At 62.0% G+C, this 115,343-nt stretch carries 94 protein-coding genes and 4 tRNA genes (1 of these 98 running past the window's edge); 50 read left to right on the forward strand and 48 right to left on the reverse strand.

Features of this window, described 5'->3' with window-relative positions; all coding sequences use genetic code 11:
- Positions 1-425 precede the first annotated feature (425 nt).
- The 5 genes from KO538_RS18690 to KO538_RS18710 are packed head-to-tail and all read right to left on the reverse strand — an operon-like array spanning position 426 to position 9,697.
- Positions 426-1,154 carry a YfaP family protein gene (locus KO538_RS18690; RefSeq protein WP_219329286.1) on the reverse strand — a complete coding sequence of 243 codons (729 nt, stop codon included), beginning with the start codon at positions 1,152-1,154 and terminating at the stop codon, positions 426-428.
- Positions 1,155-1,183: 29 nt separating this feature from the next.
- A complete protein-coding gene (locus tag KO538_RS18695; protein WP_219329287.1) occupies positions 1,184-2,842 on the reverse strand; it encodes a DUF2300 domain-containing protein in 1,659 nt (552 codons plus the stop codon).
- A 23-nt stretch (positions 2,843-2,865) separates the two neighbouring features.
- Positions 2,866-7,416, reverse strand: coding sequence for an alpha-2-macroglobulin (locus KO538_RS18700; protein WP_257620444.1), 4,551 nt, complete (start codon positions 7,414-7,416; stop codon positions 2,866-2,868).
- The gene (locus KO538_RS18705; protein WP_034754292.1) at positions 7,413-8,093 is read right to left on the reverse strand and encodes a DUF1175 family protein; all 681 of its coding nucleotides are present in this window, start codon (positions 8,091-8,093) and stop codon (positions 7,413-7,415) included. Before KO538_RS18705 ends, KO538_RS18700 begins: the two co-directional genes overlap by 4 nt.
- Complete coding sequence (locus tag KO538_RS18710) at positions 8,090-9,697, reverse strand: DUF2138 family protein (RefSeq protein ID WP_219329288.1); 1,608 nt, start codon at positions 9,695-9,697, stop codon at positions 8,090-8,092. Before KO538_RS18710 ends, KO538_RS18705 begins: the two co-directional genes overlap by 4 nt.
- A gap of 134 nt (positions 9,698-9,831) precedes the next feature.
- Between KO538_RS18710 and KO538_RS18715 the strand changes: the two genes are divergently transcribed.
- From KO538_RS18715 to KO538_RS18760, 10 genes are all read left to right on the forward strand, one after another.
- Entirely contained in the window at positions 9,832-11,352 is a 1,521-nt protein-coding gene (locus tag KO538_RS18715) for a B12-binding domain-containing radical SAM protein (RefSeq protein WP_219329289.1), read from the forward strand.
- A 57-nt stretch (positions 11,353-11,409) separates the two neighbouring features.
- Positions 11,410-12,543, forward strand: a complete 1,134-nt coding sequence (locus KO538_RS18720) for an ABC transporter permease (protein WP_070301984.1) — start codon at positions 11,410-11,412, stop codon at positions 12,541-12,543.
- Positions 12,543-13,442: an ABC transporter ATP-binding protein gene (locus KO538_RS18725; protein WP_219329290.1), complete on the forward strand. Its 900-nt coding sequence runs from the start codon at positions 12,543-12,545 to the stop codon at positions 13,440-13,442. Before KO538_RS18720 ends, KO538_RS18725 begins: the two co-directional genes overlap by 1 nt.
- Complete coding sequence (locus KO538_RS18730) at positions 13,442-14,401, forward strand: MlaD family protein (protein ID WP_034754305.1); 960 nt, start codon at positions 13,442-13,444, stop codon at positions 14,399-14,401. The genes KO538_RS18725 and KO538_RS18730 overlap by 1 nt, the downstream gene beginning before the upstream one ends.
- A 12-nt stretch (positions 14,402-14,413) precedes the next feature.
- Positions 14,414-15,028, forward strand: coding sequence for an ABC-type transport auxiliary lipoprotein family protein (locus KO538_RS18735; RefSeq protein ID WP_219329291.1), 615 nt, complete (start codon positions 14,414-14,416; stop codon positions 15,026-15,028).
- Positions 15,025-16,212, forward strand: a complete 1,188-nt coding sequence (locus KO538_RS18740) for a VanZ family protein (protein ID WP_219329292.1) — start codon at positions 15,025-15,027, stop codon at positions 16,210-16,212. The genes KO538_RS18735 and KO538_RS18740 overlap by 4 nt, the downstream gene beginning before the upstream one ends.
- Positions 16,213-16,252: 40 nt before the next feature.
- Positions 16,253-16,570, forward strand: a complete 318-nt coding sequence (locus tag KO538_RS18745) for a ferredoxin (RefSeq protein WP_034781335.1) — start codon at positions 16,253-16,255, stop codon at positions 16,568-16,570.
- 62 nt (positions 16,571-16,632) lie between these two features.
- Positions 16,633-17,286, forward strand: a complete 654-nt coding sequence (locus KO538_RS18750) for an alpha/beta hydrolase (RefSeq protein ID WP_219329293.1) — start codon at positions 16,633-16,635, stop codon at positions 17,284-17,286.
- A gap of 115 nt (positions 17,287-17,401) precedes the next feature.
- Positions 17,402-18,547 (forward strand): D-alanyl-D-alanine carboxypeptidase family protein, encoded by a 1,146-nt coding sequence (locus tag KO538_RS18755; RefSeq protein WP_034754313.1) that lies wholly within the window; start codon positions 17,402-17,404, stop codon positions 18,545-18,547.
- Between the two features lie 147 nt (positions 18,548-18,694).
- Positions 18,695-19,621, forward strand: coding sequence for an aldo/keto reductase family oxidoreductase (locus KO538_RS18760; protein WP_034754316.1), 927 nt, complete (start codon positions 18,695-18,697; stop codon positions 19,619-19,621).
- Here the strand turns inward: KO538_RS18760 and pssA are convergent.
- Positions 19,618-20,358: a CDP-diacylglycerol--serine O-phosphatidyltransferase gene (gene pssA / locus KO538_RS18765; RefSeq protein WP_257620456.1), complete on the reverse strand. Its 741-nt coding sequence runs from the start codon at positions 20,356-20,358 to the stop codon at positions 19,618-19,620. The genes KO538_RS18760 and pssA overlap by 4 nt on opposite strands.
- Before the next feature lie 266 nt (positions 20,359-20,624).
- On the opposite strand from pssA, the gene KO538_RS18770 reads away from it, so the two are divergent.
- Complete coding sequence (locus KO538_RS18770; RefSeq protein ID WP_257620445.1) at positions 20,625-21,575, forward strand: CAP domain-containing protein; 951 nt, start codon at positions 20,625-20,627, stop codon at positions 21,573-21,575.
- Positions 21,576-21,680: 105 nt separating this feature from the next.
- Positions 21,681-22,316, forward strand: coding sequence for an Hpt domain-containing protein (locus KO538_RS18775; RefSeq protein WP_034754319.1), 636 nt, complete (start codon positions 21,681-21,683; stop codon positions 22,314-22,316).
- A 3-nt stretch (positions 22,317-22,319) separates the two neighbouring features.
- Here KO538_RS18775 and KO538_RS18780 read toward each other — a convergent pair whose 3' ends face one another.
- Complete coding sequence (locus KO538_RS18780; protein WP_034754322.1) at positions 22,320-22,517, reverse strand: hypothetical protein; 198 nt, start codon at positions 22,515-22,517, stop codon at positions 22,320-22,322.
- A 179-nt stretch (positions 22,518-22,696) separates the two neighbouring features.
- On the opposite strand from KO538_RS18780, the gene KO538_RS18785 reads away from it, so the two are divergent.
- Positions 22,697-24,394 carry a M1 family metallopeptidase gene (locus tag KO538_RS18785; RefSeq protein WP_219329294.1) on the forward strand — a complete coding sequence of 566 codons (1,698 nt, stop codon included), beginning with the start codon at positions 22,697-22,699 and terminating at the stop codon, positions 24,392-24,394.
- A 41-nt stretch (positions 24,395-24,435) separates the two neighbouring features.
- On the opposite strand, the gene KO538_RS18790 is transcribed toward KO538_RS18785, so the two are convergent.
- The 6 genes from KO538_RS18790 to rpmH all read right to left on the reverse strand — a co-directional run bounded on the left by KO538_RS18790 (position 24,436) and on the right by rpmH (position 28,906).
- Positions 24,436-24,735, reverse strand: coding sequence for a hypothetical protein (locus tag KO538_RS18790; RefSeq protein WP_219329295.1), 300 nt, complete (start codon positions 24,733-24,735; stop codon positions 24,436-24,438).
- 9 nt (positions 24,736-24,744) lie between these two features.
- A complete protein-coding gene (mnmE, locus tag KO538_RS18795) occupies positions 24,745-26,124 on the reverse strand; it encodes a tRNA uridine-5-carboxymethylaminomethyl(34) synthesis GTPase MnmE (protein WP_128140537.1) in 1,380 nt (459 codons plus the stop codon).
- A gap of 184 nt (positions 26,125-26,308) precedes the next feature.
- Positions 26,309-28,042, reverse strand: a complete 1,734-nt coding sequence (gene yidC / locus KO538_RS18800; protein WP_070301977.1) for a membrane protein insertase YidC — start codon at positions 28,040-28,042, stop codon at positions 26,309-26,311.
- Between the two features lie 11 nt (positions 28,043-28,053).
- Positions 28,054-28,314 (reverse strand): membrane protein insertion efficiency factor YidD, encoded by a 261-nt coding sequence (yidD, locus tag KO538_RS18805; protein WP_034754335.1) that lies wholly within the window; start codon positions 28,312-28,314, stop codon positions 28,054-28,056.
- Positions 28,311-28,748 carry a ribonuclease P protein component gene (gene rnpA / locus KO538_RS18810; protein ID WP_099403828.1) on the reverse strand — a complete coding sequence of 146 codons (438 nt, stop codon included), beginning with the start codon at positions 28,746-28,748 and terminating at the stop codon, positions 28,311-28,313. Before rnpA ends, yidD begins: the two co-directional genes overlap by 4 nt.
- 23 nt (positions 28,749-28,771) lie before the next feature.
- Entirely contained in the window at positions 28,772-28,906 is a 135-nt protein-coding gene (gene rpmH / locus KO538_RS18815) for a 50S ribosomal protein L34 (RefSeq protein ID WP_010401996.1), read from the reverse strand.
- 513 nt (positions 28,907-29,419) lie between these two features.
- Between rpmH and dnaA the strand changes: the two genes are divergently transcribed.
- The 4 genes from dnaA to KO538_RS18835 all read left to right on the forward strand — a co-directional run bounded on the left by dnaA (position 29,420) and on the right by KO538_RS18835 (position 36,055).
- Positions 29,420-30,814, forward strand: a complete 1,395-nt coding sequence (gene dnaA / locus KO538_RS18820) for a chromosomal replication initiator protein DnaA (protein ID WP_034754339.1) — start codon at positions 29,420-29,422, stop codon at positions 30,812-30,814.
- A gap of 150 nt (positions 30,815-30,964) precedes the next feature.
- The gene (dnaN, locus tag KO538_RS18825) at positions 30,965-32,071 is read left to right on the forward strand and encodes a DNA polymerase III subunit beta (protein ID WP_219329296.1); all 1,107 of its coding nucleotides are present in this window, start codon (positions 30,965-30,967) and stop codon (positions 32,069-32,071) included.
- A gap of 153 nt (positions 32,072-32,224) precedes the next feature.
- Positions 32,225-34,723, forward strand: a complete 2,499-nt coding sequence (gene gyrB, locus KO538_RS18830) for a DNA topoisomerase (ATP-hydrolyzing) subunit B (RefSeq protein ID WP_034754344.1) — start codon at positions 32,225-32,227, stop codon at positions 34,721-34,723.
- Between the two features lie 270 nt (positions 34,724-34,993).
- Positions 34,994-36,055, forward strand: coding sequence for a GGDEF domain-containing protein (locus KO538_RS18835; RefSeq protein ID WP_219329297.1), 1,062 nt, complete (start codon positions 34,994-34,996; stop codon positions 36,053-36,055).
- On the opposite strand, the gene KO538_RS18840 is transcribed toward KO538_RS18835, so the two are convergent.
- Complete coding sequence (locus KO538_RS18840) at positions 36,034-36,291, reverse strand: hypothetical protein (protein ID WP_219329298.1); 258 nt, start codon at positions 36,289-36,291, stop codon at positions 36,034-36,036. The two genes, KO538_RS18835 and KO538_RS18840, sit on opposite strands and share 22 nt — an antisense overlap.
- Before the next feature lie 165 nt (positions 36,292-36,456).
- Here KO538_RS18840 and KO538_RS18845 point away from each other — a divergent pair, with 165 nt between their 5' ends.
- Positions 36,457-37,467 (forward strand): hypothetical protein, encoded by a 1,011-nt coding sequence (locus KO538_RS18845; protein ID WP_219329299.1) that lies wholly within the window; start codon positions 36,457-36,459, stop codon positions 37,465-37,467.
- Positions 37,468-37,630: 163 nt separating this feature from the next.
- Positions 37,631-38,782 (forward strand): AI-2E family transporter, encoded by a 1,152-nt coding sequence (locus KO538_RS18850; RefSeq protein ID WP_219329300.1) that lies wholly within the window; start codon positions 37,631-37,633, stop codon positions 38,780-38,782.
- 1 nt (position 38,783) lies between these two features.
- Here KO538_RS18850 and KO538_RS18855 read toward each other — a convergent pair whose 3' ends face one another.
- From KO538_RS18855 to KO538_RS18865, 3 genes are all read right to left on the reverse strand, one after another.
- On the reverse strand, positions 38,784-40,514 hold the full coding sequence (locus tag KO538_RS18855) for a methyl-accepting chemotaxis protein (RefSeq protein WP_219329301.1): 1,731 nt from the start codon (positions 40,512-40,514) through the stop codon (positions 38,784-38,786).
- 401 nt (positions 40,515-40,915) lie between these two features.
- Positions 40,916-41,830, reverse strand: a complete 915-nt coding sequence (locus KO538_RS18860; RefSeq protein WP_219329302.1) for a toxin-antitoxin system YwqK family antitoxin — start codon at positions 41,828-41,830, stop codon at positions 40,916-40,918.
- Between the two features lie 41 nt (positions 41,831-41,871).
- Complete coding sequence (locus KO538_RS18865) at positions 41,872-42,786, reverse strand: DMT family transporter (protein ID WP_219329303.1); 915 nt, start codon at positions 42,784-42,786, stop codon at positions 41,872-41,874.
- A gap of 101 nt (positions 42,787-42,887) precedes the next feature.
- On the opposite strand from KO538_RS18865, the gene KO538_RS18870 reads away from it, so the two are divergent.
- The 3 genes from KO538_RS18870 (at position 42,888) to KO538_RS18880 (ending at position 44,972) form a co-directional block, all read left to right on the forward strand.
- A complete protein-coding gene (locus KO538_RS18870) occupies positions 42,888-43,676 on the forward strand; it encodes a helix-turn-helix transcriptional regulator (RefSeq protein WP_219329304.1) in 789 nt (262 codons plus the stop codon).
- A gap of 119 nt (positions 43,677-43,795) precedes the next feature.
- Positions 43,796-44,395, forward strand: coding sequence for a MarC family protein (locus KO538_RS18875; protein WP_034754361.1), 600 nt, complete (start codon positions 43,796-43,798; stop codon positions 44,393-44,395).
- A gap of 31 nt (positions 44,396-44,426) precedes the next feature.
- On the forward strand, positions 44,427-44,972 hold the full coding sequence (locus KO538_RS18880; RefSeq protein WP_219329305.1) for a DinB family protein: 546 nt from the start codon (positions 44,427-44,429) through the stop codon (positions 44,970-44,972).
- Here the strand turns inward: KO538_RS18880 and KO538_RS18885 are convergent.
- Together KO538_RS18885 and KO538_RS18890 are read right to left on the reverse strand one after the other, a co-directional pair.
- Positions 44,937-46,127, reverse strand: coding sequence for an MFS transporter (locus tag KO538_RS18885; protein ID WP_219329306.1), 1,191 nt, complete (start codon positions 46,125-46,127; stop codon positions 44,937-44,939). The genes KO538_RS18880 and KO538_RS18885 overlap by 36 nt on opposite strands.
- The gene (locus tag KO538_RS18890; RefSeq protein WP_219329307.1) at positions 46,124-47,305 is read right to left on the reverse strand and encodes a serine hydrolase; all 1,182 of its coding nucleotides are present in this window, start codon (positions 47,303-47,305) and stop codon (positions 46,124-46,126) included. The genes KO538_RS18885 and KO538_RS18890 overlap by 4 nt, the downstream gene beginning before the upstream one ends.
- A 112-nt stretch (positions 47,306-47,417) precedes the next feature.
- Between KO538_RS18890 and KO538_RS18895 the strand changes: the two genes are divergently transcribed.
- From KO538_RS18895 to KO538_RS18905, 3 genes are all read left to right on the forward strand, one after another.
- Positions 47,418-48,308: a LysR family transcriptional regulator gene (locus KO538_RS18895; RefSeq protein WP_219329308.1), complete on the forward strand. Its 891-nt coding sequence runs from the start codon at positions 47,418-47,420 to the stop codon at positions 48,306-48,308.
- A gap of 207 nt (positions 48,309-48,515) precedes the next feature.
- On the forward strand, positions 48,516-50,222 hold the full coding sequence (locus KO538_RS18900; protein ID WP_072457552.1) for a methyl-accepting chemotaxis protein: 1,707 nt from the start codon (positions 48,516-48,518) through the stop codon (positions 50,220-50,222).
- 188 nt (positions 50,223-50,410) lie between these two features.
- Positions 50,411-53,749, forward strand: a complete 3,339-nt coding sequence (locus tag KO538_RS18905) for a DEAD/DEAH box helicase (RefSeq protein ID WP_257620447.1) — start codon at positions 50,411-50,413, stop codon at positions 53,747-53,749.
- A 101-nt stretch (positions 53,750-53,850) separates the two neighbouring features.
- Here the strand turns inward: KO538_RS18905 and KO538_RS18910 are convergent, their stop codons facing one another.
- Both KO538_RS18910 and KO538_RS18915 read right to left on the reverse strand, forming a co-directional pair.
- Positions 53,851-55,269, reverse strand: coding sequence for a heavy metal sensor histidine kinase (locus KO538_RS18910; RefSeq protein WP_219329310.1), 1,419 nt, complete (start codon positions 55,267-55,269; stop codon positions 53,851-53,853).
- Positions 55,266-55,976, reverse strand: a complete 711-nt coding sequence (locus tag KO538_RS18915; protein ID WP_219329311.1) for a heavy metal response regulator transcription factor — start codon at positions 55,974-55,976, stop codon at positions 55,266-55,268. Before KO538_RS18915 ends, KO538_RS18910 begins: the two co-directional genes overlap by 4 nt.
- 142 nt (positions 55,977-56,118) lie before the next feature.
- Here KO538_RS18915 and KO538_RS18920 point away from each other — a divergent pair, with 142 nt between their 5' ends.
- Both KO538_RS18920 and uraH read left to right on the forward strand, forming a co-directional pair.
- Complete coding sequence (locus tag KO538_RS18920) at positions 56,119-56,613, forward strand: heme-binding protein (protein ID WP_219329312.1); 495 nt, start codon at positions 56,119-56,121, stop codon at positions 56,611-56,613.
- A 16-nt stretch (positions 56,614-56,629) separates the two neighbouring features.
- A complete protein-coding gene (gene uraH, locus KO538_RS18925; protein WP_219329313.1) occupies positions 56,630-57,040 on the forward strand; it encodes a hydroxyisourate hydrolase in 411 nt (136 codons plus the stop codon).
- A 7-nt stretch (positions 57,041-57,047) separates the two neighbouring features.
- Here uraH and KO538_RS18930 read toward each other — a convergent pair whose 3' ends face one another.
- A complete protein-coding gene (locus tag KO538_RS18930) occupies positions 57,048-57,746 on the reverse strand; it encodes a glutathione binding-like protein (protein ID WP_219329314.1) in 699 nt (232 codons plus the stop codon).
- A gap of 178 nt (positions 57,747-57,924) precedes the next feature.
- On the opposite strand from KO538_RS18930, the gene KO538_RS18935 reads away from it, so the two are divergent.
- On the forward strand, positions 57,925-58,350 hold the full coding sequence (locus KO538_RS18935) for a hypothetical protein (RefSeq protein WP_034754379.1): 426 nt from the start codon (positions 57,925-57,927) through the stop codon (positions 58,348-58,350).
- A gap of 4 nt (positions 58,351-58,354) precedes the next feature.
- Here the strand turns inward: KO538_RS18935 and KO538_RS18940 are convergent, their stop codons facing one another.
- Complete coding sequence (locus KO538_RS18940) at positions 58,355-60,001, reverse strand: methyl-accepting chemotaxis protein (RefSeq protein WP_070302955.1); 1,647 nt, start codon at positions 59,999-60,001, stop codon at positions 58,355-58,357.
- 313 nt (positions 60,002-60,314) lie between these two features.
- On the opposite strand from KO538_RS18940, the gene KO538_RS18945 reads away from it, so the two are divergent.
- A complete protein-coding gene (locus KO538_RS18945; RefSeq protein ID WP_034754382.1) occupies positions 60,315-60,680 on the forward strand; it encodes a hypothetical protein in 366 nt (121 codons plus the stop codon).
- Between the two features lie 60 nt (positions 60,681-60,740).
- Here KO538_RS18945 and KO538_RS18950 read toward each other — a convergent pair whose 3' ends face one another.
- Positions 60,741-61,142 (reverse strand): hypothetical protein, encoded by a 402-nt coding sequence (locus KO538_RS18950; protein ID WP_034754384.1) that lies wholly within the window; start codon positions 61,140-61,142, stop codon positions 60,741-60,743.
- 236 nt (positions 61,143-61,378) lie between these two features.
- Here KO538_RS18950 and KO538_RS18955 point away from each other — a divergent pair, with 236 nt between their 5' ends.
- Positions 61,379-62,155 carry a helix-turn-helix transcriptional regulator gene (locus KO538_RS18955; protein ID WP_139143367.1) on the forward strand — a complete coding sequence of 259 codons (777 nt, stop codon included), beginning with the start codon at positions 61,379-61,381 and terminating at the stop codon, positions 62,153-62,155.
- A 46-nt stretch (positions 62,156-62,201) separates the two neighbouring features.
- On the opposite strand, the gene folE is transcribed toward KO538_RS18955, so the two are convergent.
- Together folE and nudC are read right to left on the reverse strand one after the other, a co-directional pair.
- Positions 62,202-62,768 (reverse strand): GTP cyclohydrolase I FolE, encoded by a 567-nt coding sequence (gene folE, locus KO538_RS18960; protein WP_034754386.1) that lies wholly within the window; start codon positions 62,766-62,768, stop codon positions 62,202-62,204.
- 76 nt (positions 62,769-62,844) lie between these two features.
- Entirely contained in the window at positions 62,845-63,678 is an 834-nt protein-coding gene (nudC, locus tag KO538_RS18965) for an NAD(+) diphosphatase (protein WP_219329371.1), read from the reverse strand.
- Between the two features lie 294 nt (positions 63,679-63,972).
- On the opposite strand from nudC, the gene KO538_RS18970 reads away from it, so the two are divergent.
- From KO538_RS18970 to KO538_RS18995, 6 genes are all read left to right on the forward strand, one after another.
- The gene (locus tag KO538_RS18970) at positions 63,973-66,306 is read left to right on the forward strand and encodes a catecholate siderophore receptor Fiu (protein WP_070302962.1); all 2,334 of its coding nucleotides are present in this window, start codon (positions 63,973-63,975) and stop codon (positions 66,304-66,306) included.
- A gap of 383 nt (positions 66,307-66,689) precedes the next feature.
- Positions 66,690-68,003, forward strand: a complete 1,314-nt coding sequence (locus KO538_RS18975) for a dicarboxylate/amino acid:cation symporter (RefSeq protein WP_034754392.1) — start codon at positions 66,690-66,692, stop codon at positions 68,001-68,003.
- A gap of 108 nt (positions 68,004-68,111) precedes the next feature.
- On the forward strand, positions 68,112-69,104 hold the full coding sequence (locus tag KO538_RS18980) for a porin (protein ID WP_051991521.1): 993 nt from the start codon (positions 68,112-68,114) through the stop codon (positions 69,102-69,104).
- 235 nt (positions 69,105-69,339) lie between these two features.
- Positions 69,340-71,250 carry an ATP-binding protein gene (locus KO538_RS18985; protein ID WP_034754394.1) on the forward strand — a complete coding sequence of 637 codons (1,911 nt, stop codon included), beginning with the start codon at positions 69,340-69,342 and terminating at the stop codon, positions 71,248-71,250.
- Entirely contained in the window at positions 71,243-72,586 is a 1,344-nt protein-coding gene (locus tag KO538_RS18990; protein ID WP_070302966.1) for a sigma-54 dependent transcriptional regulator, read from the forward strand. The genes KO538_RS18985 and KO538_RS18990 overlap by 8 nt, the downstream gene beginning before the upstream one ends.
- Positions 72,587-72,674: 88 nt before the next feature.
- On the forward strand, positions 72,675-73,313 hold the full coding sequence (locus tag KO538_RS18995) for a hypothetical protein (RefSeq protein WP_219329315.1): 639 nt from the start codon (positions 72,675-72,677) through the stop codon (positions 73,311-73,313).
- A gap of 5 nt (positions 73,314-73,318) precedes the next feature.
- Here the strand turns inward: KO538_RS18995 and KO538_RS19000 are convergent, their stop codons facing one another.
- Both KO538_RS19000 and KO538_RS19005 read right to left on the reverse strand, forming a co-directional pair.
- Positions 73,319-74,062, reverse strand: a complete 744-nt coding sequence (locus tag KO538_RS19000; protein WP_219329316.1) for a metallophosphoesterase — start codon at positions 74,060-74,062, stop codon at positions 73,319-73,321.
- Entirely contained in the window at positions 74,059-74,634 is a 576-nt protein-coding gene (locus KO538_RS19005) for a GNAT family N-acetyltransferase (protein WP_374106862.1), read from the reverse strand. The genes KO538_RS19000 and KO538_RS19005 overlap by 4 nt, the downstream gene beginning before the upstream one ends.
- Before the next feature lie 168 nt (positions 74,635-74,802).
- Here KO538_RS19005 and KO538_RS19010 point away from each other — a divergent pair, with 168 nt between their 5' ends.
- Positions 74,803-75,651, forward strand: coding sequence for a hypothetical protein (locus tag KO538_RS19010; protein WP_072457528.1), 849 nt, complete (start codon positions 74,803-74,805; stop codon positions 75,649-75,651).
- A gap of 6 nt (positions 75,652-75,657) precedes the next feature.
- On the opposite strand, the gene KO538_RS19015 is transcribed toward KO538_RS19010, so the two are convergent.
- On the reverse strand, positions 75,658-76,164 hold the full coding sequence (locus KO538_RS19015; protein WP_219329317.1) for a hypothetical protein: 507 nt from the start codon (positions 76,162-76,164) through the stop codon (positions 75,658-75,660).
- A 255-nt stretch (positions 76,165-76,419) separates the two neighbouring features.
- Between KO538_RS19015 and KO538_RS19020 the strand changes: the two genes are divergently transcribed.
- On the forward strand, positions 76,420-77,331 hold the full coding sequence (locus KO538_RS19020; protein ID WP_219329318.1) for an ABC transporter ATP-binding protein: 912 nt from the start codon (positions 76,420-76,422) through the stop codon (positions 77,329-77,331).
- Between the two features lie 9 nt (positions 77,332-77,340).
- Entirely contained in the window at positions 77,341-80,922 is a 3,582-nt protein-coding gene (locus tag KO538_RS19025) for a M1 family aminopeptidase (protein WP_219329319.1), read from the forward strand.
- A 54-nt stretch (positions 80,923-80,976) separates the two neighbouring features.
- Here KO538_RS19025 and KO538_RS19030 read toward each other — a convergent pair whose 3' ends face one another.
- Positions 80,977-81,756, reverse strand: coding sequence for an acetoin reductase (locus KO538_RS19030; protein WP_034754412.1), 780 nt, complete (start codon positions 81,754-81,756; stop codon positions 80,977-80,979).
- Positions 81,757-81,989: 233 nt separating this feature from the next.
- On the opposite strand from KO538_RS19030, the gene KO538_RS19035 reads away from it, so the two are divergent.
- Positions 81,990-82,406 (forward strand): hypothetical protein, encoded by a 417-nt coding sequence (locus KO538_RS19035; protein ID WP_219329320.1) that lies wholly within the window; start codon positions 81,990-81,992, stop codon positions 82,404-82,406.
- On the opposite strand, the gene KO538_RS19040 is transcribed toward KO538_RS19035, so the two are convergent.
- Both KO538_RS19040 and ssb read right to left on the reverse strand, forming a co-directional pair.
- Complete coding sequence (locus KO538_RS19040; protein WP_219329321.1) at positions 82,403-82,885, reverse strand: DUF1203 domain-containing protein; 483 nt, start codon at positions 82,883-82,885, stop codon at positions 82,403-82,405. The two genes, KO538_RS19035 and KO538_RS19040, sit on opposite strands and share 4 nt — an antisense overlap.
- Before the next feature lie 193 nt (positions 82,886-83,078).
- The gene (gene ssb / locus KO538_RS19045) at positions 83,079-83,594 is read right to left on the reverse strand and encodes a single-stranded DNA-binding protein (protein ID WP_219329322.1); all 516 of its coding nucleotides are present in this window, start codon (positions 83,592-83,594) and stop codon (positions 83,079-83,081) included.
- A 381-nt stretch (positions 83,595-83,975) separates the two neighbouring features.
- Here ssb and uvrA point away from each other — a divergent pair, with 381 nt between their 5' ends.
- Positions 83,976-86,825, forward strand: coding sequence for an excinuclease ABC subunit UvrA (gene uvrA / locus KO538_RS19050; protein ID WP_034754422.1), 2,850 nt, complete (start codon positions 83,976-83,978; stop codon positions 86,823-86,825).
- Positions 86,826-87,101: 276 nt separating this feature from the next.
- Here uvrA and KO538_RS19055 read toward each other — a convergent pair whose 3' ends face one another.
- Entirely contained in the window at positions 87,102-88,973 is a 1,872-nt protein-coding gene (locus KO538_RS19055) for a phosphoenolpyruvate carboxykinase (GTP) (RefSeq protein WP_219329323.1), read from the reverse strand.
- 357 nt (positions 88,974-89,330) lie between these two features.
- On the opposite strand from KO538_RS19055, the gene KO538_RS19060 reads away from it, so the two are divergent.
- A complete protein-coding gene (locus KO538_RS19060) occupies positions 89,331-90,344 on the forward strand; it encodes a D-2-hydroxyacid dehydrogenase family protein (RefSeq protein ID WP_219329324.1) in 1,014 nt (337 codons plus the stop codon).
- Here the strand turns inward: KO538_RS19060 and KO538_RS19065 are convergent.
- Positions 90,332-91,105, reverse strand: a complete 774-nt coding sequence (locus KO538_RS19065; RefSeq protein ID WP_034754429.1) for a hypothetical protein — start codon at positions 91,103-91,105, stop codon at positions 90,332-90,334. The two genes, KO538_RS19060 and KO538_RS19065, sit on opposite strands and share 13 nt — an antisense overlap.
- Before the next feature lie 176 nt (positions 91,106-91,281).
- Between KO538_RS19065 and KO538_RS19070 the strand changes: the two genes are divergently transcribed.
- Together KO538_RS19070 and KO538_RS19075 are read left to right on the forward strand one after the other, a co-directional pair.
- Positions 91,282-91,767, forward strand: coding sequence for an asparaginase domain-containing protein (locus tag KO538_RS19070; protein ID WP_034754431.1), 486 nt, complete (start codon positions 91,282-91,284; stop codon positions 91,765-91,767).
- A gap of 521 nt (positions 91,768-92,288) precedes the next feature.
- Positions 92,289-95,018: a TonB-dependent receptor gene (locus KO538_RS19075; protein WP_034754433.1), complete on the forward strand. Its 2,730-nt coding sequence runs from the start codon at positions 92,289-92,291 to the stop codon at positions 95,016-95,018.
- A gap of 133 nt (positions 95,019-95,151) precedes the next feature.
- On the opposite strand, the gene KO538_RS19080 is transcribed toward KO538_RS19075, so the two are convergent.
- Positions 95,152-96,048, reverse strand: coding sequence for a recombination-associated protein RdgC (locus KO538_RS19080; protein WP_034754435.1), 897 nt, complete (start codon positions 96,046-96,048; stop codon positions 95,152-95,154).
- A gap of 118 nt (positions 96,049-96,166) precedes the next feature.
- On the reverse strand, positions 96,167-97,300 hold the full coding sequence (gene dinB, locus KO538_RS19085) for a DNA polymerase IV (protein WP_374106864.1): 1,134 nt from the start codon (positions 97,298-97,300) through the stop codon (positions 96,167-96,169).
- Between the two features lie 193 nt (positions 97,301-97,493).
- Between dinB and KO538_RS19090 the strand changes: the two genes are divergently transcribed.
- The 6 genes from KO538_RS19090 to KO538_RS19115 all read left to right on the forward strand — a co-directional run bounded on the left by KO538_RS19090 (position 97,494) and on the right by KO538_RS19115 (position 101,101).
- Positions 97,494-99,668, forward strand: a complete 2,175-nt coding sequence (locus KO538_RS19090) for a S9 family peptidase (protein ID WP_219329325.1) — start codon at positions 97,494-97,496, stop codon at positions 99,666-99,668.
- A 99-nt stretch (positions 99,669-99,767) separates the two neighbouring features.
- Positions 99,768-99,843, forward strand: a tRNA-Val gene (locus KO538_RS19095).
- 54 nt (positions 99,844-99,897) lie between these two features.
- Positions 99,898-99,974, forward strand: a tRNA-Asp gene (locus KO538_RS19100).
- A 217-nt stretch (positions 99,975-100,191) separates the two neighbouring features.
- Positions 100,192-100,267: transfer RNA gene (locus tag KO538_RS19105), tRNA-Val, on the forward strand.
- A 57-nt stretch (positions 100,268-100,324) separates the two neighbouring features.
- Positions 100,325-100,401 (forward strand) — tRNA-Asp (locus KO538_RS19110).
- A 361-nt stretch (positions 100,402-100,762) separates the two neighbouring features.
- Positions 100,763-101,101, forward strand: coding sequence for a CzcE family metal-binding protein (locus tag KO538_RS19115; protein WP_219329326.1), 339 nt, complete (start codon positions 100,763-100,765; stop codon positions 101,099-101,101).
- 68 nt (positions 101,102-101,169) lie between these two features.
- On the opposite strand, the gene ahpF is transcribed toward KO538_RS19115, so the two are convergent.
- The 12 genes from ahpF to KO538_RS19175 form a co-directional block, all read right to left on the reverse strand.
- Positions 101,170-102,765 (reverse strand): alkyl hydroperoxide reductase subunit F, encoded by a 1,596-nt coding sequence (gene ahpF / locus KO538_RS19120; RefSeq protein ID WP_139092006.1) that lies wholly within the window; start codon positions 102,763-102,765, stop codon positions 101,170-101,172.
- Positions 102,766-102,863: 98 nt separating this feature from the next.
- Positions 102,864-103,427, reverse strand: coding sequence for an alkyl hydroperoxide reductase subunit C (ahpC, locus tag KO538_RS19125; RefSeq protein WP_034753905.1), 564 nt, complete (start codon positions 103,425-103,427; stop codon positions 102,864-102,866).
- 187 nt (positions 103,428-103,614) lie between these two features.
- A complete protein-coding gene (locus KO538_RS19130; RefSeq protein WP_034753903.1) occupies positions 103,615-104,013 on the reverse strand; it encodes a DUF3597 domain-containing protein in 399 nt (132 codons plus the stop codon).
- Positions 104,014-104,182: 169 nt separating this feature from the next.
- On the reverse strand, positions 104,183-106,984 hold the full coding sequence (locus KO538_RS19135) for an EAL domain-containing protein (protein ID WP_257620449.1): 2,802 nt from the start codon (positions 106,982-106,984) through the stop codon (positions 104,183-104,185).
- A 134-nt stretch (positions 106,985-107,118) separates the two neighbouring features.
- On the reverse strand, positions 107,119-107,511 hold the full coding sequence (rbsD, locus tag KO538_RS19140) for a D-ribose pyranase (RefSeq protein WP_034753900.1): 393 nt from the start codon (positions 107,509-107,511) through the stop codon (positions 107,119-107,121).
- A gap of 4 nt (positions 107,512-107,515) precedes the next feature.
- Positions 107,516-108,424, reverse strand: a complete 909-nt coding sequence (rbsK, locus tag KO538_RS19145) for a ribokinase (RefSeq protein WP_046683218.1) — start codon at positions 108,422-108,424, stop codon at positions 107,516-107,518.
- On the reverse strand, positions 108,421-109,476 hold the full coding sequence (locus KO538_RS19150; RefSeq protein WP_219329327.1) for a LacI family DNA-binding transcriptional regulator: 1,056 nt from the start codon (positions 109,474-109,476) through the stop codon (positions 108,421-108,423). Before KO538_RS19150 ends, rbsK begins: the two co-directional genes overlap by 4 nt.
- A gap of 9 nt (positions 109,477-109,485) precedes the next feature.
- Positions 109,486-110,457 carry an ABC transporter permease gene (locus KO538_RS19155; RefSeq protein WP_219329328.1) on the reverse strand — a complete coding sequence of 324 codons (972 nt, stop codon included), beginning with the start codon at positions 110,455-110,457 and terminating at the stop codon, positions 109,486-109,488.
- Positions 110,458-110,475: 18 nt separating this feature from the next.
- A complete protein-coding gene (locus KO538_RS19160) occupies positions 110,476-112,029 on the reverse strand; it encodes a sugar ABC transporter ATP-binding protein (RefSeq protein WP_219329329.1) in 1,554 nt (517 codons plus the stop codon).
- Positions 112,030-112,114: 85 nt separating this feature from the next.
- Positions 112,115-113,074 carry a sugar ABC transporter substrate-binding protein gene (locus KO538_RS19165; protein WP_034753892.1) on the reverse strand — a complete coding sequence of 320 codons (960 nt, stop codon included), beginning with the start codon at positions 113,072-113,074 and terminating at the stop codon, positions 112,115-112,117.
- A 208-nt stretch (positions 113,075-113,282) separates the two neighbouring features.
- Positions 113,283-114,164 carry an EamA family transporter gene (locus KO538_RS19170; protein ID WP_219329330.1) on the reverse strand — a complete coding sequence of 294 codons (882 nt, stop codon included), beginning with the start codon at positions 114,162-114,164 and terminating at the stop codon, positions 113,283-113,285.
- 162 nt (positions 114,165-114,326) lie between these two features.
- Positions 114,327-115,343: the 3' portion of a zinc ribbon domain-containing protein gene (locus tag KO538_RS19175; protein WP_219329331.1), read on the reverse strand. It continues 60 nt past the right edge of the window; only the last 1,017 of its 1,077 coding nucleotides appear in the window; its start codon lies beyond the right edge, outside the window; it ends in the stop codon at positions 114,327-114,329.

Here is a 115,343-nt window from a genome sequence, read left to right on the forward strand (position 1 = left end):
CCAGCGTTCAATCTGAGCCAGGATCAAACTCTTCAGTTTAATCTCTGTTACTTTGCCATTTTATTGGCACCGTCATTGCTGACGGGTCGCTCACTCAAAAAACTGACAGGCTACTTCCGAAGAAGTATCCTATTTCATTATTTCTTGTGAACATTTGATATTTTAAGTTTTACGCTGCTTGCGCAGCGCTGCACTTACATCAAATGCCCACACTTATCGACTGTTAATTGTTAAAGAACTGTATTCGGTACTGCTTTCGCGCTATCGACAAAGCGTTGTGTTTGTCAGTTGCGAAGAAGGAAGAGTACGAAGCGTTTGCAGCATTTCGTCAACCTTCTTTTTTTCTCGTCTCATTCAGCATTTGCATGCGTCGTTCAGCGAGGGGGCGAATTATAGCCAAGGCGCCACGGCGGCGCAAGAGACATTTATGGCAAGACAAACGATTTCACCAGGGTCAGCTCACCCGCCGCCCGCATCGGCACCTGAAAGCTCTGCAGCTTTTCGCGCGGCGTGCCTTCGTTGGTGATGATCGATATGCGCGCGACAGTCAGCATGGCGGTGTTTTCGCCGCTGCCGTAGTAATTGACATAGGCGTGATAGTTGCCCTTCACGGGCGCCGCGCTGGAAAAGATTTCCGGGCCATAGCCGGTCGTCACGTCCACGTCCAGCGCACCGCCATCTTTTAATACGCGGTTGCCGTACCAGGCGTGGCCGCCGTCCGGCGTGACCACATGCAGATCGAGGTCGGTGCCGGCACTGTCCCACGAGAGCACGATGCGCAGGCGCGCCTGGGTCTTGCCCTGGTAGCTGTCGACAAACTGGGTGCGCGCGCGGCTCCGACCATCGGGCGAGCGCACTTCCACGCTGTTCGAGCCGCTGCCGAAGCCATACGGGCGGCCATAGCTGCCATCCTCGCCCACTTCCATCGGCATCGCCACGCCGTTGACCACCAGGGTAGCGGGCTTGCCCTTGACGGCGCCCGCGATACGGCCCCGTATCTGCGCCGTTTCAGCCTGGCCTGGCTGCAGGTTGACCGACGCGGCGGGGTAATTGACCGCTTGCGTATAGTCCTCGCGCGCACCGGCCGAATTGCGCCAGCCGCTCTTCGGTGCGTCGATGGTGACCTGGGCCTGCGCCCATAATGGCAATAGCATTAGCGGAATCGCGCAACGGATATAAAAACTCACAGGGCCTCCAGGTTAAGGTCGACGAGCCGGCGTGCCAGCCGCTCGACATATTCTTCGTCCTGGCCACGCGGATGATTGCGCAGGCCAAGGTGTAAATATTCATGGGCCAGGGTGATGCGGTCTTCGCGCGTGGCCAGCGGCCGCATATAAATGCGGTTGCGCGACTGCTCCGAATATGGCGCGCCGCTCTGCAAGGCGCAGACCAGCGGCGCTTGCGGCGGCGCTTCATAACCGGCCTCGCGCAGCAGCGCGCGCTGCCAGCGCGGCACGGAGCGCGCCAGCCAATCCTCGTTCTGCGCCAGGCGCCGGCAACGCGCGCCCGTATTGCCGAAGGTGCTCAGGGCGCCGCCGGGATAGGCCGCCGCCAGCAATTCATCATAGTGCTTGCCCTGTCTGGCCTGGCGTACCGCCTCGCTCCACGCCATCGTGCCCTCGGACGCCTGGTTGCTGTGATAGCGCACGGTGACGCCATCGACAATCAGCTGGTCGGTCCAGCGCGCAATGGCCAGCGCCGCTGGCGTGGCGGGGCTGGGACTGACACGCTGGGTCGCGCTGCTATCGGCGATCTGCTGGCAGCCCGCCACCGTCACCGCGTTCTGCTGCAGATACGTGCGCGCGGCAATCGCCAGCGCCTTGGCCGCTTCCGGCTCGTTGGCGTTCGCTTCGCGGTCAAGCACGCGCGCCACATATTCATTGACGCCGAAGCGGCCACGCAATTGCGGACGGCCGCCCTTCTCTTGCAGCAGCATCAGCTCACCGGTACTGCGCAAGGCCAGATTCTGGCCATTGTCGAATTGCACATGATAGCGGCCATTGAGAGGGCCAGGTACGGCCACGCCACGTTCGCCGCGCACGGTGCGGATAGGATAGCGCTTGAAATAATCGACCACCACGCAACCGCCATCGTCGGCCGCGCCTACCGGCGGCAAGCTGGCGGCCAGCCTGGGCGCCCACTGCTCGAAGACATTGCTGCTGCCGCCCGCGCCACCAAACCAGATCGGCGTGCCGTCGGCCAGCCAGCCGGCCGCGCCGCCGATACGTTCGTCCGTCCGGCGCTGTTCGTGCCAGGAATACGTTTTGACGCGCAGCTGGCTGCCGAACCAGCGGGCAGTGCCAGCGCCGCGTCCATCGAGCACCACGCGCAGCAGCGCCGCTTCGGCGTCCACACGGCTGGCAGCCGGGATTCTGTCCAGCGCGCGCAGCAGGCTATCAAGGCGCACCGTGCGCGCCGGCGCAAGTTGCGCAGGGTCGGACAGCCAGGAAAAATCCCCTGCGGGCGCCGCGCCCAGACGTCCGGTCCAGTACTGACGCCATGAAGCCGGCGCGATCATCAGGCGCTTGGGCGAGAAAAATGGACCGCACGATTGCGCTAGCGCCGCGTCGTGGCCGATGCTCTGGCCCGCATCGCAGCAATACACTTCTTCCGGATCACGGCCGCCGCAGCGGTAGTCCGGCATCGCCACCTTGTTATCGCTCGCATATACATACACGAACAACTTCCACAAGCTGGCCAGCGGTACTTGCCGAGCGCCGTCAAACGGCGGCGGCGCCGTGCCACCCTGGCGCAACTGGTGCACTTCCATCTTGCCGTCACGCCACCAGGCCACATCCAGCGAGGCCGAAAAAGCGGGCTTCGCCAGCAGCAAAGCAGCCATCAAAGCAGGACGTACAAGGCCCATCACTCGACCTTCAGCGCGCGCGTGGTCTTGCCGCCGCCTTCGAAGGCTTTCTGCTCCGGCTGGTACATGCGGTAAAAGCGCGCCGGCGGCAGCACGTAACTACCCTTCTGCGCAAAGCGCAGCAAATGACGCACCGTCACCTCGCCGGTCAAAGGCTCGATCGGCACGGCGTAGCCGTCGCGGCGCTCCGTGTGGCGCGCGCGTTCCAGCGCGGCCGGCTTGTCGCCCGCCATGACCATGCCCCAAGTAGTCGATTCGACCATGGCGCCGGGCGGCAGCGCCACTTCCAGCAAGCCAAAACGGTGCTTCGCACCTGGCCCCGCTTTCAAGGTGATTTCATCGAGGTACAGCGCGTCCGTACTGAGCGCTTCGCCCGGCTTGACCAGCTCCGTCGTGTAACCGCCCTTGCCCGCCTTCATGTGCAGGATGCGGCGCTCGACGGCAACCGGCAAGGTTTGCGCTTCGGCGGCGTGGCTGTCGTACTGCAGCACAGCCACCGTGCCGGCCGGCGCCGGTGCGGCGAGACGCAATTTATCGGGAATACTCTTGGTGTCGCTCCAGCGCCAGACCGGCTGGCCACTGCGGCTGTCGCGTTTTTGCCAGGCGCCGTCCAGTGCAACGGCGGGCCCCTTGCCAAACGATACGCCGCCCAGCTTCTTTTGCACCCACATCAAGGTCATCGCGCGGTCCAGTGTCGGCATTTCGGCGCGCACACTGGCCAGCACCGCGTCGGCCTGGGTAGCCGGCACTTCGCCGGCCAGCATCAGCAAGGCCTGCGCCACCGGCGCTTTGGACTCGCGCAGCACCTGCCACGAGCTGGCCACCTGCAGCTGCAGCCCATGCGGCAGGGCGATGCCATTCTGGGCGGCGACCAGCGCCACCAGGCCAAGGCCCATCGCTTGCGCCTCACGGTCAGAAGCTCCGCCCAGCAACAGGCTGCTCGTGTCGCCAGCCTGGCGCGGCTTGCCGCCCAGGACGGCAATCGCGCTGTCGTCCACCAGGCCGGCCGCCAGGGTCTGCGTGGGCAAGCCCATCTCGCGCGCCATCCACAACACCAGCGCACGGTCGCCCATCGCGTCCTTCAAGCCATGTTCGCTGTAGACGGCCAGCAGTTTATTCCAGTGCTCGGGCGGCAGCTCGATGCGCAGCGCGCGCGCCGCGTACCAGTCGGCGTAATAGGCATAGGCCGTCATCAAGGCATTGCCGGCCGTGGCGTTGCCCCACCAGCCGAAGGCGGCGTTCGGGCCGGCCATGGAGACCAGGCGCAAACGCTGCGCCGTGAGCAGTGTTTGCAGGCGCTCGCTTGCCGCGCCGGCGTCCGGCCCCAGGCTTTGCGTGGCCAGCGCCAGCGGAATCAAACGGCTGGCCGTCTGCTCGACGCAGCCATACGGATAGTCGATCAGGTCGTCGGCAATGCGCGCGAACTGGCTGGCGGCTCCTTGCGCGAACGAAACGCGGATATTGCGCGCGTCCGCCGGCAGCTTGAGCGGAATATCACCGGTGGCGCCATCGAGCGGCAGCACCAAGGAGCGCGGGCTGCTCCAGGCGGCGGGCAAGGTTTGCATGGCCGTGTCCAATGCGTCGAGCACTTTGCCATTCTGTTTCAGCTCCAGGCGCAGCGGCCCGCTACCTGTCGCCAGCGGGAATTCGACGTAATTGACACCCGGTTTGGCGGACATCTTTTCCATCTTCGGCTGCGCCCCGCCGGAAAGCACGACGTCGAGCGCCTGCTCCTTGCCCGTCTGGTTGAATACCGCCACCGAGGCACGCGGCGCATCGCCGGCGCGCATCCAGTCGGGCGCCGTCCACTTGGCATAGAAGTTTTTATCGGAACGCAGATAGGCCGTGCGCTGGCCCACGCGCCCCTGTTCATCCATCGCGCGCCCCGTGATCCTCCAGCGGGTCAGCGCGTCGGGCATGGTAAAACTCACGCGCGCGTTGCCATTCACGTCGGTCTTCAGCGAGGGCGCCCAGTAGGCGGTGTCGATATTGTCGCGGCGCGGACGTTCGAGCACCTTCACGCCACGCTCGTTGTAGTTGTGTCGCGCGGGCGCGCCGGCCGTGCGGCCCTGCGCCATGTCGTAGCTGATGAAGGACAGGCTGGCCGTCGTGCGCACGTTGTTGCGGCGCGGATGGTAGAAGAAGTCACCGATGTCCGGCGCGATTTCCGGCTGCAGCACGTAGATCATTTCATCGACCACACCCAGCGCCACCATGGTGCTCAAGGGCTTGCCGTCCAGGGTCGCCTTGACGTCCAGCGTGACTTTGTCGCCCGGCTGGTAGACCTCCTTGTCGCTCTTGAATTGCAGCGCGATGCGCGGCTCGATCACTTGCAGGCCCGCGTTCTCGAAGACAAAGTCGCCATTGCGCGTGTACGCCACCGAGAACGTCATGTTCGGGCCATGCTCTTCTTTTACCGGGATACGCACCCTCCACTGGCGCGGCGCCACGCGCTTCGCCTGGTACCAGTCAGCGGTTCCGGCCATCAAACCATGGTGTTCCACCTTGTCGCGCTCGAGCGTCAACAGCGCCTGGTCGACCTTGTCGGAGAACGTGATCAAGGCTTCGGCCGTGTCGCCCGGACGATAGCGGGCGCGGTCCAGCACGATCTCGATGCTGCCCGGCGTCGTTTGCACGCCATCGCCGGCGACCCAGTGGCTGGCGGCGGCCAGCAGGTTGCCGCGTTCGTCGCGCAGCGCCAGCTGATACGAGCCGGAGGCGGGGAACGTCACGTCCCAGCCCTTGGCATTTGGATCGAACGCGCCGTCGGTCTTGCTCTGTTTTTCCAGCTGCACCATCTCCCAGCGCACGGGTTTGGCCGCGCCCTGGCCATCGGCCACCAGATCGAAATGCACGGCCTGGCCAGGATCGGAAAACTGGCGCGTGGCCTTCAGCTGGTAGCTGCTGCTCGAGCGTTCTATCATCAGCTCGCGCGTCGCCTTGACGCGGTAGGCCGCGCCATCGGTCGCCAGCACGGTCAAGATGTAGCGCGACGGATCGGCGGCGGGCGGCAAGCTGAAGTCCACATTGCCGCTGCCGTCGCTCGTCACTTCCTCCGTCTTCAGGGCCACGGGAAACAGGCCGCTGTAACGCAACTCGCCTTCGACCATGGTGTTTTGCTGGCCGCGCAAGGACAAGGTCATCTTCGCGTTTTTCACGGGTTTGCCATCAGGGTAGCGCAGCGCGATGCTGCCCTTGACGGCCTCGCCCGTCTTGAATTCCGGCTTCGAAGGCTGGACGTTGATTTCAAAGTGCGGCTTGACGTATTCAGCCACGCGGAAGGCCGCGCCATACACGCCATCCTTGTAATTGAAACGCAGTTCATAGCCGCCGGCGGTCGCTTCCGTGGGCAAGCGGAAGCGCGTGTCGGCGCCCGTCTCGCCAGACAGCTGCAGCGTTTGCGTCAGCAGCGGCGTGCCATTCGGATTGAGCACCGTCAGGCTGATCGGCGCCGCGCTTGCTGCCTGCGAGTTGCGCGCGGAGGTAAATTCGCGGCCCAAAAACTTGACGTTGACTTCATCGCCGGGCCGGTACAGAGGCCGGTCCGTCACGGCATAGATCTTGGTGTTATAGATCTCGCTGTCATAGTAAAAATTCTCGGACACGAACACGCCGCCGGCGCGGTCCTGGCCCAGCACATACGTGTGTTCGGGGCTGCCGCGTTCGAGCGAGGCGACGCCATCAAAGCCCGTGGTGGCCGACTGCAGCACGCCGGTGCCGTCGGTCCACGCCACATTGGCGCCCGCCACGGCGGCGCTGTTGTCGCGCCGCGCCGTCCATACGAGCATCTGGCCGGACGACACCTTGGTGACGGCCACCGTGTCCGACACGAATACCAAAGTGGTGGCGCGGTGCTCGCCGATGATCGCTTCGATCAGGTACAGGCCCGGCTTGCGTTTGCCCAGCGGGATCATCACGTTGCCGGCGCCGGCGACGATGAAGTCGCTGCTGGAGCCATCGAGCTTGACGCCTTTCGGCGGCGCGATGGCCTTGGCTTGCCAGATCGGATAGCGGAAGCTGTCGACCAGTTCCATGCCCTTGATCGGCTTGTACTGCGGATGGTTGGCGAACACGGTGCGCCGGCGGATCGCGTCGTTGGTCGCCAGTTGCGGCTGTTCTTTCGTGACCGCGAGGCGTGCCTCGCCGGAAAACAGCTTGCGCCAGGCCAGGCGCGACTGCTTCCACCAGCTATCCCACAGAAAACTCAAGGTGTTGGCCAGGCCTTCGCCCTGGTAATTGCCCTCGACCTGGATGCGGTGCAGATTGCGCTGCTTTTTCAGGAATTCCATCGGTTCGGGCACGCGGTAGACGACGATGTCGGCACCCGAATACGCTTCCAGATTCATGCGTCCCATGTCGCGGCCCGGCACCTCGAGGCGCACGCGCGCTTCATCAAGACTGCCGTAACTGGCGTCTGACAGCAGGAAGAACGGTTCACCCTTGAAGGTGCTGTAGTTGCTCGGCTCGCGCTGCTGCGCGGAGGCGCTGCCCAGCATGAGCAGCGCCAGAAAGCCCATGAATAGCAGCTTCATGAAAAAAATCGGCTTCATGATAAAAATGCCAGCCGGAACACCCCGGCGAAATTGGGATTGTTGACCACAGGTTGCCACCGCGTGTCCTTCCAGCTCGTGAGTTCTTTGATATCGACGGTCCGCAGACCATTGTCGTCGGGGGTGACGGTGCCGGTGTGGTAGGCGATGCGCGCTCCCATCCAGACCATCAAATGCTGTTCGTCTCCCTGGTCGAAAAACAGCAGGTCGCCGGGCAGCGCCTGGCTGATTTCGCGGGCGATGAAACGGCTGTTGTGCTGCACCAGCGCCAGCGCCGTGACGAAGTGGCCGACATTGCCGCCTGTCTGCACCCAGCGGTTGCGCAAGGCGGCCTGAGCCGCGCTCAGTTCCAGCTCGGGCGGCAGGCGCCGGTTGCTGGCGATGCCGTTCGCATGCAGCCACTTCGCGTCATGCACGGTGAGCGCCTCATTGACGGCAAAGCGCACCAGGCCGGCGCAATCGCGGTGCGTCCAGCGCGGCGACGGGCCACGCTCGATCTGCGCGTTGACGATGCGCAGCATCCAGGCCTGGAAGGCGCGGCTCTGGGCTTGCGACAGCTGCACTTGCGGCTCGGCAGCCGCGCGCAAGGCCCAGGCGGGCATTGCCACGGTGGCGGCGCAAGCCGCCAGCCAGCGCAAGGCGGCACGGCGTCCATGCCGCCCATGCCACAGCGTCATCGCGCGGCCTCTTGCCATTCCAGCGTTTCCCATGACGTGCCGCTGGCTGGCTGCCGCTTGAGCACCATGCGCAGCGGTGGATATTTTTTCAAGGCGTTCAGGCGCGGCACCAGATGTTCGTTGGCGGCCGCGCGCAAGACCGGTTCGTTATTCGCCGGCAGGGTATCGAAGGCTTCCAGCTCGATCAGCCGGGCCAGCGACGCCGGCGCGATCAGGCCGATGGTGCGCGCGCCATCGGGTAGCAGGTCGCTGGCGGCCGGCGCCTGCTTGCGGCGCACGGCCAGCACCTGGTCCACCAGCTTGCCGTCGGTGGAAAAGACAACGGTATTGCCGGCCACGGCCAGCGCCGGCGTGGACTGGCCCAGGGCCGTAGCGACACTGCGTTCCCAACGCGTGGCGCCATCTTTACCTGTCGTTTTGCGCACGGGGTCCTTGCCGCCGATGGCCGCCTCGAACAAGCTGCCATACAGAGCGTCATCACCGGCCTGCGCACTGCGCGTGGCGACAAAAACCGGTGTATGCAGCCGCGAACTGCCATACCAGCACGCGGCGGCCGGGCCTTGCAAGTGCCCGGCCAGCGGCGCCACCGGCGCGGAGGTCTTGCTGCCCAGGCGTTTGAGCACGGGCTGCAGCGCGGTCCAGTCGACCGGCACGCTGAAACAGGCGCTCGGGTTGTGCGGCAGCTGCGGCCACAGGGCGCTGCTGTCGTAGCCGCCGTTTTTCAGTTTATCGGCATTGAGCAGCACCTTCGATTGCCAGGCGCCCTGTTGAAAATCGAAGCGCAGCGCCTCTAACGCGCCAAAGAAAGGCTGGTAGCCGAAGGACAGGAAGTCCGCCTTGACGGCGATGCTGTGGCCCTCGGGCGCGGCGCCGTCGAGATGGAACTGTGCATGAAAGACCTTTTGCTTGGCAGCTTCCGGCGCCAGCAGGCTGGCCACGGTTTTCTCGGCCGTGCCATCGCCATGCTTGCCGTCGCTGCCGCCATACAGCATGCCGGGATGAGACAGGATGACCAGGCGTTGGCCATGCGCGGCAAACAGCAAGGTGCGCTGGTAAGCGTAGTTCAGCGCATACACGGGCACCTGGCCGCCATCGACGCCCAAGCTGCCGGCCACGCGCATCTGCGTATCCTTCAGGGCGATCTTGCCCGCTTCTTCCAGCAGGCGCGTGAGCTGGCTGCGCGACACGGCGATGGCGAAATGCTTGAGCGAGCCGTCGGCGTCGCGCCACAAGGCTACTTCCGCCGGCTGGTCCAGCACCATGCGCAGCAGCTGGTCACCCCAGCCCAGCTCATGCTCGTAAGCGATGCGGCGCAAGCTGCCCTTGAGCCCCAGCCGGTCTTCGCTTTGCTCGTAATAGAACAGGAAATCCTCACGCAACACGTCGCGCGCCAGCGGCACCGTCAGCAAGTCGCGCGGCAAGGCCGACAGGCTTTTCGTGCGGACCAGCGCGTCGGGCCGGGATAAATCGAGCTTCAGGCCATTGACCGGCCCCATCGCGCCCCAGCCAAAAACCCGATAGCCGACCAGTGCGGCCGCTACCACGGCCACGCCGGCCAGCGTCCCGAGCAGGACTTTTTTATTGAGTACTTTTTTCGCCAGCACCTTGTATCCTTTTAGCCTGCCGTAGCATTGACAAGTTAGTAATTATTGACAAATGGTAACATGGCATTTGTTGCCGCAGCGCACAGATGATGCGACAGCGTAAAATAGCGGTTTCGCCGTTTTCATCGCCTCCCATGACCATCCTGCTCTCCACCCTGAACGCCCGCTACACCCACGCCTCGCTGGGATTGCGCTATCTGCTGGCCAATATGGGGCCGTTGCAAGCACAGACGCGGCTGCAGGAATTCGTCATCGGCACGAAAACCACGGAACTGGTCGAACGCATCCTCATCAACAAACCGCGCATCATCGGTTTTGGCGTGTATATATGGAACGTCGAGGAAACGACAAAACTGGTGGCCATGCTCAAGCGCGTGGCGCCCGAGGTCATCATCGTGCTGGGCGGGCCGGAAGTGTCGCATGAGGCGGGCGAGCAAGAGATCGTCAAGCTGGCCGACTACCTGATTACGGGCTGGGGCGACGTCACCTTCCCCAAGCTGTGCGGCGAGATCCTCAACGGGCCGAAGCCGCTGATGAAGATCCACGCGGGCGTGCAAGCGCCGCTGGCGGAACTGCAACTGCCCTACTCCTTGTATACAGACGACGATATCCGCCACCGCACGATTTACGTGGAAGCGTCGCGCGGCTGTCCGTTCAAGTGCGAATTCTGCCTGTCGGCACTGGACAAGACGGCCTGGCCCTTCGCGCTCGAGAACTTCCTGGCCGAGATGGAGTCCCTGCATGCGCGCGGCGCGCGCCTGTTCAAGTTCGTCGACCGCACGTTCAATCTGAACATCAAGACCAGTTTGAAGATCATGCAGTTCTTTCTCGACAAGATCGAAGCGAATCCGGACGACCCGATCTACGCCCACTTCGAACTGGTGCCAGACCACTTGCCTGACGCCTTGAAAGAAGGCATCAGCAAATTCCCGCCAGGCGCGCTGCAGTTCGAGATCGGCATCCAGAGCTTCAATCCGGACGTGCAATCGCTGGTCAGCCGCAAGCAGGACAATCAAAAGGCGGCCGACAACATCCGCTGGCTGTGCGAGGAATCGAACGCCCACCTGCACGTGGACTTGATCGCCGGCTTGCCGGGCGAGGATGAAGCAAGCTTCGCGGCCGGCTTCAACAAGCTGGTGGCCTTGAAACCGCATGAAATCCAGTTCGGCATATTGAAGCGGCTGCGCGGCACACCCATCATTCGCCATACGGAAAACTATGGCATGGTGTTCGATCCGCACCCGCCTTACACCATCCTGGCGAACAAGCAGCTCGATTTCATGAGCATGCAGCGCCTCGTGCGCTTTGCCCGCTACTGGGACCTGGTCGCCAACTCGGGCCGCTTCGCCAATACGGTGCAATGGATGCTCGGTGACGCGCCATTTGAAAACTTCATGGATTTTTCGAACTGGCTGTATGCCCATACGGACGCCACCCACCGCATCGCCATGGAGCGCCTGGCCAAGCTGGTGGCGCAATGGCTGCAGACGCGCGGCATGAGCGCGCTGGAGGCCAACGCCCTCGTGGCCAGCGACTATGCGGGCGGCGCGCAAGCCAGCTCTCATGCCAAGCCAGCCGAAGTGAGTACTGGCGGCGCCAAGGTGCGCCCGGACGTCGCCCTGCCGCAGCGGCAGGCGCGCCACCTGGCGTCCTGAGGGGCCGGCGATTGAACAGCGGTGGCGGTCTGCGCCATTCTCCCTTAAACTGGCACGATGCCGACTGTACAATCGCCGAAACTGACCCTCTCCCAGACCAGCTCCCAACAGGGAGCCCTTGTCACTGCCAGCGGCACCTGGCAGGTGCACGCGCTGGCGCATGACAATGCCATCAAGTCCATCGACGCCCAGCTCAAGCCCTTGCAGGGCGATGCCAAGGCGCAATGGGACCTGTCGGCCATCGACAGCATGGACCATATCGGTGCCCAGCTGTTCTGGAATGCCTGGGGCAAGCAGCGTCCCGCGCAGCTGACCCTGGCGCCATCGCAGGAAGAGTTTTTCCGGCGCATCGAAGAAACGGGGCCGCTGACGACGCCGCCCTCGCGCGCCAACCGCCTCACGCCCGTGATGAAACTGGGCATGGCCATCCTGCTGTTTTTCGAACATTTGAAGGGCTTTATTGCCTTGGTCGGCCAGGTAACGCAGGATATCGGCCGTTTCGCGCGCCATCCGATGCGCGGGCCATGGCGTGAAATTTCCGCCAATATCTTCCATGCGGGCTTCCAGGCGCTGGGCATCACGGCCCTCGTCGGCTTTCTGATCGGCGTCGTGCTGTCCTACCTGTCCGCGCAGCAGCTGCGCGCGTTTGGCGGCGACATCTACCTGGTCAACCTGCTGGGCATGAGCGTCATCCGCGAACTGGGGCCGCTCTTGGCCGCCATCCTCGTGGCCGGGCGCTCCGGTTCATCCATCACGGCCCAGCTGGGCGTCATGCGCGTCACGGAAGAACTCGACGCCATGCTGGTGATGGGCATTTCCCACGGTTTCCGCCTGATCATGCCGAAAGTGCTGGCCCTGGCCATTTCCATGCCCCTGCTCGTCATCTGGACGGACACGGCCGCGCTGATCGGCGGCATGGTGGCGGCCAAGGTGGAACTGAATCTGTCGGCGCGCTATTTTATACAGAAGCTGCCGGACGCCGTGCCGCTGGCCAACTACATGATCGGCCTGGGCAAGGGCGTGATTTTCGGCATGCTGATCGCCCTTGTCTCGTGCCACTTCGGCCTGCGCATCAAGGCCAACACGGAAAGCCTGGGGCGCGGCACCACCACCGCCGTCGTCACGGCCATCACCGTCGTGATCCTGGCCGACGCCGTGTTCGCCATCGTCTTCAATGGAGTGGGCTACTGATGGCGGACGACACCAATATCGCCTGCGGCACCGGCAAGGACGGCCAGTTCAACCTGCATGGCAGCGCGCCCGTGGTGGACATCACCAATCTGTGGACCAAGTTCGGCCGCACCGTCGTGCATCAGGACTTGAACCTGGAAATCGAACGGGGAGAGATCCTGTCCATCGTGGGCGGCTCCGGTACAGGCAAGACGGTGCTGCTGCGCCAGATGCTGGGCCTGGAACATCCGGCGCGCGGCTGCGTCAAAGTCTTTGGCGAAGATATTAATAAGGCAAGTTCCGACCAGCTGCAACAGTTGCGCAACCACTGGGGCATGCTGTTCCAGCAAGGCGCCCTGTATTCGGCACTGACCGTGTTCGACAATGTGGCCCAGCCGATGCGCGAATTGCGCGTGCTGCCCGAAGCGCTGGTGCACGACGCGGTATTATTGAAGATGAATATGGTGGGCCTGGGCCCGGAACATGCGCTCAAGATGCCGTCGGACTTGTCGGGCGGCATGATCAAGCGCGTGGCACTGGCGCGCGCCCTGGCGCTGGAGCCGAAGCTGCTGTTCCTCGATGAACCGACGGCGGGCCTGGACCCGGACCTGTCGGAAAGTTTCGTCGCCCTGATCCAGTCGCTGCACCGCGAGCTGGGCTTGACGGTGGTGATGGTCACGCATGACCTCGACACCTTGTTCGCCCTGTCCACGCGCATCGCCGTGCTGGCGGAAAAACACGTGATCGCCATCGGCCCCACGCGCGAGGTGATCGAAGTCGACCACCCGTTCATCAAGCAATTTTTCCTCGGCGACCGCGGCAAGCGCGCGCTGGCCGTCCTCGATGAGAAACAGGCGGCGGCGGGCAATGCGGCGCAGCCAGGCGACGACGCCGGCACAGACACGAAAGCGGAGAAGTAATGGAAAACAGATCACATGCCCTGATGACGGGATTTTTTACACTGACCTTGCTGGTGGCCGCCATCCTGTTCGGCGTCTGGTTCAACCGCGACCGCGTGGAACGGGTGCCGTATCTGCTGGCCACCACCCTGTCCGTGCCGGGCCTGAACCCGCAGGCGACCGTGCGCTACCGGGGCCTGGAAGTGGGCAAGGTCGACGCCATCGACTTCGACACGCAAAAGGCGGGGCAAATTCTCGTACACATCAGCGTGGCGCCCGACACCCCCGTTACCAATACCACGTTTGCCACCCTCGGCTACCAGGGCGTGACAGGCATCGCCTACATCCAGCTCGATGATGAACATGTCGGCTCCAAGCTGCTGGGCACCAGCAAGGACAAGCCATCGCTGATCCCCCTGCGCGCCGGCTTGCTCGACCAGCTGGAAAAGCGGGGCAAGCGCATCCTCGACCAGGCCGAACAGATCACCAACAAGGTCAACAACCTGCTCAGCCCCGACAATCAGGCGGCCATGCTGGGCGCCTTCACGGAAGTGGGCAAGGCAGCCAAGGCCTTTGGCGCCATTCCGCAGCAACTCGAACCGACCCTGACGCAATTACCGCAACTGACGGAACAGACGCGCCAAACCCTGACGGCTGTCAGCACGGCCAGCAAGAACGTATCGGACTTGACGGCCACGTGGAAAAAACTGGGCAACGACATCCAGGCGCCAGGCGGCGTGCTCGACAAGGTCAATGGCACGGTCGACCGGGTCGGCAGCTCGGTGGAAACGGTGGCCAATGGCGTGTCGCTGGAAGTCTTGCCGCAAGTAATCGAGCTGAGCGGCGAAGCGCGTTCCTCGATGCGCGCCCTGAAAACCACCATGAGCACGCTCAATGAACAGCCGCAGAGCATCTTGTTCGGCGCCCCAGACATCCCGCCCGGCCCGGGCGAGCCCGGTTTTTCGGCACCGGGCAAATAAGGAGAACACCGCATGCCTACCCCACGCAATCTCAGCGCACTCATCCTGGCCGCCGCATTCCTGCTGGGCGGCTGCGCCAGCCGCGGCCCCGTCCCCACTTTCTATGATTTCGGCCCGGCCGCACCGCTGGCAGACGCGCAAGCAGCCGCGCCAGCCGTGCCCGTGCTGGTAATCGCCGACGCCAACGGTCCATCCTGGCTCGACAGCCAGCGCATGTATTACCGCTTGCTGTACGCCGATGCGCAGCAATCGCGTCCGTACGCCTACAACCGCTGGAACACGCCGCCGCTGCAACTGCTGAGCCAGCGCCTGAAAACCCGTGTGGCGCAAAGCGGCGTGAAAGTGCTGTCGACCACGGACGCGGCCGCCGGCATGCCCCTGCTGCGCATCGACGTCGATGATTTTTCGCAAAACTTCGATACGCAGACGCAGAGCAGCGGCCACGTGTCGCTGCGCGCCTCGCTGTTTCGCGGCCACCGCCTGATCGACCAGAAAACCTTCAGCCGCAGCGGACCGGCCGGCAGCGCCGATGCGCAAGGGGGCGCGCAGGCGCTGGCGGCGGCCTCGGACGCCATCGCCGCCGACCTGCTCACTTGGCTGGGCACGCTGAATATCACGAAAGAATGACCGACCCCGCATCCCCCGCCAGCCCGCCAGCGCCGCTGCCGCCCGTCCGTTCCTCGCCCGTGTCGCGCGCGACCCTGCTCGCCTACGTCTTCCTGATCGTGTACGCGAGCTGGTTCCCGTTCACGGGCTGGCACAGCAATGGTTTGTCGCCGCTGACGTTCCTGGAAAACACGCGCATGCCCCGCTACTGGACGGGCTTTGACGTGGGCATCAACGTCGTCGGCTACATTCCGCTGGGCGCGCTGATCGTGTATTCACTGTTTCCAAGGATCACGGGTTTCTTTGCCGTCATCGTCGCCAGCCTGTGCGGCATGTTAATTTCCGGCAGCATGGAAGCCGTGCAAACCTATTTGCCCAGCCGCGTCTCGTCGAACCTGGACTTTTATACGAATGCGGCCGGCTGCTGCATCGGTTCCATCATCGGCGCCCTGACGGCGCGCAAGCTGCTCGACCATAGCCATCTGTTCCGCTTGCGCCAGCGCTGGTTTGCCCAGCACGCCAGCCAGGGCCTGGTGCTCGTGGCCTTGTGGCCGCTGGCGCAAATCTATCCGCAAGGCTATCTGTTCGGCCTGGGCCAGCTGCTGCCCATCCTGTCGGACTGGCTGTCGCAGCTGGCGGGCGTCGATATCGATCTGGCCGCGTATCTGCGTCCCGATGTCGTCTTGACGGTCGAACAATATTGGCTTTCGGAAACCATCATCACGGCTTGCGGCATGACGGGCGCCGTACTGACCCTGTTGTGCCTGCTGCGCCGCGCCGCGCCGCGCACCATCTTGATGCTGGCCCTGATCGCCGCTGCCTTGATCGTGCGCTCGATGGCCAGCGCGCTGCTGTTTTCACCGGAAAACGCCTTCGTCTGGATCACGCCGGGCGCCCAGGGCGGCTTTTTGATTGGGCTGATCATGCTGGGCGGCCTGGCGTTCGCGCCGCACGTGGCGCAGCGCCGCATCGCGGCCGCCACCTTGCTGCTGAGCCTGGTAATGGTGAATACGACGCCGATCAACCCATATTTCATGTCAACCTTGCAAGGCTGGTTTCAAGGCAAGTTCCTCAACTTCAATGGCGCGGCGCAATTTTTGGCCTTGCTGTGGCCCTTCATGGCCCTGTGGTTCCTGTGCCTGCCCTCGCACCGCCTGAACCGGCAGGAAGATGTGCAGCGCCAGCGTCGCGAAGACCACCCATAAGCGTTATCATGGCGCATTGATGATTCCGCAGGAGCATAGTATGAGCGACGCACCGTATTTTGAACGCCACGTTTTTTTCTGCATGAACAAACGTGAAGACGGCCGCAACAGCTGCGGCGACCATGGCGCGGAAGCGGCACAAAAGCATTGCAAGCGCCGCATCAAGGAACTCGACATGAACGGCGCGGGCAAGATCCGCATCAACCAGGCCGGCTGCATGGACCGCTGCGAAGAAGGCCCGCTGCTGGTGATCTACCCGGAAGCGACCTGGTACACCTACGTCGACACCAGCGATATCGATGAAATCATCGATACGCACCTGGTGGGCGGCAAGATCGTCGAACGCCTGAAAATCTGAGCCGCATATTTAATTTCAACGTTTTAACTTCAAATTAAGCCTACGCCACCAGTATGAGCATCATGAACAGAAACTCGGAAAAATTTACCCTCGCCGGCCATGCAGGCAGCATGGAAGGCTTGCTCGATTTCCCGGCAGACACTCCCCGCGGCATCGCCCTCGTTGCCCATCCGCATCCGCTGTACGGCGGCACGATGGACAACAAGGTCACGCAAACCCTGGCGCGCGCGTTTGTCGCGCTCGGTTACGTGGTGGCGCGCATCAACTTCCGCGGCGTCGGTGCTTCCGAAGGCGTGCACGACCATGGCGTGGGCGAAACGGACGACATGCAGTTGCTGTATGAACACATGCGCGGCCTGTACCCGGGCTTGCCCGTGGCACTTTCCGGTTTCTCGTTCGGCACCTTCGTGCAATCGAAACTGCAGGAACGCCTGGCCGCCGCCGGCACGCCCGTCGAGCGCCTGGCGCTGATCGGCAGCGCGGCCGGCAAGTGGGCCATGGCCGACATTCCCGCCGACACCATCTTGATCCACGGCGAACTCGACGACACGATCCCCCTGTCCGCCGTCTTCGACTGGGCCCGTCCACAAGACATTCCCGTGATCGTGATCCCCGGCGCCGACCACTTTTTCCACCGCAAGCTCAATCACATCAAGAACCTCGTGATTGCCCTGTGGCATGGTGACAAACCCACAATCGCAGCAGATGATCATTGAAGTGTGGGCTTACTAGCGCCTCCACGGCTATAATTGATCCGTTTTTTCCACGCGGCCATGCAAGCACCAACAGCATGGCCCTCAGCCTTCATCTTTTTCTCGCAGACCAGCCTCCATGAAAAAACTTTTAGCGGCACTGGCCTCCAGTGTATTTTTCTTTTCCGCCGCCTACGCCCAGAGCGTTCCAGCCCCGACCATCGCCGCCAAGTCCTGGCTGTTGCTTGACGCCACCAGTGGCCAGATCATTGCTTCGCAAGATCCGGACGCGCGCATCGAGCCGGCCTCGTTGACCAAGATCATGACGGCTTACCTGACGTTTGCCGCCATCCGCGAAAAGAAACTGGCGCTGGACCAAAAAGTCAACGTGTCCGTGCGCGCATGGAAAGTCGATTCGAGCAGCTCGAAGATGTTCATCGACCCCGCTACCCCTGTCTCGATCGACGACTTGCTGCACGGCCTGATGATTCAATCAGGTAACGACGCCGCCGTGGCGCTGGCGGAAGCCGTTGCCGGCGATGAAGGCACGTTCGTCGTGCTGATGAACCGCGAAGCCCAGCGCATGGGTCTGAAAAACACGCGTTTTGCCAATCCGCATGGCTTGCCTAGCCCCGATAACTATTCCACGGCGCAAGACCTGTCCGTGCTGGCCAAGCGCGTGATCGCCGACTACCCGGAATTCTACAAAATCGATTCCATCAAGAGCTTTACGTACAACAAGATTACCCAGCCTAACCGCAACCGCCTGTTGTGGCTGGACCCTACCGTCGATGGCATGAAAACGGGCCACACGGAAGCGGCCGGCTATTGCATGATCGCCTCGGCCCGCCGCCCAGGCGGCACGGGCGAGCGCCGTTTGATCTCCGTGGTGCTGGGCACCTCGTCGGACCAGGCCCGCACGCAGGAAAGCCAGAAGCTGCTGAACTGGGGCTTCCAGAACTTCGATACGGTCAAACTGTACTCGAAGGGCCAGGCAGTGGCCACGCCGGAAGTGTGGAAGGGCTCGAAAGGCACCGTGAAAATCGGTTTCGCCCGCGATGTGCTCGTCACCGTACCAAAAGGCACGGCTGCCAAGATGAAACCTGTGCTGGAACGCAAGGACCCGCTGGTCGCGCCATTGGCTGAAAACGCCCCTGTCGGCAAGCTGAAAATGATGGTCGACGACAAGGTCCTGCTGGAACTGCCTGTCGTGGCACTGGAAACCATCAACCAGGCAACGATCTTCGGCCGCGCCTGGGATTCGATGCGCCTGTGGATGAAATAAGCAGTTAGCGTTCCCCATAAAAAATGCCCGCAGATGTTGCGGGCATTTTTTTCGTCTGTCTCGCCGCCGATTTCTCCACAGCATGCTGTAGCGTAGCTGGCTATAATCGTGGCGTCACCTTCATCTCCACCATCAGAAAGCCAGCCCATGAGCCATGTGTTTCCCGCCAGCCTGCAAGCGCCGCGCAGCCGTTTGAGCAGCAACGGTCCCGAACTGTCGCGTATCGTTGCCGGCATGTGGCGCATCGGCGAGTGGAATATGTCGGCGCAGCAGCGCCTGGCTTTCATCGAACAATGCCTGGCGCTGGGTGTGTCAAGTTTCGACCATGCCGACATCTATGGCGATTACAGCGCCGAAGGGCTATTTGGCGAAGCGCTGGCCCTGCAGCCGGGCTTGCGTGACAAGATGGAGCTGGTCAGCAAGTGCGGCATCAAGCTGCTGTCGCCGCACCGTCCCGGCCATGCCATCCAGCATTACGACACGAGCGCGGCGCACATTACCAGTTCCGTGGAACACACCCTGCGCCAGCTGCACACGGACCGCCTGGACTTGCTGCTGATCCACCGTCCCGACCCGCTGATGGATTTCGACGAGATCGCCGGCGCCTTCACGCAATTGAAAGCGGCGGGCAAGGTGCTGCACTTTGGCGTGTCGAACTTCAGCCGCCACCAGTTCGAGTGCCTGCACCGGCGCTTCCCGCTGGTAACGAACCAGGTGGAATTTTCGCCGCTGCACGTGGCGCCCCTGTTCGATGAAACCTTCGACGGCTTGCAGGACGTGGGCGTGGCGCCGATGATCTGGTCGCCGCTGGCGGGCGGCCGGCTGTTCCAGGGCGGCGACGCGAATGTGGAGAACTTGCGCAATGTGATCAAGCAGATCGCCGACCAGCTGCAGCGTCCGTTTGCCAGCGTGGTGTTTGCGTGGATCATGCAACTGCCTTGCCGTCCCCTGCCGCTGACGGGCACGGGCCGCATCGAAGCCGTCGGCGTGGCCGTGGAAGGCACGCAGTTTACACTCAGCCGCAGCGACTGGTTCGCCATCCTGCGCGCCGCACGCGGGCACGAGGTGGCTTAGTCAATTTCATCCGGATCGTTGAAAACCTGGGGAAGCGCAATGCCGCGCCAGCCCAGGTACCACGCCAGGTTGAGCAGCAGGGTGGCGCCGATGTAGACGGCGAAGAACAGCGCGAAGAAGCTGGTCTTCAGCCACACGAGCAGGGCGATGGCCAAGATCAGCACCAGCAGCGCGGCCAGGCTTTTCTTTTGCTTGGAGCTGGGGAAACGCAAAGTCGACACCATCAGGCTGCCCACGCCGACGAGCAGCAGCATCAGCAGATAGCTGTGCAGCATGGAATCGATGGGCGCCGGCCAGGCCACCACGACGGCCGCCACGCAAGCGGCCCCGGCCGTGATCGGCATGCCGACGAAATACAGGGGGTCCGTGCGCCCCACGTTCACATTGAAGCGCGCCAGGCGCATCGCACCGCACGCGACAAAGAAGAAGCTGGCCATGCCGCCAAAGCGCAGCAGCAGCGGATCGTGCACGCCCATCTGCACGAAGCCGTAGCAGTACAACAGGACGGCCGGGGCGCAGCCGAAATTCATCACGTCGGCGATGGAATCGAGCTGCACGCCGAACTGCGAACTGGTGTTCGTCAGGCGCGCGACATAGCCGTCGAGCGCATCGAACACGCCGGCCAGCACCAGCAGCGCCGCCGCCAAGCGGTAGGCATCCGCGTCGCCCACGGCGGCGTTATCGACGGAAATGACGATGCTGGCAAAACCGCATGCTATCGAAAGCAAAGTCACCATGCTGGGCAAGGCGTATTTGGCGCGCTGCAGGCGCGACTTGGGCAATGTGTTCAAATGTATGGGCAATCAAAAAATCGGAAGTAAGGCGATGCAGCGGCAAACGCTGCGTTACGCTCATTCTACCCTGCGCAGCTGCGGCACCGTCCGCGCACGAGCACGACATATCTTTTCATGGATGCGCTACGCGGTATCAAAATACCTTAGAATCGTTTTACAGGACAGCACGCTGGCCCCACCGCTGTCCGCCTACCTATACAGGAGCCAACTTGATTGCCTCGTCACTGCGTTGGAAATACTGGATACCCGCCCTGCTGAGTGCAGCACTGCTGAGCGCCTGCGGCGGCGGCGATAGCGGCAGCAATACGTCGCTGAGCACCTCGACCCCGGCCGGACAGCTGACACAGGAGCCGGGCGCTCCCGTCCTCAGCAACAATATTGCCACCGATGGCTTTAACTGGTTCAACTACCGGCGCAGCCAGATCGGCCTGTCGCCTATGGTGCGCAACAGCCTGATCGACAGCGCGGCGCTGGGCCATTCCAGCTATCTCAATCTCAACAGTACGGTGGCGCACGAGCAGGTGCAGGGCAAGCCCGGCTTTACGGGCGTCAAGCTGGGCGACCGCCTGGCCAAGGCCGGCTACGTCGTCACGTCGCTGCAGGGCGAAGTCATCGCCGGCGCGGGCAACACGTCCGGCTTTTACCTGGCCGAAGAGTTGGTCACGGCCATCTATCACCGCTTCGTCATTTTCGAGCCGCTGTTCAAGGAAGGTGGCGCGGGCGCGGCCGTCAGCAGCTCCGGCTATGCCTATTTCACCACCGACATGGCCGGCAATCGCAACTATGGCCCCGGGCTGGCGGCGGGACAGATCGTCACCTATCCTGTCAGCGGACAGCAGAAGGTGGCCGTCAGTTTTTCCAGCGATAACGAATCGCCAGATCCCGTGCCGAACCAGGACGTGGTCGGCTACCCGATCAGCGTGCATGCCAACTACGGCACGCCCGTCAGCGTGACGGCATTCAGCGTGCGCCAGCGCGGTGCCGCCACGGACCTGGCGGTACGCCTGCTCACCAGCGGCAACGATGTGCATACGCCGGTCTCGGCCGCGTCCATCATCCCGCTGGCGACCTTGAACGCGAACACCAGCTATGACGTGAGTTTCATCGGCAAAGTCAATGGCGCGGACGTCACGCACAGCTGGTCATTCACGACGCGCTAGCGATGTCGCTGGCGGCCAAGCGGGCGCGGCGTCGAGGATGACTGGATGTAGAATAGCTGTTCCTGCTTTACGGCAATTGACAAGTTTTGGGGCGCTCTGCACAGCATGCTGAAACCACACGCCACTTGCGATGATGATGCCGCCGTTGCGGCATCCGACATGGTCCGTATTCTCGATGTCGAGAACGGACTGGGCCGCATCATGGGCGACCGCATCCTGTACCTGAAAATCCTGCGCCGCTTCCTGCACGACCACGGCACCACGCCGTGCCAGATCCGCGCCGAATTCGACGCGGGCAACTACGCTTCCGCTCGCCTGAAGGCGCATACCCTGAAAGGCGCCGCCGGCATGATCGGCGCGCGCCACGTGCACAGCCTGTCGGAAACCCTGGAATCGGCACTGCGTGCGCAGGCGCCCGACCTGGCCCAGCAGATGCTGCAGCTGGAACTGGCGCAGGATCAATTGCTCGGCGCGGTCAGCAGCATGCTGGGCACGCCGGAGGCAACCCACACGGCGGCGCAGGACGTGGCACCCGACCCGGCCGCACCCGCCATCCAGCTGCTGCTGGCACGCCTGGCCAGCCACCTGCGCGAAGGCGACGGCGCGGCCATCGACATCCTGGAAAACTCGGCCAGCCTGCTCGCTGCCAGCCTGGGCGTCAACGTCTACCAGGAGGTGGCAGCCGCCGCGCACGAGTTCGATTTCGAAGGCGCCCTGGCGGCGCTGCTGCGGCGCCGCTAGCGCTCAGCTGTTGTACTGCGCCTCTTCCGCATACGCCACGCAACAGCTCTTGCAGCAGAAACGGCGCACGGCATCGAGCGGCTTGTCGCAATACCAGCATGCGCCTTTCGGCGGCAGCGCTGCGATCAATTGCGGCAGGGAAGGCAATGGCGGCGCCACCATCCCCCTGCTTTCCACGACTTCCGGCTGTTCGCTGTCCATGGCGCTTCCTTTCCTAGCGGCACTTCAAGGCCGCTCAGCAAGATTACGTCAGCGTCGTTTGAAGCCCATGACATTTCTCAACCGGGGCCACGCTTGCACCATCGGCCCCTTGAAATTTCCAAACGACAACGTTGTCACTTCACACTACAATCAGTGTTTCGTTCACTTGCGCGCTTGCCATGAAACACATCCCCCTGCTGCTCTCCTGCCTGCTGCTCAGCGCCTGCGCCACGCGCGCGCCCACCGCCTACACCCTCAATTCAGGCGCCGAACGCACGCCGGAACAATTGGCGGTGGTGTTCGAACACGCCGACCTGACCCTGCGCATCGACCCTGCCAGCCGCAGCATTGCCGGCGATGCGCGCCTGACTTTCCTGGCCACGCAGCCGATCTCGCGTTTCGCGCTGGACCTGGACCGCAACCTGCCTGTCGACACCATCGAAATCGACGGCAAGGCGCTGCGGCCGCAAGACTATGCCAACCCGGACGGCCGCCTGAGCATGACCTTGCCTGCCACCCTCGCGGCAGGCGCGCGCACCACCATCCGCGTCGTCTACCACGGCGTGCCGCACGTCGCCGTGAAAGCGCCGTGGGATGGCGGCATGGTCTGGTCGAGCACGGCCGATGGCGCGCCGTGGATCGCCAGCGCCGTGCAAGGCGAGGGCTGCGACCTGTTCTGGCCGTGCATCGACCACCCGATGGGCAAGGCCCGGCTGATCGACCAGCACATCATCGTGCCGGCGCCGCTGGTCGCGGCCGGCAACGGCATCGCGCTCGGCATGGATGAGGCCGATGGCTGGCGCACCTGGCACTGGCGCGCCAAGCATCCGAGCACCTATGGCATCGCCCTCAATGTGGCGCCCTACCGCAGCATGCAGAGCGAGTATGTGAGCCGCTACGGCAACCGCATTCCCCTGCAATTCTGGTATCTGCCGGAAAGCGAGGCGAAGGCGGGCGCCCTGTTCGCGGAATTGCCGCCCATGCTCAACTTTTTTGAAAGCGTCATCGGCCCCTATCCGTTTGGCGATGAAAAAGTCGGTATCGCCGAAACCCCGCACAAGGGCATGGAACACCAGACCATCAATGCCTATGGCAACAAATTCGCCAAGACCAGCTACGGCTACGATGAATTGCTGCAGCATGAGTTTGCCCATGAATGGTTCGGCAACCAGCTAACCAACAGTAACTGGGACGACATGTGGCTGCACGAAGGCTTCGGCACGTATATGCAACCGCTGTACATGCAATATCTGCGGGGCGAGCAAGAGTATTTTGCTTCGCTGCAGCAAATGCGCGCCGGCATCGTCAACAAGGCGCCCATGGTCTCGGGCAAGCCGAAAAGCGAGGAAGAAGTGTATGACCTGAAAAAGGGCGGACCGGGCGGCGATATTTATGTGAAAGGGGCGCTGGTGCTGCACACCTTGCGCGGCCTGATCGGCGACGACGCCTTCTTCCGCGCCGTGCGCCTGCTCGTCTACGGCACGGAACAGCCGCAGCCGGGCCAGTTCCAGCCGCGCTATGGCAGCACGACGGAATTCATGGCCATCGTCAACAAAGTCACGGGCAGCAATTACGACTGGTTCTTCCAGATCTATCTGTACCAGGCGGCATTGCCCGAGCTGTCCGCCGTGCGCGACGGCGACACCTTGCGCCTGCTATGGAAGACGCCGGCCGACATCGCCTTTCCGATGCCGGTGGAAGTGCGTATCGGCAAAGAAATCCATACCGTTCCCATGTCGCTGGGTTTTGGCGAACTGCCCCTGCCGGCTGGCGCCACATACACGCTCGACCCGAACTCGCGCGTGCTGCGCCGCGCCGAGCATATCGAGACGTTCCAGAAGTTCAGGGAAAAGCAGGCGAAGGGGAAGAAGGGGTAACAAAACCTGGGGTCTGACCCCGGCCTTTTCACCGTTCGGACTTACTTCCGAAAGGTCCTGACCGCATCATTCGCATGCGCGTCGATTACTTTTTTGATCGCCGGCTGTCCCGCATACTTGGCGGACAGCCGCTTCCACTGCCGCTGCGCCTGGCCGCAAGCATCGTCCACGGCAGCGATGATCTCGCGCTGGCGCGCCTTGTCGTTGTCATCCCACTCGCCGGCAAAGTGCTCGCACATCTGGGCGTTCTCGACGAACCGCGCCACGTCCTGCGGCAACTTTTCCTGCGCGCCAACCAGCATGGGCAGGCAGCCGAAAATGAAAGCGAGCACAAGCTTCATCGAACCTCCTTATTTGCCAATGCAGAAACGGCTGAAGATCACGCCCAGCAGATCGTCAGGCGAAAACTCGCCCGTGATGCTCGACAATTGCACCTGCGCCAGGCGCAGCTCTTCCGCGAACAGGTCCAGCGACTGGTCGTCCTGCGCCGCATGCGCGGCGGCGATATCGAGATGCTTGCCGGCCGATTTCAAGGCGATCAGATGGCGTTCGCGCGCCAGGTACAGCGATTCGCCCGTCTGCTGCCAGCCGGCGATGCGCAGCAGCTCGGCGCGCAGCAAGTCGATGCCGATGTGCTCGTGCGCCGACAGATACACGTGAGTGGCGTCCGGCATGCTGTCGACGCCGGGTTTATGCCCGGACAGATCAATCTTGTTCCACACGCGCACCACGGGCACGCCTTCGGGGAAGGCGGCGACGATGGTTTCATCGGCCAGGGTCGGGCCGTGGTCAGCGTCCAGCAAGTGCAGGATCACGTCGGCCTTGCCGATCTCTCCCCAGGTGCGCTCGATGCCGATGCGCTCAACGGCGTCGATGGTGTCGCCCGCGCTGCGGATGCCGGCCGTGTCGATGATGTTGAGCGGAATGCCTTCGATCTGGATGGTTTCGCTGACCTTGTCGCGCGTGGTGCCGGCGATCGGCGTGACGATCGCCACGTCGGCGCCCGCCAGCGCGTTCAGCAGCGACGATTTACCCACGTTCGGCTGGCCGGCCAGCACGACATTGAGACCTTCGCGCAGCAGCGCGCCCTGCGCCGCCTGCGCAAACACTTTGTTCAACGCTTCGATCACGGCCTTCAATTGACCGCGCGCATTCGATTTTTCCAAGAAGTCGATTTCCTCTTCCGGGAAATCCAGGGTCGCTTCGACCAGCATGCGCAAGCCCGTCACCTGCTCCACCAGCGCATGTATCGTGTTCGAGAACGCGCCCGACAGCGATTGCGAAGCGGACTTGGCCGCCGCTTCCGTGGAAGCGTCGATCAGGTCGGCCACGGCTTCCGCTTGCGCCAGGTCCAGCTTGTCATTGAGAAAAGCGCGGCGCGTGAATTCGCCCGGTTCGGCCAGGCGCAAGCCGCTGTCCTTGCCCGCTTCCAGCACGCGCGCCAGCAGCAACTGCAGCACGATGGGGCCGCCGTGCCCCTGCAATTCCAGCACGTCTTCGCCCGTGTACGAATGCGGACCCTTGAAGTGGATGGCGATGCCCTGGTCGATGATGCTGCCATCGGCTTCCGTGAATGGCAGATAGGTGGCGTGGCGCGGTTTCAATTGCTGTGCGCCGAACAGGGCCGTCATTAAGGGAGCGAGGTTTTTGCCGGAGGCGCGTACCACGCCGATGCCGCCGCGACCGGGAGCGGTGGCAATGGCGGCGATAGGGGAAGAGTCGAGTTTCATGGGGATATTGTAATAGGTACGGCAAGGGAAGTGCAGCAACGTAGGTCGGCTTAGCGCGCAGCGTGTAAGCCGACGCAGCACACGCTGGCGCTAGTGTCGGATTACGCGTGGCCTTGCCACGCCAATCCGGCCTACAAGAATTAAAAAGCCCGCACTAGGCGGGCTTTCTGTTCGCTGGCCGGAATTACTTGGCGGCAGGCGCGTATTTCTTGGTGATCACCCATTGCTGGCCGATCGACAGGACGTTGTTGACGACCCAGTAGAGTACCAAGCCCGACGGGAAGAAGAAGAACATCACCGAGAATGCCAGTGGCATGAACAGCATCATCTTCGCTTGCATCGGATCGGCAGGAGCCGGGTTCAGCTTGGTCGTGATGTACATCGAGATCGCGTACAGCACTGGCAGGATGCACCATGGGTCATGCTGGGCCAGGTCGGTAATCCAGCCGATCCATGGCGCGCCGCGGATTTCCACGGACGCGTTCAGCACCCAGTACAGGGCGATAAAGACGGGCATCTGGATCAGGATCGGCAGGCAGCCGCCCAGCGGATTGATCTTTTCCGTCTTGTACAGCTCCATCGTGGCCTGGTTCATCTTTTGCGGATCGCCTTTGTAGCGCTCGCGAATCGCTTGCATCTTCGGCGTGACCAGTTTCATCTTGGCCATGCTGCGGTAGCCGGCGGCCGACAGCGGGAAGAACGCCAGCTTGATCAGGATCGTGAAGGCGATGATGGTCCAGCCCCAGTTGCCCAGCACGCTGTGGATCTGTTCCATGACCCAGAACATCGGCTTGGCGATGATGGTCAGCCAGCCGTAATCCTTGACCAGTTCCAGGCCAGGCGAGACCGGTTCGAGCAGGTGGGCGATTTGCGGACCCGAATACAGCTTGCTATCCATGCTGGCCGAGGCGCCTGGCGCCAGGGTAGGCAGTGGCAGCACGTTGCCGATGGCGTACAAGTTGGTGCCGACCTTCTTCGTGAAGATGTCGCGCTTGGCGTTTTCAGGCGGAACGAAAGCCGAGACGAAGAAGTGTTGCGAAATCGCAAACCAGCCGCCATTCGCCGTGGCCGGATGCAGGCCCTTCATGGCGTTGTCGTTGCCCTTCTTCTCGTCTTCCACTGCCGCTTTTTCGATTTTCTCGAACGTCAGCTTCTGGTACTTGTCTTGCGGCGTATACAGGGTCGGACCCGTGAAACTGCTGTTGAAGAAGGAGTCGCCGACCGGCTTGTTGCCGTCATGCGTCAGTTGCAGATACAGCTGCGGCGTCACGGGCGCTGCGCCCACGTTGGCCACGTCGTGGCGCACGTCGATGACGTAGTCGCCGCGCTTGAAGGTAAACGTCTTGGTCAGCTTGACGCCGCCTTCGACCGCTTCCATCACCAGTTGCACTTGCTTGCCGTCGCCGAGGGTGCGCACGCCAGGCTGTACGGTGAAACCGCTCGCGTGGGTGGGAAATGGACCGCCGACCAGGCCCGACTGCGCCAGATAGGTGCGGTTCGCGCCTTCGTCGAACAGCACTTCGTTTTGCTTGCCATCGTCAGGCTGGCACCATTTGAACAGGCCGAAGCAGCCGCCGAACCAGCCCGGATTGCCCGCGCCCTTGAACTTCAGCAATTCCAGACGCTTGACCTGGCCGCCCAGGGTGTCGATGTCGACCTTGATGACGTCGGTGGTGATGGTAATCACTTCGCGCTTGAACGCGGCGGGATCGGTCGCTTCGCCAGGCACGGCGGCTGCGCCGGCAGCCGCGGCAGCCAGGGCGTCCGTCTTGGCCGGGGTGACAGGCGCCTTGGCGGTTTGTTCCGTGTTCGCGGAGAACATCGACGGCTTGCCGTTCGAGATCATCCATTCGTTCCAGAGAATTACCAGCGAGACGGAAAACACGATCCACAGGATGGTACGTTTATTGATATCCATTAGGGTATTTGTCAGGAGTGGTTGCAACCGCAAGCGGTCGTTGAAGATTGTTTACCGTCGGCCGGCGGCACCGGGTCGACGCCCCCTTCATTCCAGGGGTGGCAACGGCACAGGCGCTTGGCAGCCAGCAGGCTGCCCTTGGCCGTACCGTGCACGCGCAGCGCTTCCATCGCGTAATGCGAACAGCTCGGATAGAAACGGCAATTCTGTCCCAGCATGGGGCTGATCAGCAACTGATAAGCGCGCAGCAGGAACAGCAGCAGGGTTTTCATGGCGCGGATGGTGGTGGCGCAGCAACAGAACGGGCCTGGGCGGCGATTTGCGCCGCGAACAGGCGGCTCAATTCTTCACGCAGCTCGGCTTTGAGCTTGGTCGTGGTGGCCGGGCCATCCTTGCTGTTGACGGCGCGCGACAAACGCACCACGCAGTCGACCGGCGGCATCGCGCTGTTGCGAAACAGCTCGCGCGTGACGCGCTTGATCGTGTTGCGGGTCGCCGCGCGCGGCGCGAAACGCTTCGCCACAACGACGCCCAGCCGCGCATGCGGCAATTGATTGTGTCGGGTGTACAGCACAAAATGCGCTGTTTTTTGCGAAGGGCGCAAACGAAAAACGGATGAAAATTCATCCGTTTTAACGATACGCCGAACGCGCGCGAAGTCGTGTGAACCTTCGCGTTGATTGCCGACTGGAGTACAGCTAGCCACGCGATCAGCTGTCAACGACAAGCCTAGACGGCCAGACGTTTGCGGCCCTTTGCGCGACGTGCGTTGAGCACATCACGGCCACCACGGGTAGCCATACGAGCGCGGAAGCCGTGCGTACGCTTGCGGCGAACGACGGAAGGTTGGTAAGTACGTTTCATGTTGGTCTCGCTAAAAACAAAAAAAATGCAAAATCGGGTCTGACGTCCCGTCAGTTTTTGGTGCCAATGACAATCGCGCACTTATGCCAAGGCACAAGCTGGCCAATCTCATCGCCCGCTTAATCCACGCTTAGTCCATATTGTCGTTCCAAATGAATAAACACGGAATACGGGCGGGGAACCCTGAATTATTCAGCATATGCCCCCCTCTTGTCAAGGATTGCCGTGATCGCCTGGAAATTTGCGCGCCGGCCCCCATCTGCTTGCAAGGCCCCGCCACAGGCCGCGCCAGCACTGCTTGTGACGGGATAACCGGGGGATAAGTCGCCTCTTATGCACATGGCGCCCCACCCCGCCACAGAAAAATAAGCGTCGTGCCTGTGGATAACTTTCTCAGTCGGGAGTAGAATAGCGCGTTACGTGTGGCGAGCCCTCGCGCGACGCCGGCCTTGCAACACGGTGAACGCAGGGCAGAATCGATACGCCCTCCCACACCTTTTCACATAGACATACATGGATAATTTCTGGCAGGCCTGTTCCGCGCAGTTGGAACTGGAGCTGACACCGCAACAATTCAGTGCGTGGATCAAACCGCTTATCCCTCTCGATTACGAAGAGGGCAAGCTGCGCATTGCTGCGCCCAATCGCTTCAAGCTCGATTGGGTCAAGACCCAGTTCGCCAGCCGCATCACTGCCCTGGCCATTCAGTACTTCGAAGCGCCGACGGAAGTGCAGTTCGTGCTCGACCCGCGCCTGGCCTTGCCGAAGAAGCCCGTTGCCGCCAGCACCCCGGCCAGCGATCCGAATGGCGGCGCGCCCAGCGCGCGCGCCGCGGAGCCGCAGCCCAGCGTGCCGGAACTGAGCATCGGCGCGGCGCCGCGCCGCGAGCAGAGCCGCATCAACACCGACCTGACCTTCGACAGCTTCGTGACAGGCAAGGCCAACCAATTGGCACGCGCCGCCGCCATCCAGGTGGCGAACAATCCGGGCGTGTCGTATAACCCGCTGTTCTTCTACGGCGGCGTCGGCCTGGGTAAAACCCACTTGATCCACGCGATCGGCAACCAGGTGATGGCCGACAATCCGGGCGCAAAAATTCGCTACATCCACGCGGAACAGTACGTTCGCGACGTAGTGACCGCTTACCAGCGCAAGGGTTTCGACGATTTCAAGCACTACTATCACTCGCTCGATATGCTGCTGATCGATGATATCCAGTTCTTTGGCGGCAAGAGCCGCACGCAGGAAGAGTTCTTCTATGCGTTCGAGGCATTAATTGCCGCAAAGAAACAGATCATCATCACCTCGGATACGTATCCGAAGGAAATCACGGGCATGGACGACCGGTTGATCTCGCGCTTCGACTCGGGCCTGACGGTGGCCATCGAACCGCCGGAACTGGAAATGCGCGTGGCGATTCTGTTGAAAAAAGCCAAGCAGGAAGGCGTGACCTTCTCCGACGACGTGGCCTTCTTTGTCGCCAAGCACTTGCGCTCGAACGTGCGCGAGCTCGAAGGCGCGCTGCGCAAGATCCTCGCGTACTCGCGATTCCATGGCAAAGACATCACCATCGATATCGTCAAGGAAGCCCTGAAGGACTTGCTGTCGGTGCAGAACCGCCAGATTTCCGTGGAAAACATCCAGAAAACGGTGGCCGACTTCTTCAATATCAAGGTTGCCGACATGTATTCGAAACGCCGCCCCGCGAATATCGCCCGGCCGCGCCAGATCGCCATGTACCTGGCCAAGGAATTGACACAGAAGAGCCTGCCGGAGATCGGCGAGCTGTTCGGCGGCCGCGACCACACCACGGTGCTGCATGCCGTGCGCAAGATCGCGCTGGACCGCACCAAGAATCCGGAATGCAACCATGAATTGCATGTGCTGGAGCAAACATTAAAAGGCTAAGCGCCGCTTGAGCAAGACTGGCTCAAAACGTGCTTTACCCTTATCATCTGGGAGGGCACCGCAGCCGGTCTGTCGGGGCTCCCTATGGCAAGAATTGTTAAATTAATACGTTAAACGTCGTACTGTTCAACCTATACATTGAGGATAAATATGCAATTGGTCAAAACCACCCGAGATACCCTTCTCCGGCCACTGCAGATCGTGAGCGGTATTGTCGAGCGTCGGCACACTATGCCGATTCTGGCCAATATCCTCATCCGCAAAGACGGTGAAAATGTCTCCTTCCTGTCGACCGACACCGAAGTGCAGATCACCACGCACGCGGAAATCGGCTCCGGCGCGGACGTCACCGGCACCACCGTGGCCGCGCGCAAGCTGCTGGACATCCTGCGCGCCCTGCCCGAATCGGGCGACGTCACGATGACCCTGCTGAACAAACGCCTGACCGTGCAAACGGGCAAGTCGCGTTTCGCCCTGCAAACCCTGGCGGCGGAAGAGTTCCCAACCGTGCAACAGGCGGAAAGCTACAACGCGTCCGTCACCCTGCCCCAGAAAACGCTGAAACACCTGTTCAACATGGTGCATTTCTCAATGGCGCAGCAAGACATCCGCTACTACCTGAACGGCTTGCTGCTGGTTCTGGATGGCAATAATGTGATCGCCGTGGCCACCGACGGCCACCGTCTGGCGTTTTGCCAGGTCGCCACCGAGCAGACGTTCGCGCGCCAGGAAGTGATTATTCCGCGCAAGACCATCATCGAACTGCAGCGTCTGCTGGAAGAGAACGATGAGCCGGTCCAGCTGGACATCGCCGCCAATCAGGTGAAACTGACCTTTGCCGACATCGAGCTGATCTCGAAGCTGGTGGAAGGCAAGTTCCCCGACTACACGCGCGTAATTCCAAAAGGCTACAAAAACGGCTTCACCATCGGCCGCGATGAACTGCTGCGCTCGCTGCAACGTGCCGCCATCATGACCAGCGACAAGTTCAAGGGCGTGCGCTGCATCATCACCCCGGGCAGCATGAAGATCAGCTCGACCAATGCGGACCAGGAAGAAGCCGTCGAAGAGCTGGAAATCGACTACGGCGGCGACTCCGTCGACATCGGCTTCAACGTGACGTATCTGCTGGACGTGCTGAACAACCTGAAATGCGAATACGTCAACATCGCGCTCGGTGATTCGAACTCGTCCGCCCTGATCTCCATCCCCGACAATGCCGACTTCAAGTATGTCGTCATGCCGATGCGCATCTAAAGACCACAGCAGTGACGTAGGTCGGATTAGCGCAGCGTAATCCGACATGCTGAATCGCCGCCCGTCGGGTTACGCCGTTCCGGCTAACCCGACCTACGGTCATCAGCCAGCAGCCCCGAATCAATCAGCAATCGTTATTTGAGAAAGCAGTCCATGTCCGAGAATCCACAAGACACCCCGATCCAGGCCAAAACGGAAGAATACGGCGCCGCCTCCATCCAGATCCTGGAAGGCCTGGAAGCCGTACGCAAACGCCCGGGTATGTACATTGGCGACACCTCGGACGGCACCGGCTTGCACCATCTGGTATTCGAAGTGCTGGACAACTCCATCGATGAATCGCTGGCCGGCCACTGCACGGAAATCCACGTCACCATCCACAGCGACAATTCGATCTCGATCACCGACAATGGCCGCGGCGTGCCGACCGGCCTGAAAATGGACGACAAGCACGATCCGAAGCGTTCGGCGGCGGAAATCGTCATGACCGAATTGCATGCGGGCGGCAAGTTCGACCAGAACTCGTATAAAGTCTCGGGCGGTTTGCACGGCGTGGGCGTGTCCTGCGTGAATGGCCTGTCGAAACTGCTGAAACTGACCATCCGCCGCGATGGCAAAGTGCATCACATGGAATTCGTGCGCGGCGTGCCGCAAGACCGCCAGATCGTCATGGTCGGCGACATCGCCACCTCCCCGATCCGTGTCATCGGCGAAACGGACAAGCGCGGCACCGACGTGCATTTCTGGGCTGACGAAGAGATTTTCACGCACGTGGAATTCCACTACGAAATCCTGGCCAAGCGCATCCGCGAACTGTCCTTCCTGAACAATGGCGTCAACATCAAGTTGTCCGACCAGCGCACGGGCAAGGAAGAAGTGTTTGCCTTCGAAGGCGGCACGCGCGGCTTCGTCGAGTACATCAACAAGGCCAAGTCGGTCTTGCACCCGACCATTTTCCAGGCCACGGGCGAGCGCATGTCGGACCAGAACACGAACATCTCGGTCGACGTGTCGATGCAGTGGAACGATGCCTACAATGAACAGGTGCTGTGCTTCACGAATAACATCCCGCAACGCGACGGCGGCACCCATTTGACGGGCCTGCGCGCGGCGATGACGCGCGTCATCAACAAATACATCGATGAACACGAGTTCGCAAAAAAGGCGAAAGTGGAAATCAACGGCGACGACATGCGCGAAGGCCTGACCTGCGTGCTGTCGGTCAAAGTGCCGGAGCCGAAATTCTCGTCGCAGACGAAAGACAAGCTGGTATCGAGCGAAGTGCGCGGCCCGGTCGAAGAAATCGTCGCCAAGACCCTGGCAGATTACCTGCAAGAAAAACCAAACGACGCCAAGATCATTTGCGGCAAGATCGTCGAAGCGGCACGTGCGCGCGAAGCGGCACGCAAGGCCCGCGACCTGACCCGCCGCAAAGGCATCATGGACGGCCTGGGCCTGTCGGCCAAGCTGGCCGACTGCCAGGAAAAAGACCCCGCCCTGTGCGAACTGTACATCGTCGAGGGTGACTCGGCAGGTGGCTCGGCAAAACAGGGGCGCGACCGCAAGTTCCAGGCGATTTTGCCGCTGCGCGGTAAAGTGCTGAACGTGGAAAAAGCCCGTTTCGAAAAAATGCTGTCGTCGGAGCAGATCACCACCCTGATCGCCACGCTCGGCACCTCGATCGGACCGGACGAATTCAACGTCGAGAAACTGCGCTACCACCGCATCATCATCATGACCGATGCGGACGTCGACGGCGCCCACATCCGTACCCTGCTGCTGACCCTGTTCTACCGCCAGATGCCGCAACTGGTCGAGCGCGGCCACATCTACATCGCGCAACCGCCGCTGTACAAAGTGAAAGCCGGCCGCGACGAGCGCTATCTGAAAGATGATGCCGAAGAAGCGAGCTACATGATGACCGTGGCGCTGAACACGGCCGTGCTGGTGCCGCGCGAAGGCGCGGAAGGCATTTCCGGCGAGACACTGACGGAACTGGTGCGCAAGTTCAACCTGTCGAACACCATCATGACGCGTCTGACACGCGTCATCGACCGCGCCGCCCTGACGGCCATCATGACGGGCGTACAGCTGGACCTGTCGACCCTGGACCTGGCGGAAACCTCCGCCCTGGCCCTGCAGACGGCCATCAATGACAGCGCCGTGCGCGTGCATGTGCGTTCCGATGATTTGTCGGAAAAGCACAAGCTGCACATCGAGCGCATGTACCACGGCAACGTCAAAGTCACCGCCATCGACGCAGACTTCGTGCAAGGCCCGGACTACGCCGTACTGAGCAGCGGCGCCGCCACCTTCGAAGGCTTGATTGGCGAAGGCGCGTTTGTCCGCCGCGGCGAAGGCGAGCGCATGAAGGAAATCGCCGTGGTCGACTTCCACCAGGCCATGCAATGGCTGCGCGACGAAGCCGAACGCACGGTTTCGAAACAGCGCTACAAAGGTCTGGGCGAAATGAACCCGGATCAACTGTGGGAAACGACGATGGACCCAACCGTGCGCCGCTTGTTGAAAGTGCAGATCGAAGACGCGATTGCCGCGGATCAAATCTTCACGACGCTGATGGGCGATGACGTGGAACCGCGCCGCGCGTTCATCGAAAACAATGCGCTGCGCGCGGGCAATATTGACGTTTAAGACATAACAGCAACGAGATGTTGCCATGGCGGCCCTCTTGTAGGGCCGCTTCCTTTTTCAACGTCCAGACCGTGCCCTTCGGGGATGCAGCGATCACGCTCACAGTACCTGTATCCATACCGCCGCATTTCCACGCTCTCCGTGCCCACTCCCCCCAAGAAACCAGTACACTAGTTCCTGAGCGCAACTAATTTTGTACGCGCGCCATGCCGCCTGCCGTTGCGGGAGGCGTCCCTGCCGCAAGGCCTGTTGTCTGCCTGGACGAATGGAATGTTCACTTCGCGCAGCCTGTCTCCTGCCTTCTATTACCTGTTCTTTTCAGGAGAACGGGAGCAGCAGCAGCGCTTTTTCAAGGAACTGCATTTCATTTCGATAGCCATCCTGACGTTTGGCCTGGCTTGCTGGCTGGTCACGTTCAGCCTGACCTTGCCGCGCGCTACGTTCGATCATGCGCAGGCGGCGCTGGGCGTGACGGGCATGCTGGGCGGGCTGCTGCTGACCGTGTATGCGAAGTCCTTGCAGGCAATTATCGCCAGCGGCACCATCAGTGTGCTGTTCATCGCGTTCGGCTTTCGCGTGCTGATGCTGAGCACGGAAGACCCTGCTTTCTGGGTGTTACCGCTGGGGGTGATGATCACCCTGACGACGGCGCCCATCTTCAGCGGCATCGCGTATTACCTCGGTGTATCCCTGTGCGTGTGGGCCATGCTGGGACTGGGGCAATTTCCCGTGCATGCGGGCCAGGCTGACCAGCATTGGCCCGTGCTGGCCGTCACCATCAGCGTCATCATCGGCCTGGCGCTGAATATCTATTTTCTCGTCCTGCGCATCCATAACTACCGTGCCCAGCGCGAGCTGGCGACGATGGCTTACAAAGATGGCTTGACCGGGCTCAACAATCGCCGCATGTTCACGCAGGGCGCCCGCACCCTGCAGCGCACGGCGCGCACGCCCGCCTATTTCCTGATGATCGACATCGACGACTTCAAGCAGATCAACGATGTGTACGGCCATGACGTGGGCGATGAAGTACTGAAAAAAATCGCCGACGTGATCGCCAAACTGTCTGGCGAGCACCTGTGCGGGCGCCTCGGTGGCGAGGAGTTTGCCGTCATTTACCTGGGCGAAAAAAACGCGGCCTGCGCCTTTGCCGCGCAGCTGGTCGACAGCGTCGAGGCGGCCTTCGTGCCGGAACGCAAGGTGTCCGTCAGCATCGGCGTCGCAGAGCTGCTCAAGGAAGCGGACTTGTCGCACAGCTACCGGCGCGCCGATGAATCCTTGTACCAGGCCAAGAAAAGCGGCAAGAACCGCTACGTGCTGAACGCCGCCTGAACACCGCTGTCCGAAGTCGCGTCGAGCAGCGCCAGCAAGGCTTGCGGAGAAATCTTCCAGGGATCGCGCTGCGCGGGGTCCACCTCGTACCAGCTGTCCTGGGCGCCGATCTGGAGGATGGTCAAGGGAATGTCCTTGCTCTCGAAGAATGCCAGCATGCGGCGGATCAAACGGCTCACCTTGGCGTGGTCTTCTCGGTACAACGAACTGGTATAGAAGCAGCCCTTCTCTCCCATGCGCAATTTCCTGGCCGCGCCGACACACGAGATCTGGGCCATGGCAAGCGGGACAGTGATTCAATAGCCAAGCTTGGCAGAAAGGGATTTATTCCTGAAATGCTAAGATCGCGGCCCGCGCATGCCGGCAACCGGTCCGGCATGGCGTCTCGACAAGGATGGCCATTGAACACCCCAGGAAAAATCACTCTACGCATGCTGTCGCTGTGCGCCGCGCTGTGCCTGCCGCTTTCCAGCATGGCACAAGCCATTTCTGCCGAAGATGCCGCCTTCGTGGCCGCCACCGTGCTCGTGCCATCGCCGCCACTGCGCCTGAGTGCGCATCCGGAGATCCGCGCCGACATCTTCAAGCTGCTCGGCTATGCGCGCGGCAGCTATACGCAGGGCAACACCCTGATCGCGCGCCAGGTGCTCGACAGCATGTATTCACTCGACGACATCACGCGCACCATGCTGCCCGACGGGCGTTCCGTGCTGGCCTCCATCGATGCCGGCACGCACGGTGCACGGCGCGCCGCCATGCTGTTCGATCCGCAACGCAAGCTGTTGGCGCTGGGCCTGGTCAACAGCCATTGCCAGGCCGCCATCGGCGACGCCGCCCCCGCCTGTCTGCCATCCACGCATGCCGTGCTGACGGTGTTCCTGCCACCGGGCGCGGAGGATGAGATGGCCGCACCGCTGCTCGTGTGGGCACGGCAGTTGCCGACCACACTGGCACAGGCTGCGCCGGAACAGCGGCAAAGCATTGCTGCGGTGGAATACATCACGACCCGCCCCGGCCAGCCCGGCTGGGAACAGCGCGACGTGCCGCCCGGCTTTCCCGCCAGCCTGCTGCACCTGCTGCTGCCGAATGCGGAATTGAACAGCAGCTCCAGCGGCGGCAAGATCGTCACACCGGCGGGCCTGGCCGGTTTGCCCATGAGCACGCCGACGGAAGCGGCCGAGGCCGGCGACGAGCCCATGCCCGATGCTGACATCACCTTGCGCAGCTATGCCGATTTCCACTGGGTGCTCAACACCTACGCCAAACTGGCCAAGGGCGCCCAAGTAAAGGGCCATGACGACAAGGTGGTGTTTACGGGCAACGATGCGAGCGGCCGCTATACGGTGACCTTGCGCGAACCAAACAAGGACGATGGCGTGCTCATCACCGTGGCCAGCTGGCGGGAAAAATAAGGTAGGCGCATAGGGAAAGCATTGCCATTACGCACAAGAACATGGCATTTTGGCATTTTGCGGTATGATTTCCGGCCGTGCGGCGCGGCCCTGTCCCTGCCTTGCCCACCCTGCCTTTCAAGCCAGTCACGCTTGCGTCGCATCCTGCCCCTAAGGAATTCATATGTTCGGTTTTAACTTGCGCGTTGCCAAGATGGTGTGGACGGCTTTCCTCATCGCCTTCCTGCTGTTTCTCACCTACAAGGTTTCGTCGACCCTGATCGTTGTGGTCTTTGCCATTTTCTTCAGCTATCTCGTGTATCCGCTGATCGGCCTGCTCGAACGCCATGGCCCGAAACGCTTGCCGCGCACGGCCGCCATCGGCATCGTCTTCCTCGTGGTGATCTTGCTGGTGGCGATACTGGGCTCCATCTTCGGCGCGCGCATCGAGGAAGAAGCGATCAAGCTCAGCGATCAATTGCCGACCCTGCTCAAGGGCAATAACTTTGCCGAGCGCATCCCGTTGCCGGAATTCATGGAGCCGTTGCGTGCGCGCCTGCTGTCGTTCATGCAGTCGCAGCTGAGCAGCGGTACGGGACAAGCGATGCCGCTGGCGAAAGAACTGGGCTTGACCGTCATGCATGCGGCCAGCAACCTGATCTATCTGGTGCTGGTGCCCGTGCTGAGCTTTTTGCTGATCAAGGAAGGGCCGGACATGCGCGACGGCTTGCTGTCCCTGCTGAACCGCCCGAACAAGAAACTCTGGGGCGCCATCATCGATGACCTCGACATCTTGCTGTCGCGCTATGTGCGCGCCCTGCTGCTGTTGTCGATCGCCACGTTTGTGTCCTACAGCATCGCCTTTTCGCTGATGGGCGTGCCGTACAGCCTGCTGTTGGCCGGTGCTGCCGCCTTGCTGGAATTCATCCCGTTTGCCGGCCCGTTGGCGGCGGCCGTCATCGCCGTGGTCGTGGCCGGTTTCAGCGGCTTCGAGCACGTGTTCTGGCTGATCGGCTTTATCGCCGCCTACCGTTTGTTCCAGGATTACGTGGTCAACCCGTACTTGATGAGCGAAGGCGTGGAAGTGAGTCCGCTGATGGTGATCGTCGGCCTGCTGGCCGGCGACCAATTGGGTGGCGTGGTCGGCATCTTCCTGTCCGTGCCCGTGATGGCGGCCATCAAGATCGTCTTCGTGCGCGCGCGTGCAGCCTTGCAGGCGCGCCACGATGCACTGGAGAAAGCGGAACAGGCCGCGGAAGAAGCGCGCGCCCAGGCCCTGGCCGAGGCGGCGCTGCTGCAGGAACAGGGCAGCAAGGCCACCCTGCCGGCGCAGTAATTTAGAACTCTTCCCACTCGCCGCTATTGTCGGCGGCAGGCTTGGCGGAACGCGGTTTTGCGGCAGCGACAGGTGCTGCCGCGGCGCGGGTTGGCGCCAGACGCAGCGCCGGGCGTTTCAAGGCCGTGCTGGCGGCGGCCACGACAGGCTTGCGCAAGGCAGGCTTGGCGGCAGGACCGCTATGGTTGGCATCGAGCTTGAAGATGCTGACCATTTCGGCCAGCGCCGCCGCCTGTTCCTGCATGGCTTCCGAGGCAGCCGCCGCTTCTTCCACCAGGGCCGCATTCTGTTGCGTCACGGTATCCATTTCTGCCACGGCCTGGTTGATCTGGCCGATGCCCAGTTCCTGCTCGCGGCCGGCGGCGCTGATTTCGCCCATGATGTCCGTCACGCGGCGGATGCTGGCCACGATCTCGTCCATCGTCGTGCCCGTCTGGCTGACCAGTTCGCTACCGGCGCCCACGTTCTGCACCGACGCTTCGATCAGCAGCTTGATGTCCTTGGCGGCGCTGGCCGAGCGGTGCGCCAGGTTGCGCACTTCGGTGGCGACGACGGCAAAGCCGCGGCCTTGTTCGCCCGCGCGCGCCGCTTCCACGGCTGCATTCAAGGCCAGGATGTTCGTCTGGAAGGCGATGCCGTCGATCACGCCGATGATGTCGGCGATCTTTTTCGACGATTCGCTGATGGTGCCCATGGTATCGACCACTTGCGCCACCAATGCGCCGCCTTTTACCGCCACGTCCGAGGCCGACACGGCCAGCTGGTTCGCCTGGCGTGCATTGTCGGAATTCTGCTTGACGGTCGAGGTCAGCTCTTCCAGCGACGAGGCCGTTTCTTCCAGGCTCGATGCTTGCTGCTCCGTACGGCTGGACAGGTCCAGGTTGCCCGAAGCGATTTCATTGCTGGCCGTGGCGATGGCGCCGCTGCCGTCGCGCACGCCGCGCACGGTGGTCGACAGGCGTTCCTGCATCTTCTGCAAGCCCGTCAGCAAGGCGCCCATCTCGTCGTTGCGTGTGATGACGATGTCATTGGCCAGATTGCCGTCGGAAATGGCGCCGAAATGGCGCAGCGCCTGGTCCAGCGGGCCGAAGATGGCGCGCAGCAGCAAGATGCTGGAAATAATCGTCAGCAATGCACCCACCAGCACGCCGCCGATGGCCATGGCCAACTGGGTGCGATAGCTGGACTGGCTTTCCGCATACATGCGGGCGGCCGAAGTGGCCTGGTACTGCGTCAATGTTTCAGCGGCTTGGTCCAGGCTGCGGTACAGCGGCGTCAGTCCCGTCATCATCAAACCGTCCGCTTGTGTGACATTGCCTTCACGCAAAGCCTTGCTCATGACCAGCAAGCCGTTGCTCATGTAATCGCTGCGCTTCTTGTCCATGTCGTCGGACAGGCGCTTTTCATCCGCGCTTTGCGGCAAGGCCAAATACACCTTCCAGGACTTGTTCGACGCTTCCATGAATTGTTCGGCACGGGCCAGGATATCCTTGGCGTCGGCTGCATCGGGATGCACCATCACGCGGTCCATTGTGAACCGGGCGCGGCCCAGCAGAATCTGCGATTCGCCGATCGCTTGCGTCGATGCCAGCTGATTGCTGTAGACCTCGTTGAGGCTGTTGTTGGCCGATTTCAGGCTGATGATACTCATGACGCCGAGCACGGCGATCAGCAAGCCCAGCACACTCATGGTGGCAATCAGGCGCATCTTTATTGTTATGTTCGACAGCATGCAATTTTCCTTGGTAGGGGCGCAACCATGCCTGCGCCCGCCAAACGGGATAGCAGCAAACGCCTGATGGGCGGGTCACGTGAATTGTTCAGGACAGATCGATACGGCGTGTGCGGCGGCAGGGGGGAAGGCGGCCCGCGCATATCGTCAGGAGTGCAAGACAGGGCAACGAGGTCGAGGTTTCCTGTACTTTTATTTCCTGACTGCAAGATACAGGGAAAGATTACTAGTAGCAACATCCAGCATGGATTTTCACGCTTTGTAACAAGTAGATGATGTTTTTTGCGCAGAACTGGCATTCCGCAATCGTGCGCGGTCGCGTGGGAATGCCAGTTATGTTAATAGACGGTTTCTGCAATCGAGCATGCTCAGCATTTGCCAGCCACCGTCCGGCGTCGCCTTTACGGCCCCTGTTTCACGTCATCGACATACATGCCGCCACCGCCAGGTTCCACCCACTGGCCCTGCTTCTTGCCGTTGACATAGTTGCCCTGCCATTGCACCACGCCGTCGATGCGCCGTTCGCTGGGGCCGTTCAAGCGGTCTTTCACAAACGTGTCGTAGCCGGTGAAACTGTGCATGTCCACTTCGCGCCATTCGTCCACGCCCGGGCTCACTTCCCAGCGGCCTGTGCGCTGGCCACGCTGCATCATGCCCGTCGTCGTTTCATCGCCGCTTTCATACGTCCACGGCCCTTCGGCCTTGTCATCGACAAAGGCGCCAAACGAGCGGATGGTGTTCGGCTCCTCGTAGTGCCACTGCCCCGTGCGCTTGCCCTGTGCATACTGGCCACGGGCATACACGCTGCCCACGCAGCAACTCACGTTGTACTCGATGAATAGCCCGTCCTGGCTGGCGGCAAAGCGCTGCGGCTGCGTTTCCCATGTGATCCACTTGATGTGATAGCTGGGTGCGCGGTTCCCTTTCCGGCCCTTGCCAAGCAGATACGTGACCGTGAGGAAATGGCCATCCTTTTCCACGAAGGTTTTTTTATAGGCAAACGCCGGCGCATCGGCCGGCTTGCCGGGCAATAAATCGCCATCGATATTGAAATAGCCGACCAGCTTGCCATGGCCATGCTCGATGGCGTCGAACTCGGCCACACCCGTGGGTGCGTAGGCTATGCTGTCGTCGATCTGCGGCACATGGGCCAGCGCCGTGCGCACCTGCGCCTCGTCCATGGTTTTCGCGCCGCGCTCGACGGTGCTGGTGGTGGCCATCGGTTTACCGTCGTAGAACCGCGCCGCCTGCGCTGGCGCCAGAGTGCCCAGCGCCAGCAGCGCCGCCATCGTGCTCATCCAAAATGTTTGCCGCATGCCCACTCCACTGCCTGAAAACCGCCATTATGCATGGCCGTTCAGGCAAGACCGGACACGCGAGGACGCCGGCCGAACAGGGGCCGCTGCACCGTCTGCGCCAACAGCACGCCCAGCAGCGAGATGCCGCCGCCGACCAAGTGGTACACATGCATGCTTTCGTGCAGCCAGACGATGGCCAGCAGGGCCGTCAGCAGGGGCAGCAGGTTGACGTAGATGCTGCAGCGGTTCGGCCCCAGCAGTTTGACGCCTTCGATCCACAGGTAGGACAGCACGATGGACGAGCCAATGCCCGCATAGCCGATCAGGGGCAAGGTGGTGGCGTCCAGCCTGGCGCTGCCGGGCGGCAAGAGCAGGAAGAACGGCAGCATGCACGCCAGGGCCGCCAGCGCCTGGCAATAAATGGCTTGCCAGGCGGGAACGGACAACCGCCAGCGGCGCAGCAGCACGCCGTACAGGGCGAAGCTCAGGGAAGCGAGCAGCATCAGCGCATCGCCCGCATGCACGCCTTGCTGCAGCAAGGCCAGCACGTCGCCGCGCCCCACCAGATACAGCAAGCCGCCAAACGACAGCACGCCGCCGGCCGCCATGCCGACCGTCAGACGCTCGCCCAACAGCAGCACGCTGAGCAGGGCCGTCATCAGGGGCGCCAGCGCCGTGACGATGGCCATATTCGTCGCCGTGGTGCTTTCCGCAGCCCGGTAGGACAAACTCTGGAACAGGGCCATCGACATCAGGCCGCACAGGGCCAGCTGCCACCAGTGACGGCGGATGGCGGCGCGGTTGCGCCACAGGGGGCGGACGATAAACGGTGTCATCACGAGCAAAACCAGCACCAGGCGGTAAAAAGTGATGGCCGTGGGGGCGATGCTGGACGCGGCCAGCTTGGACACGACGACGTTGCCGGCCCACAGCAACATGGCCAGAAACGGATACAGATAGGCGCGCACAGGCATGCGAAACTCCGGGAATAGTTACGGGAAACCATCATGCCGCAGGCGCGTCGCGCTTTCTCGCGCTAAGATGTCCGAACCTATCGCAAAACTGACCTTATTTGATGGATTGTTCCTCTCCGGCCTTTCAGGAATTGCTGCCCGTCACGGCGCGCGCCATGGCGCTGGCCGTCGACTATGCGCACGGCCACGTGATTTCCGCGCACCGCCACACGCATGCGCAATTGCTGTACGCCATCGAGGGCGTGATGACCATCGAAGCGCAAGGCGGGCGCTGGGTAGTGCCGCCCACGCGCGGCGTGTGGCTGCAGCCGGGCATCGCGCACAAGGTGCGCATGAGCGGCGCCGTCAAGATGCGCACGGTGTTCGTCAACTGCGCCAATTCGCCATTGCTGCCTGGCCACAGTTGCGTGCTCGAGATCGGCCCCCTGCTGCGGCAACTGATCGTGGCGGCCGTCGACATCGCGCCCGATTTCACGGAAGGCAGCCGCGACTGGCATCTGCTGCAATTGCTGTTGCATGAGCTCGACAGCCTGCCCGTGCTGCCCCTGTATCTGCCGCTGCCCATAGATGCGCGCCTGCGCGGCATTTGCGCACGGCTGATGGAACAGCCGGGTGAACAGCAGACGGTGGCGCACTGGGCGCTGGAACTGGCGATCACCGAACGCAGCCTGCACCGTCTGTTCCAGAAACAGACGGGCATGCGCTTTGGCCAGTGGCGCCAGCAGGCGCGATTGCTGCGGGCGCTCGAGCAATTGGCGCAAGGCGTCAAGGTCATCGACGTGGCCATGGACAACGGCTACACGAGCCAAAGCGCGTTCACGGCCATGTTTAAAAAACATTTCGGCACCACGCCGACCGCGTTTTACCAGGCTAAAGTCATTGCGGCGTAAAAAAAAATGCTGCTATGCATCAATAATCATGGGCGATTGGGAGCAGGCTTGTTATCATCGCAAGCCTTATCGCACCGCGCCCATCCTGGCAACGGTGTTGACCTCATCTCCACGCCACCATGACACAGAATTTCTTCCAGACATTTATCCTGCTCTTGCTCGTCACTGACCCGTTCGGCAACGTTTCCCTGTTCGTCAATGCCCTGAAACGGGTGCCCATCGAGCGGCGCTGGAAAGTGGTGGTACGCGAGTGCATGATCGCCTTCGGCATCTTGCTGTTGTTCATGTTCTTCGGCCGCCATTTCCTGAACGCCTTGCAATTGTCGGAAGTGGCGCTGCGCATCGGCGGCGGCGTGATTTTGTTCCTGATCGCCATGCGCATGGTGTTTCCGCAGCCAAACGCGGGCAATAGCGACCACGAGATGGGCGGCGAACCGTTCATCGTGCCGCTGGCCATCCCCGCGCTGGCCGGCCCGTCGGCGCTGGCGACCGTGCTGCTGTTTTCCTCGCATGAAATGAACGAAGTGATCGCCCACGTGGCGGGGCTGACGGCCGTGGCCGTCGTCTGGCTGGCCGTCTTCCTGTGCGCCGAACGCCTGCAGCGAGCGCTTGGTCCAAGGGTCATGACGGCATTCGAGCGCCTGATGGGCTTGATCCTGACGGCCATGGCCATTGAAATGCTGCTCGCCGGCATACGCGCATTCCTGAAATCCGTTTAACATCAGCATTCATCCACTGAAGGAGTCCAGCATGAGCCGTTGCGCCCACATTTGCCTGATGGCCGATTACAACCAGTGGATGAATGCCAAGGTCTATGCTGCGGCGGCAGGCCTGCCGCCCGGCGAGCTGGAGCGCGAGCGGGGTGCCTTTTTTGGTTCCCTGCTGGCCACCCTGAATCACGTGATGGTGGGCGACACTCTGTGGCTTCAGCGCTATGCGAAGCACCCGGCCGGCTTCCCCCTGCTCGACCCCATCCGCGCCATCACGCCGCCCGCTTCGCTCACGCACCCGCTGTTCGCGGCCGAGGATTTTGCCGCCATGCACGCGCACCGGCTGTGGCTGGACCAGCTCATCGTCGACTGGGCCGCCTCCATCACGGAAGCCGACCTCGACCACCTGCTCGACTACCGCAACAGCAAGGGGCCGAACCGGCGCGAATTTTTCAGCCTGCTCACGCATTTCTTTAATCACCAGACGCATCACCGGGGCCAGGCCAGCACCCTGCTGTCGCAAGCGGGCGTGGACATTGGCGACACGGATTTACTGTTTCGCATCCCCAACCATCTTGCCGACTGACGGCGCGCGGTACAACCACGCTTTCCCGGCAATCGCCGCCAGCGCCAAGGCTCCCAGCAGCGCGCCGCACGCCAGCGCCCCCGGCATGCCGTAGTGCGCAATGGCCTGGCCGCCAGCCAGCGCGCCCACCGTCACGCCCAGGTTGATGGCGGCGATATACACGCCGATGGCGAACGCGGGCGCCTCGCGCGCTTCGCTGCTGAGCCACACTTGCGTGACGATCAGCCCGCTCGTATGCGCGGCCCCCCAGAACAGCAACAGCACCGCCATGGGCGCCCAGCCGATACCATTGCCCGCATAGCGGTACAGCAGCCAGTACGCCAAGCCCAGCAGCACGGGCTGCAGCAGCACCGTGCGCAGCACGTGCGTGCCCAGCTGGCGCCCCGCGAACAGATTGCCCGCCACGCCACCGATACCAAACACCACCAGCGCCAGCCCCGTCTGGCGCGCCGACAAGCCCGCTTCCTGCTGCAGATACGCGGCCGCATAGGCATACACGGCAAACATGGCGGCAAACACGAGCACGGCGGCGGCAATGGTGAACCACAGGGCCGGTTTGCGCAGCACGGCCAGCTGGCGGCCATACGCCATCGGCGCTTCCTGCGGCGTGTCAGGCAAGAACAGATATAGCCCCAGCGCCGCCAGCGCATTGACGAGGGCGCAGGCAAGGAACGATGCCTCATAACCATATTGCGCGGCGATCCACGTGGTGAGCGGGATGCCCAGCACCATGCCCATGCTGGTGCCCGTGAACGCGTGCGCGCCGGCCCGCGCCGCCTGTTGCGGCGGGTACAGGGCGGCAGCCGCCACCATCGCCAACGAGAAATACACAGGATGAAACAGGGCCGGCACGATGCGCAGCGCCAGCAGCAGCTCGAAGCGGGGCGCATACGCCGACACCACGCTGGCCAGCGCAAACACGAGCAGGGAAACGATCAACACACGCTTGCGGCGCCAGCGCGTAGCCAGTAGCACGAGAAAGGGGCCGCCCACGGCGATCACGAGGGCGAACAGGCTCACCAAGGAACCCGCCTGCGCGGCCGTCACGCCGTAGCGCTGCATGATCATCGGCAAGATGCCGACCACGCCAAACTCGATGCAATACACGCCGAACAGGCCCAGCGCGAGGAAGACGATCGGGTGCGGCCGTGTCATGGCGCCTCCATCACGCCATACACCGCCTGGCACAGTTCCGTCACGAACGGTCCCGCCATGCCTTCCAGTGCCGTATTCGTAAACGCCACCACGGACAATTCCTGCGCCGGATCGACAAACCACGAATGGCCATACGTGCCGCCCATGCGCCAGCTGCCGACGGACTCCGACGTGGCGGCAGCAAGCGGGTCCGTCAACACGGTAAAGCCGAGGCCAAAGCCGCGGCCCGGCCAGAACGGCAAATCGAACGCCCCAGTCTGGCTCGTGCCCATCTGCTGCGCCAGATCGGCTGGCAGCAAGGGCGCGCCACCCAGGCGCAGAGTTTCCAGCAAACGCATGAAGTCGGATGCCGAGCCGACCATGCCGGCGCCACCCGATAGATACGCCTGCGCATCGCGGGCGCGCGCCGGAGATAACACAAACCCTGCCATGCCATCGAGAAACGGCAGATGGTCTTCACCCTCATCGCGCAAGAGGCGCGGCAGGGATTCTCCCGCTGCGCGGTCCGCATACGCGACGGCCAGACGCGCCGGGTCGGCAGCCACAAAACCCGTGTCGCGCATGGCCAGCGGCACCGTCACCAGATATTCCACGGCGTGCGCCAGCGGCATGCCGGCCGCCTGTTCGATGACGGCACCCAGCACGTCGGTGGCGATCGAATACGCCCAGCGCTCGCCGGGGGCGTACGCGAGCGGCACCGTGGCCAGGCGGCGCAGGTTGTCCTCGAGGGAAATGCGGGACGCATCCATACCGTCGGACACCCCGGCTTGCGCATACGCGCCGCCCGGCGGCTGGAAAAAGCCATAGTCGAGCCCGGCCGTGTGCGTAAGCAAGTGGCGCACAGTGATGGCCGCCACCATCCCGTCCGGCTGGCGCGGCGCAAAATACGGCAGCCAGCGCGTCACCAGATCGTCCAGACCCAGCCTATCTTGCCCCACCAGCGCCAGCGCAGCCGTCGAGACGATGGGTTTGCTGACGGACGCCAGGCGGAAGACGGCATCTTCAACCATGGGCGTGCCCGCCTCGCGGTCCAGGTGGCCGGCCGCGCGGCGGTACACGTCCTTGCCGCGCTGGCGTACCAGCACGACGGCGCCCGCCAGGCGCTGCTGCTGCAAGACTGCGTCCAGCAAGGGATCGATACGGGCGGACAGGGCCGCGGGAGAGAAGTTGTACATCATGGCGTAGCCTTTCAAATGATCAGGCTGCCAAGGTAAGGCAGGCGCGATCAAAGAAAAACAGGCTATAGTTTCTGTCTGTGCGGACGTTGGCATCCGCAATCAAAGGTAAAAAATGGATAACCTGGCGGGATTCACGGCCTTCGTACAGGCGGCCGAAACGCGCAGTTTTGTGGCAGCAGGCCGCGTGCTCGGTATTTCCGCCTCGGCCGTGGGCAAGAGCATCGCGCGGCTGGAAGAGCGCCTCGGTGTGCGCCTGTTTCACCGCAGCACGCGCAGCATCGCGCTCACCAGCGAAGGCACCGTGTTCCTGGAACGCTGCCGGCGCATCCTGGGCGAGATCGAAGCGGCCGAGCTGGAGTTATCGAACAGCAAGAGCGCGCCGCAAGGCCGGCTGCGCGTCAGCTTGCCGCAGGTGGGCAGCTTGCTCAATCCCGTGCTGGCCGCGTTCGCGCGCGCCTATCCGCTGGTGGAACTCGACCTCGACTTCAGCGACCGCCGGGTCGACGTGATCGAGGAAGGCTATGACGCCGTCGTGCGCGCGGGAGAGAGCGCCGACAGCCGTTTGATGAGCCGCCAGCTGGGCCAGTTCCAGCTGCAGCTGGTGGCCGCGCCCGCTTACCTGGCGCAACACGGCACGCCGCTGCTTCCCGCCGACCTCGCGCAGCACACTTGCCTGCTGTACAAATTTCCCAGCAGCGGCAAGGTCGAGGCCTGGCCCCTGCCCGAGTGGCCTGCCCTGCATGCGGCCGGTTTGCCAGCCCTGCTCCACTGCAACAATGTCGACACCTTGCTGCACTTTGCGGAAAGCGGCCTGGGCATCGCCGCCCTGCCCGACTTTGCCGTGCGCGCCGCACTCGCTGCGGGCCGCTTGCAGCCGGTGCTGGACGCGCACCGCCAGCACGACGGCGCCTTCCGCATCCTGTGGCCCAGCAGCCGCCATCTGACGCCGAAACTGCGCGCCTTCATCGATTTCCTCGCCACCCACGTGTTTCCGGAAAGCTGAACCCGCATCAGCACCGCGCTCGTTGTTTCCACACGACAACTTAGTCAAGTTGCTACCAGTTTTTCAGCTTTTCACGGACTTGATACAAGTTTTTGTATTGCAGTGCGGAATTTTGAGGAACAATTACAGGCTAGCCGCCGCTACGTATAAACCCGTAGCCCCGGCCTGTCCGATGTTTTCCCTCACTTCCGCAATACGAAAGCAATCATGTCACTCACACAATTCAAAATCGGCACCCGGCTCGGGATCGGGTTTGCTGTCGTCCTCGGCCTGCTGGTGGCCGTCTTGCTCGTCGGCTTGTATTCCATGGGACAACTGAGCGCGCGCACGCACGACATCGTAGCCGACAAGAACGTCAAAATGGCGGCAGCCAATACCATGAGCGACAACGTGCGCAACATTACCTTGGCGATCACGAGCATTGTCGTGGCGCCGACGGAAGCGCTGGTGCAGGCGGAACTGGCAAAGATCGGCGAGTCGCGCAAGAAATACGGCGCCGCCAAGGAAACCTTGCAAAAGAAAATCTCGACGGACAAGGAAACGGCGCTGATGGCCGAACTCGATGCGGCCCTGAAATCGGGCGCGCCGCTGAACAACAAGGTCATCGAGCTGCGCAATGCGGGCCAGACGGACGAAGCGATCGCCTTCCTGACGCAGCAGGCGGCACCGAGCCTGAAACGCGTGCTGGGCGCGCTCGACAGCCTGGTCGCGTATGAAGGCGAGCAGGCGGCGCAAGCGGCAACGGAAGCCGAAACGCTGAGCAACAGCGCGCGCGCCTCCATGATTACCTTGGGCAGCGTGGCTGTGCTCCTGGGCGCTTTTGTTGCGTGGATCATCACGCGCTCGATCACCCAGCCCATCAATGCGGCCGTCAGCGTGGCCGAAACCGTGGCCTCGGGCGACTTGTCGTCGCACATCGTCGTCAATTCCAGCGATGAAACGGGCCGCCTGCTGGGCGCCCTGAAAGCCATGAATACCAGCCTGCTGGGCGTGGTGGCGCAAGTGCGCAACGGCACGGATGCGATCTCCACGGCATCGAGCGAAATTGCCGCCGGCAACCTCGACCTGTCGTCCCGTACGGAAGAGCAAGCCAGCTCGCTGGAAGAAACGGCGTCGGCCATGGAAGAGCTGACCTCGACCGTGAAGCAGAACGCGGACAATGCGCGCCAGGCTAACCAGCTGGCGAAAAGCGCATCGGAAGTGGCCGTGCGCGGCGGCAGCATCGTTTCGCAAGTGGTCGACACCATGGGCACCATCAACGCCTCGTCGCGCAAGATTGTCGACATCATCGGCGTCATCGACGGCATCGCTTTCCAGACCAACATCCTGGCCTTGAACGCGGCCGTCGAAGCGGCGCGCGCCGGCGAGCAGGGCCGCGGTTTTGCCGTCGTGGCGTCGGAAGTGCGCAACCTGGCGCAGCGCTCGGCTGGCGCGGCGAAAGAAATCAAGGAGTTGATCGCCGCCTCCGTCGCCAACGTGGACACGGGTTCGCGCCTCGTCAATGAAGCGGGCCAGACCATGGGCGACATCGTCGACAGCATCGTGCGCGTGACCGACATCATGGGCGAGATCACGTCGGCCACGCACGAACAGACCATCGGCATCGAGCAGATCAACATGGCCATTGCCCAGATGGATGAAGTGACGCAGCAAAACGCGGCCCTCGTGGAAGAAGCGGCAGCCGCCTCGCAAAGCATGCAGGACCAGGCGGGCGAACTGGCCCACGTGGTCGGCTTCTTTAAAACCGGCAACCATGTCGCCAGCGCACCCAAGCTGGCGCCTGTGCGTAAGGCACCGGCCGCGGCCGCCATCGCGCGCCCCGCGGCCAAGCCAGCGCCAGCGCGCAAGGCCGTCGCGGCCGCGCCGGCACGCCGCAGCAATGCGGCTGCAGAGAGCGAATGGGAAGAGTTTTAATGCACGAGTTTTAACCCTCAGCAACATCCCAACGGGAGAAAGCCAGGCAGGAAGTTGCTGCCTGGCTTTTTTTCGTCTGCCAATACCACTTTTTTTTGCCGCAAAGCCCGCGCAATAGACAAAAGTGCAAAACGTGCACAGCGCATACGCTTTACAATCCTCGCTCGCTTTACAAAATATTGGTCATCATGAATCAGGCAGAACAGCAGCGCCTCCTGGCTATCCTGGAGTATTGGCACAAGATCGAATTTTTTATCCCGTTTGACCTGAATCAAATCACGGATGTTGAAGACCAGTCCACCGTGCGTCTCCTGCACCGCGAACAGCTGGCGCAATTGCCGCCGCAGTTCGCCACGCAATGGCAAGTAGCGTCCGACCGCGAGATCGACGGCTTTTCATTGTTCCTCGGCGTGTTCGACAAGGCGGAAATCAACAAGGCTTGTCCGCCAGCCACTGGCCCGGAAAACATTGCCGAAACAGAAAAAACAGAACTGCTGGGACGCTCGTGCTTTGCCCGCCTTAATCTCAATGCGCTGGGCGAGCCGCAGTTCGATCCGGTGTCCGTGTCGACCTTGCCGTGGGCGCTGGGCCGCGCCCGCACGCCGGACTGGTCTGGCCTGAGCCTGGACGCCTTCAGCGACAGCCAGCTGGCGCTGCAGGACAGCCTGCGCAACTTCGCGGCCAGCCGCACGCCACAGCAAGTGACGGACGAGGCCGGCAATGTCTCCTCTCCCCTGTCCGGCATGGAAATCGCAGCCCTGGCCGACCTGCTGCGCGACTGGGCCGGCTTCCACCCGTCCGCCGGCCAGCCGCTGGCCGTGCTGGAATTGCGTACGCGCAAGAAACGCGCAACGGCCACGGAAACCGATCCGCTTGAATCCAGCCAGAACCGCAGCCTGGACTTTGGCGACGCGGTGGAGCCATCGATCGATATCCTCAACAGTTTTTACCTCGATGACCTGGAACAGATCATTCGCGCCTTGCGTGGCGGCAAGCTGCCCGCGACGGTCGCCACCTATCTGACGCCGCTGGCGCAGGATGAGCGCATCGACCTGTACAGCCCGGCCGGACGCCAGGCGCTGGCCGCCATGCTCAACCCGGCCAATATGAACCGGGGACACTGGCTGGAAGACGCCAGCTACGCCATGAGCCTGATGCAGCAGTTCGCCATCCACGGCGCGCGCACGGGTTTGCACGAGCGGGGCATCTTTTCCGTCAATGGCCCGCCGGGCACGGGCAAGACGACCTTGCTGCGCGAATTGTTCGCCGACAACATCGTGCGCCGGGCCAGCGTGCTGTCCTGCCTCGATCGCGCCGGCGACGCCTTCATCGGCAAGGTGGCCGTCGCCTTTGAAGGCGTGCGCGACCCGATCACCATCGCCCGCTTGCGCCCGGAACTGACGGGCTTTGAAATGGTCGTCGCCTCGTCAAATAACGCGGCGGTGGAAAACATTTCCGGCGACCTGCCAAAACCGAAGCAACTGGGCAAGGAATGGGCGCGCACGCGCTATTTCGAAAGCGTGGCGCGCCGGGTCGTGGCCGATGGCAATGGCGCCAACCGCGCGCTGAGCGAAGCGGAAGCGCCATGGGGCTTGATGTCCTGTGCACTGGGCAATAGCGCGAACCGCCGCCGCTTCGTCAGCAATTTCTATGACGACGACTGGGACAAGACCACGGCGCGCAAGACGCCGAATGCGCAAAATATCCGCCAGTGGCTGGCCAGCCACCAGGGCGTGAGCTTCGCCCAGGCCGCGCGCGAATTCCGCGAGACGGAACACGTGGTCGAAAAGGCGCTGGCCGAGCACGCCCAGTACGCGGCCCTGTGGCAAGCCGTGGGTACGTGCACGGAAGCCGAATTCATCCACAGCAGCCAGCAGGCGCTGATCGCTGCCGAGCAAGAGATGGATGCGGCGAATGGCGCCCTGTCCGGCGCGCTGGCGCAGCAGGACACCCTGCTCGCCAGCAAGAAGGAATTGCTGGAAGAAGAACGCCTGGTGGCGCTGACGCAGCCCGGCTTCTTTGCCCGCCTGTTCCGCACGGCACCGGCGCGCGCCTACAAGGATGCCGTCGTCGCCAACGCCGAAGCGCAGCGCCAGGCTGCGCGCGACGTGTCCGCCATCAAGCTGCTGCTGAAGGGCGAGCTGGAGCCGCGTTGCGAACGGGCCCGCAACAGCCTGCACATCGCCCTGCGCACGGCGCAATCGCGCCAGCGCGAATGGGATGACAGCACGGAACTGCTGCGCCGCGCGCGCATGCGCTTCCCCACCATCGCCGCACCGGCAACCCTGGACGAGCTCGATGGCGACGCCCTGCAAATTGGCGGCCTGTGGCATGAACCGGCCCTGGCCCGCCTGCGCTCGCGCCTGTTTGCCAAGGCCCTGGCCCTGCATGAAGCATGGCTGGCGGAAGTGGCAAAGAAAGGCGGCCCCGGCTTTGGCGGCAACTTGCTGGCCGTGTCGAAATTGCTGAAAAACAAGCGCGCCTACGACCAGTCGCACATCGCCATGGTCTGGCACAGCCTGTTCATGGTGGTGCCCGTCGTGTCGACGACGTTTGCCTCGTTCGCGCGCCAGTTCCAGGGCATGGGCCCCGAATCGCTGGGCTGGCTGTTCATCGACGAGGCGGGCCAGGCCGTGCCGCAAGCGGCGCTGGGCAGCCTGTGGCGCGCGAAGCGTGCTGTCGTCGTGGGCGACCCGCTGCAGATCGAGCCCGTGTTCACGGTGCCGGGCCGCCTCGTGCAAACCTTGTCCGCCCTGTCGCCGCACACGCAGGATGGCAGTTATGCGCCGACTTCCGTTTCCGTGCAGACATTGGCGGACAAGGCCAACCGCTATGGTGCGACTGTCGGCGCCAATAGCGCGCAGCCCCTGTGGATCGGCAGCCCCCTGCGCGTGCACCGCCGCTGCGTGGAACCGATGTTTTCGCTGGCCAATAGCATCGCCTACGAAGACAAGATGGTCTATGGGCTGGCTGAGCGCACGCCGCCGGCCGGCGCGCGCGGACTCACGCGTGGCCCCAGCTGCTGGATCGACGCCGCCGGTCCTGTCAGCTACAAGCAGGTCGTGCCCGTGCAACTCGATTTCGTGCTGGAGGTGCTGCTGAAACTGTACCGCCGCGACGGCAAGCTGCCCGACATGTATGTGATCACGCCATTCAAGGCCGTGCGCAACGAATTGCGTTCGCGCATCGTCGACATGGACTGGGACCGCCGCCTCGGCTACGGCAAGGCGCCGACGGCGCGCGAATTGCGCCAGTGGAGCAGCCAGATGGTGGGCACCGTGCATACCTTCCAGGGCAAGGAGCAAAGCGTGGTGATGCTGGTCCTCGGCGCCGATGACAGCACGGCCGGTGCCGCGCAGTGGGCGGCAGCCACGCCGAACTTGCTCAACGTGGCCCTCACGCGCGCGCAGCACCATGTGTATATCGTAGGCAACCCGCTGCTGTGGGGCCAATTGCCGCATTTCGCGCCCGCGTGTGCGCAATTGCCGCATACGGGCATGCATGAGTTTTTGGTGGAGATGGGTTGACGGCCCCATGACCATGCTTTACGGCGTAGGTCGGATTAGGTCCGCAGGACCGTAATCCGACAATATGGTTGGCGCGTGATGTCGGATTACGCGCTTGCGCGCTAATCCGACCTACGGTCCTCGAGCGGAAACACTAAAGTAAACGTCGTGGCGGCCGCGTCCGATGCCACGGTCGCGCTGCCGCCATGCAACTGCATGATGGCCGTGACGATGGCCAGCCCTAAGCCTGTGGAAGCGGCCGAGTCGCTGCGGGCCGGGTCGGCGCGGTAGAAACGCTCGAACAGGTGCGGCAAGTGGCGCGCGGGGATGGCGGGGCCGAGGTTGCTTACGCTCAGTTCCACACCCTCGTTGGTCGCATGCGAGCGCAGCAGTATCGTGCTGCCCGGCGCCGCGTGGCGTATCGCGTTCGACAGCAAATTGCCGAGCGCACGACGCAGCAGTTGCGGCTCGGCCGTCACCGTGCCGCTGCCATGGCAAGCCAGCGCCAGCTCGCGCTCTTCGGCCAGTCCCTCAAAGAAATCGGCCAGGCGCAAGAACTCGTCCTGCACGGGCAAGACTTGCTTGACGAGCACCATTTCATCCTGCTGCGCACGCGCCAGGAACAGCATGCTGTCGATCATGCGCGACAGCCGTTCCAGCTCCTCCACATTCGATGACACCAGCTGTTCATACTCGTGCGCGCTGCGCGGGCGGGCCAGCATCACCTGGCTTTGCCCCAGCAGATTGGTGACGGGCGTGCGGAATTCATGCGCCAGGTCGGCGGAAAACTGCGACAGCCTCGCATAGCCTTCCTGCAGCCGCGCCAGCATGGCGTTGAGCGCCTGAATCAGAGGCAGCAATTCCGTGGGCGCGCCGCGCGCATCGAGTTGCTGCTCCAGCTTGCCAGGCCGCACGAGGGCCGCATGGGCGGCGATATTGCGCAGCGGCCGCAATCCCCGCAGCAGCATCAAGCTCGCCAACAGTGCCGCCACCAGCGCGCTGACGGCCACCGAGACGACGATCTGCCAGCGGTAGGCGGCAAACATGGCCGTGCGATCACCATAGACCCGGGCGACGGAAATGTCCGCCATCTGCGCCGGGTCGCCAATGCGCGCGCTGGCCGCCACGACCCTGGCCGGATAGCCGTCGCGGCTGGTCCAGCTGACGATGTCGCTGTTTGTCACGGGCGCATCGACGGCAACGGGAACAGCATGCGCCACCGTCTCGCCGTTCGGATTGACGTCGATCAAACGCGTGCCATCGGCACGCACGATGCGCACCAGCGAATTCTCTTGGCCGCTCATGGTGTCGCGGAAATACTGGGGCCGTTCGCGGATGATGTCGAGGGTACCCGCATTGCCCAGCAGCTGCTGGATCTGCCGCAGTTTCCCCAGCAATAAAATATCGTCGCGGCGCTCGATTTCCGCGACAAATGAACGGTACAAATGCATGCCCAGCCCGGCCGACACGAGCGCCACGATCAGTACGAACACGAGCGTGACGCGCAGGGTCAGCGAGCGGCGAAGTTGCGCCAATTTCATGCGGGCGCGCCACTGTCAGGGACCGTGGGAGAGCGCAATTCGCAGACATAGCCCATGCCCCGCAAAGTGTGGATCAGCTTGGGTTCGAACGGGTCGTCGAGCTTGCTGCGCAGGCGGCGGATGGCCGCGTCGATCACGTTGGTATCGCTCTCGAAATTGATGTCCCACACTTGCGAGGCGATGATGGAGCGCGACAAGACTTCGCCCTGGCGCCGCGCCAATAAATGCAGCAAGCCGAATTCCTTTGCCGTCAGGGTGATGCGCTGGCCTTGCCGGCTCACCTTGCGCTTCATCACATCGATTTCCATGTCGCCGATGCGGATCACGTCGTCTTCGCGCGGCGGCCCGCGGCGCAGCAGGGTGCGGATGCGCGCCACCAGTTCGGCAAACGCGAACGGTTTCACCAGGTAATCATCGGCGCCCAGTTCCAGCCCCTTGACCCGGTCCTGTACTTCGTCGCGCGCCGTGAGGAAAATCACGGGCACGTCGGCGCCGCCCTCCTGCAGCCGCAGCGCGCGCAACACTTGCCAGCCGTCCATGATGGGCAGCATGACGTCGAGCACGATGAGATCGGGCGCCTCGCTGCTGGCCATATGCAGGCCGTCACGGCCATTGCGCGCCAGGCTCACCGTAAAGCCGGACTCGGCCAGGCCGCGCAGCAGATAGTCGCCCGTCTTCGGTTCGTCTTCAATGACCAGGATGCGCATGGGTAGGGGCTTTCTTGTGGGAAGTTGAACCATTCTACGCCGCGCGCGGACCGCTGCGGATGATAAAAATGTCATGCGGCGATCATCTTCTCGTAGGGCAACACTGGCCATACTGGCGTCACTTTACTCAACGGACAGCCACATGAAAACCCTGTTACTCGGCAGTACCCTGCTGTGCCTGCTGGCCAGCCCAGCCCACGCTCACTTGCGCAAGGTCGATGACCTCTCGCTGGCGGCGGCCAACAAGCTGGCCGATGCTGCCATGGCCGCATGCCAGGCGCAAGGACGGCACATCGTCGTCACCGTGCTCGATCGTGGCGGCAATATTGTCGCTGTGCAGCGCGCCGACGGCGTCGGGCCGCACAACACGGATGCGAGCCGGCGCAAGGCCTACACGGCCCTGTCCACCAAGAATGATACCCAGGCGCTGACCGTGGCCGCGCGCGGCAATCCCGACATGGCCAATCTGACCACCGTGCCGGAACTGTTGCTGCTGGGCGGCGGCCTGCCCTTGCGAAGCAAGGGCGAAGTAGTCGGCGCCATCGGAGTGGCCGGTGGCGGTGGCGCGCAGCAAGACCGGGCCTGCGCCCATGCCGCCCTGGCCGCCATCCCTGAACTCGATTCCCCTACCCTTTAAACTGAAAGATACGACGATGAGCACACTGAAACAAATCACCGCCGCCCTGGCCTTCGCCAGCCTGTCCAGCATGGCCCTGGCCGCCGCCAATCCCTTGAGCGTGCACATTCTCGACTTGCAGAGCGGACAGCCGACGGCGGGCGTAACTGTCACCCTGGAGCAAAAGAACGGTGAAGGCTGGCAACAACTGGGCAGTGCCGTGACGAATGCGCAGGGACGCATCGCGGCCATGTATCCGGTGGATGCGCCCATGCAGGCGGGCGATTACCGCATCGTGTTCAAGACAGGCGAGCACTATGCGCGCCTGAAACAGGAAACTTTTTTCCCGGAAATCCCCGTGCAATTTCACTTGGAAAAGACTGACCAGCACTATCACATTCCGCTGCTGCTCAGCCCTTTCGGCTTTTCCACGTACCGGGGCAATTAACCGTTGCTCAAGCCACCGTCTTCGCCGTCTGCCCGAACAGCACGCTTTTCGCATCGCCGCTGACGGTCGGCTGCACATTGATCTCCGTCGCCCGCGCATACGCACGCACGGTGGCGGGACGGGCGGCAATCGCCGCGAACCAGCGCGCCAGATGCGGGAAATCTTCCAGCTTCTGGCGCTGGCGTTCGTGCGGCACGATCCACGGGTAGATCGCCATGTCGGCGATGGAATAGCTGTCGCCGGCCACGAATGCACGGTCCGCCAGGCGCTTGTTCAGCACGCCGTATAGCCGGTTCGTTTCGTTGACGTAGCGCGTGATGGCGTAGTCGATCGGTTCGGGCGCATATTGCACGAAATGGTGATTCTGTCCCGCCATGGGGCCAAGGCCGCCCATTTGCCAGAACAGCCATTGCATGACTTCGGCACGTCCCCGCACATCCATCGGCAGGAATTGCCCGCTTTTCTCGGCCAGGTATTGCAAAATCGCGCCAGACTCGAACAGCGACAGCGGCGCGCCGCCATCTTCCGGCGCCTGGTCGACGATGGCGGGAATGCGGTTATTCGGCGCGATGGCGAGAAACTCGGGCTTGAACTGCTCGCCCTTGCCGATATGCACGGGAATGAGGTTGTAGGGGATGCCCGCTTCTTCCAGGAACATCGTCACTTTGTGCCCGTTGGGCGTGGTCCAGTAATACAGGTCGATCATCGTGGTCTTTCCAGGTAGATAAGTAGGGGCAGGCGAACTTGGCATAACTATTGTCGCGCCGCAACTGATATGCATGGATATAATGCCACGTAAGCGAAAAACAAGGCGGCGCAAGCACCCACTAGCGCCGTCACGCAGGCATCCCGACATTCCCGAGCACAAACAAAGAAAGCCGACCATGCGCAAACTCCTGATCGTCACGCTGTCCGTCCTGCTGTCAGGCTGTGTCCAGGACTTCGCCATCTACATGTTCGATGGGCAAGACCATTCCCTGACCGTGCGCCGCCAGCAACGTTATTTTTGGCAAGATACCGTGGAAGTGCAGCTGATGGCGACCAATCTGCCGCAATGCCAGCGCTTGCATACCCTGTCTACCGATGCGCCGGCCGACATCACCGTCGAGCTGTTCGCGGCCGGCGATGGCCTGTGGAATATCCGCATGGGCAAGCAGTTGTGGCAGGCGGAAACGAATACCTGCAATGAACTGACGGAAATGGAAAACGACCCGAAAGCCGACCTGGGCCAGCCGGTCGGGCAATTCGTGGTCGTCGATGACAAGCTGGAATTCGAACCGGCGCCGCCAGCGGCGGCACCAGCCCAGTAGAACCCTAGCGCGCCGCCAGGCTGCGCAGCGGCTTTTTCGCCGCGGCGCGCGGTGCGCCAGCCGAAGTGGCCGCCAGGCGCGGCGACGTGCCCGGCTCCTGCGCCGACAGTTTGAAGCGCGCCACCAGTTGCGCCAGCACGGCCGCCTGGTCCTGCATGCTCGACGCCGCTGCCGCCGCCTCTTCCACCAGTGCCGCATTTTGCTGCGTCACGCTATCCATCTCCGTGATCGCCTGGTTGACGTGGCCGATGCCCGTGCTTTGCTCGTGCGAGGCGGCCGTGATGTCGGCCATGATGTCGGTCACGCGCGAAACGCTGGCCACCACCTGATCCATGGTCGTGCCCGCCTGTGCGACGAGCGTGCTGCCGGCCGCGATGCTGTCGACGGAAGCGCCGATCAGCTCCTTGATTTCCTTCGCCGCACCGGCCGAGCGCTGCGCCAGATTACGCACTTCAGATGCCACGACGGCAAAGCCGCGACCCTGTTCGCCGGCGCGCGCCGCTTCCACGGCCGCGTTCAAGGCCAGGATATTCGTCTGGAAGGCGATGCCATCGATGACGCCGATGATGTCGACGATCTTGCGCGACGAAGCGTTGATGGTGTCCATGGTGCCGATCACTTGCGCCACCACGGCGCCGCCCTGGCGGGCCACGGCAGAAGCGGACTGCGCCAGTTCATTTGCCTGCACGGCGTTGCCCGCGTTTTGTGTCACGGTCGAGGTCAGCTCCTCCATCGAGGCCGCCGTTTCTTCCAGCGAGCTGGCCTGCATTTCCGTGCGCGCCGACAAGTCCATATTGCCGCTGGCGATCTCGCTCGACGCCGTGGCGATCGTCTCGGCGCTATGGCGGATTTCGCTGATCGCATCGACCAGGTTGGTTTGCATGGTTTTCATCGCGTACAGCACGCTGTGGCGATCGTTGGCATGCGTGCGCACGACGCCGCTCAAATCGTTATTCGCGATCTTTTCCGCCACGTCGGCCGCATACTCGGGATCGCCGCCCAGCGCATGGCGCAAGCTGCGATTGATCACCACGACGACGGCGGCCAGCAAGCCGCACACGAGCACCAGCACGCCCAGCGAGGTCAGCAGCGACTGGCGGAAGGCCGCGTCGATATCGTCCATGTACACGCCCACCACCAGGGTCCAGGCCCATGGCTTGTAGGCCGCCACGCGGCTCATCTTCGGTTCGGGGGTCTTCTGGCCGGGACGGGGGAAATAATAGTGGACGAAGCCCTTGCCCGTATCGCTCTTGCCGACGGCCACGATGTCGCGGTACAGATAGGTGCCGTTGGCATCCTTAAAATCCGACATGTTCTTGCCATCGGTTTGCGGTGCGGCAGGATTCATCACGACGACGGCGTCGAGGTTGATGATGGACAAATAACCGGTCTCGCCGAAACGCATGCTCTTGATAACGGCCGTGGCCTGCTTCTGCGCTTCTTCCTTCGTCAAGGCGCCGCTGGCGGCCAGGTCGCCGAACATCTTGACGGCGCCCAGGCCCAGGTCGGCGGCATTGCTCAGGTCGGCGCTGCGCTCTTCGATGCGGATCTTGCGCACTTCCAGGGCGTTATAGACAAAAATAACGGTGATGCACAACAGGCTGCAAATCAGGGGAATCCATAACTTCTGCTGGAACGTCAATTTCTTCATGCTGTGTCTCCAACTATCTATTTGCGGCGGTGGGGCGTGGCCCGCTTCCTGCTCGACAGGCCAGGAATGCGGCGGCGACGATGCTCTGGCGGCACCGTTCAGACGACACCAGCATACGCTCGAAATACCGGTATTTACAATGCCGGGAGGCAATGATTTTTGCTTGGTGTTGTTAATGCGTTGCGACAATTGATGAGAATTGATGCTGCATTGCAGTAAAAAAGCATGCAGATAGGGGGTGGCAAGGCAGGCGGGGGTGGCGTGCCTGTGTCAAAATGCACGCCGGATATAAGATGAATCACGAAAGCACAGCATGACCAAGAATGAAGCCATGAAACGCATCAACGACCGCCTGGGCAAACCCACCTTGACGGACAAGAACACGCATTTTGCCAGCGTCGCCAGCTATGGCACGGACGAAGGCTGGTGGCTGAAGATCCCCTTCCTGACCTTCAAGCAGGAATTGCATTTCATCCTCAACAATGAGAAAACGAAAAGCTTCCAGCACCTGAAAATCGGCCCCAACCAGATCCTCAGCCCCGGCATGAAGTTTCGCAGCACGGGCGGCGCGGCCGACGCCTTCATGTCGGCCTCGGCGCCGAAACGCCTGGTCGACTTGCTCGACGGCGGCAGCAAGTACAATTTTACAAAACACTTTATCAACGACTATCGCTATTAGGAACACCTGACCAAACCTGCTGCGCGTCGGTTTTGTCAGGCGTTGTGTAGCCTTGTCAGATCATTTTTGGGGCGGCAGCCACGCGTGCAGCAAATGCTGGGCGATGTCGAGCGCGTCGTCGCGGCTGGTGCCGAAATGCAGGGGATAACCCCAGAACTTGCCGAACATCACGGCAAAGGCCTTGCCCGCCAGACGCTTGGCGGCGCTCGGTTCGACCAGCACCATGCCCTGGATATACGCGCGGATGGCCGCCTTGTTCTGCTTCATCCAGAGTGACGCCCGCTTGCGCTCTTCCTGCGGGTGTTCGTGCCCATCCTCGTCAAAGCCTTCCTCGCTGAGAATGACAAACGCCTGGCGGCGCGCCAGCAGCGCGTCAAACTGGGCAAACAGCATATCGGGCTGGGCAGGCGCTGCCTCGCGGCGCATCCAGACGAGGGGAAAAGTGGATAGATCAAGCTGCATGGTGATGACTCCTTCAAGGGGTTGCCGTTCCTCCTTACCTTCATCAGAACACTGGCGGCGGCGGTTGCCGTTGAAGCGGGGCTGCGGATCTCCATACAATACCGTTGGCGGTACCGCGCGTCATTGCATAAAATAGCCACAATATTATTCAATCCAGCCAGAATCCACCCATGTCCCATCCATTGCAGCCCAACATGCTCACCACCGAGCTGGGCCTTGACGCCAGCGCCTCCCTCATGGATTTCGACGTCGATGGCGTGTTGCGCCCGCTGCTGGCCGTGGGCCTGGCCAGCGTGCCCGAGGAGGCCGAGCAGGCACCGCACCAGCACCGCAAGGGGCAGTTGCTGTATGCCACGCGCGGCGTGATTCATTGCGAGGTGGACAGCGGCGTGTGGATCGTGCCGCCCCAGTGCGCCGTGTGGATACCGGGCGGCCTGATGCATTCCGCGCAGGGCGTGGGCGAGGCCCAATGTTATTGCCTGTTTGTCGAACCGGCCATGGCGCCGGCCTTGCCCACCGTCTGCTGTACCGTGGCCGTCTCGCCCCTGCTGCGCGAACTGATCGCCAAGGCGGCCGGTTTTCCTACCCTGGCCGCGCTGCATGGCGCGCAGGAACGCCTGGTGTTCACCCTGCTCGACGAACTGGCGGCCGCGCCCGTGGAAGACTTGCATCTGCCGATGCCGCGCGATGCGCGTTTGCGCCGCCTGGCCGCCCTGCTGCTGGCGCAGCCCGCCGATAAAAGCACCCTGGCCGAGTGGGCCGGCCGCATCGGCATGAGCGAGCGCAGCATGACCCGGCAGTCACTGGAGGAATTGGGCATGAGCGTGGGCCGCTGGCGCCGGCAATTGCACGTCATCCTGGCCTTGCGACGGCTGGCGCAAGGCCACAGCGTAAAAGCGGTGGCGCTGGAACTCGGTTATGAAAATACCAGCGGTTTCGTCACCATGTTCCGCAAGGCGGCGGGCAAGCCGCCAGCGCGCTACCTGGCGGAACGGGAATCGGGAAGAGCATAAAAAAAGGCGGCATCTGCCGCCTTCGTCACGCATCATCGCCGAACAATCAGCTTTCGCGCGCCAGTGCCAGAAATTCCGTACGCAGCGCCAGGTTCGGCTGCATCTCGCCCAGCATGGCCGAGGTGATGGTTTCTTCGCCCGGCGTACGGATGCCGCGGCTTTCCATGCACAGATGGCGGCAGCGTACGACCACGCCCACCGATTTCGGTTCCAGCACTTCCATCAGGGCATTGGCGATCTGCATCGTCATGCGTTCCTGCACTTGCAGGCGCTTGGAGAAACAATCGACGAGGCGCGTCAGTTTCGACAGGCCGACGATCTTGCCGTTTGGCACGTAACCGATGGTGGCCTTGCCGAAGAACGGCGCCAGATGGTGTTCGCAATGGCTGTAGACGGGAATCCCGCGCACGACGATGAGCTCGTTGTACTGTTCCGCGCCATCTTCAAACGCTTTCAGCAAGTCCACCGGATCCTGGCCATAGCCGGACGTCCAGTGCTTCCACGCCTTGGCCACGCGTGCCGGCGTTTCCAGCAAGCCAGGACGCTGCGGATCTTCACCAAAGCTGCTGATCAGCCGGCGCCAGTCGTTTTCGGAGAATTCTTCTTGAGACATGCTACACCACCCTAAAATTTTCAATTGCCGCCAGTATATAGAAAATGCGGCAGGCTGCCCGAGCAGCCCCGGCTTTCTATGCCGTTGACGGACGGTGGGCGCCCACCAGCAACGCGGAAATCGACACGCTCGAACTCGCCTCCGGCCACGCATCGCCGGGGCCGAACCAGCGCGCCTCGGCGATCTCGTTCTCGTCGAGGCGGATCTCGCCGTCGAGGTAATCGGCCGTAAACGCGATCATCAGCGAATGGGGAAACGGCCAGGACTGGCTCATGAAGTACTGCAGATTGTGCACGCGCAAGCCCACCTCTTCCATTACTTCGCGGTGCACGGCTTCCTCGATCGATTCACCCGCTTCCAGGAAACCGGCCAGCGGGCTGAAACGCTGCGATGGCGAGTGCTTGTGCATGGCCAGCAACACCTGTTCGCCCTTGCGGATGAGCACCATCATGGCCGGCGAAATGCGCGGATACGCGAGCATGCCGCAGGCGGCGCAGGTGAAACAGCGTTCGCCGCGCGTGCGCTGCATGGGCGTGGCGCACACGCCGCAATGGCGGTGCGTGCGCGCCCACTCGGCCAGTTGCACGGCGCGGCTGGCCAAGCCCAGGAAAGCATCGTCGACGGCATTGAACAGCGAGCGCATGCCGTGCCAGGCCAGGCCGGCACCCGGCGGCAACTCTTCGTCGGCCCAGACCGTCTGGCAATAGCGGCCCTGCCACCAGCCCACGGGCTGTGCGCGGCTCAGATCGATATCGTACGCGGCTACCTCGGCGGCCGTGGGCAAGGTCAGCTCTGGCGTACGCAACAACAAACGCCCGCGGTGAAAGACAAACGTCAGCGTATCCGTGGCGGCCGGGGCCGGTTCGGGCGCATCGATCAGGGGGACAAAGGCATCGGGAGTCTGCAGCATTCTGAAAGGAAATTTGTAAAGGTTGCTCATCATACTCCCGCCGGCGGACGCTTGCGCGCATAGCAGCGGCCGGGCCGCAAAGCAAGCATTCATCAGCCATGACAGTGTTTTTTTTGCGGCACGCCCAATCCGTTGCGTAAATGATACTGATAACGATTCTCATTTACGAAATAGCGCCCAGTTATTACAATACGGCCTATTCCGTCTCCATCGCCAGCCACTTGCCCGCGTGCCCAAGCACTGCGGCGCAGAGCCAGCCAGGAACCACTACCCTGACCTTTTCGAAAGAGCAAGATGGCAATCAAGAGCCGCAAACACGCCCCCACCCGTTTCAACCAGCACATCGGCGCCGCCCTGGCCGTGATGCTGCTGCCCGTTGCCGCCCAGGCGGCCGACCCGGCCGGCCAAAGCGCGCCCGCATCGCAGCAAACCCTGAACGAAATCAAGGTCGTGGGCTCCAAGGAAAATGATTTCAAGGCAGAAAAAGCCTCGTCGCCGAAATACACGGAAGAGCTGGTCAATACGCCGCAAACCATCGTCGTGATCAAGAAGGAATTGATCGAGCAGCAAGGTGCGCTGACCCTGACGGACGCGCTGCGCAACACGCCAGGCGTGGGTACTTTTTTCCTCGGTGAAAACGGCAACACGAACACGGGCGACGCCGTCTACATGCGCGGTTTCGATTCGTCGGGCAGCATCTATGTCGATGGCGTGCGCGACGTGGGCTCCATCTCGCGCGACGTCTTCAACATCGAACAGATCGACGTATTGAAGGGCCCGGCGGGCACGGACAGCGGCCGCGGTTCGCCGACCGGCTCGATCAACCTGGTCAGCAAGACGGCGACCATGGAAAACAAATTCAATTCGCTGCTGACAGTGGGCAGCGGCAAGCAGAAACGCGCCACGGCCGACTGGAACCGCGTTCTCGACAGCGATACCGGCACGGCATTGCGCCTGAACCTGATGACGCAGGACAGCGGCGATCCGGCGCGCGACGAAGTCAAGAACAAGCGCTGGGCCTTCGCGCCCACCGTCACCTTCGGCATCGGCAAACCGACGCGCATCACGGCCAGCTACCTGCATGTGGATCAGGACAACGTACCCGACGGCGGCGTGCCGACCATCGGCTTGCCTGGCTACTCGACGCCGGACACCATCACGAAGACAAACCCGGTCATCCGCACTTTCCTGAACGGCGCGGCCAAGGTCGATCCGAAGAATTTCTACGGCTCCACTGCGGACTACAACAAGGTCAAGGCCGATATGGGCACCTTGCGCATCGACCATGATTTCTCGCCAACCTTGCAAATCCAGAACACCACGCGCTATGGCAAGACCCAGCAGGACTACCTGCTGACGGCCTTCATGGGCAGCACCGTCAACCTGAAGACACCGGTCGCCACCGATCCGTCGACCTGGACCATGGCGCGCTCGTTGCGCACCGTGAAAGACCAGGAAAACACGATCCTGACCAACCAGACCGTGGTCAGCGCACAATTCGACACTGGCGTGCTGAAGCACTCCGTGGTGGCCGGCGCCGAGTTCACCAGCGAAAAACAGACCAACTACAGCTATGTGCCCGCCAGCCTGGGCACTTTGCAGGATGCCAATCTGTACAACCCGAACCCGCGTGACACCGTCACCGGCCATAACCCCGTACGCAGCGGCGCCTTCACCGAAGGCGAAGTCAATACGCAAAGCCTGTACGTGTTCGACACCATCAAGTTCGGCGACAAGTGGCTGTTCAACGGCGGCGTGCGTTTCGACCATTTCAACACCACGTATGATGCCGTCGCTCTGCAAGGGGCCGTGACTGCGCCCGCAGTACAGCCCTTGCCCGTCGGCACGCCGATTCCGACGCATCTGACCCTGAGCGACACCTTGGCCAACGGCAAGATCTCGGCCATGTACAAGCCAACGCCGGACAGCAGCGTGTACGCCTTGCTGGCCACGTCGAAAGCGCCGCCGGGCGTCAACTTCGCCTTGAGCGCGGGCGCCAACAGCGCGCAAAATCCAAAATATGACCCGCAGGAAACCATTACCAAGGAAATCGGTACCAAGTGGGACTTCCTGAAACAAAAACTGTCGTTCTCGGCCGCCGTCTACCAGACCACCGTCAAGAATGAAGTGGAACAAGATCCTGTGATCCCGACCATTTATTACCAGACCGGCAAGAAACGCGTGGAAGGCCTGGAACTGGGCGTGGTGGGCGAGATCATGCCGAACTGGCTGGTCAGCGCCGGCTACACGCGCATGAATACCAAGGTCGAGTCGGGCAAGGTCGTCACGGCCAGCGGCGTCAACAACCTCAGCTACACGCCAAAACAGGCGTTCACCAGCTGGACCTCGTACACCCTGCCATTCGGCCTGAAGATCGGCGGCGGCGCGCGTTACGTGGGTGAAATGCTGCGCGGCACCGATGGCGCCGTCGGCACGCCGGCACGCGTGGATGCCTACTGGGTCTTCGATGCCATGGCAAGCTACACCGTCAACAAGAACCTCGACCTGCAGTTGAATGCCTACAATCTGGCCGACAAGACCTATGTGGCGGCCATCAACAAGTCCGGCTTCCGCTACACGCCAGGCCAGCCCCGTTCGTTCAGTCTGATGGCCAATATCAAGTTCTAACATCAATAGAACACGCATTACGTAACATCGGCCCCTCTTCGGAGGGGCTTTTTTATTGTCCTGATAATCTTGCCTTTTTGACGCACTGCCGCCCTGCCGCGACTAGCGTATGAAAAGTCATACAGCGATGGCCCGCCGCGTCCAATATTTCGCGCAAGCACGCGAAGTTGCAACATCCTAACAACAAAAAAGCTTCCTTAAATCAACAACTTAAGAAGTTATGCGCCAAATCCCAATTTCAGGCATATCCTTTGCTATGTACAGGTTTTGCTGCAAATAATCGCTAGCACGCAAGGGCTTGTTTTTGAGAAATATTGACTCCAAGCTTGAGTTGCTCGCTATCAATAATCCGCTCACAGCGGCGTTTCACCGGAGGAGTCAAAATGAAAAAGAAACGGCCATTAACCCTGTACATCCTGATTGCCATGGTCCTCGGCATTATTGTCGGCTATGGATGCAACACCGCTTTCCCTGATGCCAAGCTCAGCGCTCAGATCGCTGGCAATATTTCCATCGTCACCGACGTCTTCCTGCGCCTGATCAAGATGATCATTGCGCTGCTGGTGTTCTCGACCCTGACGGTCGGTATCGCCCACATGGGCGACGGCAAGACGGCCGGCCGCATCGGCCTGAAAGCCATGTGCTGGTTCGTCGTTGCCTCGCTGGTTTCGCTGGCGCTGGGCATGGTGCTGTCGAACCTGATGCAGCTGGGTACCAATCTGGGCTTGCCATTACCGGACGTACACGCTTCGACGAATTTGAAAACGGCCGCCTTCACCTTGAAAGACTTCTTCACGCACCTGGTGCCGAAGTCGCCGATCGAGGCCATGGCCAACAATGAAATCCTGCAAGTGCTGGTGTTCTCGATCTTCTTCGGCGGCGCACTGGCCGGCCTGGGCGAATCGGGCAAGACCCTGACGGCCGTCGTCGATCAGCTGGCGCAAGTCATGCTGCGCATCACCGGCACCATCATGAACCTGGCCCCACTGGCCGTGTTCGCCGCGATGGCTTCCGTCATCACCACGCACGGCCTGGGCGTGCTGGTCACGTTTGCCAAGTTCATGGGTGGCTTCTACCTGGGCCTGATGTGCCTGTGGGCACTGCTGATCGGCGCCGGCTTCGTCGTCATCGGCCCGCGCGTCTTCAAACTGGTCGGCCTGATCCGCGAACCGTTCCTGCTGGCATTCTCGACGGCCAGCTCGGAAGCGGCCTATCCAAAACTGCTGACGGCGCTCGACCAGTTCGGCGTGGACCGCAAGATTTCCAGCTTCGTGCTGCCGATGGGCTACTCCTTCAACCTCGATGGCTCGATGATGTACTGCACCTTTGCCGTGCTGTTCATCGCGCAAGCCTACGGTATCGACCTGTCGATCGGCACGCAGATCACCATGCTGCTGCTGCTGATGCTGACCTCGAAAGGCATGGCCGGCGTACCGCGCGCCTCGCTGGTGGTGATTGCCGCTACCCTGAACCAGTTCAATATTCCGGAAGCGGGCTTGCTGCTGCTGATGGGCGTCGACCAATTCCTCGACATGGGCCGTTCGGCCACCAACGCGGTCGGCAATGCCGTCGCCACGGCTGTCGTCGCCAAGTGGGAAGGTGGCCTGGCCACCGAGGAAGAAGCAGCCGCGGCCAACGCGGCCAGCCAGAACACGGAAAGCCATTGGGGCGAAGCGGATCACGCTAGCAAAGCCTGATAGCGCCATGGCCCGCCACAAGCGGGCCATTTATTTGTTGTCGATGTTGAGTAACAAGCAGTCAGGTAGTGCGATCAGTAGTCATTCCAACTTATTAGAGAGATTTTCATGAAAAAAGTCCTGTTTACCCTGCTGACCCTCGGCGCAGCCTCCACCGGCGCCATGGCCCAATCGAGCGTGACCATGTATGGCGTGGCTGACGCCGGCCTGGTGTTCGACAAGGATGCGTCCGGAGACCGCCTGAACCGCGTCGCTTCCGGCGTCGCTTCGGGCTCGCGCATCGGCTTCAAAGGCAAGGAAGACCTCGGTGGTGGCCTGGCCGCTACCTTCGTGCTGGAAAGCGGTTTCAATATCGACACCGGTACCTCGGGCCAGGGCGGCCGGCTGTTCGGCCGCCAGGCGTATGTGGGCCTGACCGGCAGCGCCGGCGCCCTCACCCTGGGCCGCCAATATACGCCGTACTACCTGGCCCTGCGCGACGTGGCCGATCCGTTTGTCATCGGCCTGGCCGGCACGGCATCGAACATTATGGCGACGAATTATCGCATCGACAACATGGTGCAATACAGCACGCCGACCTGGAGCAAGCTGTCGGCCGACCTGGCGTATGGCTTTGGCGAAGTGGCCGGCGACAATGCGAAAAACCGCAGCATGGGCGGCGCCGTGCATTACATCGACGGTCCGCTGAACGTGACCCTGACGCACCACCGCCAGGAAAATGCGCTGGCGACCCAGCAAACGCGCAACACCCTGCTGGCCACGCGCTACGACTTTGGCGTGGTGCAAGGTAACTTCGGCTACGCCGACAACCGTGCCCTCGACGACAGCAAGAGCAACGACATCCTCGTCGGCTTCAGCGCCCCGTTCGGCGCCACCAAGCTGGTCGCGTCGTACATCCGCCACAACGACAAGAGCAATGCCAACCGTGACGCCCAGCAGTGGGCCATCGGCGCCTTCTATGCACTGTCCAAGCGCAGCGACCTGTACACCGGTTACGGCCACATCAGCAACAAGAACGGCGCTACCTACAAGGTTGGCAATGCCACGGACGATGGCACCGGCAACAGCGGTTTCAACCTCGGCATGCGCCACACGTTCTAAGGACGTCGGCCAAAATCTACTGCGCGGCGCGCTTTGCGGCCGGCGATGCTCACCGTACTAAAGTACGGTTGCGCTTCTCGGCCACAAATCACTGCCGCTCGCTACGATTTTGTCGGACGTTGAGATGTCCGTAAAATAGAAGTGTGGGCCGCCGGATGCATATCCGGCGGCTTTTTCTTTTTACGCAATATTTAAATGCGATACTGTGGGTTCTTGCAAGTTGGCAGCTGATTTTATGAATAGCAGTACTACCAAACCCTCCCTTTCCTGGCGCCAGCGCCTGTCGCAACGGTCGGGCCGCGAAACGCTGGCCTGGGGCGTGGTGCTGGCCGCCTGCCTGGCCACCGTCTGGCTCGTGTATTTCTGGACCGAACGCATCGCCATCGGCAAGCTGCAGGCCAGTGGCGCGCAGCGCCTGGAGGTGTATGTCAGCAGCCTCGAAAATGCGCTGGAGAAATACGACTTCCTGCCCAAGACCCTGGAGCTGAACCGCGACGTGATCCGCCTGCTGCAGCATCCCGAAGACCCTGTGCTGGTCGATACGGTCAACCATTACCTCGAGCAGATGAATGCGCAGGCGAAATCGTCGACGATTTTCATCAGCAACCTCGACGGCAACACGCGGGCCGCCAGCAACTGGCAGCAGCCCGACAGCTTTATTGGCGACAATATCTCGTTCCGCCCCTACGCCCAGGATGCGCTGCGCGGCACGCCGGGCCGCTTCTATGGCGTCGGCACGACACGGCTGGAACCCGGTTACTTCTTTGCCCACGGCATCTACCAGAATGGCCACATGCTGGGTTTGGCAACGGTGAAGGTGAACCTGGAAACCTTGGAAAAACGCTGGGTGCAGGGCGCCGACAAGGTGATGCTGGCCGACGAGCACGGCGTGATCTTCCTCAGTTCCATGGCGGACTGGAAGTACAAGACCCTGGCGCCGCTGTCGCCCGCCATCGTCGAAGAACTCAACCGCACGCGCCAGTACTATTCGAAGCAGCTGGCCGCCATTCCTTTCGTTTCCGACCGCCAGCTGGGCAATGGCGCCCGCGTGATCAGCGTGCGCGAGCAGGAACACGCCGACACGCCGCCGAAGATCAGTTCGAGCGTGATGACGCAGATCAAGCTCAAGTCGCCGCAAGGCTGGACTTTCATTTATTTGTCCGACCTGGCGCAGGCCAAGGCCAGCGCGCGCGCGGCGGCCGCCTTCTCCTGCGTGCTGCTGGGCTTTTTCATGCTGCTGTTCTTTTACCTGCGTCAGCGCCGCGCGGCCGTGGCGCAAAAATTGCGCGCCCGCGAAGATCTGCAGCATGCCTATGACAACCTGGAAGCCATGGTCGAGGAACGCACGTCGGAACTCAATGCCATGACGCAAAGCTTGAGCCAGGAAATCGAGGTGCGCAGCAAGGCCGAGCAAAAGCTGCACATCACGCAAAACGAACTGTTTCAGGCCGGCAAGATGGCCGTGCTGGGGCAAATGTCGGCCAGCATCACGCATGAACTGAACCAGCCGCTGACGGCGCTGCGCACCATGTCCGACAATGCCGTCATCCTGCTCGAGCGGGGACGGCTCGACGACGCGCGGCGCAACCTGGCGAAGATATCGCAAATTGCGGCCAGGATGGGGACCATTACGGGCCAATTGAAGATTTTTGCGCGCAAGTCGACGACCAGCCTGACCTCCGTGTCGATCCCCACGGCCATCAGCAATGCCCTGTTCCTCGTCGAACGCCGGCTGCAGGTGGAAAATGTGCGTTTTACCTTGCAACTGCCGCCCGAAGACATCTTCGCCATGTGCGAAAGCAACCGCCTGGAACAGGTGCTGGTGAATCTGTACGCGAATGCGCTCGACGCCATGAATGGCAGCGACGTGCGCAGCCTGCGCGTGTCCGTCGAATGCACGCCCGAACACGTACTGATCCATGTAGCCGACACGGGCCCGGGCCTGTCGACGGAAGTGTATGAGCACCTGTTCGAACCGTTCTTCACGACAAAACCGCAAGGCTTGGGACTGGGCCTGGGACTGGCCATTTCCGAACAGATCACGCGCCAGTTCGGCGGCGTGCTGCGCGCCGAAAACGCCCCCGGCGGCGGCGCCATCTTCACCATCGAACTACAGATAGCAACGCAGGAGGAAAAACATGTTTGACGGCTTGAAGGTCTTGCTGGTCGAAGACGACCCCACCGTACGCGAAGGCAGCGAGCAGGCATTGCAACTGGCCGGCCTGGACGTGCTGGCCTTCCACTCGGCCGAGCTGGCCTATAAACTGCTCACGCCCGATTTCCCCGGCATCGTCGTCAGCGACGTGCGCCTGCCCGGCATGAGCGGCCTGGAATTGCTGCAAGCGGTCAAGACGCTCGATGCCAACCTGCCCGTGATCCTCGTCACGGGCCATGGCGACATCACCATGGCCGTGCACGCCATGCGCACGGGCGCCTACGATTTCATCGAAAAACCATATTCGTCCGACCAGCTGGTCGACGTCATCCTGCGCGCGCTGGAAACCCGGCGCCTGACCCTGGAAGTGCACAGTCTGCGCCGCCAGCTCGAGGACGGCGGCGGCATTGAAGCGCGGCTATTGGGCAATTCCGTGGCGATGCGCGACATACGGCGTTTGATACTCGACGTAGCCGACGAACCGGCCGATGTGCTGATCTATGGCGACACGGGCACGGGCAAGGAAATGGTGGCCCGCTGCCTGCACGACTTCAGCCACCGCCGCAAGCACAACTTTGTCGCCGTCAACTGCGGTGCTATTCCCGAAAGCATTTTTGAGAGCGAAGTCTTCGGCCACGAACCGGGCGCGTTTACGGGCGCGGCGAAGCGGCAGGTGGGCAAGATCGAGCACGCGGACCAGGGCACTTTTTTCCTCGACGAAATCGAATCGCTGCCCCTGTCGCTGCAAGTGAAATTGCTGCGCGTGCTGCAGGAACGCTATATCGAGCGGCTCGGCTCGAACGTGCCCACGCCCGTCGACGTGCGCGTCATCGCAGCGGCCAAGCTGGACCTGGAAGACTTGTCGCAGCAGCAGAAATTCCGCAGCGACCTGTACTACCGCTTGAACCTGATCGTGCTGCACCTGCCGCCGCTGCGCGAACGGCGCGAGGATATTCCCATCCTGTTCGAACACTTCGTGCTGGCCGCCGCCGCCCGCTACAACCGCGCCGCGCCCGTCGTTTCCAGCGCGCAGATGCGCAACCTGATGGCCCATTCCTGGCCCGGCAATGTACGCGAACTGCGTAATATCGCCGACCGCTTCGTGCTGGGCATCGCCGGTGGCGCATCGAGTCTGCTGGCGAGCGGCCAGGCCAGCCCCTTGTCGCTGGCGGAACAGGTGAACGGCTTCGAACGCGCGCTGATCGAGCAGGAACTACGCGCATATGCGGGCAACGTCAGCGAAGTGAGTGCGGTGCTCGGCTTGCCGAAACAGACCTTGTACCACAAGATGCAGAAGTACAACCTCGTGGCGGAAGAGTTCCGCTAGGGAGCGGCGCGGGGAAACTTATCAAAAAGAGCAGCAATATATTGCCGCATGGTATATATTGTATCTTTTTGATAATTTAAAATTCACAATGAAAAACCCTGCCGTCCTGTTTTCCCTGTTACTCAGTGCCTCCGGTTTTGCCCAGGATGCCGTCACCACCGACGCCCCCGCAGCTGCAGCCGCCGAAGCGGCCAGCGCCCCAGCCGCACCGGCAACATCGGCCATCAGCCGCCTGCGCCTGTTCGGCCAGAACGGCGCCACGGCTTTCCTGTACCGCGACAGCAGATGCATCCGCGGCATGTTCAGCGATGGCGTGGAAAAGGCCAGCGGCGGCATGAGTTCCGCCTTCGGTTCCTTGATCGGCACTGTCAGCAATACCAGCCTGGGCATCGCGGAAACGGAAACATCGCAAAACCTGGCGCGCAAGGACGGCTTTTTCTCGAAAGCCTATTTCCGCGAATATGAAGTTCCCGCCGACAAGCCCAGCAGCCTGCGCCTGGGCTTCCAGGACGTGTCCTCGTTTTACGTGGCCAACGGCTTGCGCTATGACAGCGTATCACCCAGCTGCCATGGCGACATCTCCTTCACGCCGCGCGCCGGCGAAGATTACGAAGCGGCGTTCTCGTGGGAAGGCAAGCGCTGTAGCATCAGCATCAACCAGGTGATCGCCAAGGACGGCAAGACGGAACTGGTGCCCGTGCCCGTCACGCGCGCCCCAAGCTGCTAAAGCGCTCAGGCGGCGCCGACGAATCCTGTGCGCAAGGGCGTGGCCCAGTCGGGCCGGCCGTTGGCCAGCGTCATCCGGGCCGCCTTTTCCCAGTCATATTCCACGGCATATAACTGCGCCGTCCAGCGGCCATCGGTTCCCTGTTCGGCAATCGCATAGCGCGCGTGCGGCGTGCCGTTTTCCATCACGTGCGGATAACCATGGTCGTCGTCATAGGCTTGCAAACCGACGCTGCCCGGGTTGACGATCAGCCGCCCGTCGGCCAGGCGTACCTGGCGCGGCATGTGCGTGTGGCCGCACAGGATCAGCGCGGCGTCCGTCTCGCCGGCCCGTTCGGCCACTTCCATCGGCGTGGCGGCGCGGCTGCCTTGCGGCGTGACGCTGTCGAGAAAATACACAAGGTCGCTGGCGGGCGTGCCATGCACGAGCAACACATCGTGCCGCAGGCGCAAGGTGGCGGGCAGCGCCGCAATCCAATCCAGTTGCTCCGGCAACAATTGCGCGCGCGCATAGGCGTCCGACACACCCATGCGGGCCGGATCGCCCAGCAGCTGGCGTTCGTGGTTGCCGAGGATGGTCGGCAAGCCGAGCCCCATCAGGCGTGCTGCCGTGGCGCGCGGCTGCAGATGGCCCGAGACGATATCGCCAAGGTTGACGGTCACGTCCACGCCACGCAGGGCGATGTCGGCCAGCACGGCGTCAAGCGCGTCGAGGTTGCCGTGGATATCGGATATGGCGGCGATTCTCATGTTTCCTCCTGTGCGCACCATTCTGCGCGCGTCAGACGATACAGGCAATGCGTGCGCAATGCGTGTCCTGGCGCCAGGGCCGGATGCTCGAACGTGTCCGCATCGCGGCGCATGCCCAGGCGCGCCATCAGCGTGCTCGAGCGCAAGTTGGGCAACGCCGTGAACGCGACGATTTCCGGCAATTGCAAGCGTTCAAAACCTGCCTGCAGGGCGGCCCGTGCCGCTTCCTGTGCATAACCTTGCCCCCAGTAATCGAACGCCAGGCGCCAGCCGATTTCCACGCACGGCGAACATGGCAGTTGCACAGCGGGAATATGCAAGCCCGTCATGCCGATGAATGCATCGTTTTCTCGCAAGGCCACGGCCCACAAGCCCCAGCCCCGCTCGGCGATCAGGCCGCTGCAGCGCTTCGCCATGGTGTCGCTGGCGTCGCGCGACAGGGCCGCGGGGAAATAGGCCATCACGCGGGGATCGGCATTCAGCGCCGCGAACGGTGCGAAGTCGCTGTCGCGCCATTGCCGCAGTACCAGCCGCGGCGTCACCAGTTCCATGATTTCCTGCATCGTTGACATCCCTTCATTACCAGTTTTTACAGTTGCTTGACCAGCGGTAGGACAAGTCCGACGGACAGTTGCGCCGTGCGGCTACGTGATCTAAATGTAACAGTTGCTACCATTTCCTTATTGCACTGTTGCCCAAAACGTCGCGACAGTTTTCACTTTATCTTGAGGAGTTGCCCCATGTCTGCCATGTCCGTGTTCACCCGCCTGTCCCCACCACGCCCGCACCACCTTGCCTTGCGCGGCGCCATGATGCTGGGCGTGCTGGGTATTGCCACGGCGGCTGCCACGGCGCGGGCTGAACCGTCGCCCACCCTGGACCGCGTCAGCCTTTCCGTGGGCGCGTTTTCCGCCGATCCACGCATCAATATCGGCGCCGACACGCAATTTGGCCGCATCGACGCGCCCGAATCAAAGCCAAGCCATACCACCATCCCGCGCGTCAAGGCGGACTTGCTGATCGGCGACCGCCATGGCCTGGCATTCGACTACTACCGCTACGACAAATCCTACACGCCAAGCCTGACAGGCGAAACCATCATCAATGGCCAGCCCGTCACGGGCACGGCCACGGCGAATGCCGATCTGAAGCTGGACCTGGCCAAGCTGGCCTATAAATGGTGGCTGGGCAGCGGCAACGATACCTTCGGCATCGGCCTGGGCGCCGCCTACTACCACGCCAACCTGAAAGGCACGGCCACCGGCGTCGTCAATGGTGAAACGGCCACGGCACGCGACTCCATCAGCGAGCACGCGTTTGCGCCGCTGCTGGAAGTGGGCTGGCGCCACGCCTTCACGCCGGACTTGCGCATGTATGCGGAAGCGTCGGGCATCAAGAAAAACGGCGGACGCATCAATGGCCACATCTACGGCGGCAATGTCGGCGTGGAATGGTTCCCGTTCAAAAATATCGGTTTCGTGGCCGATTACGGCATCTCGAAAATCAAGCTGCACCGCGACAGCGAACGCGATGCCGACCTGAACATCCGCCTGACGGGACCGTCGGCATATGTGAAAGTACGCTTCTAATCCAGCTCAGGCCGCAGGTTTCAGCAACGTCAGCTGGAACTGCGGCAAGTCCGGATCGTCCCACGCCTCGATCCTGGCGAACGGCAGGCGCGCAAACGCCTGCCGCCAGAACGCGCAGGCATCCGCATCGGCGCGGAACGTCGCCACCATCCACGTCTGCGTGCTGCCCAGCAGCACTCTCCGCACCACTTCCAGCGCCAGCCCCCGGCGCCGGTACTTCTTCAAAATAAAAAAGTCGCTGAACTCCTGCACCGGCAACTCGCCCGCCATGCCGGGCTCCGTGATGAAAAAGCCCGCCAGCGCCCCACCGACCTCGATCCAGACGGCCGTATGCCCGGGCGCATGCACATACTCGGCCAGCCCGGCATCGCACACATCGTAGCGGCCGGCGGCCAGCACATCTTCGCCGCTCCAGGCGGTATTGTCGTAGCAGTACAGCTGGAACAGCCGCGCCAGCGTCCCCTCTTCGCCGGGCGCAACGGCGCGCAATGTCATGTTCTGTATTACCGTCATGGTCCCGTCTTTCCGCCGCATGGCGTCATTGAGATGGCGAGTGTAGCACCACGTCGCTCATCGCTTCCTCCTGCATTCCAGCCCTGCATTTCCACCTTTGGTCGCAAAAATATTAATTTCCTTCCAATTGGTTATATATTATTGTTTTTAAGTAACATCCGCCATCGCGGCTGAAAAACAAGGGTGATCCCCTTCCACAGACCGGCAGGCATGCATCTGCCGGCTTTCATACCCAAGCTCTGGAGAATGCTGCACATGCTATCGATCAAACAGCTGAACAAAACGTATGCCAATGGCGTCAAGGCCATCAACAATGTCAGCCTGGAAATCCCCAACGGGATGTTCGGCTTGCTGGGACCGAATGGCGCGGGCAAGTCCTCGCTGATGCGCACCATTGCGACATTGCAAGATCCCGATAGCGGCAGCATCCATTTCGATGGCGTCGATGTGCTGCAGGACAAGGCCGGCCTGCGCCGCCAGCTCGGCTACCTGCCGCAGGATTTCGGCGTATATCCGAAGGTCAGCGCGGAAACCCTGCTCAACCACTTTGCAGTGCTCAAAGGTTTGACGGAAAAGGGCCCGCGCAAGGAGGCCGTGGAAGCCTTGCTGCAGCAAACCAATCTGTGGGAAGCGCGCAAGCGCAACCTGGGCACGTATTCGGGCGGCATGCGCCAGCGCTTCGGCATCGCCCAGGCGCTGCTGGGCGCGCCGCGCCTGGTGATCGTCGATGAACCGACGGCCGGCCTGGATCCGGACGAGCGCAACCGCTTCCTGAACCTGCTGGCGAAGATCGGCGAGCAAGTGGTCGTCATCCTGTCGACGCACATCGTCGACGACGTGACGGATCTGTGCCCGCGCATGGCGATGATCGTCAAGGGACAGGTGCTGGTGCAGGGCGCGCCGCAGGCGGCCATCGATACGCTGCTGGGCAAGGTCTGGCGCCGCAGCGTCAGCATGGACGAGCTGGCGCAGTACCAGCAAACCTTGCACGTGCTGTCGACGCGCCTGGTGGGCGGCAAGCCGCAAATCAATGTGTTTGCCGACAGCCAGCCCGACAGCGGCTTCACGCAGATCGCCCCGGACCTGGAAGACGTGTACTTCCTGCACGTGCGCAACGCCGCCCGCAACGGCGCCGCCGCGCCGGCCGCAGCCGCAGCCGCAGCGTAAGGGGCCGCCATGTGGAAGGAATTTTTCAAGTTTGACCTCGGCTATCAGCTGAAACAGCCGCTGCTGTGGATATTTGCCGTCATCCTCGCCTTGATGGCGTTTGGCGCCAGCAGCAGCGATTCGATCCAGGTCGGCGGCGCCATCGGCAACATCAACCGCAATGCGCCCACCGTGGTGGCGCAGTTGCTGACGATGTTCAGCCTGCTGTCGATGTTGCTCATCACCATCTTCATCGCGGGCGCCGTGCTGCGCGACAGCGAAGTGGGCATGGCCGACATGCTGTTCGCCACGCCCATGCGCAAGTGGGATTACCTGTTCGGCCGCTTCGCCGCCGGCTTCGTCGCCTGCCTGGTGATCTTTGCCGCCATCGCCCTGGCCATCATGCTCGGCCCTCTCATGCCCTGGGTCGACCCGCAGCGCGTGGGCGCGTTCTCGCTGCATGCGTACGCGTGGAGCTTCGGCGTGATGGTAATCCCGAACCTGCTCTTCATCGGCGCCCTGCTGATGCTGCTGGCAGCCACGACGCGCTCGATGTTGCTCGTCTACGTGGGCGTGCTGGGCTTTTTCGTGCTGTGGGGCATGGCCGGCGCCTTTACGCGCGACATCAACAACGAATGGATCGCCGTCCTGCTCGACCCGTTCGGCATGCGCGCGTTCGGCCGCATGACGCGCTACTTCACGTCCGCCGAAGCGAACGCGGGCCTGCCACCGTTTTCCGGCTTCCTGCTGGCCAACCGCTTGCTGTGGCTGGCCATCACGGTGGTGCTGTTCGCCGCCACCGTGATCCTGTTCAAGCCGCAGCGCACGGGCACGGGCAAGCGCCTGTTCGGCAAGCACAAGGCAGAGGCCACCGCGCCGGCCGTGGCGGCGCCGCTGCACCTGCCGCGCAGCGTCCCCACCTTTACGGGCGCGACAGCCTGGCGCCAGTGGTGGCAAATCCTGCGCTTCGACGCCGTCGGCGTGTTCAAGAGCGTGCCCTTCCTCGTCATGCTGCTGTTCGCCGTAATCAACCTGATCGCCGGAGCGAATATCGGCAAGAACATGTACGGCACGGCCGTGTATCCGATGACGCATTTGATGCTGCAAAATATCAACAACAGCTTCAGCTTCATGCTGATCATCATCGTCACCTTTTACGCAGGCGAACTGATCTTCAAGGAGCGGCAAGCCAGGATCGCCGACGTCAGCGATGCCATGCCCGTGCCCAGCTGGGTCCCTCTGCTGGCCAAATGCACGGCCCTGGTCGGCGTCATCGCCGGTTACCTGCTGGTGGGCGTCATCGCGGCCATCGGTTTCCAGCTCTACAAGGGCGGCGCGCCCGTGGAACTGGGGCTGTACCTGAAAGGCACCCTGCTGGGGGCCCTCTTCTTCGTGCTGATGGCCTTGTGCGCCCTCACCCTGCAAGTGCTGTCAAATAACAAGTTCATCGGCTACCTGCTGGTGATCCTGCTGATGGTGGCGCAAATGGTGCTGGGCATGCTGCACTTCGAACACAATCTGTACGCGTTCGGCGGCACGCCGGCCATCAAGTATTCGGACATGAACGGCTATGGCCACTTCCTGGCCGGCTGGTCCTGGTTCGCGCTGTACTGGAGCCTGTTCACGGTGGCCCTCGTCATGCTGGCGCAGGCATTCTGGGTGCGCGGCCTGTCCGCCGACTGGCGTGCGCGCGTGCGCCTGGCCCGCCAACGCCTGAGCGGCAAAGCTGGCGCCGCGCTGGCCCTGGTGCTGCTATGCTGGGCCGGCACGGGCGGCTGGATCTTCTACAACACGAATGTGCTGAACCAGTACGAAACGGCGAATGTCAGCATGGACAAGCAGGCGCTCTACGAAAAATTGTACAAGCAGTACAAGGACTTGCCGCAGCTGAAGATCACCGATATCCAGGCCGACGTGGATATCTATCCCGAGCAACGCAAAGTCTTGATCAAGGGCCACTACGTGCTGCAAAACAAGACGCAGCAGCCGCTCGACACCTTGCGCATCCAACTCAATCCGGACTTGGACACGCACTGGTTGAACTTGCCTGAGCACAAGGTGGCGCTGGACGACAAGGAAGTGGGCTTCAGCATCCTCAAGCTGGCCCGTCCCGTGGCGCCTGGCGCTACCCTTCCGCTCGACTTCACGGTGGCCGTCACGCATGCGGGCTTTACCAACAGCGGCGCGCCTGACCAGGTCAACCTGAACGGCAGTTTCTTTAACAACCAGGCGTATTTCCCGCACTTCGGCTATGCCAAGGAAATGGAGCTGACGGATCGCAACGAGCGCCGCAAGCGGGGACTAGGCGAACCGCAGCGCATGGCCAAGCTGGAAGACACCTCGGCGTATGGCAATACGGTCTTTGGCGGCGAGGCGGACTGGATCCATTTCGACACGACGGTGTCCACCAGCGGCGAGCAGATCGCCCTGGCGCCCGGCTACCTGCAGAAGAGCTGGGAAAAGGATGGCCGCCGCTATTACCGCTACAAGATGGACCAGCCGATGATGCCGTTCTTCGCCTACCTGTCGGCGCGCTGGGAAGTCAAGAAAGATGCGTGGAAAGGCTTGCCGATCGAAATTTATTTCGATAAAAAGCATGGCTACAATACGCAGCGCATGATTACCTCCGTGCAAAAGTCGCTCGACTATTACACCACCGAGTTCACGCCCTACCAGCACAAGCAGGTGCGCATCCTGGAATTCCCCGGCTACCAGAGCTTCGCGCAGTCGTTTGCCAATACGATCCCGTATTCGGAAGGCATCGGCTTCATCGCCGACCTGCGCGACAAGGATGACATCGATTATGTGTTCTACGTCACGGCGCATGAAATGGCGCACCAGTGGTGGGGCCATCAAGTGATCGGCGCCAACGTGCAGGGCGCCACCATGCTGATGGAGTCCTTGGCGCAATACTCGGCCCTGATGGTGATGGAAAAGGAATACGGGCGCGACAAGATGCGCCGCTTCCTGCGCTATGAACTGGACCGCTACCTGAGCGGACGCGGCGGTGAAGCCATCGAGGAACTGCCGCTGGCGCGCGTGGAGGGACAGCAATATATCCACTACAACAAGGGCAGCCTGGTGTTCTACCGCCTGCGCGATGAAATCGGCGAGGAAGCGCTGAACCGTGCGCTGAAACGCTATCTGCAGGACAAGGGCTACCAGCAGGCGCCGTTCACCACGTCGTCGGAACTGCTGGCCTACATCCGCGCCGAAGCGCCGCAGGACAAGCAGGCGCTGATCACGGACCTGTTCGAGAAAATCGTCTTCTACGACAACCGCGTCACGCAAGCGAGCGCCGTGCAGCGCAAGGACGGTCAGTGGGATGTCACCATGCAATTGCACTTGGCCAAACTGGAGTCCGACGGCAAGGGCAAGGAAAGCCCACGCGCCTACGACGAGCCGGTGGAAATCGCCATCTTCGCGCGCCCGGCGGGCGGCAAGGAAAAAGATGAAAAAGTCCTGTTCACCGACAAGCGCGTGTTGTCGGGCAGCGACCCCGTGATCACCATCACGGTGAAGGAAAAACCGTTTGAAGTGGGCGTCGATCCGTACAACAAGATGATCGACAGGGTTCCGCGCGACAATCGCAAGGAAGTCAGCGTGAATTAATCGATGGGGGTCTGACGGGGACGCCGATTCCCCGCCAGCCCCCCAATCACGCCATCAACGGTACACCAATCCCCCGTCGATCAGCGGCGCCTGGCCCGTCATGTAATCGGCATCGGGCCCCGCCAGGAAGGAGACGAGCCCTGCCACGTCGTCCGGCGTCTCGGCGCGCCCCAGCGCGATGCCGTCCACATATTTTTTATACGTCGCGCCCAGCTCGGCGCCCGTCACTTCAGCCATGCGCTTGTCGATCTCGGTCCACATGTCCGTGCCGACGACGCCAGGGCAATACGCGTTGACGGTGATGCCGTCGGCCGCCAGTTCCTTGGCCGCCGCCTGCGTCAGCGCGCGCACGGCAAACTTGGTGGCCGAGTACACGCCCAGCAAGGCAAAACCGTCATGACCGGCGATGGAGCAGGCATTGATGATCTTGCCTTTCTGCTTGCGCTTCTTGAAGGTCTTGGCGGCCGCCTGGATGCCCCAGAGCGTCCCTTGCACATTGATGCGCATGATGCGGTCGACCTCTTCCGGCGTCACGTCGAGCAGCGGCTGCACTTGTGCGATACCGGCGTTGTTGACGATGATGTCGAAGCCGCCCAGCTCCTGCTCGGCAAACGCCACCGCTTCGGTGACCTGAGCGAGCTGCGACACGTCGGCAATGAAGGTGACGGCGCGGCGTCCCAGCGCGCGCACTTCAGCGGCGGCCGTGTCCAGCTTTTCCTGGTTCAGATCCACCAGCGCGATATCGGCGCCATCCTTGGCCAGGCGCAAGGCGATCGCCTTGCCGATACCTTGCGCGGCCCCCGTGACGAGCGCGACTTTTCCGGAAATACCCATGCTGCGTTCCTTTCAGAGTAGTGAGAAGAGACGCTTCAGCCTACCTGAATTTCGTCTTTTTCCGCGTATTGAAACGTGCGCGCCCGGAAAAAGCGCACAGGTCAAGAAAGGAGGAAAAAACGCACCGGCACACGCTATACGAGCGCTGCCGTACTGGCCAATCGCGGCATCTGGCGTAACATGGCCAGCATCGCCGGCGAGCGCGCTGGCACCACGTTCAAGAGGAAGTCCCCATGCCGCGTCGCCATCTGCCCATTCGCGCCAGCCTGCTGCTGGCAGCCCTCGTTTTCACCATGCCCGCCTGGAGCGCCGACCCGGTCCACAAGGAAACAGTGGAACTGACGGCAGGAAAAACCGTGCACAGCGTGAAAGGCAAGATCAAGGGCTACGCCACGGCCGAATACACGGTGACAGGCAAGGCCGGCCAGACCCTCAGCCTCAAGCTGAAGACCAACCAACCGTCGAATTACTTCAACATCCGCCAGCCAGGCCAGGATGAAGCCCTGTTCATCGGTTCATCCGGCGGCAACAGCTACCAGGCAAAACTGCCAGCCGATGGCGAGTACACGGTACAGGTTTACCTGATGCGCAACGCGGCGCGCAGGAATGCGGTGGCGACATACACGCTCGATATCGGCTTGCGCGATTAAACAAGGGAGCTGCCAACACGGTCGATACGGCCCGCGTAACAGCCCCGCTTGGCATTGTGGACGTGAATATAACTGACGTCCGCATTGGCAAATAATTCTGCAATGACGGCTTCCACGGCAGTGCCGTCCACCACGTCGGCATCGAGCATCATGCCATCGGCAGCATAGGCGCGCAGCGACAACATGCGCCGCCGCATCGATTCCGGCACCTGGTTGACAGCATCGTACGCTTGCGTGGCGCCCTCGCGGACAAAAATGGCGTGGCAAGCCCGGTAAGGCGTCATGGCGGGCTGGCACACATGATTCAATAACAGCACGGTCTCGCCCAGTTCGGCGTCCATCAGCGTTACACGGTCAGGAAATCCGGGGTGTTGGTCGACCACCTGGCGCCGCATGCCGAACGCCGTTAACTCGGCATCGGACAAGGAAAAATAGGGCAGAAAAGGTTCGGGCGACAGCCCCGTAATACGAAAATCCATACTGTTCTCCGGTGTCGTCAAAACCACCATCAGACCAGCATGGGGACGGCGCCGCCATCCGCTTCTTGCTATGGAATGTGACCATGCGTCACGGAGTGCCTTCTAGCGCCCGTGCGCATAAAAAAAGCCTGCTTCACGGAGGAAGCAGGCTCTTTATCGGCAGTGTCTGACGGCAGGCGTCAGAATGGCGTGCTTAGAAAGGGATGTCGTCATCCATATCCGAGAAGTTCGGCGCTGGCTTCGGTGCCGGGCGTGGCACCGGTGCCGGAGCTGGACGCGGGGCTGGCGCCTGGCGCGGGGCCGGGGCATCGTAGCCGCCGCCACCGCCACCACCGTAGCTGTCATCGCCACCGCCGGCGTCGCCGCCCATGCCGGAACGGCCGCCCAGCATTTGCATCTGTTCCGCGATGATGTCGGTTGCGTACTTCTCGACGCCGTCCTTGTCCGTGTATTTACGGGTTTGCAGACGGCCTTCGACGTAGACGGACGAGCCTTTTTTCAGGTATTGGCCGACGATTTCCGCCAGACGGCCGAAGAACGAGATACGGTGCCACTCTGTCAATTCTTTTTGTTCGCCCGTGTTGCGGTCCTTCGATTTGTATGAAGTGGCCACGGCGATGTTGGCGATCGCGTCGCCGCTAGGCATGTAGCGGATTTCCGGGTCACGGCCCAGATTGCCGACGATGATGACTTTGTTGACTGATGCCATGAATAACTCCTGATGAACTGCAGCGGGAGCCGGTGTCCCGCGCGTTAGTTTAGTGTACTAAACGAGGATTATAAGCGACCACGCGGCGCAAAGCACCCGCTTTCTGGCGGACGCCCTCTCCCGTGCGGCAGCACGTTTTTTTCACGGCAGGTGAAAACAAGAAACTTGAATACTGGTATTATATACAGTATTCAAACGTCAGTACGCATCTGCATCAAACTTTGTCAGGGCACGTTCGCCCGGCGGCGCAATCCGCCCATGGACGCCTCAGGCATGCAGAGCAAAACCCGGCTATAGTTACAGGTTGACCCGTTGTGGCTCCTCATCCGCACCCAGGCACAATGCGCCGGCCGCACCACTCACTGAAAGCAAGGCAATCACATGGAACAGATCCGCATTCGCGGCGCTCGCACGCATAACCTCAAGAATATCAATCTCGATTTGCCGCGCAATAAGCTGATCGTGATTACCGGCTTGTCCGGCTCCGGCAAGTCGTCGCTGGCTTTCGACACCTTGTACGCTGAAGGCCAGCGCCGCTATGTCGAGTCGCTGTCGGCCTATGCACGCCAGTTTTTGCAGTTGATGGAAAAGCCCGATGTCGACCTGATCGAGGGCCTATCGCCGGCCATCTCCATCGAACAGAAGGCAACGTCGCACAATCCGCGCTCGACCGTGGGCACCGTGACGGAAATCCATGATTATCTGCGCCTGCTGTATGCGCGCGTGGGCACGCCCTACTGCCCCGACCATCCGGAAAACGCGCTGGCCGCGCAATCCGTGTCGCAAATGGTCGATGCCGTGCTGGCCATGCCGGAAGACACCAAGCTGATGATACTGGCGCCCGTCGTTGCCAACCGCAAGGGCGAACACGTGGACCTGTTCGAGCAGATGCAGGCGCAGGGCTTCGTGCGCTTTCGCGTGCAGAGCGGCACGCATGCGGCCAAGATCTATGAAGTCGATGACCTCCCGAAACTGAAGAAAACGGAAAAACACACGATCGACGTCGTCATCGACCGGGTCAAGGTGAACCAGGAGATCAAGCAGCGCCTGGCGGAAAGTTTCGAGACGGCACTGCGCCTGGCCGATGGCCGCGCCATTGCCTACGAAATGGATACGGCCCAGGAGCACGTGTATTCCAACAAGTTCGCCTGCAATGTGTGCGGCTATTCCCTGCAGGAACTGGAACCGCGTCTGTTCTCGTTCAACAACCCCATGGGCGCCTGTCCGGAATGCGACGGTTTGGGACACATTGAATTCTTTGACCCGAAACGCATCGTCGCGTTCCCGAACCTGTCGCTTGCCTCGGGCGCCGTCAAGGGCTGGGACCGCCGCAACCAGTTTTACTTCCAGATGCTGTCGAACCTGGCCGCGTATTACGAGTTTGACCTGGACATGCCGTTCGAGCAGCTGGACTTGAATTCACAGCAAGCCGTGCTGTACGGTTCCGGCAAGCAAGTGATTCCGTTTACCTATGTCAACGAACGGGGCCGCACCGTCATCAAGGAACACACGTTCGAAGGCGTGGTCAACAATCTGCAACGCCGCTACCGCGAGACGGATTCGATGGCCGTCAAGGAAGAATTGGCCAAGTTCATCAATGAAAAATGCTGCCCCTCATGCGATGGCGCACGCCTGCGCGTGGAAGCGCGCTTCGTCAAGGTCGGCACGGGCAAACAGCAGCGCGCCATCTATGAAGTGGCGGGAAAACCGCTGCGCGAGACCCTGGAATTCTTTGAAAAGCTGAAACTGACGGGCGCCAAGAAAGAGATCGCTGACCGCGTGGTCAAGGAAATCATTTCACGCCTGAAATTCCTCAACAATGTGGGCCTCGACTACCTGTCGCTGGACCGCAGCGCCGACACGCTCTCCGGCGGCGAAGCACAGCGCATCCGCCTGGCGTCGCAAATCGGCTCCGGTTTGACGGGCGTCATGTATGTGCTCGACGAGCCGTCGATCGGCTTGCACCAGCGCGATAATGACCGCCTGATCGAAACCTTGAAACACTTGCGCGACATCGGCAACAGCGTGCTGGTGGTCGAGCATGACGAGGACGCCATCCGCACGGCCGACTACATCGTCGACATGGGCATCGGCGCGGGCGTGCACGGCGGCGAGATCATCGCCGAAGGCACCCTGCAAGACATTCTCAAAAACAAGAAATCGCTGACGGCGCAATACCTGAACGGCAAGCTGAAAATCGCCGTGCCGGCCAAGCGCCACGCCAGCAATCCGGAAAAGCAGCTGGTCATTACTGGCGCGACGGGCAACAACCTGAAAAAGGTGTCGCTGAGCTTGCCTGTGGGCTTGATGACATGCGTGACGGGCGTGTCCGGCTCGGGCAAATCGTCGCTGGTCAACGATACCTTGTATCCGGCCCTGTCGCGCCATTTGTATGGTTCGCAGACGGAACCGGCGCCGCACGAGTCGATCAGCGGCCTGGAACACTTCGACAAGGTCATTTCCGTCGACCAGGCGCCGATCGGCCGCACGCCGCGCTCCAATCCCGCCACGTACACGGGCTTGTTTACGCCGATCCGCGATCTGTTCTCCACGGTGCCGACGGCCAAGGAACGCGGCTACAGCGCAGGCCGCTTCTCGTTCAACGTCAAGGGTGGGCGTTGCGAAGCGTGCCAGGGCGATGGCGTGATCAAGGTCGAGATGCATTTCTTGCCTGACGTCTACGTGCCGTGCGACGTGTGCCACGGCAAGCGCTACAACCGCGAAACACTGGAAGTGCAATACAAGGGCAAGAACATCACGGAAGTGCTGGGCATGACGGTGGAAGAAGCGCATGAATTCTTCAAGCCCGTCCCTTTGATCGCACGCAAGCTGCAAACCCTGCTCGACGTGGGCCTCGGCTACATCAAGCTGGGCCAGAGCGCCACGACCCTGTCCGGCGGCGAAGCGCAGCGCGTGAAACTGTCGCTGGAATTGTCCAAGCGCGACACGGGCCGCACCCTGTACATCCTCGATGAACCGACGACGGGCTTGCACTTCCACGATATCGACTTGCTGCTGAAAGTCATCCACCGCCTGCGCGACCAGGGCAACACTCTGGTGATCATCGAGCACAACCTCGACGTCATCAAGACGGCCGACTGGATCGTCGACCTGGGTCCGGAAGGCGGCGCAGGCGGCGGCCAGATCATCGCCACGGGCACGCCGGAAGACGTGTCACTGAACCCGGCCAGCGTGACGGGTAAATACCTGGGGCCGCTGCTGAAGCAATAACGACGGCAGCGCAATAAAAAACGGCGCGGATTGCTCATGCAATCCGCGCCGTTTCTCTTTTTGATAGCACCCCAGTCATTGCCGGCGTGTCATTTATCTCACGCCAGTCTTTGCTGGCGTGTTTCTCCCCCACTACAACTCTCAACACCTGACAAGCTACTGCGCGGCGCGCTTTGCGGCCTGCGATGCTCACCGTGCTTCAGCACGGTTGCGCTTCTTAGCCACAAATCACTGCCGCTCGCTACGCTTGTCAGATGCCGCTTTACGCTAACTTAGTTATGCACTCAGCCGCTTTTCCAGCGCAGCCTTGTTATCTGCCAATTCCTGCGGCAGATGATACGCGAGTTTTTCAAACAACTGCGTATGCAATTTCAACTCTTCCACCCACGCGGCCTTGTCGATCGAGGTGATGGTGTCGAACTGTTCTTGCGTGAATGGCAGGCCATCCCAGTTCAGGTCGCCATACTGCGGTGTCGTGCCGAACAGGTTTTCCACACCGCCCGCCTTGCCTTCGATACGCTCCAACATCCATTTCAGCACGCGCATGTTGTCGCCAAAGCCAGGCCAGACGAACTTGCCAGCCTCGTCCGTACGGAACCAGTTGACGCAGTAGATCTTCGGCAGGGCAGCGGGGTTGACCTTGCCCACCTTGACGCCCATGTCCAGCCAGTGCTGGAAGTAATCGCTCATGTTATAGCCGATAAACGGCAACATGGCAAATGGATCGCGGCGCACGACGCCCATCTGGCCCACGGCCGCGGCCGTCGTTTCCGAGCCCATGGTGGCCGCCATGTAGACGCCTTCGACCCAGTTGCGCGCTTCGGTAACGAGTGGCACGGTGGTCGAGCGGCGGCCGCCGAAGATGAAGGCCGAGATCGGCACGCCGGCCGGATCGTCCCAGGCCGAGTCGATCACGGGGTTTTGCGTTGCCGCCACCGTGAAGCGGGCGTTCGGGTGCGCCGCCTTGGTACCGGACGCCGGCGTCCAGTCCTTGCCCTGCCAGTCGATCAAATGGCTAGGTGCTTCCTTGGTCAAGCCTTCCCACCAGACATCGCCGTCGTCCGTCAACGCCACGTTGGTGAAAATCGTGTTGTCGCGCATGGACGCCATGCAGTTGTAATTGGTTTTTTCGTTGGTGCCTGGCGCCACGCCGAAATAGCCTGCTTCCGGGTTGATCGCATACAAACGGCCATCGGCACCTGGCTTGATCCAGGCGATATCGTCGCCGATGGTGGTCACTTTCCAGCCATTAAAACTTGCCGGCGGGATCAGCATGGCGAAGTTGGTCTTGCCGCAAGCCGATGGGAACGCTGCCGCGACGTAATGCTTCTTGCCTTCCGGCGATTCCACGCCGAGGATCAGCATGTGTTCGGCCAGCCAGCCCGGGTTGTTGTCCGATGCTTGGGCTTCCTGGTAGCCCATGTTCGAGGCGATACGCAGGGCGAAACATTTCTTGCCCAGCAAGGCGTTGCCGCCGTAGCCGGAACCGAAGGACCAGATTTCACGCGTTTCCGGGAAATGCACGATGTACTTGGTGCTGTTGCACGGCCATTTCACGTCGGCCTGGCCGGCAGCCAGCGGTGCGCCCACGCTGTGCACGCATGGCACGAATGCGCCATCGGTACCCAGCACGTCGTACACGGCACGGCCCATGCGGGTCATGATCTTCATGTTGACGGCGACATACGGCGAATCGGACAGTTCCACGCCGATGTGCGCGATTGGCGAGCCCAGCGGGCCCATCGAGAATGGCACGACATACATGGTGCGGCCGCGCATGCAGCCATCGAACAGGCCGTTCAGAGTGTGGCGCATCTCGCCAGGCTCGGTCCAGTTATTCGTCGGGCCGGCCGCCTCTTTCGTTGCCGAGCAAATATACGTGCGGTCTTCGACGCGGGCCACGTCGCTCGAGTCGGAGCAGGCCAGGTAGGAATTCGGGCGCTTTTCGGCATTGAGTTTTTTCATGGTGCCGCTGGCAACCATTTCGGCGCACAGGCGCTCGTACTCTTCTTGCGAACCATCGCACCAGTAGATGCGATCTGGCTTGGTCAGCGCGGCAATGTCTGCCACCCAGTTGATCAGTTTCTGTTGTTTAATATAAGCTGGGACGTTGAGTGCGGCGACGCCACCCATGACGGGCTGATTCATATTACCTCCAATACCAATAAAAGAAATTCTGGTCGTTCCGGCAAGACAGGCAGCATCGTTGAGAGGTGGCTGCGGCTCACTGCGGGCGGCGTGTTCACGCGGGCAGGGCTCTGGTGTCGTGTCCGCCGCGGCGCTCGCGCCAGCGGCATTTACCTGGATCATGCTCCCGGGCTGCAGGAACAGTTTGCGCTATCACTATAATCAGGAAGCTTCAAAAGTGCCGGCGATTGTACACCCGTGTAACAGCTATTCTCGCAAAAATGTAGGAGAATAGCTTGACTAATGTAGTAGGCTATTCAGCATTTCCCGTATCCTGTTATTTCCCTACCAAATCCTCACTAAAATCGGCCATCCACCATGAAAATTGCCATACTCGATGATTACCAGGATGCCGTGCGCGGCCTCGATTGCTTCCAGTTGCTTGCCGGCCACGAGGTCAAAGTGTTCAGCAATACGGCGCGGGGCCTGGGCCAGCTGGCGATCCGGCTGGCCCCGTTCGACGCGCTGGTACTGATCCGGGAACGCAGCAGTTTCAACCGGGCCTTGTTGTCGAAACTGCCGAATCTGAAACTGATTTCGCAAACGGGCAAGGTCAGCGGCCACATCGATGTGGCGGCCGCCACCGAGCTGGGCATCGCCATTGCGGAAGGCATCGGCTCGCCCACGGCGCCGGCCGAACTGACATGGGCGCTGATCATGGCGGCGCAGCGCAAGATCGTGCCGTACGCGCAACATTTACAAGAAGGACTGTGGCAGACGTCGTCGCTGGAACCGGCACGCAACACGCTCGGTACGGTATTGAAAGGGCGCACCCTGGCGATCTGGGGCTACGGCAAGATCGGGCAATTGATCGCCGGCTACGGCCGCGCTTTCGGTATGGGCATCCTCGTGTGGGGCAGCGAAGCGAGCCGCGCGGCGGCCGTGGCGGCCGGCGATACGGCGGCAGAGTCGCGCGAGGCCTTCTTTGAGCAGGCCGACGTGCTGAGCTTGCACCTGCGCCTGTCCGACAAGACGCGCGGCCTGGTAACGAGCGAGGACCTAGCGCGCATGAAGCCCGCGTCCCTGTTCGTCAACACCAGCCGTGCCGAGCTGGTGGCCGATGGCGCGCTGGAAGCGGCGCTTCAGATGGGGCGCCCGGGCGCCGCCGCGCTGGACGTGTTTACGGACGAGCCGCTGCCGCCAGGCTCGCCATTGCTGCTGCTACCGAACGTGCTGGCCACGCCGCACCTGGGCTACGTCGAGCGTGACAGCTATGAACTGTATTTCCGCTATGCCTTGCAAAACATCGTCGATTTTACGCAGGGCCAATGCACGCGCCTGCTCAATCCCGAGGTGTTGCAACATGCGCGGCAAAGCCCTCAGGAACGCTGAAAACCCTTCAGCAAGTCCGGCTCGCCCGTGATGCCGATGGCGGGCGCGGGCAGCACGTGCCGGCCCCGCCACAGGCCGGCCCAGCCGGGTGGCCAGGCGATGTCCGGCCCACTGTACGGCGCCACGCCAGCGCGCACGGCCACGACCGGCACGGGCGGCATGTCTTGCAGGGGCTCGCCTGCGGTGCGCTGCATATCCAGGCTGTACATGTAATTGGGCAATAAAGCGTCGCAGACGCGGCCAAACCAGTCGCTATGGTCGTCGTCGCGGCCCAGCGCCTGCGCCAGCCCCTGCGGGTCGAAGCGGGCCAGGGCATCGATCAGCTCGCCAGTGGTGGCGCCCGGGGAATCGCCCCAGCCCATCACGGGGTTGACGTTGTAATCGGCGCCCGAGCCATACCAGCCTTCGCGCCAGGGCCGCTGCATCCAGTCGCGCGGCCCCGTAAACAAATGCCAGCGCCAGTGCAAGCCCGACGGCTTGGGCCAGGCATACAGATACAGCTTTTGATAGCCGGCCTGGTGCAGCTCGCGCACCATGGCCATCAGACGCGCGTGCGGCATGCGGTCCGGCGGCGCGCGGCGAAACAGGATCGCTTCGCCATCGGCAAACTGCACGTCGTCGGTCGACAGGTTCAGGTCCAGGGTCCGCGCTTCGCTGCCGAAACGGGCGGCGATCCAGCCCGTCAGCAAATTGACGGACGTGATCACCCCGTAACCGCGGTGGCGGTGAAAAATGACGGTGCCGGGAGCGAGCGCTTTCATACGGAGTCGGGGGGCAGGCAAACAAAGAAACCAGTGTACTCACAGATGGCCAAATTTTCCAGATGCGGCGCAAGCGCAGGCGGCAAGCACGCTGCCCCATCCGCAGCGCCATTCACGCAAGGGCATCAATCCACGATATCATGCGCGTCATTCTCCACTGACATCGTGACCACATCATGACATTGCGCATACTCGCCACCGGCGGCACTTTCGACAAGCACTACAACGAATTGAACGGTACCCTGGGCTTTTCCGACAGTCATTTGCCGGCAGCGATTGCCCGCGCGCGCATGACGGCGCCCGTGGCGCTGGAGCAATTGCCATTGCTCGACTCGCTCGACATGCAGGATGCGGACCGCCAGCGCGTGCTCGCTTCGTGCCGCGCGGCGCACGAGAAAGCCATCGTCATCATCCACGGCACCGACACCATGCGCGAAACGGCGCAAGTGCTGGGCGCAGCGAACCTGCAGCAAACGGTGATTTTGACGGGCGCCATGATTCCCTACGAAATCGACAACTCCGATGCCCTGTTCAACCTGGGCTTTGCCTGCGGCGTGGCGCAAACCTTGCCAGCCGGCGTGTATGTGGCCATGAACGGCCAGATCTTCGCCTGGGACAATGTGCAAAAGAACCGCGCCGCCGGCGTGTTCCAGCCTTTGTAAGTCGATGGCGGGACAGGGCGCACAAGCAGAACGACTAACGCTCTGACTGACACTCTGTCACAATTCCACCAGCCCGCTTTCAGCGGGCTTTTTTACATTTTTTTACTTTGCATAAATTCCGCAATACAACATTTTTCGTCTAATTATTGCTGGTAAAACATCGAATTGCCAATACAATAATTTTATGTTGCAAAAAAACGCCATTGATCATTTTTAAAAACGTAGATATTTATAAATATAAAATCTATATTTAACATTTAAATCAAATATTCTTCAGTATCTCGAATTTATTGCCAAATCCGACACGGTTGAGGTGCATTTTTTCTTGCTGAGACGACATAATGTTTGCCTCGACAAGTCAAAAGTGCATTTATAACAATATTGCACCAAGTAGTCTTCCACCTCCCACCGACGTGGTTCCGCCTACCGTACACGAGCACCGCAGACCATCTACCCGATGGCTATATCGGTGCTCGTGTGCCGCTTGTCGTTATTAAAACTACTACGGAGTAATTGTTACAATGGCATTTAAAGAAAAAATTGGCGTGCGCAGCGTACGCCTGGCCCTGACCGTCCTGGCAGGCAGCGTCTTGTTCTCCGGCCAATCCATGGCGGACGAAGCAATTCAAAAAGTTGAAATTACCGGTTCGAGTATCAAGCGTATCGCTGTCGAAGGCGCACTGCCTGTACAGCGCCTGTCGCAAGAAGCGATCGCCAAATCGGGCGCCACTTCGGTAGCCGACCTGATCCAGGCCCTGCCAGCCATGCAAGGCTTCACCATCGGCGCAGTTGCTGCCGGTTCCGACTCGGGCGGCAATACCAGTGCATCGCTGCACGGTATCGGCGAGTCCTACACCCTGGTACTGCTGAACGGCCGCCGCATCGCACCACAAGGCTCCGGCACCACGGTCAACCTGAACGCCATCCCGATGAGCGCCGTTGAGCGCGTCGAGATCCTGACCGACGGCGCTTCGGCCCTGTACGGCTCGGACGCCATTGCCGGCGTACTGAACTTCATCCTGAAGAAAAACCAGCAAGGCGCCACTCTGGAAGCCACCTATGGCGGTCCGGAAGACAAAGGCGGCAACGCCTGGAATACCAGCGTCACCTACGGTTTCGGCGACCTGGACGAAGACCGCTTCAACGTGCTGCTGTCGTACCGCCACGATGAGCAATCGAAACTGCGCGCCACTGACCGCGATTTCGCCGCTACCTCGTATGTGCCATTCAGCCGCAACGGCAACAACTATGTATGGGACCGCACCAGCACCTCGGCTTCGCCAGCAGGCGCCACAGTTGCCTACAATAGCGGTGCTAAATCGACAGCCTTTACGCCTTACCTGGCGATGAATGGCAAGTGCCCTGAAGACTCCTACAAGACGACCAGCAATGCGCGCGCTTGCGGCTTCGACACGGGCTCCACCGTGGAAGTCGTACCGCAATCGAAACGCGACAGCCTGTTCTCCAAAGCTACGTACAAGCTGAACGACAACCTGAACGCGTTCGCCGAACTGGCCTACTCGCGCTACGACCTGACGGCGCGTATCGCCGCCAATCCAATCCCGATTTCGATCGCCAAGGGCAGCCCGCTGTACAACACCTATGTATCGCCGTACCTGACGCCAGCGCAACGTGCCGACGTCAAGTCGATCACCGCCAACTACCGCAGCACCGACTTCGGTCTGCGCGCCAGCAACACCATCACCGAAACCAAACACATGGTCGTTGGTGTGGAAGGCGAACTGGGCGCGTGGAACTTCGAAAGCGGCCTGACCTGGTCGCAAAACTCGATTGACGAGCGCTACACGGGCGGTTACCAGAAGAGCCAGGAGTTCAAGAACATCCTCGCCAATCCGGACTTCAACCCGTTCGCAGTGACGCAAAAACCATCGGTGCAAGCGCAAATCGCTGGTGCGCAGTTCGTTGGCTCCGTGCGTACCGCATCGACCACGATGCGCGGCGTCGATACGCACGGCTCGCGTGAATTGTTCAGCCTGCCAGGCGGCAAAGCCAGCCTCGGTATCGGTGGCGACTACCGCACCTATACCTATGAGCAATCGCCAGGCAGCAATGCCACCGGCGACGATATCTACAACTTCAACACCAAGGCCGCCTACGACATGAGCCGCGACACCTACGGCGCATTCGTCGAGTTGCTGGCACCGTTGACCAAGTCGTTCGAAATGACCGTGGGTGGCCGTCACGACGCCGTCAAGGCGATCGATGACAAGCTGAACAACAAAACTGTCGGCAAAAAAGACAGCGCCAATACCTACAAGGTATCGGCACGCTGGCAGCCAGTACAGACCGTGCTGATCCGCGGTTCCTACGGCACGGGCTTCAAGGCGCCAAGCATGCTGGAAATTGCACAGCCACTGGTCAACGCCGGCTTTACCGCCAAGAAATTTGACTGCCCATACCCAGGTAACGCACTGTGCCGCGCGGAAGCAACGCAATACAACGCCGTGTCGCAAGGCAATCCGGATCTGCAATCGGAAAAGTCGAAACAGTTCACCCTGGGCTTCCGTGTCGAACCTAGCTCGGCCTTCTCGTTCGGCGCCGACCTGTGGGATGTGAAACTGCGCAATGCCGTGTCGGAAGTTTCCGAAGAGCAAGCATTTGCCGATCCGATCAAGTATGCGTCGAGCTTCGGAACTTATACCGAACCATCGACCGGCATCACCTACTACTCGTTCAAGAAACTGTCGGTCAACATCGGCAAGAAGGAATACCGTGGTATCGACTGGGATCTGTCGGCCAACCACAAGTTCTCCTTCGGCAAGCTGACCGCCCAATTGAGCGGTACGCACATGTTGCACGCCAACTACACCAAAGCCGGTAGCGATAATATCTACACCAGCAACATGAACTTCTTCGGCGACACCAACGAAGTCACGTTCCGCAACCTGATGAAGCTGACGACGACCCTGGATACGGGCCGCCTGAGCAACACGGTAACGGTCAACTACCGTAACGGCTACACCGATGCAGCCGCTACCGTGTACAACCTGGCGACCCAGCAGGAAGAGAAAAACTTCCGCCTGCAAGTACCGTCGTACACCACGTTCGACTGGCAAGCACGTTTCGCCTTTGACAAGCAAACCACGATCCGCGCAGGTATCAAAAACCTGTTCGACCGTGCACCACCGCTGTCGCTGCGCGCTTCGTCGGGCCACCAGGTTGGTTTCGACCCACGCTACGCCGATCCAATGATGCGTTCGTTCTACATCACCGGCAACTACAAGTTCTAATGTGACGTTGTGAATTAGCTTGTCCGAAAGCGCCTTGCACTTCACCGTGCAAGGCGCTTTTTTTATGGCGCGACATATTGCGCAGACGAAAAAAAGGAGCCGCAGCTCCTTTTTTGTACCGGCATGACGGCTGTTACGCCGTCGCTTCGCCGCCCAATGCTTCGACCACGTCGGCCATCAGCTTGCTCAGCTCGCCCGTCATCAGCATCACGTCGCCGTCGAAACGCTCTTCGTCGTTCTTCGTGCTCGATTCCGTTTCCTTGATCACGTCGAGCGGCTTGACGCTCTTGATGGCCAGCGACTCCGTCAGCACGAATGAGATCTTGTCGTTCCACGTCATGGCCAGGCGCGTGCACTGCTTGCCGGCCGCGATGTGGCGGCGCACGTCGTCCGCTTCCAGGGTGTGGCGCACGTAGCGCACGGTGGCCTTGCTTTCGCCCGTGGCGCGCAATTCCGTATCCATGTCGACCGTGAAGCCGGCCGGCGCATCGTCGGCCTGCAGCCATTCCGTCATCACCGCCACGGGCGAGCGCTGCACGCGCAGACTTTCCAGCGGCAGTTTGTCGACGGCTTTCAACAGCAGCTTGATGACTTCATCGGCTTTCGCCGGGCTGGCGGCATCGACCACCAGCCAGCCATTGACGGGGTCGATCCACGTCCAGACGTTGCTGCGGATGCTGAAGGCGCGCGGCAGCAGCTCGTCGGCCACGCGTTCCTTCAATTCCTTCATGGCCTTTTTACCAGGCGCAAAGCCTTGCGCTTCTTCCATCTCGGCGGCGCGGGCCTTGGCCACCTGGTTGATGACGGTCGCTGGCAGCAGTTTCTTTTCCGTGCCCAGCAGGATCAGCATCTGTTTGTTGACCACGTGGACCAGGCCGCCGTTCGGGCGTGGCGTATCCCAGCCCTGGCGCATCAGATCCATGCTGGTCGCCGGCGTAAATTTGTTCGAGGACAGCGCCTCTTCCAGTTGTTCTGGCGTGTAAGCCCACGGTGCGGGCAGGCGGTAAATCTGAAGATTCTTGAACCACATAGTTTTTGTCTTCCGTTTGTTTCAGTAGTGCCAGGGGAACGCCATTCTACACTTTCGACACGGGAATGCCGTCAAAAGCGCGGACTGGCGCGGTGTTGTTGCTGCGTGGGGAATGCCGCTACAGGGCGGGAAACAGCTCCGCCTGGGCCGGTGCCTGCCGCGTCACGATGGCCGGGTCCGACAAGGTCGAGATGCGCACGCCCAGCAGGCGGATTTTCTTGTCAAATGGCACGCGCCGCAAGCAATCGCGGCTGGCGCGCAGGATGGCGGCGGCGTCCGCCGTGGCGCTGGGCAGGGTGATGTCGCGCGTGACGGTGCTGAAATCCTCGAAGCGCAGCTTGATGCCCACCGTGCGCCCCGCCAGCGACTGTTTATCCAAGTCGCCCGCCACGCGCGTACACAGGCTTTCCAGTTTTTCCGACAGGGTGGCGCGGTCGCGCACCACCTGCAAGTCGCGCTCGAACGTCGTTTCGCGGCTGACGGACTTGGTTTCCCGGCTCGTCTGCACGGGCCGGTCATCGATGCCCAGCGCCGCCTGGCGCAGCCAGCCCGTGTACAGGTCGCCGAACTGCGTGCGCAGCATGGCCATGTCGGCCCGGGCCAGCTCGCCAATGGTGACAATGCCCAGCGCTTCCAGCTTGGCCGTGGCTTTCGGACCGATGCCGTTGATCTTTTTCGCCGGCAAGGGCCACACGCGCGTTTCAATATCCTCCGGGTTCAGGATGGTCAGGCCGTCCGGTTTTTCCAGGTCGGAACAGATTTTCGCCAGCAATTTGTTGGGTGCCAGGCCGATCGAGCACGACAGGCCCGTGGCTTCGAACACGGCCGCCTTCAGGCGCGCCGCCATGGCCGGCGCCTGCTCGCCGTATTCGGTGAGATCAACATAGATTTCATCGATGCCCACGTTCTGGATGATGGGGCACAACTGGGCCACGGCCTGCTTGAAGCGCGCTGAATAGTCGCGGTAGGCCTCGAAATCGGCCGGCAGCAGGATGCTGTCGGGCGCCAGCTTGGCCGCCTTCATGATGCCCATGGCGGAAAACACGCCGAACACGCGCGCCGCATACGTCGACGTGGTGACGACGCCGCGCCCCACGTAGTCGCGCATGCGCGCAAATTGCCGCGTGCCGTCTTCCTGCAGCACGGGCTGCTGCAGACGCCCACCGCCGATGACGACGGCTTCGCCGCGCAATTCCGGATATTTCAACAGTTCCACGGAGGCAAAGAAGGCGTCCATGTCCAGATGCGCTATCCAGCGGCGGGCTGCGGGTGGCTCGGGAAAGGGGGAGGCAGATGTGGTCAAGGACACCTCGCGGCGGGATACTGTAGTTATATACAGTATCGCTGGAAATGCCCATGGATGCAAGTTGAAACGCACGCGCAAGGCGGTTGCTTTTCTCAATAGCAAGATTACAATCCTGACACAACTATTCAAAGGAGTCGCCTTGTCTATCGCCCATCACGCTGCGCGCCGCCGGTCCGCCTGGTTATCCATCCTGCCGGCCCTGCTGCTGTCCTCGCTGGCGCCATCCGCGCTGGCCGCCGACGCCGCCACCGCTACCGTCGCCACCATGTCGGCGCCCGTTGCCGCCAAGACGGCCTGGCAGGAAACGCGCCACGGCACGGTCGTCACGGACGACTACCGCTGGCTGCAAAAGAAGACCGATCCTGCCGTGATCGATTACCTGAATGCGGAAAACGCCTACACGGCCGCCGTCACGGCCCCGATCCAGCCGCTGGCCGACAAGGTGACTGCGGAAGTCAAGGGACGCATGCAGGAAGTGGACCTGTCCGTGCCTGCGCGCCAAGGCAATTTCTACTATTACACGCGCACGGAAGCAGGCAAGCAATACCCGATTCACTGCCGCCGTCCTGTCGGCAAGAACGGCGCCTACGATGTGCAGGCGCTTGAAGAAATTCTGCTGGACCAGAATCAATTGGCCGAAGGCCACAAATTCTTTGCCGTACGTGCGTTTGCCATCAGCCCGAATGAACAGTTGCTGGCCTACACCACCGACACGACGGGTTTCCGCCAGTACGAACTGCATGTCAAGGATTTGAAGACGGGCAAGCTGCTGGGCGACACCATGCCGCGCGTGACCTCGCTGGCGTGGGCGGCGGACAACGCCACCCTGATGCTGACGCAGGAAGACGCCACCACCAAGCGCGCGGACCGCTTGTTCCGCCTGCCCCTGGGCGGCACCTTGCAGCAGGTCTACCACGAGCCAGTGGAACAGTTCGCCATCGGCGTGAGCCGCACCCGCGACCATCGCTACTTCGTGCTCACTGCGCGCAGCACGGATACGAGCGAAGTGCTGCTGCTGCCAACGAGCAAGCCCGAAGGCAGTTTCCAGAGCGTGCTGAAACGTGAAAAAGGCCACCGCTACGGCATCGAGCACCGCGACGGCCAGCTGTTTATTCTGACCAACAAAGAGGCGAAGAATTTCCGCGTCGTCAGCGCGCCAGTGACCGCCCCGCAGCCGAAGAACTGGAAGAGCGTCGTGCCGCACAACAAGGATGCCGTGATCCAGTCCATCGACGTCTTCCAGGGCTATCTGGTGGTGATGGAAAAAGCCCGCGCCCTGAACCGCGCCCGCATCCATGATTTCGCGCGGAAGAACTGGAAAACGGTGCAGTTCGACGACCCCGTCTACCTGGCCACGGCGGCCGGTACGCCGGAGTTTTCCGCCACGCAATTTCGCATGTCCTACCAGTCGCCCGTCACGCCGCCCACCGTCATCGACATGAGCATGCAAGACGGCAAGCGCACGGTGCTCAAGCAGCAGGAAATCGTCGGCGGCTTTGATGGCAGCCGCTACACGACGCAGCGCTTGTGGGTGAAGGCGCGCGATGGCGTGCAGGTGCCGTTGTGGGTCGTCTACAAGAAAGGCGTCAAGCTCGACGGTTCCGCGCCGCTGCTGCTGTATTCGTATGGTTCGTATGGCATCTCGACGGAAGCCACTTTTGCCATCAGCCGCATCAGCCTGCTGGACCGTGGCGTCATCTATGCGCAAGCGCATATCCGCGGCGGCACGGACATGGGCGAAGCGTGGCATGAAGACGGCATGCTGATGAAGAAGAAGAACACCTTCAATGACTTCATCGACAGCGCCGACTACCTGGTGCGTGAAAAATGGACGAGCCCGAACCGCCTGATCATCCAGGGCGGCAGCGCCGGCGGCTTGCTGATGGGCGCCGTCGTCAACATGCGTCCCGAGCTGTTCCACGCCGTGCACGCGGCCGTGCCCTTCGTCGACGTGATGAACACCATGATGGACGCCAGCCTGCCGCTGACGACGGGCGAGTACCTGGAATGGGGCGACCCGAACCAGAAGACGGCCTACGACTACATGCTCAGCTACTCGCCCTACGACAACATTGCGCGCAAGAATTACCCGGCCATGCTGGTGACGACGGGCCTGAACGACAGCCAGGTCATGTACTGGGAACCGGCAAAGTATGTGGCCAAGCTGCGCGCGTACAAGACGGACGGCAATCCCCTGCTGCTGAAAACGAATATGGGCGCCGGCCATGGCGGCGCTTCGGGCCGCTATAACGCCATTGCCGAAAACGCATTCAATATGGCGTGGATGCTGTCGCAGTGGGGTATTACGGAGTAAAGTGAAAAAAGCGCTTGCAGAAGGATTTTGTCCGTCCTATAATAGCGCCTCTTCCAGACGTGGTGACAAACGTCGGGATGGTTTTCTGAGACAAGCAACGGGTGCTTAGCTCAGTTGGTAGAGCGGCGCCCTTACAAGGCGTAGGTCGGGAGTTCGAGCCTCTCAGCACCCACCAAATCAGAAAACTGTCCAGTGCTTCATGGATCAGCAATACAGATCATACGAGCTTGGAGTGGTAGTTCAGTTGGTTAGAATACCGGCCTGTCACGTCGGGGGTCGCGGGTTCGAGTCCCGTCCGCTCCGCCAATAAAAGAAAAGCCCTTTGGTTCTCTGAACCGAAGGGCTTTTCCCATTTCAGAAGCAGAAAACACGTCACTCCCCCCGTCCCTGACTATTTTTGCGCTTTTCAGCAAAAAAACTGCTGTTCACCCTCAAGAATAGTTGCACAAGCACGAATGCGCCCCCTATAATAGTGCCTCTTCCAGACGTGGTGACAAACGTCGGGATAGTTTTCTGGGTATGCGGGTGCTTAGCTCAGTTGGTAGAGCGGCGCCCTTACAAGGCGTAGGTCGGGAGTTCGAGCCTCTCAGCACCCACCACCAATACAGAAAATTATCCAGTGCTTCATGGATCAGCAACACAGATCATACGAGCTTGGAGTGGTAGTTCAGTTGGTTAGAATACCGGCCTGTCACGTCGGGGGTCGCGGGTTCGAGTCCCGTCCGCTCCGCCAATAAAAGAAAAGCCCTTTGGTTCTCTGAACCGAAGGGCTTTTCCCATTGTGGGACCGCAAATGCTCTAGAATCAGCGCTACCCCGGCTCCGCCCCTACCCCCGCAGTTTTCTCCCTACCTCGTCCTCTGGCCCATCATGCTTTGCTGCAATTTGCCCCAGCCTGGCCCTGTATCCGGGCAGCGATCAGGCCCTGGCCTTGCTCGTGCCCTTGGAGGCGACGGTGCAATTGTGAAATAGGACTTTGCAGATCCGACAAGAAACGCTTAGGATGCCGTGTTGCAAAAACCGGCGATCCCGGTGCAGCCACAACGACAATATGGCGCGGCTACTCGCTGCGCCTGGCTTATTCTTGGAGAAATTATGTTGAACACCCACCGCAGCGCCCTGGCGATTTTGTGCGCCGTCCTTGCCGCCTCGGCCATCGCGGCCGGCCCCACGGGCACGGCCGCCGACTATGGCAGCAGCGCCCCGCACGCGGCCGCCCAGCGCAGCATCGAGCTGCAACCCGATACCCGCCACATCAACGTCACGCGCGGCGAAACCGTCACCATCGCGCGCGCCGGCCAGCGTTTTACGTGGCACGTGCAAACCTTCAACAACAAGACCGTCTTCGCCCTGGCAGAGATCGCGCCGAAGGACATGCCCGTCGACGGCGTGCAAGTGTATGTGGCCGCCAATCCCCTGTACGCGGGCAGCTAAGTTTCTTCTACGCACAAAAAAACCGGAACCACCTCGCGGCCGTTCCGGTTTTTTTGCAGCGTAAAGATTTACGCAGTCAATGCTTCTTTCGACGCGGACTCTTCCACTACTTCCTCGTCGTCCGAGCGGATCAGGTGGTCAAAGGCGGACAAAGCTGCCTTGGCGCCTTCGCCGGTGGCAATGATGATCTGCTTGTACGGCACCGTGGTGACGTCGCCGGCCGCGAACACGCCGGGGATCGAGGTCTGGCCGCGGGCGTCGACTTCGATTTCACCGTGGCGCGACAGTGCCACCGTGCCTTTGAGCCACTCCGTGTTCGGCACCAGGCCGATTTGCACGAAGACGCCTTCCAGCTCGACCTTTTTCGACTCGCCGCTAACCCGGTCCGTGTAGCTCAGGCCATTGACGATCTTGCCGTCGCCGTGGATCTCGGTCGTTTGCGCCGACGTAATCACGGTCACGTTAGGCAGGCTGTGCAGCTTGCGTTGCAGCACCGCATCGGCACGCAATTCCGCGCCGAACTCGATCAGGGTCACGTGTTTCACGAGACCGGCCAGGTCGATCGCCGCTTCCACGCCCGAGTTGCCGCCGCCGATCACGGCCACGCGCTTGCCCTTGAACAGCGGGCCATCGCAGTGCGGGCAGTAGGCGACACCGTGGTTGCGGTATTCCTTCTCGCCCGGCACGTTGATTTCGCGCCAGCGGGCACCGGTGGCCAGGATGACGGTCTTGGCTTTCAACACGGCGCCATTGGCCGTCTCGATCTGCACCAATTTGCCCGGCGTCAGTTTCGCGGCGCGCTGGGTGTTCATGATGTCGACTTCGTATTCCTTGACGTGCTGTTCCAGCGCCATGGCGAACTTCGGACCATCGGTTTCCTTGACCGAAATAAAGTTTTCGATGGCGAGGGTGTCGAGCACCTGGCCGCCGAAACGCTCGGCCAGCACGCCCGTCTTGATGCCTTTGCGGGCCGCATAGATGGCCGCTGCCGCGCCGGCAGGGCCGCCGCCGACGATCAGCACATCAAACACGTCTTTTTTCGACAACGCTGCCGCCTGGCGTGCGCCGGCGTTGGTGTCGAGCTTGGCGAGGATTTCCTCGACATTCGTGCGGCCCTGGCCAAAATGCTGACCATTGAGGAACATCATCGGTACGGCCATGATCTGGCGCTCTTCCACTTCTTTCGGGAACACGCCGCCATCGATGGTGGTGACCTTGATGCGCGGGTTGATCACCGCCATGGCATTCAAGGCCTGCACCACTTCCGGGCAGTTATGGCAGGAGAGCGAAATAAACGTTTCAAATTCGTAGTCGCCGTCGAGGTTGCGGATCTGCTCGATCACGGCCTCGTCGAACTTGATGGTGTGGCCGCCCACTTGCAGCAGCGCCAGCACCAAGGAGGTAAATTCGTGGCCCAGCGGCACACCGGCGAAACGCACGCCGATGTCGGAGCCTGCACGGTTGATGCTGAACGACGGGGCGCGTACGCCAGCGTCAAGGCGCTCGACCAGCGTGATCTTGTCGCTCAACAGGACTATCTCCTGGAGCAATTCCTTCATCTCGCGGGCTTTTGCGCTGTCATCGAGAGAAGCGACCAGCTCAAGCGGATACACCACTTTTTCCAGGTAGGATTTCAGTTGGGTTTTGAGGGTTGCGTCTAACATGATTTTTTCTTCCTTTACAAATATTTAGGCGAATGCCGGGCCGGACGCCCGGTCCGGCATCGCGGTAACTACTTGTTTGCTACGTGTTGCATCGAGACTTAGATCTTGCCAACCAGGTCCAGCGATGGGGTCAGGGTTGCTGCGCCTTCCGTCCATTTGGCTGGGCAAACTTCGCCTGGGTGAGCGGCAACGTATTGAGCTGCCTTAACTTTGCGCAACAGTTCCGATGCGTCACGGCCGATGCCGTTGTCATGCACTTCCAGCACTTTGATGAAGCCGTCTGGATTGATGACGAAGGTACCGCGCAGCGCCATGCCTTCTTCTTCGATCATGACTTCGAAATTGCGCGACAGGGTACCGGTTGGGTCGCCGATCAGTGCGTATTGCACTTTCTTGATCGCGTCCGAGGTGTCGTGCCATGCTTTGTGCGCGAAGTGCGAATCGGTCGAGATGCCGTAGACATCGACGCCCAGTTTCTGGAATTCAGCGTGGTGATCGGCCAGATCTTCCAGTTCGGTTGGGCAAACGAAGGTGAAGTCGGCTGGGTAGAAGACGAATACCGACCATTTGCCTTTCAGCGACGCTTCCGTCAGGTCGACGAATTTGCCATTGTGGTATGCGGTTGCCTTGAATGGTTTAACTTGGGTATTGATCAGCGACATTTCATTTCCTCTCGTGTGGTGAATCAGTAAGACTCTAGTGTAAGGGGTTTTAACCCATATGCAAAATTGATTGTCACAATAGTTTCAATTGGTTTTAGCTATCATGACACTATGGGAACTCCATGATAGGCAGTTCCCACAGGATTGGATAGCGGTGACAGTGGATACCCCTGCCGCCGCCAGGTGTTTAGTTCTTCAGTTCTTCCGGTACCTTGCCGCCGTTTTCCGCCAGCTTGATCATCACCTGGCGGTGCAGCCAGATATTCATGCTGGCCGAATCGTTGGTGTCGCCCGTGAAGTGCAGCTCTTGCGCCAGTTCCTTGCGCGCGGCCAGGCTGCTGTCGAGTTGAAGCAGTTTCATCAGGTCGACGATGGACGTGCGCCAATTGAGTTTTTCCGCGTTCTTGCTGGCCAGGTCGACCAGCACCACTTCCACGTCCACCACGGGCGCCGCAGCGGCCGGAGCGGCAGCAGGAGCGGCCGGTGCTGCAGCAGGTGCTGTCGTGGCGGCGGCCGGCGTGGCAGCCGGTGCGGCGTCGGACGAATGGTGGAAGATCTTGTTGTAGATATTGCTGAAAATGCCCATGAGGTCACCTCGAGTTGAGTGAATGGAAGAAGTTTGCCTGCGCACCCGGTGTAGGTACCGGTGACAGCAAAGCCGGGCGCAGGCGCCAGCCCATCGAGTATAAGCCCGTTCAAGCCGGGAGCCCCGTCCCGCAGGCCTAGATGAAATCTGGTGGCAGGCTGGGCCTGTTTCAAGGGCGCAAGGGCCGCCGGGCGTGCAGCAGCGCGTCGAACGCTTCGATGGCCAGCGGCGGCGCAAACAGCTCGCCTTGCGCGAAATCGCAGCCGATCTCCAGCAGCCGGGCGCGCTGCTCTTCGGTCTCCACCCCTTCGGCGATGACCTGCAAGCCCAGCTTGTGGGCCATGGTGACGATGGCTTCGCACAGCACCAGTTCGCTGGCGCCGGCCGCCAGCTTGCGCACCAGCACGCCGTCGAGCTTCAGGTAGTCGATACCGCATTGCTGCAGCTGCGTCAGCGAGGCATGGCCGCTGCCAAAATCATCGAGGGCGATCTGCAGGCCCGCTTCGCGCAAGTGCTGCAGGCGTGGCGCCATGCTATTGCCGTTGGGTAAGAGTACATCTTCGCGCATGTCGAGCACAATGGCCGAGGCCGGCACATCGAGCGCCATCAGCTGGCGCAGCCAGGTGCCGGGCGCCTCCATTTCGCGCTGCAATTCCAGCGGCGACTGGTTCAGGCACAGCTGCAGCCCCGGCAAACCGATGGCCTGGCCCTGCGCGCGCCAGTGCAGCAGTTGCGTGGCCGCCGTGCGCAGCACCCAGTCGCCGATCTCCACGATCAGGCCGCTGCTTTCGGCCAGCGCGAGGAAATCGGGTGGATACACGATGCCCCGCTGCGGATGATGCCAGCGCAGCAAGGCTTCCGCCTTGGCAATATTGCCGCTATGCAGTTCGACGATGGGCTGGTAATACAGCTGCATCTGCTGTTCGCGCAGGGCTGTGCGCAAGTCCGCTCCCATGCGCATGCGGTTGACGGCCGCCACCTGCATGGCGGGCGTAAAGTAGCTGTAGCGGTTGCGCCCCGCGCCTTTCGACACATACATGGCCTGGTCCGCCTGCTTGAGCAAATCCTCGATCGTGCCCGCGTCATCGGGATACAGGGTGATGCCGATCGAGGCCGAAACGAAGGCCTGCTCCTGTCCCAGCAGGAACGGTGCCAGCAAACCGTCGAGTATCTGCCGCGCGATGCGGTCGACTTGCTGCAGGTCGTCGATGTCGGACAGGATCACCGTGAATTCATCGCCGCCCAGGCGCGCCACCGTGTCCGTCTCGCGCACGCCCACGCGGATGCGCCGCGCCGCTTCGATCAGCAAGATATCGCCCTGGTGGTGGCCCAGGGTATCGTTGACTTCCTTGAAATGGTCGAGGTCGATGAACAGGATGGCCACGCGGTTCGCATCGCGCCGTCCCTGCGCCAGCGCCTGGCGCAAACGCTCGTGGAACATGCGGCGGTTCGGCAATTGCGTCAAGGTATCGAAATTGGCTTGCTGCCAGATCAGCGCTTCCGTTTGCCGCTTGTCCGTCACGTCTTCCAGCATGCACAAATGGTGCGGTCCGCCATGGCGCGCCGTGGCGATGGCCGTCACCGAAGCATCGACCCACACGACGCCGCCATCGGGACGCACGATGCGCTTGGCGTGGCGAAAGCCCTGCAGGCGCCGCGCCAGCAACTGCGCCACGTGCGCCTGCTCACCAGCCACATCGTCGGGATGGCTGATCTCCATCCAGCTCGTTTGCTTCATGTGCTCCAGGGTGCGTCCGGCGATGGCCAGATAGCGCGGATTGATATCGAGAAACTGTCCGCTCACGGTATCGATCAGGGCGATGCCCATGGGCGCTTCCTCGAACATGGTGCGAAAGCGCAACTCCCCCTGGCGGATGGTTTCCTCCGTGCGGCGGCGCTCGCGCGCCAGGTTGTTGAAGTGGAAGCCGGCCGACACGGCCAGCAAACTGCCCGCCAGGCCCAGCGACAAATACAGCCAGCCCAGGTCGGCGCCTGGCACGGGGCGGTACAGGAAACCCTTGTAGGCGCGGCTGTCCGTGGCCTTGGGTGGCAGCACGCCCATGGCCGCGTACGTGTCGGCAATATGCTGCCAGCGCTGGGGATTCATGTAGCCGAGCTCCACCAGCACGGGCTGCAGCAGCAATTCCATCTGCTGCGCCTCGTACAGCAGGTGCGCGCGGTCGTGGCGCTGGCTGTATTTGACGTGGATCAGTTGCGCCATTTCCTCGCGGTGCGCCATCGCGTATTGCCAGCCGCGCAGGCTGGCCGCGCGGAACGCTTTGACACGCTCGGGATGGCGGCGCAGTTCCTGCTCGCTGGTAAACAGGTTGTCGCCGTAGAAATCGATGCCGGCCGTACGCGGCGTAAACTGGTAATAGGAAAATCCCGCCCGGTCCAGGTAGTCCGGTTCGTTGGTGGAGTACGCGGCAATCGCATCGACCTTGCCATCGATCAAATCCTCGATCCGGTAGCTGGGCGGCAAGTGGCGCATCTGCTGCGGCGCGACGCCCATTTTTCCCAGGAATAGCGACACTTCATCGGAGGCGGCCGCCACATTGACGGCCGCGCCGATCATCACGGGCGCCCCCACCAGCTTGCGCACGTCGGGCGCGCCGCCCTGCTGGCGCATCAGCAGCACGCTGGGCGAATGCTGGAACACCACGGCCAGCACCACCACGGGCTTGCCCGCCAGGCGGCTGAGCAACAAGGTGCTGTTGCCCACGCCATATTCGGCCTGGCCCGACAGCACGGCCGCCTCGGCAGGCGGCACGCCGCTGCCTTCGACCAATGTCACCTCGAGCCCCGCCTCGCGGTAATAGCCTTGCTCGATGGCCGCGTAATAGCCGGCGAACTGGAACTGGTGCGTGAAATTGAGGTGCAGGGAGACGGCTTCCAGCGCCCGGACGGGCGTGGCCAGGCACAGCAGCAGAATGAAACAGCAGCGGAAAGCGTCGGAGGCTTTCATCGGCATGGCGGGACACCACAGGAAGCTGCCGCGTTGGCAGGGGTAAGGCTATTGTAGCCGCCCCTTTTGCCGATGGATAATTATTTCAATGCGGACAATAGCGTTGATGTTTTTAGCAAACAATCGCGCCATTGTTTGCGTTAGAACACGACGCCAGCCACCAAAATGATGTTGGCGTACGGACTGCACTCACCCGTGCGCACGATGGCGCGCGCGCCCTTCGACAATTGCTTGAACTCGTCGTGCGTCACCTGGCGCGCATCGGGCAAGGCCAGGGCCGCCACCTGCGCCGCCATGGCCGGATTATGCTGCGGCAACTCGCTGGCGAGCAAATGGTATTCCACCTGCATTTCGCTCAGCACGGTGTTGACAGTATCGATGAAGCCGGGGATGCCGCGCGTCAGGGCCAGGTCGATCAGGGGCACGCCCGGCTGCGACGGCAAGCCCGCGTCGCCAATGACGAGCATGTCGCCATGCCCGAGCGACGCGATCAGTTGCGACAGTGCGATATTAAGCAGCGGTGATTTTTTCATGGTCTCAGAACAGCTCGTGCAAGTGGGGGATCGACGTTTGCGCGCCGGGTTTGGTGACGCTCCAGGCGGCCGCACGCTGGCCTTGCTGAATCGCTTCCGCCTCGTCCATGCCGGACGCCAGGCCCGCCACAAAACCGCCGATAAACGTATCGCCCGCGGCCGTCGTGTCGACGGCTTTCACGGCTTCGGCCGGGAACGTGTAATCGCCGCCATACAGGGCCGCGTGCACGCCCTTGGAACCCAAGGTAATGATGACGTTGTCGCTACCCAGCTTTTGCAGCGCGGCGGCCAGCGCCTTGACATCCGCGCCTTCCGGGCTGACGCCGGCCAGCATGGCCGCTTCGATTTCATTCGGAATCAGGTAATCGACCAGTTCCAGCACGCCTTCCGGCAAGCTGGCGGCCGGGGCCGGGTTCAGCACCACGGTCTTGCCCAGCGAACGGGCCAATTTGATCGCGTGCACGACGGTGGCCATCGGGGTTTCCAGCTGCAGCACGACGATGTCGGCCTGCTCAATTAACCCTTGCGCCGCGTCGATGTGCGCGGGGCTCAATAAATCGTTGGCGCCGCCTGCGATCACGATGCTGTTCTGGCCGTTGTCGTCGACAAGGATCGAGGCGATGCCGGACGCGACACCGGGCAAGGTCGTGATGTGGCTGTCGATGATGCCGTCGCCGACGAGCGCCGCACGCAGGGTCGCGCCAAACGCATCGTCGCCCACGCAAGCGACCATGGCCACTTGCTGGGCACCGGCCACTTTGCCGCTCAGGCGCGCGCAGGCCACGGCCTGGTTGGCGCCCTTGCCGCCAGGAATGGTTCTAAACGCGCCGCCCGTCAGGGTTTCGCCGGGGAGGGGCATGCGCGGCACGCGCAAGACCAGGTCCATATTGATGCTGCCGATAACCACGATCATGATGTCATTCCCATCAGTTCAGTTGCAGGTAAAGAAGTAGGTACAGAAGAAGGCACTGCGGCGGCACTGGAGCCGCGCACGTGCAGTGCCGGCGCGATGCTGCGCTGCTGGCGCGGCAAGGCGGGGTCGGCGATGCGCGCCAGCAAGCAGGCGGCCGTGATGTGGCCCAGCTCGCGCGTATTTTGCGCCACGCTGGTCAAGGCCGGATGGACGAAGCTGGCCAGGTCGATATCGTCGAAGCCGACGACGGCCAGTTCGCCCGGCACGGCAATGCCCCGCTCGGCGGCGGCGCGCAGGGCGCCAAAGGCCATCAAGTCATTGCAGCAGAACAAGGCGTCGGGGCGCTGGCCTGGCGGCAGCGCCAGCAGATCCAGCGCGGCCGCATAGCCGCCCGCGCTCGTAAAATCGCCATGGCGGCACAGCGCGTCGTCCAGGGCCACGCCCGCGTCCGCCATAGCGCTGCGCACGCCGTCGATGCGCTCGTTGGAAATGCTCACTTCGCGGGGACCGGCGATGCAGGCGAAACGCCGGCGCCCCAGACCCAGCAGATGGCGCGCGGCCAAGGCACCGCCGGCGCGGTTATCGACGGCCACGGCATCGATGGACAGGTCGCTGGGCGCGCGGTCGAGCAGCACGGCCGGCACCTTCATCTTGCGCAGCAATTCGCCATCGCTGTCGGCCAGCGCGGACAAAATCAGGCCGTCGCAGCGCTTGGTCAGCAGCACATTTAAATAGTCGCGCTGCTTGACGGGGTCGTCGTCGGAATTACATAAAATCACGCTGTAGCCGGCCGCGTAGCAGCTGTCCTCGATGCCGCGCGCCACCTCCGAAAAATACGGATTCGTATTGTTCGGAATGATCAGGCCGATGGTGCCCGTACTGCGGCTGCGCAAGGAACGCGCCAGCGCGCTGGGCACGTAATGCAATTGTTCCACGGCCGCCAGCACGGCGCGGCGCGCCTCGTCGCTGACGGGGCGGGTATTGTTGAGGACGTGCGACACGGTGGTAAACGACACCCCCGCTGCCTGCGCCACTTGTTTGATGGTTGCCATGGGCCAGTATTATGAACGCTCGCCGCGGCGGCGGTAGGTATCGAGCACCACGGCCGCAACGATCACCAGGCCCGTGACAATGCGTTTCAAGGGTTCGGACACGCCCACTTGCGCCAGGCCCGCTTCCAGCACGGAAATGATCAACACGCCGATAAACGTGCTGATGACGGAACCGCGTCCGCCCATCAGGCTCGTGCCGCCGATCACGACGGCGGCGATCACTTGCAATTCCATGCCCACGCCGCCGTTCGGGTCGGCCGCTTCCAGGCGCGACACCTGGAACAAGGCGCCCACGCCGGCGAGAAAGCCCATCAAGGCAAACACCAGTACTTTTGACGGTTTTGTGTTGATGCCGGACAAACGCACGGCTTCTTCATTCGTGCCGATGCCGATCCAGTGGCGGCCCAGCACCGTGCGCGTGAGCACGAGGTGACCGATGACAACGATGGCAATCGAGGCGATGAAAGCGGGCGACAGGCCGAACGCGATCGGCGAGCTGATGCCGTCAACGGCGCTGCCGATGTATTCCGTGCGCGAGTTCGTCACCTGATACGCCATGCCGCGCGCCATTTCCAGCACGCCCAGGGAAACAATGAACGAGGGAATGCGCCAGCCGACGGAAATCAGGCCCGTGGTGGCGCCACACAGGGCGGCGACGAACATGCCCAGCAGGGCCGCGCTCCATACGGGCCAGCCCCAGTGCACGACGGCCAAGGACAGCACGGAAGCGGCCAGCGCCATCACGGAACCGACCGACAGATCGATGCCGCCGATGATCAGCACGAACGTCATGCCGACAGCCATCACGACGAGGGTCGGGATATTGTTCGACAGGGTGCTCAAGGTGGCCAGGGTGAAGAAGTTTTCGCTGGCGAACGAGAACAGCACGCACATGGCGACCAGGGCGCCGATCAGGCCCGCATAGTTTTTCAGGTCGGCCAGGCTGCGCTGCAGATACGAAGGAGAGGAATTGGTGGTCATGGGAATCTTTCCGGCGGATCAGGCCGCAGCTGGAGTGGAAGTGGGGGTCAAATAGCCGGAGAAGGCGGCCGACAGCAGCGCGTCCTGGCTCCAGGCGCCGCGCTCGAAGGTCTCGACGATGCTGCCCGCGCTCATGACGGCGATGCGGTCGCAGATCAGCATCAGCTCGCGCAAGTCGCTCGAGACGATGACGAGGCCCTTGCCCTGGCGCGCCTGTTCGGCCAGCACCTGATAAATATCAAACTTGGCGCCGATATCGATGCCGCGCGTGGGCTCGTCGAACAGCATCACGGGGCAGTCGCGGTACAGCCAGCGTGCGATCACCACCTTTTGCTGGTTGCCGCCAGACAGTTCCGCCACCGTTTGCGCGCTGTTGCGCGAGCGGATACCGAGGCGCTCGATGTAATCGTCGGCCACCGACGCTTCGGACGCATCGTTGAGCCAACCGGCGCCGCTGACGGTGTCGAGCGAGGCCAGGGTCGTGTTGACGGCGATGGACTGGCGCAACAACAAGCCTTGTCCCTTGCGGTCTTCCGTGATCATGGCGATGCCCGCTTTCACCGCTGCCTGCGGCGAGGCCAGGGCGGCCGGTGTTTCGCTGTCGCCAAGGAACACCTCACCGGCGTCGGCACGGTCGGCGCCGAAGATCAGGCGCAGCAATTCCGTGCGGCCCGAGCCGATCAGACCGGCGATGCCGAGGATTTCACCGGCGCGCAAGTCGAACGAGGTCGGGTTGACGACCTTGCCGCGCGCCAGGCCGCGCACGCGCAGCAACGGCGCCCCTAATGTGCGCCCGCTCAGGTCGACGGCGTCATCGGCCGAGCGGCCCACCATCAGGCTGACCAGATCGGAGGCGGAATGGCCCGCGATATCGTCGTCGCACACGAGTTGCCCATCGCGCAGCACGGCGATGCGGTCGGCCACGCGCTTGAGTTCTTCCAGGCGGTGGGAAATATAGATGATGCACACGCCTTCGGCCTTCAGACGTTCGATCTGCAGGAACAGCAATTCCACTTCGCGGTGCGTCAGCATGGCCGTCGGCTCGTCGAGCACCAGCAAACGGCAGGCGCCGATCAAATTGCGCGCGATTTCGATCATTTGCTGGTGGCCGATGCCCAGTTCGCCCACGAGGGTCCACGGATCGAGGCCGCCCAAACCCACTTTTTCCATCTGTTCGCGCGCGTCGCGTTCGAGACGGCCGCGGTCGATGAAGCCGAAACGCTGCGGCAGGTTTTTCAGGTACAGGTTTTCCGCGATCGACAGGGTAGGAATCAAATTGAGTTCCTGCATCACCATGCGGATGCCCAGCGCCTCGGCGGCGCCGCGCGAGGCGGGCTGGTAAGGCTTGCCGTCGAGCAGCATCGTGCCCGTGGTGGCTTGCTCCAGACCGCAGATGATCTTCGACAAGGTGCTTTTACCAGCACCGTTTTCGCCCGTCAGCGCCAGCACCTGGCCGGGGGCAAAGCGCAAGCCCACGCCGCCCAGCACGGGGCCGACATAGGACTTGCCGATGTTGTCCAGGGTCAATAGAGGGATGGCGGCTGATGGCGCCGGGGGGATGTCGATGGGCATGATAAAACTCCGCGGTAGTGGCGGCGGGGCCGGCGCCGCCTGCTCGCATGAGTAGGCAGGCGCCGGCCCCGGCGGGATCAAACGATCAGGACTTGGCGGCCTTGGCGACCAGTTCGACCTTGGTTTCGATGACGCCACCAAGCTCGGCCTGTTTCTTCTTCTGTGCCAGGGCTTTCAGCACGGTCTCGATGCCGAACACGGCTTGCTGCGAACCGAACTGGTCGGCGGTAGCCAGCACGCGGCCATCGGCCAGCATCGGCTTGATGGCGTTGATGTTGTCGTAGCCGACGACGATGACTTTGCCCGTCTTGCCGGCCGCCTTGATGGCTGACACGGCGCCGATGGCCATGTTGTCGTTACCGCACAGCAAAGCCTTGATGTTCGGGTTCGCGTTCAGCATGGCGGCCGCCACCGTGTTGGCCGGGGCGATTTCCCACTGGCCCGACTGCACGCTGACAACTTTCGCGCCGGCCGCGTTCATGGCGTCCTGGAAACCCAGTGTGCGCTGCTGCGCGTTGTAGGTCGTCGACACGCCTTCGATGATGCCGACCGGGTCGCCCTTCTTGATCTGCTTGGCCAGGAAGTCGCCGACCACCTTGGCGCCCTTGCGGTTGTCCGGGCCGACGAACGGCACGCTGATGCCCTTCTCTTTCAGGGCGCCTTCGTCGAGCTTGTTGTCGATATTGACGACGATGATGCCCGCGTCGATGGCTTTCTTCAGGACCGGCACCAGCGCTTTCGAGTCGGCCGGGGCGATCACCAGCGCGTTGACGCGCGAGACGATCATTTGCTCGACCAGCTTGATCTGGCTCGACGTATCCGTCTCATCCTTGATGCCGTTCGACAGCAGGTCGTACTTGGCGGCATTGGCCTTCTGATGCGCCTTGGCGCCATTTTCCATGGTCAGGAAAAATTCATTGGCGAGCGACTTCATCACCAGCGCCACCTTCGGTTTGGCAGGTGTCTGCGCCATCGCCGGCACGGCGGGCAAGGCACACACCAGGACAGCGGCGGCAATCATTTTCAGGCGAATACGGGATGTCATGAGCGTCTCCAGAGTTGTTGGTCAAGCACGTCTACACCATGCTTTTATGAAATTTTACGGCGCGCAAACGTTTGCGCGAAGCGAATAGTGCCTCAATGCCCTATTACAGTGCAAGCAAAACTGTATGTGCGGTGCAGCAAAAAGGGCGCGCCCAGAGGAAAAGGGGCAGGCCGATGTGATCAGCCTGCCGAGGGGAAATGCGCGGAAGTCAGGCGTTTGTTGCGGGACGGGCGCTGGCCCACTGCACGGCCAGCACGCTGGCCAGCACCAGCAGCAAGCCCAGCATCGACCAGCCCGTCATGGCCTGGCCCAGCAATGCCCAGCCCAGCACGACGGCCATCAGGGGGCTGAGCAGTCCCAGCGAGGAGACGGCCACGGGCGACAGCCTGGCGATGCCGCGAAACCACAGCGCATATGCGAGCAGGGCGCCGGCCAGGCACAGGTAGGCGTAGGCCAATATTTGCGCCAAGGACAAGGCCGGCAGCGGTGCGTCGGCCAGCCAGGCGACGGGCGCCAGCATCAGGCCGCCGAGCAGCAATTGCCAGCCCGTCAGCGCCAGCACGGGCAAGTCCGGCTTCCAGCGCCGCGTCAAATAGGTGCCGGCTGCCATGCAGGCCGTGCCGCCCAGCGCGGCGGCGATGCCGATCGGTTCCCACACGGTGCGTGGCGACAACAATAAAACACCCATGCCCGCCACGCCCAGCACGCTGGCCCCCAAGGCCATGCGGGACGGACGGCGCCCTTCCACGCCCCATGCCAGACCCATCACCAGCAGCGGCTGGATAGCGCCCACCACGGCCGCCAAGCCGCCGGGCAAGCGGTAGGCGGCCACGAACAGCAGCGCCTGGAACACGCCGATATTCAACGCGGACAGGATCAGCACGCGGCTCCAGTCGCGCCGCGCGGGCAGGCGCCGCATGACCAGCAGCAACAGCAGGCCGGCCGGCAGCACGCGGATCAGGGCCGCAGTGAAAGGCCGGTCGGGCGGCAGCAGTTCGGACGTGACGATATACGTGGAACCCCAGATCAGGGGCGCCAGCGCCGTGAGCACGATATCGCCCCAGGCGGGGCGGACAGGAGAGGCAGGCATGCACTATCTCGACATCAAGATAAAAAGCCAGTGTGGGCGCGAACTATCTTGATGTCAAGATAAATTGGCTAGCGCACCGTGGCGGGCGGACGTAAAAAAGCCCGGCATGGCCGGGCTGCGGGGAACCATGTCAGGCGGAAAGCCGCGCTGTCTGACAGATACTTAATCGCGCACGCGCCGCAGGGTCGTTACCCGCATGCCGCCCATGCTGATCTGCGCCGTGCTGCCATCGTCGCTGACGATAATATCCATGGCCGCTTCGCCCGCGCCTTCCGGCGCGATCGTCACGGTATTGCCCTTGGTGGTGAAGGTGGCCTTGGTCGAGGTGCCGTTATTGATCACGCTGTCACTTGTAAATTCCAGGACGTTGCCCATCGCCGCCTGCCATTTCCCCACCGCCGGATGGCCGCCAAAGCTGAACACGCTTTTCAGCTTGTCCAGCATGCCCGCACCCTGCGCGGCCGACGATTTGCCTATCGCACCGGTCATGGCCGCCTGGCTCATCTGCGCTTCGTCGATGACTTGCCATTGCTTGTCAACCAGCGCCATCGGCAGTCGCACTTGCAGATCGCCGTCCGGCAAGCGCTGCAGGATCAGCGCGCGGTCCGGCGATTTGGAGAACCACGCCGCCTCATCGGTCAGCGTCAGGGTGGCCTTGGCCATCGCCACTTGCTGGACGCCCAGGTCGCGCACCTGATCGTAGCCGCTGACCTTGGCCACTTTCACGCCCTTAGCCACGCACAGCTTGTCGCCATGCAAGGCCGCCTTGCCCGGCGCGGCCAGCGCGTAGACAAATTGCGATTGCGCAACCCAACCACCGCTGCTTTGCTCGACGGGAGCGTTGTACAGGCCTCCACGCACAAGGATATCCAGCCATTGCCGAGTGGAACTGTCGTACGACGCCACGCGGATCTCTTCCTTCTGGTACGGCAAGTTGGTGAGGCACAGCAGCTTGTCGCGCACCGCCTCGTCAGCGGCCAGGTGGGCATCGATGGCGCGGCTGAAACTGCTGGCCGAGGCCGCCTCTGGCTTCAGCAGCCACGCCAGGGCGCCGCCAGCCACGACGACCACCGCCAGCACGCCGCCGGCGATCATGACGTGGCGCCGCTTCACACCGGGCAGCGCCGGCGTCGCGGCTGGTGCGGGCGCCGTTGCGGCGTTGACAGCCTTGCCGCATTC

The sequence above is a fragment of the Janthinobacterium sp. NKUCC08_JDC genome (genome assembly GCF_019345575.1).
GTDB lineage: Bacteria > Pseudomonadota > Gammaproteobacteria > Burkholderiales > Burkholderiaceae_D > Janthinobacterium > Janthinobacterium aestuarii.

Excerpts from the sequence above, each read along its gene's own strand:
- KO538_RS18690 (WP_219329286.1), bottom strand. The coding sequence starts at position 1,154 with ATGCTATTGCCATTATGGGCGCAGGCCCAGGTCACCATCGACGCACCG.
- KO538_RS18695 (WP_219329287.1), bottom strand. The coding sequence starts at position 2,842 with ATGGCTGCTTTGCTGCTGGCGAAGCCCGCTTTTTCGGCCTCGCTGGAT.
- KO538_RS18700 (WP_257620444.1), bottom strand. The coding sequence starts at position 7,416 with ATGAAGCCGATTTTTTTCATGAAGCTGCTATTCATGGGCTTTCTGGCG.
- KO538_RS18705 (WP_034754292.1), bottom strand. The coding sequence starts at position 8,093 with ATGACGCTGTGGCATGGGCGGCATGGACGCCGTGCCGCCTTGCGCTGG.
- KO538_RS18715 (WP_219329289.1), top strand. The coding sequence starts at position 9,832 with ATGACCATCCTGCTCTCCACCCTGAACGCCCGCTACACCCACGCCTCG.
- KO538_RS18720 (WP_070301984.1), top strand. The coding sequence starts at position 11,410 with ATGCCGACTGTACAATCGCCGAAACTGACCCTCTCCCAGACCAGCTCC.
- KO538_RS18725 (WP_219329290.1), top strand. The coding sequence starts at position 12,543 with ATGGCGGACGACACCAATATCGCCTGCGGCACCGGCAAGGACGGCCAG.
- KO538_RS18730 (WP_034754305.1), top strand. The coding sequence starts at position 13,442 with ATGGAAAACAGATCACATGCCCTGATGACGGGATTTTTTACACTGACC.
- KO538_RS18735 (WP_219329291.1), top strand. The coding sequence starts at position 14,414 with ATGCCTACCCCACGCAATCTCAGCGCACTCATCCTGGCCGCCGCATTC.
- KO538_RS18740 (WP_219329292.1), top strand. The coding sequence starts at position 15,025 with ATGACCGACCCCGCATCCCCCGCCAGCCCGCCAGCGCCGCTGCCGCCC.
- KO538_RS18745 (WP_034781335.1), top strand. The coding sequence starts at position 16,253 with ATGAGCGACGCACCGTATTTTGAACGCCACGTTTTTTTCTGCATGAAC.
- KO538_RS18750 (WP_219329293.1), top strand. The coding sequence starts at position 16,633 with ATGAACAGAAACTCGGAAAAATTTACCCTCGCCGGCCATGCAGGCAGC.
- KO538_RS18755 (WP_034754313.1), top strand. The coding sequence starts at position 17,402 with ATGAAAAAACTTTTAGCGGCACTGGCCTCCAGTGTATTTTTCTTTTCC.
- KO538_RS18760 (WP_034754316.1), top strand. The coding sequence starts at position 18,695 with ATGAGCCATGTGTTTCCCGCCAGCCTGCAAGCGCCGCGCAGCCGTTTG.
- pssA (WP_257620456.1), bottom strand. The coding sequence starts at position 20,358 with ATGGTGACTTTGCTTTCGATAGCATGCGGTTTTGCCAGCATCGTCATT.
- KO538_RS18775 (WP_034754319.1), top strand. The coding sequence starts at position 21,681 with ATGCTGAAACCACACGCCACTTGCGATGATGATGCCGCCGTTGCGGCA.
- KO538_RS18780 (WP_034754322.1), bottom strand. The coding sequence starts at position 22,517 with ATGGACAGCGAACAGCCGGAAGTCGTGGAAAGCAGGGGGATGGTGGCG.
- KO538_RS18785 (WP_219329294.1), top strand. The coding sequence starts at position 22,697 with ATGAAACACATCCCCCTGCTGCTCTCCTGCCTGCTGCTCAGCGCCTGC.
- KO538_RS18790 (WP_219329295.1), bottom strand. The coding sequence starts at position 24,735 with ATGAAGCTTGTGCTCGCTTTCATTTTCGGCTGCCTGCCCATGCTGGTT.
- mnmE (WP_128140537.1), bottom strand. The coding sequence starts at position 26,124 with ATGAAACTCGACTCTTCCCCTATCGCCGCCATTGCCACCGCTCCCGGT.
- yidC (WP_070301977.1), bottom strand. The coding sequence starts at position 28,042 with ATGGATATCAATAAACGTACCATCCTGTGGATCGTGTTTTCCGTCTCG.
- yidD (WP_034754335.1), bottom strand. The coding sequence starts at position 28,314 with ATGAAAACCCTGCTGCTGTTCCTGCTGCGCGCTTATCAGTTGCTGATC.
- rpmH (WP_010401996.1), bottom strand. The coding sequence starts at position 28,906 with ATGAAACGTACTTACCAACCTTCCGTCGTTCGCCGCAAGCGTACGCAC.
- dnaA (WP_034754339.1), top strand. The coding sequence starts at position 29,420 with ATGGATAATTTCTGGCAGGCCTGTTCCGCGCAGTTGGAACTGGAGCTG.
- dnaN (WP_219329296.1), top strand. The coding sequence starts at position 30,965 with ATGCAATTGGTCAAAACCACCCGAGATACCCTTCTCCGGCCACTGCAG.
- gyrB (WP_034754344.1), top strand. The coding sequence starts at position 32,225 with ATGTCCGAGAATCCACAAGACACCCCGATCCAGGCCAAAACGGAAGAA.
- KO538_RS18835 (WP_219329297.1), top strand. The coding sequence starts at position 34,994 with ATGTTCACTTCGCGCAGCCTGTCTCCTGCCTTCTATTACCTGTTCTTT.
- KO538_RS18840 (WP_219329298.1), bottom strand. The coding sequence starts at position 36,291 with ATGGGAGAGAAGGGCTGCTTCTATACCAGTTCGTTGTACCGAGAAGAC.
- KO538_RS18850 (WP_219329300.1), top strand. The coding sequence starts at position 37,631 with ATGTTCGGTTTTAACTTGCGCGTTGCCAAGATGGTGTGGACGGCTTTC.
- KO538_RS18855 (WP_219329301.1), bottom strand. The coding sequence starts at position 40,514 with ATGCTGTCGAACATAACAATAAAGATGCGCCTGATTGCCACCATGAGT.
- KO538_RS18860 (WP_219329302.1), bottom strand. The coding sequence starts at position 41,830 with ATGCGGCAAACATTTTGGATGAGCACGATGGCGGCGCTGCTGGCGCTG.
- KO538_RS18865 (WP_219329303.1), bottom strand. The coding sequence starts at position 42,786 with ATGCCTGTGCGCGCCTATCTGTATCCGTTTCTGGCCATGTTGCTGTGG.
- KO538_RS18870 (WP_219329304.1), top strand. The coding sequence starts at position 42,888 with ATGGATTGTTCCTCTCCGGCCTTTCAGGAATTGCTGCCCGTCACGGCG.
- KO538_RS18875 (WP_034754361.1), top strand. The coding sequence starts at position 43,796 with ATGACACAGAATTTCTTCCAGACATTTATCCTGCTCTTGCTCGTCACT.
- KO538_RS18880 (WP_219329305.1), top strand. The coding sequence starts at position 44,427 with ATGAGCCGTTGCGCCCACATTTGCCTGATGGCCGATTACAACCAGTGG.
- KO538_RS18885 (WP_219329306.1), bottom strand. The coding sequence starts at position 46,127 with ATGACACGGCCGCACCCGATCGTCTTCCTCGCGCTGGGCCTGTTCGGC.
- KO538_RS18890 (WP_219329307.1), bottom strand. The coding sequence starts at position 47,305 with ATGATGTACAACTTCTCTCCCGCGGCCCTGTCCGCCCGTATCGATCCC.
- KO538_RS18895 (WP_219329308.1), top strand. The coding sequence starts at position 47,418 with ATGGATAACCTGGCGGGATTCACGGCCTTCGTACAGGCGGCCGAAACG.
- KO538_RS18900 (WP_072457552.1), top strand. The coding sequence starts at position 48,516 with ATGTCACTCACACAATTCAAAATCGGCACCCGGCTCGGGATCGGGTTT.
- KO538_RS18905 (WP_257620447.1), top strand. The coding sequence starts at position 50,411 with ATGAATCAGGCAGAACAGCAGCGCCTCCTGGCTATCCTGGAGTATTGG.
- KO538_RS18910 (WP_219329310.1), bottom strand. The coding sequence starts at position 55,269 with ATGAAATTGGCGCAACTTCGCCGCTCGCTGACCCTGCGCGTCACGCTC.
- KO538_RS18915 (WP_219329311.1), bottom strand. The coding sequence starts at position 55,976 with ATGCGCATCCTGGTCATTGAAGACGAACCGAAGACGGGCGACTATCTG.
- KO538_RS18920 (WP_219329312.1), top strand. The coding sequence starts at position 56,119 with ATGAAAACCCTGTTACTCGGCAGTACCCTGCTGTGCCTGCTGGCCAGC.
- uraH (WP_219329313.1), top strand. The coding sequence starts at position 56,630 with ATGAGCACACTGAAACAAATCACCGCCGCCCTGGCCTTCGCCAGCCTG.
- KO538_RS18930 (WP_219329314.1), bottom strand. The coding sequence starts at position 57,746 with ATGATCGACCTGTATTACTGGACCACGCCCAACGGGCACAAAGTGACG.
- KO538_RS18935 (WP_034754379.1), top strand. The coding sequence starts at position 57,925 with ATGCGCAAACTCCTGATCGTCACGCTGTCCGTCCTGCTGTCAGGCTGT.
- KO538_RS18940 (WP_070302955.1), bottom strand. The coding sequence starts at position 60,001 with ATGAAGAAATTGACGTTCCAGCAGAAGTTATGGATTCCCCTGATTTGC.
- KO538_RS18945 (WP_034754382.1), top strand. The coding sequence starts at position 60,315 with ATGACCAAGAATGAAGCCATGAAACGCATCAACGACCGCCTGGGCAAA.
- KO538_RS18950 (WP_034754384.1), bottom strand. The coding sequence starts at position 61,142 with ATGCAGCTTGATCTATCCACTTTTCCCCTCGTCTGGATGCGCCGCGAG.
- KO538_RS18955 (WP_139143367.1), top strand. The coding sequence starts at position 61,379 with ATGGATTTCGACGTCGATGGCGTGTTGCGCCCGCTGCTGGCCGTGGGC.
- folE (WP_034754386.1), bottom strand. The coding sequence starts at position 62,768 with ATGTCTCAAGAAGAATTCTCCGAAAACGACTGGCGCCGGCTGATCAGC.
- nudC (WP_219329371.1), bottom strand. The coding sequence starts at position 63,678 with ATGCTGCAGACTCCCGATGCCTTTGTCCCCCTGATCGATGCGCCCGAA.
- KO538_RS18970 (WP_070302962.1), top strand. The coding sequence starts at position 63,973 with ATGGCAATCAAGAGCCGCAAACACGCCCCCACCCGTTTCAACCAGCAC.
- KO538_RS18975 (WP_034754392.1), top strand. The coding sequence starts at position 66,690 with ATGAAAAAGAAACGGCCATTAACCCTGTACATCCTGATTGCCATGGTC.
- KO538_RS18980 (WP_051991521.1), top strand. The coding sequence starts at position 68,112 with ATGAAAAAAGTCCTGTTTACCCTGCTGACCCTCGGCGCAGCCTCCACC.
- KO538_RS18985 (WP_034754394.1), top strand. The coding sequence starts at position 69,340 with ATGAATAGCAGTACTACCAAACCCTCCCTTTCCTGGCGCCAGCGCCTG.
- KO538_RS18990 (WP_070302966.1), top strand. The coding sequence starts at position 71,243 with ATGTTTGACGGCTTGAAGGTCTTGCTGGTCGAAGACGACCCCACCGTA.
- KO538_RS18995 (WP_219329315.1), top strand. The coding sequence starts at position 72,675 with ATGAAAAACCCTGCCGTCCTGTTTTCCCTGTTACTCAGTGCCTCCGGT.
- KO538_RS19000 (WP_219329316.1), bottom strand. The coding sequence starts at position 74,062 with ATGAGAATCGCCGCCATATCCGATATCCACGGCAACCTCGACGCGCTT.
- KO538_RS19005 (WP_374106862.1), bottom strand. The coding sequence starts at position 74,634 with ATGTCAACGATGCAGGAAATCATGGAACTGGTGACGCCGCGGCTGGTA.
- KO538_RS19010 (WP_072457528.1), top strand. The coding sequence starts at position 74,803 with ATGTCTGCCATGTCCGTGTTCACCCGCCTGTCCCCACCACGCCCGCAC.
- KO538_RS19015 (WP_219329317.1), bottom strand. The coding sequence starts at position 76,164 with ATGACGGTAATACAGAACATGACATTGCGCGCCGTTGCGCCCGGCGAA.
- KO538_RS19020 (WP_219329318.1), top strand. The coding sequence starts at position 76,420 with ATGCTATCGATCAAACAGCTGAACAAAACGTATGCCAATGGCGTCAAG.
- KO538_RS19025 (WP_219329319.1), top strand. The coding sequence starts at position 77,341 with ATGTGGAAGGAATTTTTCAAGTTTGACCTCGGCTATCAGCTGAAACAG.
- KO538_RS19030 (WP_034754412.1), bottom strand. The coding sequence starts at position 81,756 with ATGGGTATTTCCGGAAAAGTCGCGCTCGTCACGGGGGCCGCGCAAGGT.
- KO538_RS19035 (WP_219329320.1), top strand. The coding sequence starts at position 81,990 with ATGCCGCGTCGCCATCTGCCCATTCGCGCCAGCCTGCTGCTGGCAGCC.
- KO538_RS19040 (WP_219329321.1), bottom strand. The coding sequence starts at position 82,885 with ATGGATTTTCGTATTACGGGGCTGTCGCCCGAACCTTTTCTGCCCTAT.
- ssb (WP_219329322.1), bottom strand. The coding sequence starts at position 83,594 with ATGGCATCAGTCAACAAAGTCATCATCGTCGGCAATCTGGGCCGTGAC.
- uvrA (WP_034754422.1), top strand. The coding sequence starts at position 83,976 with ATGGAACAGATCCGCATTCGCGGCGCTCGCACGCATAACCTCAAGAAT.
- KO538_RS19055 (WP_219329323.1), bottom strand. The coding sequence starts at position 88,973 with ATGAATCAGCCCGTCATGGGTGGCGTCGCCGCACTCAACGTCCCAGCT.
- KO538_RS19060 (WP_219329324.1), top strand. The coding sequence starts at position 89,331 with ATGAAAATTGCCATACTCGATGATTACCAGGATGCCGTGCGCGGCCTC.
- KO538_RS19065 (WP_034754429.1), bottom strand. The coding sequence starts at position 91,105 with ATGAAAGCGCTCGCTCCCGGCACCGTCATTTTTCACCGCCACCGCGGT.
- KO538_RS19070 (WP_034754431.1), top strand. The coding sequence starts at position 91,282 with ATGACATTGCGCATACTCGCCACCGGCGGCACTTTCGACAAGCACTAC.
- KO538_RS19075 (WP_034754433.1), top strand. The coding sequence starts at position 92,289 with ATGGCATTTAAAGAAAAAATTGGCGTGCGCAGCGTACGCCTGGCCCTG.
- KO538_RS19080 (WP_034754435.1), bottom strand. The coding sequence starts at position 96,048 with ATGTGGTTCAAGAATCTTCAGATTTACCGCCTGCCCGCACCGTGGGCT.
- KO538_RS19115 (WP_219329326.1), top strand. The coding sequence starts at position 100,763 with ATGTTGAACACCCACCGCAGCGCCCTGGCGATTTTGTGCGCCGTCCTT.
- ahpF (WP_139092006.1), bottom strand. The coding sequence starts at position 102,765 with ATGTTAGACGCAACCCTCAAAACCCAACTGAAATCCTACCTGGAAAAA.
- ahpC (WP_034753905.1), bottom strand. The coding sequence starts at position 103,427 with ATGTCGCTGATCAATACCCAAGTTAAACCATTCAAGGCAACCGCATAC.
- KO538_RS19130 (WP_034753903.1), bottom strand. The coding sequence starts at position 104,013 with ATGGGCATTTTCAGCAATATCTACAACAAGATCTTCCACCATTCGTCC.
- KO538_RS19135 (WP_257620449.1), bottom strand. The coding sequence starts at position 106,984 with ATGCCGATGAAAGCCTCCGACGCTTTCCGCTGCTGTTTCATTCTGCTG.
- rbsD (WP_034753900.1), bottom strand. The coding sequence starts at position 107,511 with ATGAAAAAATCACCGCTGCTTAATATCGCACTGTCGCAACTGATCGCG.
- rbsK (WP_046683218.1), bottom strand. The coding sequence starts at position 108,424 with ATGATCGTGGTTATCGGCAGCATCAATATGGACCTGGTCTTGCGCGTG.
- KO538_RS19150 (WP_219329327.1), bottom strand. The coding sequence starts at position 109,476 with ATGGCAACCATCAAACAAGTGGCGCAGGCAGCGGGGGTGTCGTTTACC.
- KO538_RS19155 (WP_219329328.1), bottom strand. The coding sequence starts at position 110,457 with ATGACCACCAATTCCTCTCCTTCGTATCTGCAGCGCAGCCTGGCCGAC.
- KO538_RS19160 (WP_219329329.1), bottom strand. The coding sequence starts at position 112,029 with ATGCCCATCGACATCCCCCCGGCGCCATCAGCCGCCATCCCTCTATTG.
- KO538_RS19165 (WP_034753892.1), bottom strand. The coding sequence starts at position 113,074 with ATGACATCCCGTATTCGCCTGAAAATGATTGCCGCCGCTGTCCTGGTG.
- KO538_RS19170 (WP_219329330.1), bottom strand. The coding sequence starts at position 114,164 with ATGCCTGCCTCTCCTGTCCGCCCCGCCTGGGGCGATATCGTGCTCACG.